Annotated in this window: 98 protein-coding genes and 1 tRNA gene (1 of these 99 cut by a window edge); 34 read left to right on the forward strand and 65 right to left on the reverse strand. The window is 72.9% G+C overall.

What is annotated here, in order from left to right:
* Positions 1-656 carry the 5' portion of a septum site-determining protein Ssd gene (gene ssd, locus ACIRQF_RS13800; protein ID WP_404092007.1) on the reverse strand. The gene continues 475 nt to the left of window position 1, outside the view, so 656 of the gene's 1,131 nt are visible here — the first part of the coding sequence; it begins with the start codon at positions 654-656; its stop codon lies off the left edge, out of view.
* Positions 657-1,137: 481 nt separating this feature from the next.
* Between ssd and ACIRQF_RS13805 the strand changes: the two genes are divergently transcribed.
* On the forward strand, positions 1,138-1,992 hold the full coding sequence (locus tag ACIRQF_RS13805; protein WP_376626699.1) for an HAD family hydrolase: 855 nt from the start codon (positions 1,138-1,140) through the stop codon (positions 1,990-1,992).
* A gap of 341 nt (positions 1,993-2,333) precedes the next feature.
* On the opposite strand, the gene ACIRQF_RS13810 is transcribed toward ACIRQF_RS13805, so the two are convergent.
* Complete coding sequence (locus tag ACIRQF_RS13810; protein WP_376626701.1) at positions 2,334-3,152, reverse strand: oxidoreductase; 819 nt, start codon at positions 3,150-3,152, stop codon at positions 2,334-2,336.
* A gap of 102 nt (positions 3,153-3,254) precedes the next feature.
* Here ACIRQF_RS13810 and ACIRQF_RS13815 point away from each other — a divergent pair, with 102 nt between their 5' ends.
* The gene (locus ACIRQF_RS13815) at positions 3,255-4,241 is read left to right on the forward strand and encodes an ATP-binding protein (protein WP_404092010.1); all 987 of its coding nucleotides are present in this window, start codon (positions 3,255-3,257) and stop codon (positions 4,239-4,241) included.
* Between the two features lie 46 nt (positions 4,242-4,287).
* Here the strand turns inward: ACIRQF_RS13815 and ACIRQF_RS13820 are convergent, their stop codons facing one another.
* Positions 4,288-5,586, reverse strand: coding sequence for a hypothetical protein (locus ACIRQF_RS13820; protein WP_382477074.1), 1,299 nt, complete (start codon positions 5,584-5,586; stop codon positions 4,288-4,290).
* 265 nt (positions 5,587-5,851) lie between these two features.
* Here ACIRQF_RS13820 and ACIRQF_RS13825 point away from each other — a divergent pair, with 265 nt between their 5' ends.
* The 6 genes from ACIRQF_RS13825 (at position 5,852) to ACIRQF_RS13850 (ending at position 13,914) form a co-directional block, all read left to right on the forward strand.
* Entirely contained in the window at positions 5,852-8,284 is a 2,433-nt protein-coding gene (locus ACIRQF_RS13825) for a bifunctional SulP family inorganic anion transporter/carbonic anhydrase (protein WP_404092012.1), read from the forward strand.
* Positions 8,285-8,477: 193 nt separating this feature from the next.
* Positions 8,478-10,433 (forward strand): acetate--CoA ligase, encoded by a 1,956-nt coding sequence (acs, locus tag ACIRQF_RS13830; protein WP_389750858.1) that lies wholly within the window; start codon positions 8,478-8,480, stop codon positions 10,431-10,433.
* Positions 10,434-10,689: 256 nt separating this feature from the next.
* A complete protein-coding gene (nhaA, locus tag ACIRQF_RS13835) occupies positions 10,690-12,093 on the forward strand; it encodes a Na+/H+ antiporter NhaA (protein WP_404092016.1) in 1,404 nt (467 codons plus the stop codon).
* 37 nt (positions 12,094-12,130) lie between these two features.
* Positions 12,131-12,625 (forward strand): phage holin family protein, encoded by a 495-nt coding sequence (locus ACIRQF_RS13840; protein WP_376626713.1) that lies wholly within the window; start codon positions 12,131-12,133, stop codon positions 12,623-12,625.
* Entirely contained in the window at positions 12,622-13,569 is a 948-nt protein-coding gene (locus ACIRQF_RS13845) for an alpha/beta fold hydrolase (protein ID WP_376626715.1), read from the forward strand. The genes ACIRQF_RS13840 and ACIRQF_RS13845 overlap by 4 nt, the downstream gene beginning before the upstream one ends.
* A gap of 156 nt (positions 13,570-13,725) precedes the next feature.
* Positions 13,726-13,914: a hypothetical protein gene (locus tag ACIRQF_RS13850; protein ID WP_376626717.1), complete on the forward strand. Its 189-nt coding sequence runs from the start codon at positions 13,726-13,728 to the stop codon at positions 13,912-13,914.
* 87 nt (positions 13,915-14,001) lie between these two features.
* Here the strand turns inward: ACIRQF_RS13850 and ACIRQF_RS13855 are convergent, their stop codons facing one another.
* The 3 genes from ACIRQF_RS13855 to nth form a co-directional block, all read right to left on the reverse strand.
* Complete coding sequence (locus ACIRQF_RS13855; RefSeq protein WP_376626718.1) at positions 14,002-15,201, reverse strand: MarP family serine protease; 1,200 nt, start codon at positions 15,199-15,201, stop codon at positions 14,002-14,004.
* Positions 15,202-15,248: 47 nt separating this feature from the next.
* Positions 15,249-15,947, reverse strand: coding sequence for an NUDIX hydrolase (locus ACIRQF_RS13860; RefSeq protein ID WP_376626720.1), 699 nt, complete (start codon positions 15,945-15,947; stop codon positions 15,249-15,251).
* A gap of 194 nt (positions 15,948-16,141) precedes the next feature.
* A complete protein-coding gene (gene nth, locus ACIRQF_RS13865; protein ID WP_404092837.1) occupies positions 16,142-17,215 on the reverse strand; it encodes an endonuclease III in 1,074 nt (357 codons plus the stop codon).
* A gap of 285 nt (positions 17,216-17,500) precedes the next feature.
* Here nth and ACIRQF_RS13870 point away from each other — a divergent pair, with 285 nt between their 5' ends.
* On the forward strand, positions 17,501-18,175 hold the full coding sequence (locus tag ACIRQF_RS13870) for a Crp/Fnr family transcriptional regulator (protein ID WP_015034542.1): 675 nt from the start codon (positions 17,501-17,503) through the stop codon (positions 18,173-18,175).
* An 84-nt stretch (positions 18,176-18,259) separates the two neighbouring features.
* Here the strand turns inward: ACIRQF_RS13870 and ACIRQF_RS13875 are convergent, their stop codons facing one another.
* The 5 genes from ACIRQF_RS13875 to ACIRQF_RS13895 all read right to left on the reverse strand — a co-directional run bounded on the left by ACIRQF_RS13875 (position 18,260) and on the right by ACIRQF_RS13895 (position 21,743).
* Entirely contained in the window at positions 18,260-19,144 is an 885-nt protein-coding gene (locus tag ACIRQF_RS13875; RefSeq protein WP_382477060.1) for a prohibitin family protein, read from the reverse strand.
* 83 nt (positions 19,145-19,227) lie between these two features.
* Positions 19,228-20,058, reverse strand: coding sequence for an MBL fold metallo-hydrolase (locus ACIRQF_RS13880; RefSeq protein ID WP_382477058.1), 831 nt, complete (start codon positions 20,056-20,058; stop codon positions 19,228-19,230).
* A complete protein-coding gene (locus ACIRQF_RS13885; protein ID WP_376626728.1) occupies positions 20,055-20,954 on the reverse strand; it encodes an NUDIX hydrolase in 900 nt (299 codons plus the stop codon). The genes ACIRQF_RS13880 and ACIRQF_RS13885 overlap by 4 nt, the downstream gene beginning before the upstream one ends.
* A 154-nt stretch (positions 20,955-21,108) precedes the next feature.
* The gene (locus ACIRQF_RS13890) at positions 21,109-21,585 is read right to left on the reverse strand and encodes a RidA family protein (RefSeq protein ID WP_382477056.1); all 477 of its coding nucleotides are present in this window, start codon (positions 21,583-21,585) and stop codon (positions 21,109-21,111) included.
* Complete coding sequence (locus ACIRQF_RS13895) at positions 21,582-21,743, reverse strand: DUF4177 domain-containing protein (RefSeq protein ID WP_005314434.1); 162 nt, start codon at positions 21,741-21,743, stop codon at positions 21,582-21,584. The genes ACIRQF_RS13890 and ACIRQF_RS13895 overlap by 4 nt, the downstream gene beginning before the upstream one ends.
* Before the next feature lie 114 nt (positions 21,744-21,857).
* On the opposite strand from ACIRQF_RS13895, the gene ACIRQF_RS13900 reads away from it, so the two are divergent.
* Both ACIRQF_RS13900 and ACIRQF_RS13905 read left to right on the forward strand, forming a co-directional pair.
* The gene (locus ACIRQF_RS13900; RefSeq protein ID WP_376626732.1) at positions 21,858-22,820 is read left to right on the forward strand and encodes an ArsA family ATPase; all 963 of its coding nucleotides are present in this window, start codon (positions 21,858-21,860) and stop codon (positions 22,818-22,820) included.
* Positions 22,817-24,142 carry an ArsA family ATPase gene (locus tag ACIRQF_RS13905; RefSeq protein ID WP_404092025.1) on the forward strand — a complete coding sequence of 442 codons (1,326 nt, stop codon included), beginning with the start codon at positions 22,817-22,819 and terminating at the stop codon, positions 24,140-24,142. Before ACIRQF_RS13900 ends, ACIRQF_RS13905 begins: the two co-directional genes overlap by 4 nt.
* Before the next feature lie 44 nt (positions 24,143-24,186).
* On the opposite strand, the gene ACIRQF_RS13910 is transcribed toward ACIRQF_RS13905, so the two are convergent.
* Positions 24,187-24,531: a WhiB family transcriptional regulator gene (locus ACIRQF_RS13910; protein WP_376626734.1), complete on the reverse strand. Its 345-nt coding sequence runs from the start codon at positions 24,529-24,531 to the stop codon at positions 24,187-24,189.
* A 515-nt stretch (positions 24,532-25,046) separates the two neighbouring features.
* Here ACIRQF_RS13910 and ACIRQF_RS13915 point away from each other — a divergent pair.
* The gene (locus ACIRQF_RS13915) at positions 25,047-27,287 is read left to right on the forward strand and encodes a transglycosylase domain-containing protein (protein WP_376626736.1); all 2,241 of its coding nucleotides are present in this window, start codon (positions 25,047-25,049) and stop codon (positions 27,285-27,287) included.
* Between the two features lie 148 nt (positions 27,288-27,435).
* Here the strand turns inward: ACIRQF_RS13915 and ACIRQF_RS13920 are convergent, their stop codons facing one another.
* A complete protein-coding gene (locus ACIRQF_RS13920) occupies positions 27,436-27,900 on the reverse strand; it encodes a GatB/YqeY domain-containing protein (RefSeq protein ID WP_376626738.1) in 465 nt (154 codons plus the stop codon).
* A 74-nt stretch (positions 27,901-27,974) separates the two neighbouring features.
* Here ACIRQF_RS13920 and ACIRQF_RS13925 point away from each other — a divergent pair, with 74 nt between their 5' ends.
* The 3 genes from ACIRQF_RS13925 to ACIRQF_RS13935 all read left to right on the forward strand — a co-directional run bounded on the left by ACIRQF_RS13925 (position 27,975) and on the right by ACIRQF_RS13935 (position 29,752).
* Positions 27,975-28,913, forward strand: coding sequence for a metallophosphoesterase (locus tag ACIRQF_RS13925; RefSeq protein WP_376626739.1), 939 nt, complete (start codon positions 27,975-27,977; stop codon positions 28,911-28,913).
* Between the two features lie 40 nt (positions 28,914-28,953).
* On the forward strand, positions 28,954-29,640 hold the full coding sequence (locus ACIRQF_RS13930; protein ID WP_389750852.1) for a Pr6Pr family membrane protein: 687 nt from the start codon (positions 28,954-28,956) through the stop codon (positions 29,638-29,640).
* A gap of 38 nt (positions 29,641-29,678) precedes the next feature.
* A tRNA-Pro gene (locus ACIRQF_RS13935) sits at positions 29,679-29,752 on the forward strand.
* A 198-nt stretch (positions 29,753-29,950) separates the two neighbouring features.
* Here the strand turns inward: ACIRQF_RS13935 and ACIRQF_RS13940 are convergent.
* The 16 genes from ACIRQF_RS13940 to ACIRQF_RS14015 form a co-directional block, all read right to left on the reverse strand.
* Complete coding sequence (locus ACIRQF_RS13940; protein WP_376626743.1) at positions 29,951-30,553, reverse strand: hypothetical protein; 603 nt, start codon at positions 30,551-30,553, stop codon at positions 29,951-29,953.
* Between the two features lie 16 nt (positions 30,554-30,569).
* Positions 30,570-31,547 (reverse strand): aldo/keto reductase, encoded by a 978-nt coding sequence (locus tag ACIRQF_RS13945; protein WP_404092032.1) that lies wholly within the window; start codon positions 31,545-31,547, stop codon positions 30,570-30,572.
* A gap of 347 nt (positions 31,548-31,894) precedes the next feature.
* Positions 31,895-32,959 carry a branched-chain amino acid aminotransferase gene (locus ACIRQF_RS13950; RefSeq protein ID WP_376626747.1) on the reverse strand — a complete coding sequence of 355 codons (1,065 nt, stop codon included), beginning with the start codon at positions 32,957-32,959 and terminating at the stop codon, positions 31,895-31,897.
* A 48-nt stretch (positions 32,960-33,007) separates the two neighbouring features.
* On the reverse strand, positions 33,008-33,412 hold the full coding sequence (locus tag ACIRQF_RS13955; RefSeq protein WP_376626749.1) for a nuclear transport factor 2 family protein: 405 nt from the start codon (positions 33,410-33,412) through the stop codon (positions 33,008-33,010).
* 43 nt (positions 33,413-33,455) lie between these two features.
* Positions 33,456-37,430, reverse strand: coding sequence for an amino acid adenylation domain-containing protein (locus ACIRQF_RS13960; RefSeq protein WP_404092035.1), 3,975 nt, complete (start codon positions 37,428-37,430; stop codon positions 33,456-33,458).
* On the reverse strand, positions 37,427-43,786 hold the full coding sequence (locus ACIRQF_RS13965; protein WP_404092038.1) for an amino acid adenylation domain-containing protein: 6,360 nt from the start codon (positions 43,784-43,786) through the stop codon (positions 37,427-37,429). Before ACIRQF_RS13965 ends, ACIRQF_RS13960 begins: the two co-directional genes overlap by 4 nt.
* A 38-nt stretch (positions 43,787-43,824) precedes the next feature.
* Positions 43,825-44,031 (reverse strand): MbtH family protein, encoded by a 207-nt coding sequence (locus ACIRQF_RS13970; RefSeq protein WP_376626754.1) that lies wholly within the window; start codon positions 44,029-44,031, stop codon positions 43,825-43,827.
* Between the two features lie 127 nt (positions 44,032-44,158).
* Positions 44,159-45,592, reverse strand: coding sequence for an amidase family protein (locus tag ACIRQF_RS13975; RefSeq protein ID WP_404092040.1), 1,434 nt, complete (start codon positions 45,590-45,592; stop codon positions 44,159-44,161).
* Entirely contained in the window at positions 45,585-46,838 is a 1,254-nt protein-coding gene (locus ACIRQF_RS13980; protein ID WP_376626758.1) for an MFS transporter, read from the reverse strand. Before ACIRQF_RS13980 ends, ACIRQF_RS13975 begins: the two co-directional genes overlap by 8 nt.
* Positions 46,831-48,120: a glutamate synthase-related protein gene (locus ACIRQF_RS13985; RefSeq protein WP_376626759.1), complete on the reverse strand. Its 1,290-nt coding sequence runs from the start codon at positions 48,118-48,120 to the stop codon at positions 46,831-46,833. The genes ACIRQF_RS13980 and ACIRQF_RS13985 overlap by 8 nt, the downstream gene beginning before the upstream one ends.
* Positions 48,117-49,133: an asparagine synthetase A gene (locus tag ACIRQF_RS13990; RefSeq protein WP_376626760.1), complete on the reverse strand. Its 1,017-nt coding sequence runs from the start codon at positions 49,131-49,133 to the stop codon at positions 48,117-48,119. The genes ACIRQF_RS13985 and ACIRQF_RS13990 overlap by 4 nt, the downstream gene beginning before the upstream one ends.
* 139 nt (positions 49,134-49,272) lie before the next feature.
* Positions 49,273-50,589, reverse strand: a complete 1,317-nt coding sequence (locus tag ACIRQF_RS13995; protein WP_404092045.1) for a methylaspartate mutase — start codon at positions 50,587-50,589, stop codon at positions 49,273-49,275.
* Entirely contained in the window at positions 50,586-51,053 is a 468-nt protein-coding gene (locus ACIRQF_RS14000) for a cobalamin B12-binding domain-containing protein (RefSeq protein WP_376626764.1), read from the reverse strand. Before ACIRQF_RS14000 ends, ACIRQF_RS13995 begins: the two co-directional genes overlap by 4 nt.
* Before the next feature lie 215 nt (positions 51,054-51,268).
* Positions 51,269-51,742, reverse strand: a complete 474-nt coding sequence (locus tag ACIRQF_RS14005) for a helix-turn-helix domain-containing protein (protein WP_376626765.1) — start codon at positions 51,740-51,742, stop codon at positions 51,269-51,271.
* A 30-nt stretch (positions 51,743-51,772) separates the two neighbouring features.
* Positions 51,773-51,958, reverse strand: a complete 186-nt coding sequence (locus ACIRQF_RS14010; protein ID WP_389750826.1) for a hypothetical protein — start codon at positions 51,956-51,958, stop codon at positions 51,773-51,775.
* A 153-nt stretch (positions 51,959-52,111) separates the two neighbouring features.
* Entirely contained in the window at positions 52,112-52,474 is a 363-nt protein-coding gene (locus tag ACIRQF_RS14015; protein WP_389750825.1) for a hypothetical protein, read from the reverse strand.
* A gap of 437 nt (positions 52,475-52,911) precedes the next feature.
* Here ACIRQF_RS14015 and ACIRQF_RS14020 point away from each other — a divergent pair, with 437 nt between their 5' ends.
* Both ACIRQF_RS14020 and ACIRQF_RS14025 read left to right on the forward strand, forming a co-directional pair.
* On the forward strand, positions 52,912-53,706 hold the full coding sequence (locus tag ACIRQF_RS14020; protein WP_376626771.1) for a helix-turn-helix transcriptional regulator: 795 nt from the start codon (positions 52,912-52,914) through the stop codon (positions 53,704-53,706).
* A 725-nt stretch (positions 53,707-54,431) separates the two neighbouring features.
* On the forward strand, positions 54,432-55,529 hold the full coding sequence (locus tag ACIRQF_RS14025; protein WP_376626773.1) for a serine/threonine-protein kinase: 1,098 nt from the start codon (positions 54,432-54,434) through the stop codon (positions 55,527-55,529).
* Between the two features lie 112 nt (positions 55,530-55,641).
* On the opposite strand, the gene ACIRQF_RS14030 is transcribed toward ACIRQF_RS14025, so the two are convergent.
* The 3 genes from ACIRQF_RS14030 to ACIRQF_RS14040 all read right to left on the reverse strand — a co-directional run bounded on the left by ACIRQF_RS14030 (position 55,642) and on the right by ACIRQF_RS14040 (position 59,452).
* Positions 55,642-55,923: a hypothetical protein gene (locus tag ACIRQF_RS14030; RefSeq protein WP_376626775.1), complete on the reverse strand. Its 282-nt coding sequence runs from the start codon at positions 55,921-55,923 to the stop codon at positions 55,642-55,644.
* 45 nt (positions 55,924-55,968) lie between these two features.
* Positions 55,969-56,988, reverse strand: a complete 1,020-nt coding sequence (locus ACIRQF_RS14035) for a YdcF family protein (RefSeq protein ID WP_376626776.1) — start codon at positions 56,986-56,988, stop codon at positions 55,969-55,971.
* Positions 56,989-57,079: 91 nt separating this feature from the next.
* Positions 57,080-59,452, reverse strand: coding sequence for a hypothetical protein (locus tag ACIRQF_RS14040; protein ID WP_404092050.1), 2,373 nt, complete (start codon positions 59,450-59,452; stop codon positions 57,080-57,082).
* A 173-nt stretch (positions 59,453-59,625) separates the two neighbouring features.
* On the opposite strand from ACIRQF_RS14040, the gene ACIRQF_RS14045 reads away from it, so the two are divergent.
* Positions 59,626-60,717, forward strand: a complete 1,092-nt coding sequence (locus ACIRQF_RS14045; protein ID WP_404092052.1) for an Lrp/AsnC family transcriptional regulator — start codon at positions 59,626-59,628, stop codon at positions 60,715-60,717.
* 275 nt (positions 60,718-60,992) lie between these two features.
* Here ACIRQF_RS14045 and ACIRQF_RS14050 read toward each other — a convergent pair whose 3' ends face one another.
* Positions 60,993-61,820, reverse strand: coding sequence for a class I SAM-dependent methyltransferase (locus ACIRQF_RS14050; protein ID WP_389750821.1), 828 nt, complete (start codon positions 61,818-61,820; stop codon positions 60,993-60,995).
* Between the two features lie 70 nt (positions 61,821-61,890).
* On the opposite strand from ACIRQF_RS14050, the gene ACIRQF_RS14055 reads away from it, so the two are divergent.
* The gene (locus ACIRQF_RS14055) at positions 61,891-63,762 is read left to right on the forward strand and encodes a prolyl oligopeptidase family serine peptidase (protein WP_404092056.1); all 1,872 of its coding nucleotides are present in this window, start codon (positions 61,891-61,893) and stop codon (positions 63,760-63,762) included.
* 23 nt (positions 63,763-63,785) lie between these two features.
* Entirely contained in the window at positions 63,786-64,526 is a 741-nt protein-coding gene (locus tag ACIRQF_RS14060) for an SURF1 family protein (RefSeq protein ID WP_382477021.1), read from the forward strand.
* 197 nt (positions 64,527-64,723) lie between these two features.
* Here the strand turns inward: ACIRQF_RS14060 and ACIRQF_RS14065 are convergent, their stop codons facing one another.
* From ACIRQF_RS14065 to ACIRQF_RS14080, 4 genes are all read right to left on the reverse strand, one after another.
* On the reverse strand, positions 64,724-65,842 hold the full coding sequence (locus ACIRQF_RS14065; protein WP_382477019.1) for a hypothetical protein: 1,119 nt from the start codon (positions 65,840-65,842) through the stop codon (positions 64,724-64,726).
* Entirely contained in the window at positions 65,839-66,426 is a 588-nt protein-coding gene (locus ACIRQF_RS14070) for a SigE family RNA polymerase sigma factor (protein ID WP_376627608.1), read from the reverse strand. Before ACIRQF_RS14070 ends, ACIRQF_RS14065 begins: the two co-directional genes overlap by 4 nt.
* 430 nt (positions 66,427-66,856) lie before the next feature.
* Positions 66,857-67,909 (reverse strand): aspartate-semialdehyde dehydrogenase, encoded by a 1,053-nt coding sequence (locus ACIRQF_RS14075; protein ID WP_376626788.1) that lies wholly within the window; start codon positions 67,907-67,909, stop codon positions 66,857-66,859.
* 16 nt (positions 67,910-67,925) lie between these two features.
* Positions 67,926-69,197 carry an aspartate kinase gene (locus ACIRQF_RS14080; protein WP_376626790.1) on the reverse strand — a complete coding sequence of 424 codons (1,272 nt, stop codon included), beginning with the start codon at positions 69,195-69,197 and terminating at the stop codon, positions 67,926-67,928.
* A gap of 235 nt (positions 69,198-69,432) precedes the next feature.
* On the opposite strand from ACIRQF_RS14080, the gene ACIRQF_RS14085 reads away from it, so the two are divergent.
* Genes ACIRQF_RS14085 through ACIRQF_RS14095 form a run of 3 tightly spaced genes read left to right on the forward strand, consistent with a single transcriptional unit; the run spans position 69,433 to position 71,965 of the window.
* Positions 69,433-70,317, forward strand: a complete 885-nt coding sequence (locus ACIRQF_RS14085; RefSeq protein ID WP_404092060.1) for an ABC transporter substrate-binding protein — start codon at positions 69,433-69,435, stop codon at positions 70,315-70,317.
* Positions 70,314-71,216: an amino acid ABC transporter permease gene (locus ACIRQF_RS14090; RefSeq protein ID WP_404092062.1), complete on the forward strand. Its 903-nt coding sequence runs from the start codon at positions 70,314-70,316 to the stop codon at positions 71,214-71,216. Before ACIRQF_RS14085 ends, ACIRQF_RS14090 begins: the two co-directional genes overlap by 4 nt.
* The gene (locus tag ACIRQF_RS14095) at positions 71,213-71,965 is read left to right on the forward strand and encodes an amino acid ABC transporter ATP-binding protein (RefSeq protein ID WP_403518960.1); all 753 of its coding nucleotides are present in this window, start codon (positions 71,213-71,215) and stop codon (positions 71,963-71,965) included. Before ACIRQF_RS14090 ends, ACIRQF_RS14095 begins: the two co-directional genes overlap by 4 nt.
* 274 nt (positions 71,966-72,239) lie before the next feature.
* Here the strand turns inward: ACIRQF_RS14095 and ACIRQF_RS14100 are convergent, their stop codons facing one another.
* From ACIRQF_RS14100 to ACIRQF_RS14110, 3 genes are all read right to left on the reverse strand, one after another.
* Positions 72,240-72,893: a DUF5063 domain-containing protein gene (locus tag ACIRQF_RS14100; protein ID WP_376626796.1), complete on the reverse strand. Its 654-nt coding sequence runs from the start codon at positions 72,891-72,893 to the stop codon at positions 72,240-72,242.
* Positions 72,894-72,940: 47 nt separating this feature from the next.
* Positions 72,941-73,540 carry a recombination mediator RecR gene (gene recR / locus ACIRQF_RS14105; RefSeq protein WP_376626798.1) on the reverse strand — a complete coding sequence of 200 codons (600 nt, stop codon included), beginning with the start codon at positions 73,538-73,540 and terminating at the stop codon, positions 72,941-72,943.
* Positions 73,541-73,624: 84 nt separating this feature from the next.
* On the reverse strand, positions 73,625-73,960 hold the full coding sequence (locus ACIRQF_RS14110) for a YbaB/EbfC family nucleoid-associated protein (RefSeq protein ID WP_376627612.1): 336 nt from the start codon (positions 73,958-73,960) through the stop codon (positions 73,625-73,627).
* Between the two features lie 278 nt (positions 73,961-74,238).
* Here ACIRQF_RS14110 and ACIRQF_RS14115 point away from each other — a divergent pair, with 278 nt between their 5' ends.
* Entirely contained in the window at positions 74,239-74,967 is a 729-nt protein-coding gene (locus ACIRQF_RS14115) for an SLATT domain-containing protein (RefSeq protein ID WP_404092840.1), read from the forward strand.
* A gap of 93 nt (positions 74,968-75,060) precedes the next feature.
* On the opposite strand, the gene ACIRQF_RS14120 is transcribed toward ACIRQF_RS14115, so the two are convergent.
* The 3 genes from ACIRQF_RS14120 to ACIRQF_RS14130 all read right to left on the reverse strand — a co-directional run bounded on the left by ACIRQF_RS14120 (position 75,061) and on the right by ACIRQF_RS14130 (position 77,979).
* Positions 75,061-75,714, reverse strand: a complete 654-nt coding sequence (locus ACIRQF_RS14120) for a hypothetical protein (protein ID WP_382477011.1) — start codon at positions 75,712-75,714, stop codon at positions 75,061-75,063.
* Positions 75,715-75,822: 108 nt separating this feature from the next.
* Positions 75,823-76,527 carry a GntR family transcriptional regulator gene (locus tag ACIRQF_RS14125; RefSeq protein WP_376626802.1) on the reverse strand — a complete coding sequence of 235 codons (705 nt, stop codon included), beginning with the start codon at positions 76,525-76,527 and terminating at the stop codon, positions 75,823-75,825.
* A gap of 90 nt (positions 76,528-76,617) precedes the next feature.
* The gene (locus tag ACIRQF_RS14130) at positions 76,618-77,979 is read right to left on the reverse strand and encodes an aspartate aminotransferase family protein (RefSeq protein ID WP_376626803.1); all 1,362 of its coding nucleotides are present in this window, start codon (positions 77,977-77,979) and stop codon (positions 76,618-76,620) included.
* A gap of 370 nt (positions 77,980-78,349) precedes the next feature.
* Between ACIRQF_RS14130 and ACIRQF_RS14135 the strand changes: the two genes are divergently transcribed.
* Both ACIRQF_RS14135 and ACIRQF_RS14140 read left to right on the forward strand, forming a co-directional pair.
* A complete protein-coding gene (locus ACIRQF_RS14135) occupies positions 78,350-78,976 on the forward strand; it encodes a DJ-1/PfpI family protein (RefSeq protein ID WP_404092069.1) in 627 nt (208 codons plus the stop codon).
* Complete coding sequence (locus ACIRQF_RS14140; protein ID WP_404092072.1) at positions 78,977-79,450, forward strand: MarR family winged helix-turn-helix transcriptional regulator; 474 nt, start codon at positions 78,977-78,979, stop codon at positions 79,448-79,450.
* A 13-nt stretch (positions 79,451-79,463) separates the two neighbouring features.
* Here ACIRQF_RS14140 and ACIRQF_RS14145 read toward each other — a convergent pair whose 3' ends face one another.
* The 3 genes from ACIRQF_RS14145 to ACIRQF_RS14155 form a co-directional block, all read right to left on the reverse strand.
* Positions 79,464-79,988 (reverse strand): RICIN domain-containing protein, encoded by a 525-nt coding sequence (locus tag ACIRQF_RS14145; protein ID WP_376626808.1) that lies wholly within the window; start codon positions 79,986-79,988, stop codon positions 79,464-79,466.
* A gap of 443 nt (positions 79,989-80,431) precedes the next feature.
* Positions 80,432-81,334: a glycoside hydrolase family 19 protein gene (locus tag ACIRQF_RS14150; RefSeq protein WP_376626810.1), complete on the reverse strand. Its 903-nt coding sequence runs from the start codon at positions 81,332-81,334 to the stop codon at positions 80,432-80,434.
* Between the two features lie 98 nt (positions 81,335-81,432).
* A complete protein-coding gene (locus ACIRQF_RS14155) occupies positions 81,433-81,894 on the reverse strand; it encodes a MarR family winged helix-turn-helix transcriptional regulator (RefSeq protein ID WP_382477001.1) in 462 nt (153 codons plus the stop codon).
* 96 nt (positions 81,895-81,990) lie between these two features.
* On the opposite strand from ACIRQF_RS14155, the gene ACIRQF_RS14160 reads away from it, so the two are divergent.
* Both ACIRQF_RS14160 and ACIRQF_RS14165 read left to right on the forward strand, forming a co-directional pair.
* On the forward strand, positions 81,991-82,491 hold the full coding sequence (locus ACIRQF_RS14160) for a MarR family transcriptional regulator (RefSeq protein WP_404092076.1): 501 nt from the start codon (positions 81,991-81,993) through the stop codon (positions 82,489-82,491).
* A 133-nt stretch (positions 82,492-82,624) separates the two neighbouring features.
* A complete protein-coding gene (locus tag ACIRQF_RS14165; protein ID WP_404092078.1) occupies positions 82,625-85,126 on the forward strand; it encodes a hypothetical protein in 2,502 nt (833 codons plus the stop codon).
* 107 nt (positions 85,127-85,233) lie between these two features.
* Here ACIRQF_RS14165 and ACIRQF_RS14170 read toward each other — a convergent pair whose 3' ends face one another.
* A complete protein-coding gene (locus ACIRQF_RS14170; RefSeq protein WP_382476995.1) occupies positions 85,234-86,187 on the reverse strand; it encodes an NADP-dependent oxidoreductase in 954 nt (317 codons plus the stop codon).
* 327 nt (positions 86,188-86,514) lie between these two features.
* On the opposite strand from ACIRQF_RS14170, the gene ACIRQF_RS14175 reads away from it, so the two are divergent.
* Positions 86,515-88,377, forward strand: coding sequence for a serine/threonine-protein kinase (locus ACIRQF_RS14175; protein ID WP_404092082.1), 1,863 nt, complete (start codon positions 86,515-86,517; stop codon positions 88,375-88,377).
* 9 nt (positions 88,378-88,386) lie between these two features.
* On the opposite strand, the gene ACIRQF_RS14180 is transcribed toward ACIRQF_RS14175, so the two are convergent.
* Positions 88,387-89,295: a LysR substrate-binding domain-containing protein gene (locus ACIRQF_RS14180; protein ID WP_382476990.1), complete on the reverse strand. Its 909-nt coding sequence runs from the start codon at positions 89,293-89,295 to the stop codon at positions 88,387-88,389.
* A gap of 87 nt (positions 89,296-89,382) precedes the next feature.
* Here ACIRQF_RS14180 and ACIRQF_RS14185 point away from each other — a divergent pair, with 87 nt between their 5' ends.
* Positions 89,383-90,213, forward strand: coding sequence for an oxidoreductase (locus ACIRQF_RS14185; RefSeq protein WP_376626823.1), 831 nt, complete (start codon positions 89,383-89,385; stop codon positions 90,211-90,213).
* Positions 90,214-90,361: 148 nt separating this feature from the next.
* Here the strand turns inward: ACIRQF_RS14185 and ACIRQF_RS14190 are convergent, their stop codons facing one another.
* A complete protein-coding gene (locus ACIRQF_RS14190) occupies positions 90,362-91,645 on the reverse strand; it encodes an adenylosuccinate synthase (RefSeq protein WP_376626825.1) in 1,284 nt (427 codons plus the stop codon).
* 194 nt (positions 91,646-91,839) lie between these two features.
* Between ACIRQF_RS14190 and ACIRQF_RS14195 the strand changes: the two genes are divergently transcribed.
* Both ACIRQF_RS14195 and ACIRQF_RS14200 read left to right on the forward strand, forming a co-directional pair.
* On the forward strand, positions 91,840-92,616 hold the full coding sequence (locus tag ACIRQF_RS14195; RefSeq protein WP_382477239.1) for a diacylglycerol kinase: 777 nt from the start codon (positions 91,840-91,842) through the stop codon (positions 92,614-92,616).
* A gap of 42 nt (positions 92,617-92,658) precedes the next feature.
* Positions 92,659-93,852, forward strand: coding sequence for a hypothetical protein (locus ACIRQF_RS14200; protein ID WP_404092086.1), 1,194 nt, complete (start codon positions 92,659-92,661; stop codon positions 93,850-93,852).
* 66 nt (positions 93,853-93,918) lie between these two features.
* Here the strand turns inward: ACIRQF_RS14200 and ACIRQF_RS14205 are convergent, their stop codons facing one another.
* The gene (locus ACIRQF_RS14205) at positions 93,919-94,431 is read right to left on the reverse strand and encodes a GbsR/MarR family transcriptional regulator (RefSeq protein ID WP_382476986.1); all 513 of its coding nucleotides are present in this window, start codon (positions 94,429-94,431) and stop codon (positions 93,919-93,921) included.
* A 71-nt stretch (positions 94,432-94,502) separates the two neighbouring features.
* Here ACIRQF_RS14205 and ACIRQF_RS14210 point away from each other — a divergent pair, with 71 nt between their 5' ends.
* Both ACIRQF_RS14210 and ACIRQF_RS14215 read left to right on the forward strand, forming a co-directional pair.
* Positions 94,503-95,411: an ATP-binding cassette domain-containing protein gene (locus ACIRQF_RS14210; protein WP_376626831.1), complete on the forward strand. Its 909-nt coding sequence runs from the start codon at positions 94,503-94,505 to the stop codon at positions 95,409-95,411.
* Entirely contained in the window at positions 95,408-96,982 is a 1,575-nt protein-coding gene (locus ACIRQF_RS14215) for an ABC transporter permease (RefSeq protein ID WP_404092089.1), read from the forward strand. The genes ACIRQF_RS14210 and ACIRQF_RS14215 overlap by 4 nt, the downstream gene beginning before the upstream one ends.
* A 60-nt stretch (positions 96,983-97,042) precedes the next feature.
* Here ACIRQF_RS14215 and ACIRQF_RS14220 read toward each other — a convergent pair whose 3' ends face one another.
* The 15 genes from ACIRQF_RS14220 to ACIRQF_RS14290 all read right to left on the reverse strand — a co-directional run bounded on the left by ACIRQF_RS14220 (position 97,043) and on the right by ACIRQF_RS14290 (position 113,971).
* Positions 97,043-98,251 (reverse strand): cytochrome P450, encoded by a 1,209-nt coding sequence (locus tag ACIRQF_RS14220; protein ID WP_404092091.1) that lies wholly within the window; start codon positions 98,249-98,251, stop codon positions 97,043-97,045.
* 9 nt (positions 98,252-98,260) lie between these two features.
* On the reverse strand, positions 98,261-98,923 hold the full coding sequence (locus ACIRQF_RS14225) for a response regulator (RefSeq protein ID WP_376626837.1): 663 nt from the start codon (positions 98,921-98,923) through the stop codon (positions 98,261-98,263).
* A complete protein-coding gene (locus tag ACIRQF_RS14230) occupies positions 98,920-100,263 on the reverse strand; it encodes a sensor histidine kinase (protein ID WP_376626839.1) in 1,344 nt (447 codons plus the stop codon). The genes ACIRQF_RS14225 and ACIRQF_RS14230 overlap by 4 nt, the downstream gene beginning before the upstream one ends.
* A gap of 103 nt (positions 100,264-100,366) precedes the next feature.
* Positions 100,367-101,236, reverse strand: a complete 870-nt coding sequence (locus ACIRQF_RS14235) for an alpha/beta hydrolase (protein ID WP_404092094.1) — start codon at positions 101,234-101,236, stop codon at positions 100,367-100,369.
* Positions 101,237-101,403: 167 nt separating this feature from the next.
* Positions 101,404-102,639 (reverse strand): kynureninase, encoded by a 1,236-nt coding sequence (kynU, locus tag ACIRQF_RS14240; protein WP_404092096.1) that lies wholly within the window; start codon positions 102,637-102,639, stop codon positions 101,404-101,406.
* Entirely contained in the window at positions 102,632-103,495 is an 864-nt protein-coding gene (locus ACIRQF_RS14245; RefSeq protein WP_376626845.1) for a tryptophan 2,3-dioxygenase family protein, read from the reverse strand. Before ACIRQF_RS14245 ends, kynU begins: the two co-directional genes overlap by 8 nt.
* A 113-nt stretch (positions 103,496-103,608) precedes the next feature.
* A complete protein-coding gene (locus ACIRQF_RS14250) occupies positions 103,609-104,478 on the reverse strand; it encodes a DUF3152 domain-containing protein (protein ID WP_404092099.1) in 870 nt (289 codons plus the stop codon).
* Between the two features lie 129 nt (positions 104,479-104,607).
* The gene (locus ACIRQF_RS14255; protein WP_376626849.1) at positions 104,608-105,021 is read right to left on the reverse strand and encodes a DUF3151 domain-containing protein; all 414 of its coding nucleotides are present in this window, start codon (positions 105,019-105,021) and stop codon (positions 104,608-104,610) included.
* A 15-nt stretch (positions 105,022-105,036) separates the two neighbouring features.
* Positions 105,037-106,494, reverse strand: coding sequence for an MFS transporter (locus tag ACIRQF_RS14260; protein WP_403518918.1), 1,458 nt, complete (start codon positions 106,492-106,494; stop codon positions 105,037-105,039).
* Between the two features lie 83 nt (positions 106,495-106,577).
* Entirely contained in the window at positions 106,578-108,839 is a 2,262-nt protein-coding gene (locus tag ACIRQF_RS14265; RefSeq protein ID WP_404092102.1) for an Ig-like domain repeat protein, read from the reverse strand.
* A 107-nt stretch (positions 108,840-108,946) separates the two neighbouring features.
* A complete protein-coding gene (locus ACIRQF_RS14270; protein WP_376626855.1) occupies positions 108,947-110,104 on the reverse strand; it encodes a MalY/PatB family protein in 1,158 nt (385 codons plus the stop codon).
* Positions 110,105-110,188: 84 nt separating this feature from the next.
* Positions 110,189-111,211 carry a class II fructose-bisphosphate aldolase gene (gene fbaA, locus ACIRQF_RS14275; protein ID WP_376626857.1) on the reverse strand — a complete coding sequence of 341 codons (1,023 nt, stop codon included), beginning with the start codon at positions 111,209-111,211 and terminating at the stop codon, positions 110,189-110,191.
* Between the two features lie 230 nt (positions 111,212-111,441).
* Complete coding sequence (pyrE, locus tag ACIRQF_RS14280) at positions 111,442-111,990, reverse strand: orotate phosphoribosyltransferase (RefSeq protein ID WP_376626859.1); 549 nt, start codon at positions 111,988-111,990, stop codon at positions 111,442-111,444.
* A 24-nt stretch (positions 111,991-112,014) separates the two neighbouring features.
* Complete coding sequence (locus ACIRQF_RS14285; RefSeq protein ID WP_404092106.1) at positions 112,015-112,812, reverse strand: aldose 1-epimerase; 798 nt, start codon at positions 112,810-112,812, stop codon at positions 112,015-112,017.
* Positions 112,813-113,158: 346 nt separating this feature from the next.
* Positions 113,159-113,971: an SRPBCC family protein gene (locus ACIRQF_RS14290; RefSeq protein ID WP_389750793.1), complete on the reverse strand. Its 813-nt coding sequence runs from the start codon at positions 113,969-113,971 to the stop codon at positions 113,159-113,161.
* Positions 113,972-114,222: the final 251 nt, after the last annotated feature.

The raw sequence follows: 114,222 nt of genomic DNA on the forward strand, positions 1-114,222 counted from the left end.
AGGGGCAGCGACTCCTCCAGGGCTCCGCCCGCGACGCGGCCCTTCGAGGCGGCGAAGTCGGGCCAGCGCCGGCCCTCGGCCCGCTCCCCGCCGAGCAGCACGTCGAGTCCGCCGCCGAGCGGGTCGGCGTCGACGAGGAGCGTGCGCCGACCGGCCCGCGCGGCGGCGAGGGCCAGCGCACAGGCCAGGGTCGAGGCCCCGGCGCCGCCGCGCCCGCCGATGACGCCGACGGTCAACGCCTGCCGACCGCCGCCCTCGACGCCGTCGGCGATCAGGTCCACGAGGCGGCCCTCGGCTTCGGGCAGCAGCAGGACGTCCTCCGCGCCGGTCTCCACGGCCCGCCGCCACACGGCCGGGTCGTCGCCCTCCCGCCCGACCAGCAGGACGCCCGGCCTGCGCGTGGCGCCGCGGCAGCGGGCCGCCGCGTCGTCGCCGACGAGGACGAGCGGAGGGTCGGTCCAGCCCGCCCGGCGCTCGGGCACCGTGTGGTGCACCTCGGGCTCGGCTCCCGCCGCGGCGCACAGGCGCAGCAGGTCGTCGAGGAGCGCCAGGTCCTCGGTGACGATCAGCGGCCGGGCCGGCCGCACCCCTCCGTCGCCCGCGCCCGGGCCCGAGTCCGGGCCGGCGCCCGGGCGCACGGCAGACCTGTCTCGCACTCGCGTTCCGGAAGCCTTCGATCCCTTCACGGCACACACCCCTCACGTGATTCCCGCGGTCCGCGAACTTCGCGGCCGGAATCACCGTGCAGCCATCTCGGAAATCTTGTGGATCTTGCTCAAAAACTGTGGATAACCCCGCGCTTGTGAATAACTTCGCCACCCGAACCGGTACTGCCCGGAGAGCAGTCCGTCGACTACGCCGAGTGACGAATCGAGGGCTCTCGCGGCCGTCCGGGCGTCACCGGCGTGCGGGCCGGGAGGAGGGGCGGAGATGGTGGAAACATGGACCAAAACGGGTCCGGACATGCGACGACCCCCGCCGGGGGGGAGAGCGGGGGTCGTCTCTCCGGCCGACTCGGGGGGGGAGGAGCCGGTCCGGGTTAGCACGGTCGCGAACGATCCGTGACTTCCATGGTGTACCCGAGAGCCTTCTCAGGCAAACCCACGCGCCCCAGCGTACGCCGAATGGCGGGCACCTATGCTCGGGCACGTGGAAAACCACTCGATGCCGCGCGCAGCCGCCTTCTTTGACCTGGACAAGACGGTCATTGCGAAGTCCTCGACGCTGACCTTCAGCAAGTCCTTCTACCGGGGCGGGCTGATCAGTCGCCGTGCCGCGTTGCGGACGGCCTACATCCAGTTCGTGTTCCTGGTCGGCGGAGCCGATCACGACCAGATGGAGCGGATGCGCGAATATCTTTCCGCGCTCTGCAAAGGCTGGAACGTGGCACAGGTCAAGGAGCTCGTCGCGGAGACCCTGCACGACCTGATCGACCCGATCATCTACGACGAGGCGGCCTCGCTCATCGAGGGCCACCACGCCGCCGGACGGGACGTCGTGATCGTCTCGACCTCCGGGGCCGAGGTGGTCGAGCCGATCGGCGAGATGCTCGGCGCCGACCGGGTGGTCGCCACCCGCATGGTGGTCGGCGAGGACGGCTGCTTCACGGGCGAGGTGGAGTACTACGCCTACGGACCCACCAAGGCGGAGGCGGTCCGTGAGCTCGCCGAGTCCGAGGGGTACGACCTCTCGCGCTGCTACGCCTACAGCGACTCGGCGACCGATCTGCCGATGCTGGAGGCCGTGGGCCACCCGTACGCCGTGAACCCCGACCGGGCCCTGCGCCGCGAGGCGGCCGGCCGGGACTGGCCGATCCTCGCCTTCGACCGGCCGGTCCGGCTCAAGCAGCGCCTGCCGGAGTTCCGGATGCCGCCCCGGCCCGCCCTCGTCGCCGCGGCGGCCGTGGGAGCGGCGGCGGCCACGGCGGGGCTCGTCTGGTACGCCAGTCGCCGCAGACAGGCGGCGCTGACACGGGCCGCGCGGACCGCGTGAGCCACCGCTCTTGCCGATCGCTTTGCCTGGATTTGGGGTGAAGGCAAAGAAGCGGATTCAGGACTTTCGCTTCCATCCCGACAGGAGTAGAAAGGAATCAGGCCCGCGAGACCTGGGACATCCGAGAGGATCACCTGTTGAGCAGTACGGCCCCACGGACCTGATGCACAGAAACCCGGCACCCACGCGACGTCGACCCTTCGATTAAGGGCCAGCCGCACCAGGCGCAGGGCAAAGTAACCCCGCCTGATGGGCACATATCGAGGACGCTTGGTAACTGGGTAGACGTGCCAGCGGCGGTACCGAAGTCTGGTACCGCCGCAACCCATGTCGGGGCTCGTTCAGGCGGCGCCGCGCTGCAGCGCCTCGCACACGGCCGTCGACTCCCGGACGCCCAGCTCCACCGCGCGCCCGCAGTGCGCGATCCAGGCGCCCATGCCTTCCGGAGTCCCGGACAGATAGCCCTCGAAGGCGGCCAGGTAGGCCGCCCGGCCCAGCTCCGCGTGTCCGACCTCGGCCGGGCAGATCGCCTTCGGGTCGAGCCCGCTGCCGATCAGCACGATCCGCTCGGCGGCGCGCGCGATCAGACCGTTGTGCGAGGTGAAGGGCCGCAGGGCGAGCAGTTCGCCGTGCACGACGGCGGCCGTGACCAGGGCCGGGGCGTCGCTGCCCGCGATGATCAGGTCCGCGAGTCCGTCGAGCCGGCCGGAGACCTCCCCGGGGTCGGGCAGCGGCGCCTCGACCAGCGGCTCGTCCACCGGCTCGCCCGCGTGGCGCGGTCGGCCCGTCGCGTCGCGCGGCTCGCCCTCGGCGACCAGGTGCAGCCGGGCGAGCACCCGCAGCGGCGACTGGCGCCAGATGGAGAGCAGCTGACCGCACTCGGCGCTCAGCCGCAGGGCCGCGCCGACGGTGCGGGCCTCCGCGTCCGCGCTGAAGTCGGTACGCCGGCGGACCTCTTCCAGGGCCCAGTCGGCGCCCGAGAGCGCGGCCGAGGCGCGCGCCCCGCGGAGCGCCGCCTCGGAGGTGATCTCGTTGCTGCGGCGGCGCATCACGCGGTGGCCGTAGACCCGGTCGACGGCCTTGCGTACGGAGTCCACCGAGTCGGCGACGCCCGGCAGGGAGCCGAGGGCGGCCAGGGGGTCAGAGGCGTGCGTACTCATAAGTAGGGAGGCTACGCGCCCGGGGCCCGGGGCCCACCTTGGAGTGGTCTTCTTCACGCACCTTGACCACGCGGCGCTAGCATGCCGCTACGCTAGGTGAACATGAAGATCGCTTTCGTGGGGAAGGGCGGCAGCGGAAAGACGACGCTGTCCTCGCTCTTCATCCGACACCTCGCCGCCGCCGAAGCCCCGGTCGTCGCGGTCGACGCCGACATCAACCAGCACCTCGGAGCGGCACTCGGCCTCTCCGACGAGGACGCGGGCGCGCTGCCCGCGATGGGTGCGCACCTGCCGTTGATCAAGGAGTACCTGCGGGGCTCCAATCCGCGGATCGCCTCCGGAGACACGATGATCAAGACGACGCCGCCCGGGGAGGGTTCGCGGCTGCTCCGGGTCCGCGAGGACAACCCGGTCTACGAGGCCTGCGCCCGGCCCGTGCCGCTCGACGACGGCGAGGTCCGGCTGATGGCCACGGGCCCCTTCACGGAGTCGGACCTCGGCGTGGCCTGTTACCACTCGAAGGTCGGCGCGGTGGAGCTCTGCCTCAACCACCTGGTGGACGGGCCGGACGAGTACGTGGTCGTCGACATGACGGCCGGCTCCGACTCCTTCGCGTCCGGCCTGTTCACCCGCTTCGACATGACCTTCCTGGTGGCCGAACCGACCCGCAAGGGCGTGTCCGTCTACCGCCAGTACAAGGAGTACGCGCGGGACTTCGGGGTCGCCCTGAAGGTCGTGGGGAACAAGGTGCAGGGCCTGGACGACGTCGGCTTCCTGCGCGACGAGGTCGGCGACGACCTGCTCGTGACGGTCGGCCACTCCGACTGGGTCCGCGCCATGGAGAAGGGCCGCCCGCCCCGCTTCGAGCTCCTGGAGGCCACCAACCGCATGGCCCTCCAGTCCCTGCAGAACGCGGCGGACGACTCGTACGCCCACCGCGACTGGGAGCGCTACACCCGCCAGATGGTCCACTTCCACCTGAAGAACGCGGAGAGCTGGGGGAACGCGAAGACGGGGGCCGACCTGGCGGCGCAGGTCGACCCCGGGTTCGTGCTGGACGAGCGGCTCGTCGTTCCCCAGCCGAGCTGACGGCCGTCGGCCCGTCGGCTCGGCTGGGGCCCGCCGGGCCGGCGGATCAGTGGTGGGCGGTCGGCTCGGCCGCCGCGGCACCGGCCGGGACGGCCGGCTGCGGGGTCAGGAAGGACTTCCAGCCGGCCGGCGGGGCCTCGCCCACCTTCAGGGTGCGCAGCTTGGCGATGACAGCCGGATCCTGGGCGTCGAGCCAGTCGGCGAGCTGGCGGAAGGAGACGCACTTGACGTCCTTCTGCACGCAGACCGTGGCGATCGTCTCCTCGACGGCGCGCATGTACGTGCCGCCGTTCCAGGACTCGAAGTGGTTGCCGATGATCAGCGGCGCGCGGTTGCCCCGGTAGGAGCGCTCGAAGGCCTGCACGAGGCCGTCTCGCATCTGGTTGCCCCAGTACTGGTGCATCGACGGGTCACCCTTGGTCGTGCCGGACTGGTTGACCAGGAAGTTGTAGTCCATCGAGAGCGTCTGGAAGGCGCGGCCCGGCACCGGGACGAGCTGCATCGACAGGTCCCACAGCCCTGCGTCCTTCTTGGGCCAGATCTGGTCGTTGACGCCGCTGGTGTCGTAGCGGAAGCCCATCTGCGAGGCCGCCCGGACGAAGTTCGTGCGGCCCTCCAGACACGGCGTGCGGGCGCCGACCAGCTCCTTCTCGTAGTCGAACGGGAGCGGCTTCTCGCCCTTCAGGCCGGCGTTGGTCTTCCAGTTCTTGACGAAGGACTTGGCCTGGTTGATCTCGCTCTTCCACTCGTCGACCGACCAGGTGCCCACTCCCCCGTCCTTGCCGCAGAAGTGCCCGTTGAAGTGGGTGCCGATCTCGTTGCCCTCCTCCCACGCGCCGCGCAGTTCGCGCACGGTGTCACGGATGCCCTTGACGTCGTTGAAGCCGATGTCGGAGCGGCCCGCGGAGTGCTGCGGCGGGTCGTAGAGGTCGCGCTTGTCCTCCGGCAGGAGGTACACGCCGCTGAGGAAGTAGGTCATCGTCGCGCCGTAGCGCTTGCCGACCGTACGGAAGTGGGAGAAGAGCCTCTGGCTGTCCTCGCCCGCGCCGTCCCAGGAGAACACCACGAACTGCGGCGGCTGCTGACCCGGCGCCAGCTTCTGCCAGACCGGCTGGTGGGGCTGGGCGCCGGTGAAGGCGGTGGAACCGTCGCCGATCAGGCGCACCGCGTTCTGCGGGGCGGCGGCCGGCGGCTTCTTGGCACCGGCCGCGGCACCCTTCGCGGCCACCGGGCCCGAGCCGCCCGAACCCGAGCAGCCGGCGAGGCCGGACGTCAGGGCGATGGCGAGGGCGCCGACGGCGAGCGTCCTCCTGTGGACAGTGGTCCTTCTCCCGGCGGCTGACATCGCCCACCTCTCCTCTGCTTCTCGGATTTCCCTACAAGCTGCGTCAACGTCGCACCAGGACGGCCAGGGGACGTCAACGACAAGCGGTGTGGCTACGTTCTGTCACCGGAAGCGGTGAATTCTTGCCCCATTTGCCCTGAAATTAATGCCGGACTCTTTACTCTCCATTACCATCCATTTACCGAGCGTTGCTCGGCACGCCCGATGTACCCGCCGCTGCACCCCGCACGAGCCGCGACCGCGCTGCCCCGGAGGAGACGGGAACATGACCCTCTGCCCACCCGACCGCACGACCACCCGGCCCCGCCTCCAGCGGCCCCACAGCCCGCCGGACGGCCCACGCCGCCGCTTCCGCATCGCCGGCGCGGACCTCTCCGCGTCCGTCGCCGTCTTCCTGATCGCGCTGCCGCTCTCCCTCGGCATCGCCCTCGCCACCGGCGCGCCGCTCCAGGCCGGTCTGGTGGCCGCCGCCGTGGGCGGCATCGTCGCCGGGCGCCTCGGCGGCTCCCCGCTCCAGGTCAGCGGCCCGGCCGCCGGACTGACCGTGGTGACCGCCGAGCTGATCCAGCGCTACGGCTGGCGCACCACCTGCGCCATCACCGTCCTCGCCGGACTCGCCCAGATCGGGCTGGCGGCCCTGCGGGTGGCCCGCTCCGCGCTCGTCGTCTCCCCCGCGATCGTGCACGGCATGCTCGCGGGCATCGGCGTCACCATCGCCCTCGCCCAGCTGCACATCGTGCTGGGCGGAACCCCCCAGAGCTCCGCCGTCGACAACGCGCTCGGCCTGCCCGCCCAGTTGGCGCACACCTCCGCCGCCGCGCTCGTCGTGAGTGCCCTCACCGTCGGCCTGCTGCTGCTCTGGCCCCGGCTGCCCGGAGGTACGGGACGCCTGCTGCGCACGGTGCCCGCCGCGCTCGTCGCGGTGGCCGCCGCCACGGCCGTCGCGGCGCTCACCGGACTCGCCGTGCCGCGGGTCGACCTGCCCTCGTGGAGCAGCCACGCGCTGCCCGGACTCCCGGAGGGGCCGTTCCTCGGGATCGCGGCCGGGGTCCTCACCATCACGCTGGTCACCAGCGTGCAGTCGCTGCTGTCCGCCGTCGCCGTCGACAAGCTGGTGGCGAAGCGCGCCGCCGACACCGGCACGGCCGCCACGCCCCGCTCCCGGCTCGACCGCGAACTCGCGGGCCAGGGCGCGGCGAACGTGGTGTCCGGCGCCCTCGGCGGCCTTCCGGTGGCCGGGGTCGCGGTGCGCAGCGTCGCGAACGTCTCCGCGGGGGCCGTGAGCCGCAACTCGTCGATACTGCACGGCGTGTGGATCGTGCTCGCGGCCCTGCTCCTCGTGCCGCTCCTCGACCTCATCCCGCTGTCCGCGCTGGCCGCCCTCGTCATGGTCGTCGGCATCCAGATGGTCAGCATCACGCACATCCGCACGGTCACCCGTCATCGTGAAGTCCTGGTGTACGTGGTGACGCTGGCGGGTGTGGTGTTCGTCGGCATCCTGGAGGGCGTGGCCCTCGGGATCGCCGTTGCGGTCGGCGTCGCGCTGAACCGCCTGACCCGTACCCGGATCACCCGGGAGGAGAGGGACGGCCGGCAGCTGGTGCACATCCGCGGCCAGTTGACCTTCCTCGCGGTGCCGCGGCTGAGCCGGGCCCTGCACCAGATCCCGGCCGGCGCCGACGTGGTGGTGGAGCTGGACGGCTCCTTCATGGACCACGCGGCGTACGAGACGCTGCACGACTGGCAGACCGCCCATCTGTCCCGCGGCGGCACGGTGGAGACGACCGGGCCCTCCGGCGGCCGGATCCCCGACTCCGGCCATGCCGTCACGGCGACGGACGGCTCCGGCGACGCAGCCGGGACGGCCGGTCGGCACTCCTGCTGCGGTCCGTGGACACCGTGGCGCAACCACCAGTGCGGGGAACAGAAGCCGCCGCGCAGCCCGGACGGAATCGAGGGCGCCGACGAAGCGGGCGCCACCCGGCACCGGCTGGCCAGCGGCATCGGCGCCTTCCAGCGGGACACGGCACCGCTCGTGCGGGAGGAGCTGGCCCGGCTCGCTCGGGAGGGGCAGCGGCCTTCGCAGCTCTTCCTGACCTGCGCCGACTCCCGGCTGGTCACCAGCATGATCACGTCGAGCGGCCCGGGCGACCTGTTCACCGTGCGGAATGTGGGCAATCTGGTGCCGCTGCCCGGCGAGGAGAGTGGGGACGACTCGGTGGCGGCCGCGATCGAGTACGCGGTGGAGGTGCTGCGGGTCGAGTCGATCACGATCTGCGGCCACTCGGGCTGCGGCGCGATGCAGGCGCTGCTGAACAGCGGCCCCGACGACCCGTCCACCCCGCTGCGGCGCTGGTTGCGGCACGGCCGACCGAGCCTGACGCGGATGGCCAGCCGCCGGCACGCGTGGGCCAGGATCTCCGGGCGGCTGCCGGCGGACGCGGTCGAGCAGCTGTGCCTGACCAACGTCGTGCAGCAGCTGGATCACCTGCGGGCGTACGAGTCGGTGGCGCGGCGGCTCGCCGAGGGCACGCTGACCCTGCACGGGATGTACTTCCACGTGGGCGAGGCGCAGGCCTATCTGCTGGCCGGCACGGACGAGGTGCACAGCTACGACGACGTCTTCAACCATGTGCCGCCCTCCTCGGGGCGGACGGCGCCCGGGGCGGAGGCTCTGGAGATCGCCCGCGCGTCCTGAACCTCCCCTTCCGTTCGTCCGTGTCAGTGTGTGTGGCCGCCGCCCCCTTCCGCTCGGGGGGCGGCGGCCACCCTCGCATGGCCTCACAGGTCTAAACCAATTACCCGGAGGCTCTTGTCACCCGGGCATCCGCCTGATGAGCTATGACACGGGACACACAGGCACATAGGACGCCCTGGGAAAGGGAGATGTCGTGAGCAACGAATCCTTGGCCAATCTGCTCAAGGAAGAACGCCGCTTCGCGCCGCCGGCCGAGCTGGCCGCGGACGCCAACGTGACGGCGGAGGCGTACGAGCAGGCCAAGGCGGACAGGCTGGGTTTCTGGGCCGAGCAGGCCAAGCGGCTCACCTGGGCCACCGAGCCGACCGAGACCCTCGACTGGTCGAACCCGCCCTTCGCCAAGTGGTTCGCCGACGGCGAGCTGAACGTCGCGTACAACTGCGTCGACCGGCACGTCGAGGCCGGAAACGGTGACCGGGTCGCCATCCACTTCGAGGGCGAGCCCGGCGACAGCCGCTCCCTCACCTACGCCGAGCTCAAGGACGAGGTCTCCCGGGCCGCGAACGCCCTGATCGAGCTGGGCGTCCGCAAGGGCGACCGGGTCGCCGTCTACCTGCCGATGATCCCCGAGGCGGCCGTCACGATGCTGGCCTGTGCCCGCATCGGCGCCGCCCACTCCGTGGTCTTCGGCGGCTTCTCGGCCGACGCCGTCGCCTCCCGCATCCAGGACGCCGACGCCAAGCTGGTCGTCACCGCCGACGGCGGCTACCGCCGCGGCAAGCCGTCCGCGCTCAAGCCGGCCATCGACGAGGCCGTGTCCCGCTGCCCGCAGGTCGAGCACGTCCTCGTGGTCCGCCGTACCGGCCAGGACACCGCCTTCACCGAGGGCCGCGACGTCTGGTGGGACGACATCGTCGCCCGCCAGTCCGCGGAGCACACCCCGGAGGCCTTCGAGGCGGAGCACCCGCTCTTCATCCTCTACACCTCCGGCACCACCGGTAAGCCGAAGGGCATCCTGCACACCTCCGGCGGCTACCTCACGCAGACCGCGTACACCCACCACGCCGTCTTCGACCTCAAGCCGGAGACCGACGTCTACTGGTGCACCGCCGACATCGGCTGGGTGACCGGCCACTCGTACATCGTCTACGGGCCGCTGGCGAACGGCGCGACCCAGGTCATGTACGAGGGCACCCCGGACACCCCGCACCAGGGCCGGTTCTGGGAGATCGTGCAGAAGTACGGCGTCACCATCCTCTACACGGCGCCGACCGCGATCCGCACGTTCATGAAGTGGGGCGACGACATCCCCGCCAAGTTCGACCTGTCGTCGCTGCGCGTCCTCGGCTCCGTCGGCGAGCCGATCAACCCCGAGGCCTGGATCTGGTACCGCAAGCACATCGGTGCCGACAAGTGCCCGATCGTGGACACCTGGTGGCAGACCGAGACCGGCGCGATGATGATCTCGCCGCTGCCCGGCGTCACCGAGACCAAGCCCGGCTCCGCGCAGAGCCCGCTGCCCGGCATCTCCGCCACCGTCGTCGACGACGAGGCGAACGAGGTGGCGAACGGGGGCGGCGGCTACCTGGTCCTCACCGAGCCGTGGCCGTCGATGCTCCGTACCATCTGGGGCGACGACCAGCGCTTCATCGACACCTACTGGTCGCGCTTCGAGGGCACCTACTTCGCGGGCGACGGCGCCAAGAAGGACGACGACGGCGACATCTGGCTGCTGGGCCGGGTCGACGACGTCATGCTCGTCTCGGGCCACAACATCTCCACCACCGAGGTCGAGTCCGCGCTGGTGTCCCACCCGTCCGTCGCCGAGGCGGCCGTCGTCGGCGCCGCCGACGAGACCACCGGCCAGGCGATCGTCGCCTTCGTGATCCTGCGCGGCACGGCCAGCGAGGACGAGGGGCTCGTCGCCGAGCTGCGCAACCACGTCGGCGCGACGCTCGGCCCGATCGCCAAGCCGAAGCGGATCCTGCCGGTGGCCGAGCTGCCCAAGACCCGCTCCGGCAAGATCATGCGGCGCCTGCTGCGCGACGTCGCCGAGAACCGCGAGCTGGGCGACGTCACCACGCTGACGGACTCCTCGGTCATGGACCTCATCCAGACCAAGCTGCCGGCCGCCTCCAGCGAGGACTGAGGCCCCCGCACGCCCTCAGGCGCCCGTCCCCGGACCCGGGGGCGGGCGCTTCCGCGTGGGCTCCGCGGTTGTCCACAGGCCGTTGTCCACAGGGGGTGCCGGTGTCCGCCCCTGCACCTAAAGTGAAGATCACCGGACGCCACCGAGCATCTTTAGGTAAAGTAAGGATCGCGTCAGTGACGCGACAAGAAGACCTAGGTGCGCCGGGAAGTCTGGTCGGCATGTGCTCTGTGCTGCCCACCGACCGGAGGTCCTCGTGCCCGCGACCGCACCCACCCCCACCGACCGCAAGTTCCTGGGTCGGCTCTCGCTGCCCGAGCGCCGGTACATCGCCGACGCGCTGCGCGCCGAGACCGTCGGTGGCGTGCTGCTCCTGATCGCCGCCGTCGTCGCGCTCGTCTGGGCCAACGCGCCCTTCAAGGACAGCTACCACACGGTGCAGGACTTCCACATCGGCCCGGCCGCCCTCGGGCTCGACCTGTCGATCCAGCACTGGGCCGCCGACGGACTGCTCGCGATCTTCTTCTTCGTCGCCGGCATCGAGCTCAAGCGGGAGCTCGTCGCGGGCGAGCTGCGCGACCCGAAGGCCGCCGCCCTGCCCGTCATCGCCGCGATATGCGGCATGGCCGTGCCCGCACTCGTCTACACGCTGGTGAACGTCTTCGGCAGCGGCAGCCTGGACGGCTGGGCCGTGCCCACCGCCACCGACATCGCCTTCGCGCTCGCCGTCCTCGCCGTGATCGGCACCTCGCTGCCCTCGGCGCTGCGGGCCTTCCTGCTCACGCTCGCCGTCGTCGACGACCTCTTCGCGATCCTCATCATCGCGATCTTCTTCACCAGCGACATCGACTTCGCCGCCCTCGGCGGCGCCTTCGCCGGTCTCGCCGTCTTCTGGCTCCTGCTGCGCATGAACGTCCGCGGCTGGTACGTGTACGTGCCGCTCGCCCTGGTCATCTGGGGCCTGATGTACAACAGCGGCGTCCACGCGACCATCGCCGGCGTCGCCATGGGCCTGATGCTGCGCTGCACCACCCGGGAAGGCGAGGAGCAGTCCCCCGGCGAGCACATCGAGCACCTGGTCCGCCCGGTCTCCGCGGGGCTGGCCGTGCCGCTGTTCGCCCTGTTCTCGGCCGGTGTCGCCGTCTCCGGCGGCGCCATCGCCGACGTCTTCACCCAGCCCGTCACCCTCGGCGTGGTGCTCGGACTGGTGGTCGGCAAGGCGGTCGGCATCTTCGGCGGCACCTGGCTCACCGCCCGCTTCACCCGGGCCTCGCTCAACTCCGACCTGGCCTGGCCTGACGTCTTCGCCGTCGCCTCGCTCGCCGGCATCGGCTTCACGGTGTCGCTGCTCATCGGCGAGCTCGCCTTCGTGGGCGACGCGTCCCTCACCGACGAGGTGAAGGCCTCCGTCCTGGTCGGGTCCCTCATAGCCGCGGTCATCGCCTCGGTGCTGCTGAAGCTGCGGGTCCGCAAGTACCAGGCCCTGGTGGTCGAGGAGGAGCGTGACGATGACCAGGACGGCATTCCGGACATCTACGAGGAGGACAATCCGGAGTACCACCTGAGGATGGCCGCGATCCACGAACGGAAGGCCGCCGAACACCGTGAGCGCGCCCGACTGGCGGGGGCATCGCGCGAGGAGGCCGACCGTCCGGCATGATCTGAGGTCGGACCGTACAGCAGAAGAGGGAGCAGGGATGAGCGACCCGTTCGACGGAACCGAGCGCAGCCTCGGCCAGCTGGTCGCCTCGGCGACCGCCGAGATGTCCGCGCTGGTGCACGACGAGATCGCCTTGGCGAAGGCCGAGATCCGCCAGGACGTGAAGCGCGGGGCGATCGGCAGCGCCGCCGGCATCGCCGCCGGCGTGGTGCTGCTGTTCTCGCTGCCGATGCTGAGCTTCGCGCTCGCCTACGCCATCAACACGTGGACCGGCGGCCACAACGGCAACGGCGGCTGGAACCTGGTCTGGTGCTTCCTGCTGTCCTTCGCGGCGAACGTGCTGATCGCCGGGCTGTTCGGCCTGCTCGCCTACGCGAAGTTCCGCAAGCTGAAGAAGCCGGAGAGGTCGATCGCCTCCGCCAAGCAGACGGCCGCGATCATGCAGAACGTCAAGCCGCACCCGCGCCCGGTGCCCGACGCGACCCCGGTCGCCCTGGACAAGGCCGCTTCTGTGGGACGCTCGTCTGCATGACCGTCCCTGAGAGCAGCGGCGCCAACGGCGCGAGCCCGATCCGCATCGACGGACCGTGGACCCACCGCGACGTGGCGGCCAACGGTGCCCGCTTCCACATCGCCGAGATGGGCGACGGACCGCTGGTGCTGCTGCTGCACGGCTTCCCGCAGTTCTGGTGGACCTGGCGGCACCAGCTGCCCGCCCTCGCCGAGGCCGGCTTCCGGGCCGTGGCCATGGACCTGCGGGGGGTGGGCGGCAGCGACCGCACGCCGCGCGGTTACGACCCGGCCAACCTGGCGCTCGACATCACCGGCGTGATCCGCTCGCTCGGCGAGCCGGACGCTGCGCTGGTCGGCCACGACCTGGGTGGCTACCTGGCGTGGACGGCGGCCGTGATGCGGCCCAAGCTGGTGCGCCGGCTCGTGGTGTCCTCCATGCCTCACCCGCGCCGCTGGCGTTCGGCGATGCTCTCCGACTTCTCCCAGTCGCGGGCCGGCTCGTACGTGTGGGGCTTCCAGCGCCCATGGCTGCCGGAGCGTCAGCTCGTCGCGGACGAGGCGGAACTGGTGGGCCGGCTGATCCAGGACTGGTCGGGGCCGCACCCCCGGTCGGCCGCCGACGACGAGGCCCTCGCCGTCTACCGGCGGGCCATGTGCATCCCGTCGACCGCGCACTGCTCGATCGAGCCGTACCGCTGGATGGTGCGGTCGCTGGCGCGTCCGGACGGCATCCAGTTCAACCGGCGCATGAAGCGGCCGGTGCGGGTGCCCACACTGCATCTGCACGGCTCGCTCGACCCGGTGATGCGGACCCGCAGCGCCGCGGGCTCCGGGCAGTACGTGGAGGCTCCGTACCGCTGGCGGCTCTTCGACGGGCTGGGGCACTTCCCCCACGAGGAGGACCCCGTCGCCTTCACCACGGAGCTCGTCAACTGGCTGAAGGACCCCGAGCCGGACCGCTGACACGCGGGACGCCGTGCGGCGACCACACGGCCGCCGCACGGCTGACGCGCGGGCCGCCGCACGGGCGTGCGTCGAACTGCCATGTGCCTCGCGCATACGCCAATTGGCGGCCCCCCGGGCGGTTACCGACCTTGGGGCCCGGGCAGACGTCCGGGTATGGGCTGGACGCACGACTACGGTGACACGGCACACGACCGCCGCTCGATCGGCGGCCCGGGCTCCCCGGAGCGGGGGAGCACCCACGACCAGGGCTACCCGCATCCCGCGCGGGACGTGGGGATCTCACGGATCCTCCGCCGCCGGGCCCGCTGGGTGTCCGCCCGGCTGCGTCACACCCGCACGTAGCCGCCGGAGGCCCCAGGCCCGAGGCCCCTCTGCGACCGCAGCCGGGGCGTCCCGGCCCTGATCGGCCGGGGGCCGGGCCCGGGTTCCCTACAGTGCGCAGCCCTGGCTGTCGACCTGCTGGTTGGCGGCGCGGCCCCGGGAGATGTCGTCCCGGATCTCGTCGGCCGTCAGCGCGTAGCCGGTGTTGGCGTCGTCCAGGGAGCGGGCGAAGATCACGCCGGACACCTTGCCGTCCGCGGTGAGCAGCGGGCCGCCGGAGTTGCCCTGACGGACCGTCGCGTACAGCGAGTACACGTCCCTGCGCACCTCGCCGCGGTGGTAGATGTCGGGGCCGTTGGCGGCGATCCGGCCGCGGACGCGCGCCGAGCGGACGTCGTACGAGCCGTTCTCCGGGAACCCGGCCACGATGGCGTCGTCGCCGCTGCGGGCGTCCTCGTCGGTGAACTGGAGCGGCTCGGCGTCCAGATCGGGCACGTCGAGGACGGCGATGTCGCGCTTCCAGTCGTAGAGCACGACCTTGGCGTCGTAGAGCTTGCCCTCGCCGCCTATCTGCACGGTCGGCTCGTCGACCCCGCCGACGACGTGCGCGTTCGTCATGACCCGGCGGTCGGCGAAGACGAAGCCGGTGCCTTCCAGGACCTTGCCGCAGCTCGGGGCGGTGCCGACGACCTTCACGATGGAACGCTGGGCGCGGTCGGCCACCGGGCTGCCGGAGAGGGCAGGGTCGGGGGGCCGGACGGCGGTGATGGGCTCGTTGGCGAAGGGGCTGAAGACCTGGGGGAAGCCGTTCTGCGCGAGCGCGTTGGTGAAGTCGTCGAACCAGCTCGGTGCCTGATCCGGCATCACCTGGGAGATGCCGAGCAACACCTTGGAGCTGCGGACCTCCTTGCCGACGGTGGGCATCGCCGTGCGGGCCAGTGCGGAACCGATCAGCCACGCGACGAGGAGCATGGCGACCACGTTGACCAGGGCGCCGCCGGTGGCGTCGAGCGCGCGGGCCGGCGACCACGTGATGTGGCGGCGAAGCCTGTTGCCGAGGTGGGTGGTGAAGGCCTGGCCGACGGAGGCACAGATGATCACCACCATCACGAAGACCACCGTCGCCGTGGTGGTGACCTCGCTGTGGTCGGTCAGCTGGTTCCAGATGACCGGCAGCAGCAGGACGGCGACGAGACCGCCGCCGAGGAACCCGATCACCGAGAGGATGCCGACCACGAAGCCCTGGCGGTAACCGATGATCGCGAACCACACGGCGGCGAGCAGCAACAGGATGTCCAGCACGTTCACCGTCAATAGCCTCGCAGATTCGTCTCGGTCGCCCCGGGGTCAGCCTGTCATGACCGCCAGTCGAGCGGGACCTGCTTGGACCGGTCCCAGGGGCGCTCCCAACCCGCGAAATGCAGGATCCGGTCGATCACTCCGGCCGTGAAACCCCAGACCAGAGCCGATTCGACCAGGAATGCGGGGCCCTCGTGGCCACTGGGATGGACCGAGGTCGCACGGTTCCGGGGATCCGTGAGATCCGCCACGGGGACGGTGAAGACCCGGGCGGTCTCGGCGGGATCGACGACGCCGACGGCGCTGGGCTCGCGCCACCAGCCCAGGACGGGGGTGACGACGAAGCGGCTCACCGGGATGTAGAGCCTGGGCAGCACGCCGAAGAGCTGGACGCCGGCCGGGTCGAGCCCGGTCTCCTCCCGGGCCTCACGCAGCGCGGCGCGCAGCAGCCCGCCCTCGGCAGGGTCGCCGTCCTCGGGGTCCAGGGCGCCGCCGGGGAAGGAGGGCTGCCCGGCGTGCGAGCGGAGGCTGCCGGAGCGCTCCATGAGCAGCAGCTCCGGGCCGCGCGGGCCCTCTCCGAACAGGATGAGCACGGCGGACTGCCGGCCCGCCCCGTCCGCGGGCGGCAGGAAGCGGCTCAGCTGCTCGGGCGCCACCGTGCGGGCCGCCCGGTCGACCGGCGCCAGCCACTCGGGCAGGCCCTCGCGGTCGAGCAGGCCGCCCGTTCCGTGGATCTCTTCACCAGTGCGCGTCATAGGCACCCCCGTGGTTCACAACGCGATCGACATGCGGGTTCGTTCCCCCGGGCCGCGTGAGCCGTGGCTACGTGAGCCGTGGCCCCGGGAGCCGGCGCTTCGGGACCCGTGATCTCCGGACCCGTGCCCCCGGGACCCACGGCCTCGGGAGCCGAGGGCCCGGACCCCTGGGCCCCGGAAAGCCGGGTGCGGGCTCACGCCTCCGCTCCCAGCGGGGGCGCCGGGCGGCCGGGGTAGTCCGGGGGCGGGTTGAGCCGCTGGCCGGGGAAGCCGCCCTTCTCGTACTTCAGGAGCTTCCTGGCCTTCTCCGGGTCCGTCTCGCCCTCCCCGTACGCGGGGCAGAGGTGGGTGATCGGGCAGGCGCCGCAGGCGGGCTTGCGGGCGTGGCAGATGCGGCGCCCGTGGAAGATCACCCGGTGCGAGAGCATGGTCCAGTCGCTCTTGGGGAAGATCGCGGCGACCTCGGCCTCGATCTTCACCGGGTCGTCGGACTCGGTCCACTTCCAGCGCCGGGCGAGCCGCATGAAGTGCGTGTCGACGGTGATGCCGGGCACGCCGAAGGCGTTGCCCAGGACGACGAAGGCGGTCTTGCGGCCCACGCCGGGCAGCTTGACCAGGTCCTCCAGGCGGCCGGGGACCTCGCCTCCGAAGTCGTCCCGCAGGGCGGTGGCCAGGCCCATGATCGACTTGGTCTTGGCGCGGAAGAACCCGGTCGGCCGAATGAGCTCCTCGACTTCCTCGGGAACGGCCGCGGCCAGGTCCTCGGGCGTCGGGTACTTCGCGAACAGCGCGGGGGTGGTCTGGTTGACCCGCAGGTCGGTGGTCTGGGCGGAGAGGACCGTGGCGACCAGGAGCTCGAAGGGATTGCGGAAGTCGAGCTCCGGATGGGCGTACGGGTAGACCTCGGCCAGCTCCCGGTTGATCTTGCGGGCACGCCGGACCATGCCGAGGTGCGACTCGGGCCTGGCGGCCTTGGCGCCGGCCCCGGCGGTCCCGGCGGCCTTCGCCGCGGGCTCCGCCGCCTTCCCCCGACCGGCCGCCTTGGACCCACCGCGAGCCTTGGTGCCGCCGGCTGCCTTGGACCCACCGGCCGCCTTAGACCCAGCGGCCGCCTTGGACCCACCACCAGCCGCCTCGGTCCCACCAGCCGCCTTGGACCCACCGCGAGCCTTGGCGCCGCCGGCCGCCTTCGCCGACTCGGCCGTCTCCCCGGTCTTCGGCGCCCCGGCCCCCCGGGGCGCGGTCGCGGACTTCTCCGGAGGTGTCACCTTCGCCCCGGAACGCTTCGACGGTGCGCGTTTCGTCGCCTTCGTCTGTTTCGACACGCCGTGTTCGCCCACGGCGGAATTACCCTCGTCCCGCACTCTTCCAGCCCCCTTGGCCTGTGCTCTCACCGGCGAGTTGGACACCCGGCCAGCCTAGGGGCCGACACCGACATCCGCCCCGCACGCACCGGATCGCGACCCAATCGGGCCCCTGACGTACGGAAAGGCCGCCCGGTGAGTCAAACTTGTTGTGATTGATCGCACTGAGGTCGACATAGGAGAGAACTCGTGGACGACGTTCTGCGACGCGCCCCGCTGTTCGCGGCGCTCGACGACGAGCAGGCCGCTGAGCTGCGCGCCTCGATGAGTGAGGCGACGCTTGCCCGAGGGGACGCGCTCTTCCACGAGGGCGACCCGGGTGACCGGCTGTACGTGGTCACCGAGGGCAAGGTGAAGCTGCACCGCACGTCACCCGACGGCCGCGAGAACATGCTGGCGGTCCTCGGCCCCGGCGAGCTCATCGGCGAGCTGTCGCTGTTCGACCCGGGCCCGCGCACCGCCACGGCGACCGCGCTTACCGAGGTCAAGCTGCTCGGCCTCGGCCACGGCGACCTGCAGCCCTGGCTGAACGCGCGCCCCGAGGTGGCGACCGCGCTGCTGCGCGCCGTCGCCCGCCGCCTGCGCAAGACCAACGACCAGATGTCCGACCTGGTCTTCTCCGACGTCCCGGGCCGCGTCGCCCGCGCGCTCCTCGACCTGTCGCGCCGCTTCGGCGTGCAGTCGGAGGAGGGCATCCACGTCGTCCACGACCTCACCCAGGAGGAGCTGGCCCAGCTCGTCGGCGCCTCCCGCGAGACGGTCAACAAGGCGCTCGCCGACTTCGCCCAGCGCGGCTGGCTGCGCCTGGAGGCCCGCGCCGTGATCCTGCTGGACGTGGAGCGCCTCGCGAAGCGCTCGCGGTAGGCGGCACACGTCGTCGCACGACACCGAGAAGGGGGCCGCCCGGTTCGACCGGGCGGCCCCCTTCCGCATGCCGTACCGCCGCGATCAGCGCTTGGTGCCGTCCACGATCAGCGGGTTCGAGCCGCCGCTGCCGCAGGGCACCGCGTAGACCGGGTTCTTGGCCGAGGCCTCCTTGTAGGCGTCGATGCACTGGTTCATGAGGACCTTGTCGGTCAGGGAGTCGTTGAGGATCTTGTTGGCGCGGGCGATGCCCTCGGCCTCGATACGGCGCCGGTCGGACTCCGCCTTGGCGGTACGGGCGGCCTCCAGGGCCCGCTCGGTGGCCTGCTGCTGCTGGATCTTGCGGTCGATCTGGTCCTGCAGGGCCTGCGAGGGCTTCACGTTGCGCAGGTTGACGGTGGTGACGTCGATGCCGCGCGGGGCGAGGCGCTCCTTGATGAGGCCGGCGATCTCGGCGTTGATCTTCTCGCGGTCGGAGGCGTAGCCCTGCTCGCTCGAGTAGCGGGCGAAGACGTTGCGGACGATCTCGCGGCTGTCCGGGTAGACGAGCCGCTGCTGGATGGCGTCCTCACTGCCGGCCAGCTTGTACAGCTCGACGGCCTTGGACGGGTGGACCGCCCACTTCACGGTGACCTCGGCGTACATCACGCCGCCCTGCGAGGAGCGGACCTCGACCACGTCCTTGTCGGAGAGGTTGAGGTCCACGGGCCGCGTCGAGAAGGTCGTCACGGTCGTGAACGGCGAGGTCAGGTGCATGCCGGAGGTCATCGGCGTGCCGACCTTGCCGAAGGCGACCGGGACGCCGACCTCGTACGCGCTGATCACGTACGTCATGCTCACGACCAGCGAGAACACGCCGGCGAGCACGGCGCCGAGCGCGCCCAGCTTGAGACCGCGGCTGTCGCTCGCGCGGCCGACGAAGTAGAGCACCGCTGCCGTGATGACCAGCAGGATGGCTATGACGAACACGGGCTTCCCCCCAAGAACTACGGCCAGATGTAAGCGGAGCGTAAGACACCTGGCGGAGCCTCCCGGTTGCGGGGTCGCCGTGGTCAGATCAGGCCGTGCTCCTTCAGGTAGTCCAGCTGGGCCCGGACGGAGAGCTCCGCGGCCGGCCACAGCGAACGGTCGACGTCCGCGTACACCTCGGCCACGACCTCCTGAGCCGTCCGGTGGCCGCTCTCGACGGCCGTCTCCACCTGCGCCAGCCGGTTCGCGCGGTGCGCCAGGTAGAACTCCACGGCGCCCTGCGCGTCCTCCAGGACCGGCCCGTGGCCCGGCAGCACCGTGTGGACCCCGTCGTCGAGGGTGAGCGAGCGCAGCCGCCGCAGCGAGTCCAGGTAGTCGCCGAGCCGCCCGTCCGGGTGCGCCACGATCGTCGTGCCGCGCCCCAGGATCGTGTCCCCGGTCAGCACCGCCCGGTCGGCCGGGAGGTGGAAGGAGAGCGAGTCCGAGGTGTGCCCCGGAGTGGGGACGACCCGTAGTTCGAGCCCGCCGGTGGTGATCACGTCCCCCGCGGCCAGACCCTCGTCGCCGAGCCGCAGCGCGGGGTCCAGCGCCCGCACCGCGGTCCGGGTCAGCTCGGCGAACCGCACCGCGCCCTCGGCGTGGTCCGGATGCCCGTGGGTGAGCAGGGTGAGCCCGACCCGCTTGCCGAGCCGCTCGGCGGTCTCGACGACCCGTCGCAGATGCCCCTCGTCGAGCGGTCCGGGGTCGATGACGACGGCGAGGTCGGAGTCCGGCTCGGCGACGATCCAGGTGTTGGTGCCGTCCAGGGTCATCGCGGAGGGGTTGGGCGCGAGGACGTTGTACGCGCGCGCGGTGCCGGGGCCGGAGACCACCGCCCCGCGCGGCTGCCCCGGGAGGGCGGCGGCGTCGCTCATGACGCACCCCCGTCCGGCCCCGCGGACGGTTCCGTGGGGATGTGCTTGGTGAACTCGTCGTGTCCCGGCCAGCTCAGGACCAGCCGGTCGCCGTCGAGCCGGGCCTGGGCGAGGACGGGAGTCATGTCCTGGGCCGCCGACGCGGCCAGCGCCGCCTCGGCACTCCCGTACCCCTGGATGCCCCGCAGCGTGGAGATGGTCGGCGGCATCATCGTGAACTCGCCCCGGTCGTAGCCGGCCGCCGCGTCCGCCGGGCGGATCCACACCGTCCGGTCGGCCTCCGTGGAGGCGTTCCGGGTGCGCTGGCCGGCCGGCAGGGCCGCCACGAAGAACCAGGTGTCGTAGCGCCGCTGCTCGAACTCGGGGGTGATCCAGCGGGCCCACTCGCCGAGCAGGTCCGAGCGCAGCACCAGTCCGCGCCGGTCGAGGAAGTCGGCGAAGGACAGCTCGCGGGCGACCAGGGCCTCACGGTCCTTCTCCCAGTCCTCGCCGGTCGTGTCGCCGACGACGGTGTCCGCGGTCTCGCCGGCGAGCAGGACGCCCGCCTCCTCGTACGTCTCCCGCACCGCGGCGCACACCACGGCCTGCGCCTCCGCGGGGTCCGTGAGCCCGAGCCGGGCCGCCCACTCCTCGCGGGAGGGGCCCGCCCAGCGCACGGGGTGCTCGTCCCGCGGATCGACGCCGCCGCCGGGGTAGGCGTACGCGCCGCCCGCGAAGGCCATGGAGGCGCGGCGGCGCAGCATGTGCACGAGGGGGCCGTCCGGGCCGTCCTTCAGGAGCAGCACGGTGGCGGCCCGCCGGGGTGTCGCGGGAACGAGCTCACCGGCCGCGAGGGCCCGGATGCGGTCGGGCCATTCCGGTGGGTACCACTGACCATTCGACTGACCATTCGACATGGCCGGATGCTATGCGCAAGCATCGAAATGCACGAGAGCCGATTCCCTCCGGACAGGAGGAAACCGGCTCGACGGGCGGCCCGCGCGGGCACCCGGGGCGGGTGGCCGACGCGCGGTCGGGCCGGCGCGGGGCGCGGCCCGCGCGGGGTGACGCTCAGTCCTGGACGAGCTCCACCTGGACCTCGAGCTCCACCGGGGCGTCCAGCGGGAGGACCGTGACACCGACGGCGCTGCGGGCGTGCACGCCCTTCTCGCCGAGCACGGCGCCGAGCAGCTCGCTGGCGCCGTTGATCACGCCGGGCTGCCCGGTGAAGTCGGGGGCGGAGGCGACGAAGCCGACCACCTTCACGACCCGCTTGATCCGGTCCAGGTCACCGGCGACCGACTTCACGGCGGCCAGGGCGTTGAGCGCGCAGGTGGCGGCGAGCTCCTTGGCCTCCTCGGGCGTGACCTCGCCGCCGACCTTGCCGGTGATGGGCAGCTTGCCGGCCACCATCGGGAGCTGGCCCGAGGTGTAGACGTACACGCCGGACTGCACGGCCGGCTGGTACGTGGCGATCGGCGGGACGACCTCGGGCAGGGTCAGGCCCAGCTCGGCGATCTTCGCCTCGACGGCTCCGGACCCGCTCACGAGGACTTCTCCCGCTTCAGGTAGGCCACGAGCTGCTCGGGGTTGTTCGGCCCGGGCACGACCTGGACGAGCTCCCAGCCGTCCTCGCCCCAGGTGTCAAGAATCTGCTTCGTCGCGTGCACCAGCAGCGGCACAGTCGCGTACTCCCACTTGGTCATGAGCCGACTGTAGCCGCTGCCGCGGAGCGCCCCGTTCCCGTAGGGGCTCATTCAGGGGCGCGTCCGGGGCGGCCCTCTGATTGGGCCGGGCCGCCAGTGGTTAGGCTCGAAGGCGTGAGCAGGCTCCAGGTCGTCAGCGGCAAGGGCGGTACCGGTAAGACGACGGTGGCCGCCGCACTCGCGCTCGCCCTCGCCACCGAGGGCAAGCGCACCCTCCTGGTCGAGGTCGAGGGCAGGCAGGGCATCGCGCAGCTCTTCGAGACGGAGGCGTTGCCCTACGAGGAGCGGAAGATCGCCGTCGCTCCGGGCGGCGGCGAGGTCTTCGCCCTGGCCATCGACGCCGAGCGGGCGCTCCTCGACTACCTCCAGATGTTCTACAAGCTGGGCAGCGCGGGCCGGGCGCTGAAGAAGCTCGGCGCGATCGACTTCGCGACGACGATAGCCCCGGGCGTCCGCGACGTGCTGCTGACGGGCAAGGCGTGCGAGGCGGTCCGCCGCCGCGAGAAGCAGGGCGGCTTCACCTACGACTACGTGGTGATGGACGCGCCGCCGACGGGCCGCATCACCCGCTTCCTCAACGTCAACGACGAGGTGGCGGGCCTCGCGAGGATCGGGCCGATACACCATCAGGCCCAGGCCATCATGCGCTTCCTGAAGTCCCCGGACACCGCGGTGCACCTGGTGACGCTCCTGGAGGAGATGCCGGTCCAGGAGACCGCCGACGGCATCGCCGAGCTGCGCGCGGCCGAACTGCCCGTGGGCCGCGCCATCGTGAACATGGTCCGGCCGCACGTCCTCGACGAGGCGGCGGTGGCGGCCGCGTCGGGAGCCCACCGGGACGCCATCGCCGCGACCCTGGCGACGGCCGGCGTCAAGGGCGGGACCAAGCTGGTCGAGCCGCTGCTGGAGCAGGCCGCGGAGCACGCCCAGCGGGTGGAGCTGGAGCGGGCCCAGCGCGAGGCGTTGAACGGCATCGGGGTGCCGACGTTCGAACTGCCCTTCCTGGGGGACGGGGCGGACATCGCCGGGCTGTACCGGCTGGCGAAGGAGCTGCGGAGACAAGGGGTGGGCGCGTGACGGAGAAGACGGCGGCCGACGGTCTGGACACCGTGCCCGTCCTGGAGCTCGATCCGCTGATCGACGACCCGGCCACCCGCATCATCGTGTGCTGCGGCGCGGGCGGGGTCGGCAAGACGACGACCGCGGCGGCCCTGGGGGTGCGGGCGGCGGAGCGGGGCCGGCGGGTGGTGGTGCTGACCATCGACCCGGCCCGCCGGCTCGCCCAGTCCATGGGGATCGACTCGCTGGACAACGTGCCGCGCAAGGTGGACGGCATCAAGGGCTCGGACGGCGGCGAGCTGCACGCGATGATGCTCGACATGAAGCGGACCTTCGACGAGATCGTCGAGGCGCACGCGGACGCCGACCGGGCCCGGGCGATCCTGGAGAACCCCTTCTACCAGTCCCTGTCGGCCGGCTTCGCCGGCACGCAGGAGTACATGGCGATGGAGAAGCTCGGCCAGCTGCGGGCGAGGGACGAGTGGGACCTGATCGTGGTCGACACGCCGCCGTCCCGTTCGGCGCTGGACTTCCTGGACGCGCCGAAGCGGCTCGGGTCCTTCCTCGACGGGAAGTTCATCAAGCTCCTGATGGCGCCCGCGAAGGTGGGCGGCCGGGCCGGGATGAAGTTCCTGAACGTCGGCATGTCGATGATGACGGGGACGCTGGGGAAGCTGCTCGGGGGGCAGTTCCTCAAGGACGTGCAGACCTTCGTGGCGGCGATGGACACGATGTTCGGCGGATTCCGGACCCGCGCGGACGCCACCTACAAGCTGCTCCAGGCGCCGGGCACGGCCTTCCTCGTGGTCGCCACCCCGGAGCGGGACGCGCTGCGCGAGGCGGCGTACTTCGTGGAGCGGCTGGCCGCGGAGGAGATGCCGCTGGCCGGTCTCGTCCTCAATCGGGTCCACGGCAGCGCCGCCGCCCGGCTGTCGGCCGAGCGGGCGCGGGCCGCCGCAGAAAATCTTGACGAGGGGCGCATTGTGGATCAGGGGGCCGGGAAGATTCCTGGGCGTGGCTCCCGGGCCACTTCTTCCGAGCCGTCAGACCCCGCTGCGGACCCCACCGCAGACCTCGCCACCGCCGCCGCACGTTCCGTGCCCGAGGCTGCCCCCACAGCCGAGACGGACACGGATGTTCAGCAACTGACCGCAGGACTGCTCCGTCTCCATGCCGAGCGGATGCAGGTGCTCGCACGCGAACAGCACACGCGCGACCGTTTCACCGCGCTCCACCCGGAGGTGGCGGTCGCCGAAGTGGCCGCCCTGCCCGGCGATGTGCACGACCTCGACGGGCTGCGGGCGATCGGTGACCGTCTGACGGTCGGCCGTATGCCCTGACGGGCGCGCCGACCGCTACGGCGTGGTGGGAAGGGCCCTCGGCCCTAGCCCACCGCCGCGTACGTCTCGTACGTCGCGTCGTCGTCGATCGCCACGGGCAGCAGGCCCGCTCCCCGCTCGTACTCGGTGCGCGCGGTCTCCAGGAGCCGGCGCCACGAGGTCACGGTCGGCCGACGGCGCAGCAGGGCGCGTCGCTCGCGCTCCGTCATGCCGCCCCACACGCCGAATTCCACGCGGTTGTCGAGAGCGTCGGCGAGGCATTCGGTCCGCACCGGGCACCCGGTGCACACCGCCTTTGCCCTGTTCTGCGCCGCGCCCTGCACGAAAAGTTCATCCGGATCGGTAGTGCGGCAGGCCGCCTGCGCACTCCAGTCAGCTACCCAGCCCATACCGGCGCCGTCCTCTCCCGAATCGAGGCTCCCCCACGGCGGTAGCGGCATATTCACCGCTGCCAGTTGGGACGTTACGGAAGGTGGGGACAGCGCAACACCCCCTTCGGGCCCAATCTTGAATGGCCCGAACGGACTATGCGTGTGCGTGAGATCACCCAGGGGAGTGACCCCAGGACATCATGCCCATAACGGACATGAGCCGGATTCAGGCATGAAGTCACCGCGCTTCGGGTACGCGGGAATTCACGCCGACGTCATGCACGGGTCTTGCTGCGGGACCACACTGCTGTGACAGTTGGGAGCAGCTTAGGCCAAGGCATATCCGTGTGTCCGGCGAATGCGAACGTCGACACGTCACGCTGCCCTGCCGTGCTGTTCAGGGGACGAGACCTCCGTCCCGGACGGCGCCTCCGGGTGCCCGACGGCAGCTGGATGTCACGGTCTGGTACGCGAACGCTCCGAGAGGCGCCCGCTCCTACGGAACGCTCATCTCTACGGATTAGGCTGCCCTCATGCCAAAGAAGCGCTCGGGCGGAGGTCTGACCGGGACCCAGCAGGCCGCCAAGTTCCTCGGTGTCAGTGTGCTCTCCGGAGCCGTGCTGGCGGGCATCGCCCTGCCCGCGGCCGGAGCGCTGGGGCTGGCGGCGAAGGGCACGGTCGAGGGATTCGACGAAATCCCGTCCAATCTGAAGACGCCCCCGCTGAGTCAGCGCACCACGATCCTCGACTCAGAGGGCGGCCACATCGCCACGGTGTACTCGCGCGACCGGAAGGTCGTGCCGATCGAGAAGATCTCGCCGTACATGCAGAAGGCGATCGTCGCGATCGAGGACTCGCGCTTCTACGAGCACGGCGCGATCGACCTCAAGGGCGTGCTGCGCGCCATCAACCGCAACGCGCAGTCGGGCGGGGTCGCGCAGGGCGCGTCCACGCTCACCCAGCAGTACGTGAAGAACGTCTTCGTCGAGGAGGCCGGTGACGACCCCGAGAAGGTCGCCCAGGCCACCCAGCAGACCATGGGCCGCAAGGTGCGCGAGCTGAAGTTCGCCATCCAGGTCGAGGAGGAGCTGGGCAAGAAGAAGATCCTGGAGAACTACCTCAACATCACGTTCTTCGGGCAGCAGGCGTACGGCATCGAGGCCGCCTCGCAGCGCTACTTCTCGAAGCACGCCGCCGACCTCACCCTTCCCGAGGCCGCCATGATGGCCGGCCTCGTGCAGTCGCCCAGCCGCTTCGACCCGGTGAACGACCTCCAGGAGGCCACCAAGCGCCGCAACATCGTGCTGCAGCGCATGGCCGACGTGAAGGACGTCAGCCAGGCCGAGGCCGACCAGGCGAAGGCCACCCCGATCAAGCTCAAGGTGAAGTCGCCGAAGAACGGCTGCATCACCGCCGTGGACGGCGCCGGCTTCTTCTGCGACTACGTCCGCAAGACGATCCTCAACGACCCGGTCTTCGGCAAGACGGCCGAGGAGCGCCAGAAGCTGTGGAACCTGGGCGGTCTGACGATCAAGACCACCCTCGATCCGCGCGCCCAGGCCGCCGCCAACGAGGCCGCCGTCGCCAAGGTCGACAAGGACGACCCGGTCGCCGCCTCGGTGGTCCAGGTCCAGCCCGGCAGCGGCAAGATCCTGTCGATGGGCCAGTCCCGCCCGTACGGCCTCGACCAGAAGCTGCACCAGACGACGCTCAACCTCGCGGTCGGCAAGAAGATGGGCGGCACGACCTACGGCTTCCAGGTCGGCTCGACGTTCAAGCCGATCACGGCCGCGGCCGCGCTGGAGAAGGGCCTCAGCCCGGCGCAGTCGTTCACGACGCCGTGGAAGATCTCGCTGCCGATGAGCTCGTACAACACCTGCTCGGGCGGCCCCTCCGGCGGCGGCAACTGGGACCTGCAGAACGAGATGCAGTCCGAGGCCGGCAGCTGGGACATGACCAGCGCCCTGGGCAAGTCCATCAACACGTACTTCGCGCAGCTGGAGCAGATGACCGGTCTGTGCGAGACGGTGACGATGGCGCAGAAGATGGGGTACGAGCGGGAGCTCGGCAAGAAGCTGAAGGAGCTCCCCTCCATCACGCTCGGCGGCCAGGAGGCGACCCCGCTGGACATGGCCTCGGTGTACGCGACCTTCGCGAACCGCGGCACGTACTGCACCCCGGTCGTCCTCGAGTCGATCACGACGGCCAACGGCGAGAAGCTGAAGGTCCCGCAGACCGAGTGCTCGCGGGCGATGACCGAGCGGACCGCCGACATGGTCAACCAGATGCTCAAGGGCGTCGTCGAGGACGGTACGGGTACCAAGGCCGGTCTGAGCGACCGCGACAACGCGGGCAAGACGGGTACGACCAACGACCGCAAGGACGCCTGGTTCGTCGGCTACACGCCGAACCTGGCCACGGCGGTCTGGGTCGGTGACGACGTCGGCGAGAAGAAGTCGATGTACGACATCACCATCGGCGGCCAGTACTACGACAAGGTCTGCGGTGGCTGCCTCCCCGGCCCGATCTGGCGGATCGCGATGACCGGCGCGCTCAACGCCGGACAGACCCCGTCCTTCGTCCCGATCGTCGTGCCGCGCGGCGCGCAGCCCGCGGACAAGGACAAGGACAAGAACAAGCGTCCGGGCGACGACAACAAGCCGGGCCGCCGCGACCCGGGCACCACGCTGCCGGGCGGGATCACCCTCCCGCCGGACATCATCGGCGGAACCACCGGCCGCGGAGGTCGCGGCGGTGGCGGCAACGGGCACTGATCCCGGCCGCGAGCGCCACAGCGCATGACGAAGGCGCCCCACCCGGCAGGACCGGGAGGGGCGCCTTCGGCGTCGGACGGCGCGTGCGGCCTCGGGCGCCGGCGCGCGGGGGCCGGCCCTGGGCGGCCTTGCGGCGGCCTCGGGCTGATCAGCCCGCGAGCAGCCTCTTCACGGCGGCGGCCACCCGGCCGCCCTCCGCCTGCCCGGCGACCTTCGGGTTCACGATCTTCATGACGGCGCCCATCGCGCGCGGGCCCTCGGCACCGGCGCCCTTCGCCTCCTCGACGGCGGCGGCCACGATGCCCTCCAGCTCCTCGTCGGAGAGCTGCTTCGGCAGGTACGCGTCGAGGAGCTCGCCCTCCGCGAGCTCGCGTGCCGCGGACTCGGCACGACCGCCCTGGGTGAAGGCGTCCGCGGCCTCGCGGCGCTTCTTCGCCTCCTTGGCGATCACCTTCTGCACCTCGTCGTCGGAGAGTTCGCGCTTGGTCTTGCCCGCGACCTCCTCCTTCTGGATCGCGGCGAGGGTCATCCGCAGGGTCGAGGAGCGCAGTTCGTCGCGGCCCTTGATCGCGGCGTTGAGGTCGTCCTGGAGCTTGGCCTTGAACGTGGTCATGGGGTCAAGTGTGTCAGGTGCCGGGCCCGCGACGCCCGCGCATTTCCTCCCACCGGGTCTGCGACGATAGGGGGATGCGCGCACGGTACGGGATCCCCCTGAAGATCACGGCAGGTCTCACGGCGACGGCCGCGGCCGGACTCGTCTACGCGGCGGGCTTCGAGGCCCGCTCCTTCCGACTGCGCCGGGTGACCGTCCCGGTGCTCCCCCGAGGCATGCGTGATCTGCGGGTCCTCCAGGTCTCCGACATCCACATGGTGTGCGGGCAGCGCAAGAAGCGCGCCTGGCTCCAGTCCCTCGCGGGCCTGCGACCCGACTTCGTCGTCAACACCGGCGACAACCTCTCCGACACGGAGGCCGTGCCCGAGGTGCTCGACGCGCTCGGGCCGCTGATGGAGTTCCCGGGCGTCTACGTCTTCGGCTCCAACGACTACTACGGGCCCCGGCTGCGCAACCCCGCCCTGTATCTCAAGGAGAAGATGCAGGGCCGGCACGGCCTCAACGGCAACCCGCCGGCGGTCGGCGTCGTGCACAACCCGTGGGAGGGCCTGCGGGACGCCTTCGACGCGGCGGGCTGGGTGAATCTCACCAACACCCGCGGCCGGCTGAAGCTGCCCGACCTGGACCTCGCCTTCACCGGCGTCGACGACCCCCACATCAAGCGGGACCGGTACGCGCGGGTCGCCGGCGGCCCCGACCCGGACGCCGACTTCTCCGTGGGCGTGGTCCACGCGCCGTACCTGCGGGCGCTCGACGCGTTCACCGCGGACGGTTACGAGCTGGTGCTGGCCGGCCACACCCACGGCGGGCAGCTGTGCGTCCCCTTCTACGGCGCCCTGGTCACCAACTGCGACCTGGACACCGACCGCGTGAAGGGGCTCTCCACCCACACGGCGGGCGACCACACCTCTTACCTGCACGTCTCGGCGGGCTGCGGCACCAACCGCTACACCCCGGTCCGCTTCGCCTGCCCGCCCGAGGCGACGCTGCTCACCCTGACCGCCCGGCGCTGATCTCCCCTCCCCCGCGCCGTACGGCGCATACGGTGACCCCATGCCGTATCCCGCCGTGACCTCCGTCTTCCGCGGCCTGCTCGCCCTGGCCGCGGTGACGGGCATCGTGATCGAGTGCGTCGAGGGCAGTCCCCTCGTCGTCTTCAGTTTCTTCACGATCTGGTCGAACACCGCCGTCGCCGTCGTCCTCGGCCTGGGCGCCGTCCGGGCCCGGACCCGCCGCCCGCCGCCGCCCGCGCTGTGGACCGGCGGGGTGCTGCTGTGCATCACGGTGGTGGGGCTGGTCTTCCACCTGGTCCTGGACAACGAGGCGAGCGAGTTCAACGAGGCGGCCGCGATCGCCCGCCTCACGGGCGCCAGGGCGGTCGCCAACCAGCTCCTGCACACCGTCACCCCGATCGGCGTGGTCCTGGACTGGCTCCTGCTCACCCGCCCCGGCGCCCTCCGGTGGCGCCATGCGGCCCAGTGGCTCGCCGCGCCCGGCGCCTACCTCGTCTTCGCCCTGGTCCGCGGCGCCCTGGTCTCCCCCGACACGCCGACCCGCTACACGTACCCCTTCCTCGACGTCACCGCCCACGGCTACCCCGGCGTCCTCACCAACGCCCTCGTCCTGGGCCTGGCCTTCTACGCCCTCGGTCTCGCCCTGGTCACCGTGGACCGCTTCCGACCTGCGGTGGGGGGCCGCGAAAACCGGATTTCGTCTCTGGGCGCGGGTGGGCTAAAGTAATCGATGTCGCCGCGACGGGAAGACCACAGCAGCGACATCGGGGTGTAGCGCAGCTTGGCAGCGCGCTTCGTTCGGGACGAAGAGGTCGTGGGTTCAAATCCCGCCACCCCGACAGCCGAAACAGCAGGTGAGGCCGGTACTGGATTCAGTACCGGCCTCACCTGTTTCTGTCTGCGTGACGAGGGGTCTCCCGTCGAGCAGTGCGCTCCGACCCCGCTCGCCAAGGGACGTGGCCCCGGAGCGCGGCAGACGGCCTCCGCACCCGGGCGCGGCGGGGCCGCCGCCTCCGGGGCGGCCCGGGGCCGTCCGCTCAGTCCTTGTACTTGATCGTCAGCTCCGCGCACTCCGCCCCGTCCGGGTGGGGCGGTGAGGCCCAGGCCGCCAGGAAGTCCGTGGGGGCGGTGGCGGGCGGGGAGGCCGGGTCCGGGGTCTCCAGGTAGCAGATCATGTTCACCGGGTATCCCGTGTGGGCGAACATGTAGCGGTCCATGGGGGTCGGCCGCTGGCTGATGCGGAGGCCGCGTTCGGCGGGCGGGCCTATGTGGTGCCAGTCCGGGTGCAGGTGGATCGAGCCGAGGACCTCCAGGCCGTCCCGGTCGGCGCTCCGGTGGATGCGGAGCAGGTCGCGCGACGAGCACCAGAAGCCGCGGCGGCGGTTGGCGTAGGCGGCGCCGAAGCACGGGACGATCGACGCGGCGAACTCCGCCTCGGCCGTGTCGTCGACGGCCCGGACGTTCTCGGCGTGCTCGATGCGCAGGACCTCCGCCGCGTCGGCGTCGAGGGTGCCGACGAGGACGGCGAAACAGCCCGGTGGGGCCTCGGGGGTGCAGTCGCGGTACTCCTGGCGGGCGGCCGCGAGGAAGGGGCCCAGCAGTGCGCGGTCGATCACCACCGCCGGCGGTACGGGGATCATGGGTTCTCCTCATTCCTTACGGTCGGAAGGCCCCTACCGGGAACGGCTCGGGGGTGCGGGAGGCGGCGTCCAGGAGGGCCGTCTCGGCGGCCTCCAGGACCAGGTCCGCGCCGGCCAGGAGCTCCTTCAGCTGTTCGGGGGTGCGGGCGCTGGCGAGGGCGGCGGCGACCGTGGGCCGGCCCGCGAGCCAACCCAGCGCCACGGCCGCGGGCGTCGTCCCGCGGGCCGCGGCGAGCTCGTCGAGCGCGAAGAGGACGGCCCGGCCCGCCGCCGTGCGCCCCGGTGCCGACGCGGCCTCGGCGCGGGGGCCGGCCACCTTGCGGCCGGGGCGGTACTTGCCCGTCAGGAAGCCCTGTTCCAGGGCGAGGTAGGGGATGGTGGGGAGATCGGCGGCGAGGCACACGGGAAGCAGCTCCCGCTCGAACTCCGCGCGTCTCACCAGGTTGTACGGGGTCTGCAGGGCGCTGTAGCGGGGCAGGTCCGCGCGTTCCGCGGCCGTGAGGGCCTCGGTGAGGCGGGGTCCGGTGATGTTGGAGACGGCGACGTGGCGGACGAGGCCCTCGCGGCGGAGTGCGTCGAGGGCGCCGAGGGTCTCCTCGAACGGGACCGAGGGGTCGTCGATGTGTGCGTAGTAGAGGTCGATGTGGTCGGTGCGCAGCCGGCGCAGGGACTCCTCGGCGGCGCGGCGGACGGTCGCCGCGTCCAGCCCGGGGTGGCGTTCCGAGCGGCCCACCTTGGTGGCGATGACCATGCGGTCCCGGTTGCCGCGGGAGGCCAGCCAGGTGCCGATGATGCGCTCGGACTCGCCGCCGGAGTTGCCGGGGACCCATTGGCTGTACGAGTCCGCGGTGTCCAGGAAATTGCCTCCGGCGTCGGCGTAGACGTCCAGCACCCGGTGGGAGGTGCTCGTGTCGGCGGTCCAGCCGAAGACGCTGCCGCCGAGGCAGAGCGGATGGACGTCGAGTGCGGTTCCCTGAAGGCGTCGTCGCGTCATGCGGCGACCGTAGGGGCGGGTGGCCGGTGCCGACCGGCAGTAACCGGCGGCATTTTGCGGGCTGGCGGCGAAGGCGGAGCGGGGGCGGAGCGGGGGCGGAGCGGGGCGGAGGCTGGTGGCTGGGGCGGCCGGTGGCCGGGGCCGGGGGCGGGGCCAGAGGCAGGGGCACGGCCGGTGGCCGGGGCCGGGACAGGGTCGGTGGCCGGGGCCGGGGCAGGTCCAGTGGCTGGGGCCGGGCAGGGCCGGTGGCCGGGCCGGGGAAGGGCCTGTGGCCGGGGCGGCGGGGCGGGGATGGGGCGGCGGGGCGGGGGCGGTCCGTCCCCCGGTGGGGGCGGACCGCCCGCCCGTCAGACGAGGTGCAGCCAGCCGTCCGGGTCGGCCAGTTCGCCGTGGTGCAGGTCCACCAGGGCCTGGCGGATCCGCAGGGTGACCGGGCCGGGCCGGCCGTCGCCGATGGTCCAGTCGCCGCCCTTGGGGTCGCGCACGTGGCCGACGGGGGTGACCACGGCGGCGGTGCCGCACGCGAAGACCTCCGTGATGGTGCCGTTCAGGCACTCCTCGCGCCACTGGTCGACGGTGATGCGCTCCGTGGAGGCGCTGTGGCCGAGGCGCTCGGCGAGGGTGAGCAGGGTGTTGCGGGTGACGCCGGGCAGGAGGGTTCCGGTGAGCTCCGGCGTGACGATCTGCGCGTCGGCCCCGCTGCCGCGTACGAGGAACATGTTCATGCCCCCCATCTCCTCGACGTAGCGGCGCTCGATGGCGTCCAGCCACACGGCCTGCTGGCAGCCGGCCGCCTCGGCCTGCTGCTGGGCGAGGAAGGACGGGGCGTAGTTGCCGGCGATCTTGACGTCTCCGGTGCCGCCGGGGAAGGCGCGGACGTAGTCGTGGCTGATGAACACCGAGACGGACTCGACGTTCTCGCCGAAGAAGCCGCCGGCCACGAAGGCCATGAGCAGGAAGCGGTAGGTGCGGGAGGGGCGCAGCATCAGCGTGGTGTCCGTCGCGAACATGAACGGACGCAGGTAGATGCTGTGCGTGGGGTCGTCGGAGAGGTGCACCTCGTCGATGGCGATGAGGCGCTCCACGGCCTCCACGAAGGTGTCCTCGGGGAGTTCGGGCATGGCGAGCCGGCGGGCCGAGCGCTGGAAGCGGCGGGCGTGGTCGCGGGGGCGGAAGACGCCCATCCGGCCGTCGGTGCGGCGGTGGGCCTTGAGCCCCTCGAAGGTGACCTGGCCGTAGTGCAGGCCGATCATGCCGGGGTGGATGACGATGTCGGAGAGCGGCATGAGCTCGGGGCTCGTCCAGCCGCCCTCCTCGGACCACTCCATGCTGATCATGTGGGCGGTGAAGGACTCGCCGTGGCCGGGGTTCTGCACGACCTTGCTGAGCGGGGGTTCGACGACGGAGGTCATGGTGGGTGCTCCTCGGGTGGGTTCGGGTGGAGGTCGGGTGGGGGTCGGTCAGACGAGCGGGGCGAAGAAGTAGGTGTCGCGGCGGACGAAGCGCCCGTCGGAGCCGAGGCCGAAGTAGTCCGCGAAGCGCAGGTCCACCGGGGCGCCGTCGTGCAGGACGCCGTGGAACTCGCCGAACACGGCGATGTCGTCGCCCTGTTCGACGATCCGGTCGAGGACGTGGCCGCCCTCGCGGATGGTGCGCAGCTCCGTGTAGAAGCGCAGGAGTCCGGCGGGGCCGATGAAGGGTTCGTAGCCGGGGCGGGTGTAGACGGCGCCGGGCGCGAAGAGTTCGGACATCGCGAGCGCGTCGCCGCTGTCGACCCGCTCGTAGAAGCGGATCACCTGTCGGACGCCGTGGCTGCCGGCGTCCTGCCGGCCGGAGCCGGTGTGCCGGGATGCGGCGGTGGTCATGGGCTTGCCTCCTTGTGGGAGAGAGAGGACGGGGTGACGGCGGTCAGGCGACCGGGAGCGCCGCCGCGACCGGGGTTCGCCCGGCGAGACGGGCGCGCAGCAGCGGGGCGATGACGGACAGCGGTCCGGGGCGGACGATTCCGCCGTGGTCGCAGTCGACGGCGTGCAGGTCGAGCCGGCCGGTGAGGTGCGGCGCCCAGGCCTCCGGCCGGGGGGAGTTCGCGTGCTTGTCGGCGGTGGCGTGGAAGTAGAGGACGTCGCCGTCGAAGACGCCCGGAGTGAAGCCGGGCAGCAGGCTGAGGTTGGCGGCGAAGGCGCCGGGGAGGGCCGCGGCGATGTCCGCGGGCAGCCCGCCGAGGGGGCCGTGGACGTCCCGTACGGTCTCCTCGTACTCGGCGTAGGACGGTCCGCGGGCGCCCCACGGTGCCGTGTCGTAGCCGAGGTTGAGCAGCAGCGCGGCCAGGGTCTCGGGGGCGTCGGCCCGCCAGGTGCGGTCCCAGGTGGGGTCCGGCGGATAGCCGTCGAGCATGACGAGCAGGGCCACCTCCTGGCCCCAGGCCTGGAGCTGTACCGCCATCTCGTGGGCGACGCCCGCGCCGAAGGACCAGCCGAGCAGGTGGTACGGCCCTTCGGGCTGCACGGCGCGGATCTCGGCGAGGTAGTCGGCGGCCATGGCGCGTACGGAGTCGGGTGCCGCGTCCGGTTCGGTCAGCGCTCGGGCCTGGAGGCCGTGGACGGGCCGGTCGGGGCCGAGCGCGGTGAGCAGTCCGGAGTAGACGGAGCCGACGCCCGCGGAGGGGTGGACGCAGAACAGGGGCGGCAGGCTGCCGGTGGAGCGCAGCGGCAGCAGGACTCCCTGTGCCTCGGCGGTGTCCGGGGCGTCCAGGCGGGCGGCGAGGCCGGCCACGGTCGGCGCCTCGAACAGGGTCCTGAGGCCGAAGCGCACGCCGAACGCGGCCCGGATGCGGCTGATCAGGCGGGTGGCGAGGAGCGAGTGGCCGCCCAGGTCGAAGAAGCCGTCGTCGATGCCGACCCGCTCGACGCGCAGCACGTCCGCGAAGATCCCGCACAGGATCTGCTCCCGCTCGGTGCGCGGCGGGCGGAAGGGGCGTGCGTCCGGGCCGAGGGGACCGGCCTCGGGGGCCGGCAGCCTTCGCAGGTCGATCTTGCCGTTGGGGGTGAGCGGGAAGGCGTCCAGGACGACCACGTGGGCGGGGACCATGTACTCGGGGAGCGAGCCGGCGGCGAACGCGCGCAGTGCGGCCGGGTCCGGGCGGGTGTCCCCGGCCGGGATGGCGTGGGCGATCAGGGCCTCCGCGCCGCCGGGCCCCCTGCCCACCCGGACGACCGCCGCGCCGACGTCCGGGTGGCGGGCGAGGACGGACTCGATCTCGCCGGTCTCGATGCGCAGGCCGCGCAGCTTGACCTGCTGGTCGGTGCGGCCGGCGAAGACGAGACGCCCGTCGGGCAGCCGGCGCACGGCGTCGCCGGTGCGGTACATGCGGGATCCGGGCGGCCCGTAGGGGTCGGCGACGAAGCGGCCGGCGGTCAGGTCCGGTCGGCGCAGGTAGCCGCGGGCCACGCCGTCGCCCGCGAGGTAGAGCTCTCCCCGCACCCCGTCGGGGACGGGCCGCAGCCAGTCGTCGAGGACGTGGCAGCGGGTGTTGGCGGTCGGGCCGCCGATGTCGGGCAGTCCCTCGGCGCCGGGGCCCTGCGGGGCCACGACTCCGGCCGTGGCGGCGACGGTGCACTCCGTGGGGCCGTACATGTTGGTGAAGACGAAGGACGCGTCCGGGCGGGGCCGGTTGCGCAGCACGTCGCCGCCGCAGTAGACGAAGCGCAGGGCGGGGGCCCGGTCGGTGAGGTCGTCGAGGACGAGGTCGACGCGCGGGGTGGGCAGCAGGCAGAAGGTGACGCCCGCGTCGGCGACCCAGTCGACGAGCGCCTCGGCGTCGTCCAGGACCTCCTGCTCGGCGACGCACAGGGCGGCGCCGGCGAACAGGGCGGGCCAGATCTCGATCACGGAGGCGTCGAAGCCCTGGGTGGCGACCTGGCTGACCCGGTCGGCGGGGGTGATCGCGTACTCCCGCGTCAGCCACACGCACAGGTCGGCGAGGTTGCGGTGCTCGACGACGACGCCCTTGGGACGGCCGGTGGAGCCGGAGGTGTAGATGACGTAGGCGGCGTCGCCGTCCGTGACCGCGGTCCCGGGGGCGGTGGCGGGCCGGGCGGCCAGGGCCGCGGCCTCGGCGTCGAGGTCGACGAGGACCGCTCCGGTGTCGGGGACGAGGGCCCGCTGGGCGCCGCCGGTGACGATGGCGGCGGCCCGGGAGTCCTCGATGAGGAAGGCGAGGCGCTCGGCCGGGTAGCTCACGTCGAGGGGGACGTACGCGGCGCCCGCGCGGTGGATGCCGAGCAGCGCGACGATCATGCCGATGCCGCGGCCGAGGCACACCCCGACCAGGTCGCCCGGGCGCACTCCCGCCTCCACCAGGTGGTGCGCGAGCTGGTTGGCGCGCCCGTCGAGTTCCCCGTACGTGAGGCGCTCGGTGCCGTACGTCAGGGCCGTGGCGTCCGGGCGGCGGCGGGCGTGGCCGGCGATCGCGTCGGGGACGCGGGTGCCGGGCGGCACGTCGAGCGCGGGCCCGGTCGACCGCTCCGGCAGGGCGGCGCGCTCGTCCTCGGAGAGGATGCCGAGCCGGCCGACCGGGACGTCCGGGTCGGTGAGGGCCGCGTCCAGGAGCCGGACCAGGCGCTCGATGACGGTGTCGACCGTGGGCATGTCGAAGAGGTCGGCCGCGAAGTCCACGTTGAGGCTGAGGCCGGCCGGCTCGCCCGCGGCGTCGTAGGTGTCGCCGATGGCGATGGTCAGGTCGAAGGACTTGGCCGTCCTCGTACCGGCGCCCATCGGCGCGACGGCGAGGCCCGGCAGGCTCAGTGCCTCACCGGACTTCTCCTGCTGGACGAGGAGCATGATCTGGAACAGGGGGTGGCGGGTCAGGGAGCGCGGTGGGTTCAGCTCCTCCACCAGACGCTCGAAGGGCACGTCCGCGTGGGCGAACGCGTTCAGGTCCGCCTCCCGTACCTGGCGGAGGAGTTCACGGAACGTGGGGTCTCCGGAGAGGTCCGTCCGCAGGGCGAGGGTGTTGACGAAGAAGCCGACGAGGTCGTCGAGGGCGTCGTCGGTGCGGCCCGCGGTCGCGGTGCCGATCACCACGTCCGGGCCCGCGCCGAGCCGGTACATCAGCGCGGCCAGCGCGGCGTGCACCACCATGAACACGGTGGCCTGCTCCTCGCGGGCGAGGCCGAGCAGCCGGTGGTGCAGTGCGGGGCCGGTCGTCAGGGCGGTGGCGCCGCCGCGGTGCGAGGGCTGCGCCGGCCGGGGCCGGTCGGAGGGCAGTGCCGACTCCTCGGGCAGCCCGGCCAGGGTCTCGGTCCAGTGCCGGAGCTGGCGGGCGAGCAGGCTGTCCGGGTCGTCGGGGTCGCCGAGCAGGTCCTGCTGCCAGAGCGTGTAGTCGGAGTACTGCACCGGCAGCGGCTCCCAGTCGGGCGCCCGGTCGGCCAGGCGCGCCGCGTAGGCGGCGGCCAGATCGCGTACGAGGGGGCCGAGGGACCAGCCGTCGGTCGCGATGTGGTGCATCACGAGCAGCAGCGTGTGGTCGTCGGGCGCGGTCACGAACAGGTGGGCGCGCAGGGGGAGTTCGGTGGTGAGGTCGAAGCCGACCGGGCCGTGGGCGAGGGCCTCGGCCAGGTCCTCCTCGGCGCAGTCCGAGACGTGCCAGGGCACCTCGCGCTCCCCGGCGTCGAGGATGCGCTGGTAGGGCTCGTCGGCCACGGTGAGGCACAGGGTGCGCAGGGCCTCGTGCCGGGCGACCACGTCCGCAAGCGCGGCCCGCAGGGCGTCCTGGTCGAGGGTGCCGCGCAGCCGGAGCGCGAACGGCAGGTTGTACGCGGCGGTCGAGCCGTGGGCCTGTTCGAAGAACCACAGCCGGCGCTGGGCGAAGGACAGGGGTATCACGAGGAGCCTTCCCTCCTGCGGGCCCGGAGCATGGGGCGGGCCTTGGGGGCGGTGGTCAGCTGGTCGGCGAGGCCCGCGACGGTCGGTGACTCGAAGACGGCCTTGATGGTGAGCTCGGCGCTGAGGACGGACCGGACCCGGCTGATCAGGCGGGTGACGAGCAGCGAGTGCCCGCCGAGGTCGAAGAAGTTGTCGTCGATGGTGACGCCGTCGCGGCCGAGGATCTCGGCGAACAGGCCGCACAGCTTCTCCTCGCGCTCGTTGCGCGGGGCACGGCCCCCCTCCCGGGACTCGTAGACCGGGGCGGGCAGGGCGCGCCGGTCGAGCTTGCCGGTCGGGGTGAGCGGGAAGGCGTCCACGGTCACGTAGCCGGCCGGGACCATGTACTCCGGCAGCCGGTCCGCCAGGTGGGCGCGCAGCGTTCCGGAGTCGGGTGCGACGGCCGGGTCGGCGGGGACGACATAGGCGACGAGGCGCTTGTCGCCGGGGGTGTCCTCGCGGACCACGACGGCGGCCTGGCCGACCGTCGGGTGGGTGGCGAGCACGTTCTGGATCTCGCCGGGCTCGACGCGGAAGCCGCGGATCTTGACCTGGTCGTCGGCGCGCCCGTGGAACTCCAGGATGCCGTCCGCGCGCCAGCGCACCAGGTCGCCCGTGCGGTACATCCGCTCGCCGGCCGGACCGAACGGGCAGGCCACGAACCGGCCCGCGGTCAGGGCGGGTTGGCCGGCGTATCCGTGCGCGAGGCCGACGCCGGCCATGTAGAGCTCGCCGATCACGCCCGGGGCGGCGAGGTTGAGCTGCTCGTCGAGGACGTAGAGGCGCTTGTTGGAGAGCGACCGGCCGACCGGGATGGAGGCGGAGCCCGCGTCGGCCTCGGTGATGTGGTGGGCGACCGTGAAGATCATCGACTCGGCGGGCGAGTAGCCGTTGACCAACCGCACCTGCGGGAACTCCCGCACCAGACGCATCACATGGGGGATGGACGCGGCCTCGCCACCGGTCATGACGTGGCGCAGTCCGGCGAAGACGCCCGGGTACTCGTCGAGGAGGAAGTTCAGCAGGCTCGCCGAGACGTGCAGGGAGGTGACGGAGTGCTCGTGGATCAGCCGGGAGATGAGCGCGGGCTCGGGCCGCTGGCCGGGCTGCAGCACGCAGGTCGCGCCGGTGAGCAGCGCGCCGAACAGCTCCAGGGCGAAGGCGTCCCAGGACACCGGGGCGCACTGCAGCCAGACATCGTCCGCGCCGAAGGGGAGGCTGCGCTGGTTGGTGAGGGTGCCGACGACCGCGCGGTGCGGGGAGACGACGCCCTTCGGGGTGCCCGTGGAACCCGAGGTGAACATCACGCAGGCCGCGTCCGCCGGGGTGGCGATCCGCCCGACCGGTCCGGCGTCCAGGGCGGCGATGGCGGCGGCGTCCCGGTCGATCACGACCTCGGAGTAGCCGTCGAGGCGTCCGGACAGGGCGCTCTCGGTGATGACGAGCCGGCTGCCGGTCTGCCCGAGCACCACGGAGATGCGCTCCACGGGGAACTCCGGGTCCAGCATCGTGTACGTGCCGCCGGCCTTCAGGAGACCGAGGACGGCCACGACCAGGTCCACCGAGCGCGGCAGGTAGACGCCGGCCACGTCACCGCGCCGCACACCGGACGCGGTCAGGTGCCGGGCCATCCGGTTGGAGCGCTCCTCCAGCTCGCCGTACGTCACCCGCCGGTCCTCGAAGACCAGGGCAACGGCGTCGGGCGTGGCCGCGGCCCGCCGGGAGAACATCTCGTGCACGCAGGACTCGGCCGGGAACTCGGCGTCGTCGCCCGCCCAGTCGTCGAGGAGCGCGGTCCGCTCGTCGCGCGACAGGACGTCCCAGCGGCCCACCGGCAGGTCCGGGTCGTCGAGCTGGGCCTCCATGAGGCGTTCGAGACGGGCCACCAGGGCCTCGATGGACGCGGCGTCGAACAGGTCGGTGGCGTACTCGACGACGGTCAGGATGCCGGCCGGCTCCCGGTTCGCGTCGAAGGTCTCGGTGAAGCCGAAGGTGAGGTCGAACTTCGCGCTCCCGGTGAGGACCGGGTCGACCTCCACCTCGACGCCGGGGAAGGAGAGCTTGGCCTCGGCGTTGTTCTGCACGACGAGCATGATCTGGAAGAGCGGGTGCCGGGCCAGCGACCGCGGCGGGTTCAGCTCCTCCACCAGACGCTCGAAGGGCACGTCGGCGTGCGCGTACGCCTCCAGGTCCGTGGACCGCACCCGGGCCACCAGCTCACGGAACGTCGGATCGCCCGACACGTCCGAGCGCAGCACGAGGGTGTTCACGAAGAAGCCGACCAGGTCGTCCAGGGCCTCGTCCGTACGCCCCGCCACCGGCGTGCCCATCGGGACGTCCGTGCCCGCGCCCAGGCGGGCGAGCAGGCCCGACACGGCCGCCTGGATCACCATGAAGACGGTCGCCTGGGACTCGCGGGCGAAGGCGAGCAGGCGCCGGTGCAGGTCCCTGCCGAGCATCACCTCCGCTATTTCCCCCTTGTGCGAGGGCTCGGAGGGGCGGGGCCGGTCGACGGGGAGGGTGGTCTCCTCGGGAAGGCCGTCGAGGGCCTCGCGCCAGTAGTCGAGCTGGCGGGCGATGAGGCTGTCGGGGTCGGCGGAGTCGCCGAGCAGGTCCTGCTGCCAGAGGGTGTAGTCGACGTACTGCACGGGCAACGGCTCCCAGACCGGGGTGTCGCCGGCACTGCGGGCGGCGTAGGCGTAGGTCAGGTCGCGCAGGACCGGGCCCATGGACCAGCCGTCGCTGGCGATGTGGTGCATGACGAGGAGCAGCACGTGCTCGGTGGGGCTCACCACGAAGATGTCGGCGCGCACCGGCAGGGTCGTGCCGAGGTCGAAGGTGTAACGGGAGGCCGTGTCGAGCGCGACGACGAGCCCGTCGGCCTCGACCCGGGTCACCTCGACGCTCACCCGCGCGTCGGACGACGGCACGACCCGCTGGTGCGGCTCGCCCTCCAGCTCCACGAAGACCGTGCGCAGGGCCTCGTGCCGGGCCACGACGTCGACGATCGAGGTGCGCAGCGCCTCGACGTCCAGCGGGCCGCGCAGCCGGATCGCGAAGGCGACGTTGTACGTGCTGTTCGGTCCCTCCATCTTGTTGAGGAACCACAGCCTGCGCTGGGCGTAGGAGAGAGGGATGTCCTCGGGTCGGTCCATGACGCTGGAGCCCTTTCTCGCCTGGCGGGCATCGACGGTGCGCGCCGAGAAGTCGGAAACGGTGGGTGCCTCGAAGAGATCCGGTACGGCGAGTTCGACGCCGAGGGTGGAGCGGAGGCGGGTGATGAGCTTGGCGGCCAGGAGCGAATGGCCGCCCAGATCGAAGAAGTTGTCGTCGATCGTGACGCTGTCGCGGCCGAGCAGCTCGGCGAAGAGCGCGCACAGCGCCTCCTCGCGCTCGTCGCGCGGGGCCCGCCCGCCGGCCCGGGACACGTACGCCGGGGCAGGCAGGGCGCGCCGGTCGAGCTTGCCGGTCGGCGTGAGCGGGAAGGCGTCGAGGACGACGTGGCCCGCAGGCACCATGTACTCCGGCAGCCGGTCCGCCACATGGGCGCGGAGATCGGCCGGCTCCGGCGGCGCCTGCGGGTCGGCGGGGACGACGTAGCCGACGAGACGCTTGTCGCCGGGGGTGTCCTCGCGGACCACGACGGCGGCCTGGCCGACGGCCGGGTGGGTGGAGAGGACGTTCTGGATCTCGCCGGGCTCCACGCGGAAGCCGCGGATCTTGACCTGGTCGTCGGCGCGCCCGTGGAACTCCAGGACCCCGTCGGCGCGCCAGCGCACCAGGTCCCCGGTGCGGTACATGCGCTCGCCGGCCGGACCGAACGGGCAGGCCACGAACCGGCCCGCGGTCAGGCCGGGCTGGCCCGCGTAACCGTGGGCCAGGCCGACTCCCGCCATGTACAGCTCGCCGATCACGCCCGGGGCGACCGGGTTCAGCTGCTCGTCGAGCACGTACAGACGCTTGTTGTTGAGCGCCCGGCCCACGGGGATGGAGGCGGAGCCGGCGTCGTCCTCGGTGATGCGGTGGGCGACCGTGAAGATCATCGACTCGGCCGGCGAATAGCCGTTCACGAGCCGCAGCCGCGGGAACTCCCGGACGAGACGCGTCACATGGGCGACCGAGGCGGCCTCGCCGCCGGTCATGACCTGCGTCAGGCCGGTGAAGACACCCGGGTACTCGTCGAGGAGGAAGTTCAGCAGGCTCGCCGAGACGTGCACGGTGGTCACCCCGTGCTCCGCCACCAGGCGGGAGATGACGGCCGGTTCGGGCCGCTGGCCCGGCTGCAGGACACAGGTGGCCCCGGACAGCAGCGCGCCGAACAGCTCCAGGGCGAAGGCGTCCCAGGACACCGGGGCGCACTGGAGCCACACCTGGCCGGGGTCGAAGTCCACGTAGCGCTGGCCGGCCAGGGTGCCGACGATCGCGCGGTGCGGGGAGACGACGCCCTTCGGGGTGCCCGTGGAGCCCGAGGTGAACATGACGCAGGCCGCGTCGGGCGGGCCGGCGATCCGCTCCGGCGCGGAGGAGTCCAGGGCGGCGATCGTGTCCGCGTCCCGGTCCAGGACCAGCTCGTCGTATCCGGTGAGGCGCCCCGACAGGGCACTCTCGGTGATCACGAGCCTGCCGCCGGTCTGCCCGAGGACCGCGGAGACCCGTTCCACGGGGAACTCCGGGTCCAGCATCGTGTACGCGCCGCCGGCCTTGAGGACGCCGAGGACGGCCACGACCAGGTCCACCGAGCGCGGCAGGTACACGCCCACCACGTCGCCGCGCGTGACACCCGAGGCGAGGAGGTGCCGGGCCAGCCGGTTCGACCGCGCCTCCAGCTCCCCGTACGGGATCCGGGCCCGGTCGAAGACGAGCGCCACCGCGTCCGGCGTGGCCGCCGCCTGCCGGGCGAACACCTCGTGCACGCAGGACCCGTCCGGGAACCTCTCCTCGCCGCCCGCCCACTCGGCCAGCAGCGTGGTGCGCTCCCCCGCCGACAGCACGTCCCAGCCGCCCACCGGAAGGTCCGGCGCGGCGAGGGCCTGGGTGAGGACGCGGGTGAGGCGCTCCATGAGGCGCTCCACCGTGGGCCGGTCGAAGAGGTCGGCGGCGTACTTGAGCAGCACGCTGACGCCGGCCGGCTCGCCGTCCGGGCCGAAGGTCTCGGCGAGCTCGACCGTCAGGTCGAACTTCGCGACGTCCAGCTCGACCACCTCGGTGGCGGCCGACGTGATGCCGGGGAGCTGGAGGGCCGGCGGCTCGTGGCTCTGGAGCAGCAGCATGATCTGGAAGAGCGGGTGCCGGGCCAGCGACCGCGGCGGGTTCAGCTCCTCCACCAGGCGCTCGAAGGGCACGTCGGCGTGCGCGTAGGCCTCCAGGTCCGCCGTCCGCACCCGGGCCACCAGCTCACGGAACGTCGGATCGCCCGACACGTCCGAGCGCAGCACGAGGGTGTTCACGAAGAAGCCGACCAGGTCGTCCAGGGCCTCGTCCGTACGCCCCGCCACCGGCGTGCCGAGCGGGATGTCCGTGCCGGCGCCGAGCCGCGTGAGCAGGCCGGACAGCGCCGCCTGGACGACCATGAAGACGGTCGCCCTGGACTCGCGCCCGAAGGCAGTGATCCGGCGGTGCAGCTCCGCGTCGAACGAGGCGCGCAGCACCCCGCCGCGGTAGGAGGCCGAGCTCGGCCGGGGACGGTCGAAGACCAGGGGCAGCTCGTCGGGGAGGCCGTCGAGGGCGGTCCGCCAGTGGTCGAGCTGGCGGCGGACCGTGCTCTCGGGGTCGTCGGCGGCGCCGAGCAGGTCCTCCTGCCAGAGCGTGTAGTCGGAGTACTGCACCGGCAGCGGCTCCCAGATCGGCGCGCGGTCGGCGAGCCGGCTCTCGTAAGCCGCGGCCACGTCGCGCAGGAGGGGGCGCAGGGACCAGCCGTCGGTGGCGATGTGGTGCATGGCGAGCAGGAGCACGTGGTCCTCGTCGGCGACCCGGAACAGGTGCACGCGCAAAGGCAGTTCGCATCCCAGGTCGAAGCCCTGGGCGGCGGCCTCGCGTACGGCCTCCGGCAGTTCGTCCTCGGTGACGGACGTGATCGTCCAGGGCACGGTGCTCTCCGAGGGGTCCAGCGTCCGCTGGTGGGGCTCGCCGTCGACCTCGGGGAAAACCGTGCGCAGCACCTCGTGCCGGGTCACGACGTCGTGGACCGCCGCACGCAGTGCCCGGGTGTCGAGGGCGCCGCGCAGCCGGACCGTCAGGGGAACGTTGTAGGTCGGGCCGGGGCCCTCGACCTGCTGGAGGAACCACAGCCGTGCCTGTGCGTAGGAAAGCGGAGTCATCGGTCTTCCCATCGGTCTTTCAGGGACGGTGGCGGTGGTCAGGCCGCGCCGGACAGCGAGCTGCTCGGGCGGATGTCGGTCCAGTGGCGCTCGACCCAGTCGAGGCTGTCGGCACGGGTGGCGGGGCCGTACACCTGGCGCCAGCCCTCGGGGACCTCGGTGCGGGCGGGCCAGATCGAGTGCTGGTTCTCGTGGTTGACCACGACGAGGAACTCGATGTCGTCACGGTCGAAGGGGTTGGTCATGGCGGACTCCTCCTGGGATTCCGGATGTCGGGAGGTGCGGGTCGGGGTACGGGGCTACGGGGCTACGGGCCGAGGCGTACGGGTCGGGGCGTGTGCCGGGGGCCGGAAGCGGCCGCGGCGGGCGGGGTCAGACGAGCAGCGCGTGCGGCTGCCGGGCGAGCGCGTGCTCGGCCTCCAGGGCGAGCCCGAGCAGGCGGCTCTCCTCGGCCGGGCCGAACAGCGAGACACCGACGGGCAGTCCGCCGTGCGCGGCCGGCACGGTGACGTTGGGTCTGCGGGCGAGTGCCGGGAGGGTGGAGCTGCCCGGGGAGTACGGGTCGCCGAGCTGGTGGTCGACGAGCCAGGCGGGCTCGTTGGTGGGGGCGACGACGGCCTCGACCCCGTACCGCCGCAGCGTGCCGTCGAGCAGCTCCACGGCGCGCTCCACCGCCCGGGCCCGGCCGCCCTCAGCCTTGGCGCGGTCGGCGTCGGTGAGACCGAGGACCGTCTCGAAGAGGTCCTGGCCGAACAGGGAGAGCTCCACCGGGTCGGCCCGGTTGGCCTCGACGATCTCGGCCAGGGTGCTCGGTACGCCGTCCCGGCCGGCCAGGTACTTCTCCAGACTGGGCGTGAACTCGGCGTACATGGCGCGCAGTCCGTCGACCAGGATCTCCCGGTCGATGTCGATCTCGACGTCGACCAGGGTGAACCCGGCCGCCCGCAGGGACCCGGCGGCCGCGTCCAGGACGGCGCCCACCTGGGCCGGCATCCGGGGCACCCGCCACAGGCCGAGCCGCCGTCCCGCGCCGCCGAGCGGCCCGGGGGCCGCGCCGGCGGCCGGGGCGTCGGAGGTGAGGACGTCGAGGGCCAGGGCGGCGTCGGCGACGCGTCCGGCGAGCAGACCGACCGAGTCCTCGGTGTCCGAGACCGGGACGACCCCGTCGAGCGGCAGGGTGCCGGGCGTCGGCTTGAGGCCGACCACCCCGCAGATCCCGGCCGGGCTGACGATCGAGCCGTCCGTCTCGGCGCCGACCGCGAGCGGTGCCATGCCGGTGGCGACGGCGACCGCGGAGCCGGAGGAGGAGCCGGAGGCGGTGCGCTGCGGGGAGTACGGATTGACCGTCTGCCCGCCGACCGCCGACCATCCCTCGCAGCCCTGCGTCGTACGGAAGCTCGACCACTCGGTGAGGTTGGTCTTGCCGAGGACCACCGCGCCGGCCCGGCGCAGCCGTTCCACGACCGCGGCGTCACCCCGCGGCGGGGCGACGGCGAGCAGCCGGGAGCCGGCCGTGCTGGCGAGCCCCGCGGTGTCGATGCTGTCCTTGACCAGGACCGGGATGCCGTCGAGCGGGCCGAGCGGGGTGCCGGCCGCGTAGCGCCGGTCGGCCGCGGCGGCCTGCTCCAGGGCGGTGGCGTCGACCGCGAGGACGGCGCCCAGGACGGGGTTCACCGCCGCGATGCGGTCCAGGCACAGGCGGGTGAGGGCGGTGCTGGTGAGGGTGCCGCCGCGGAGCCGGTCGTGCAGGTCGGTGAGGGCGGGGAAGCCGCTGACGCGGGATTCGCCGCGCGCGTTGTCAGCCAAGGCGGGCGCTCCTCAGGGTCGGGGTCAGCGCGATGATCGCCGTGGACGCGAGACACAGGGCGCCGAAGACCCGCAGGGTGGGGGCGAAGCCCAGCCAGTCGAGCGACATGCCGTAGACGGCGTTCGCCAGCGGGGCCGCACCGAAGATGACGAGGGACAGCACGGCCATCACCCGGCCGCGCACCTCCGCCCCGGTCCACTGCTGCGTCAGGGAGACGAGGATGACTCCCGAGAGCCCCGTGACCAGGCCGAGGACCAGGTACAGGGCGAGGCCCGCCCACAGGTCGCCGACGCTCCCGAGGGCCGCCAGACAGGCGGCCGCGAGGGCGGTCTCCGCCATCAGGGCGATCCCGACCCGCTTCGCCTTCGGCAGCAGCATGGTGACGAAGGAGCTGGCGACGGCGCCGACGGTGTAGGCCGTGAGCAGGTAGCCGGCTCCGGCCGCCCCCGTACCGGCCCGGTCGGACAGCACCACCAGGCCGAGGTTGACCGGCGGGGCGCAGCTGAGCTCGCTCAGCGCGAGCACGACCAGGATCAGGCCGAGGTGCCGCTCGCCGCGCAGATAGCGCAGCCCGAAGGTGAGTTCGCGCAGGAACGGCTTGCGTTCCGGCGGCGGCGGCAGGTCGTGCACGAGCTTCACCCGGGCGCTCGCCAGCGCGGACACGGCGTAGCCGACGGCGTTGGTGAGGGCGATCAGCGGCAGTCCGCCGAGCGCGATCAGGGAGGCGCCGATCGGTCCGCCGGCCGCCTGTCCGCCGCGCAGTCCGAGGACGAACAGGGCGTTGCCGCGCAGCAGATGGGCCTCGTCGAGGAGCAGCGGCTTGATGGCTCCGGACGCCGGGATGAAGAAGGCGCTCAGCAGGGCCACCAGGGCCGCGGTGACGAAGAGCAGCGTCACCGAGGGGCGGGTGAGGAAGATCGCTCCCGCCGCCCCGACCATCACCGCGCAGCGCGCCAGGTCCGTCAGGACCATGAGGCGGCGCGGTCCGGTGCGGTCGGCGAGGACGCCGCCGCCGAGCAGGGCGATCAGCCGGGGCAGCGCGGCCAGGGCGAGCAGGCTGCCCGCCGCGGCGGCGCTGACCTCGCGTGACAGGGTCCAGGTGAGGGCCACGTACCAGGCGGCGTCGCCGAGCGCGGAGAGCCCCATCGCACCGGTGAAGGTGAGGTAGTTGAGCCCCAGGTAGTGGCCCGTGGAGCGGCCGGCGGGGGCGGTGGCGGTCTGGGTGCCGGTGTCGGTGTCACTCATGGGCGACGGCCTCCCGGGGGTCCTCGGCGAGCGCCGGGAGGAGCGGCTGGGGCGCCCACAGGTCCTCGGGGCCGAGTGCCCGGGGCGTGTACTTGCCCAGGGCGCTGATCAGCATCCGCAGTTCCAGGGCGAGGCAGTCGACCAGGTTGACCAGGCCGCTGTCGGGGTTCTCGTCGACGGCGACCAGCGCGCCGCGGCCGAGGCCGACGGCGGTCGCGCCGAGCGCCAGGCACTTGGCGGCCCGGCTCCCCTCCCAGATGCGGCCGGAGGCCAGCAGGCTGCCGCCGTGGGCGCCGATCCGGCTCAGGCACTCGCCGAGCGGCAGTCCGACCTGGGCCAGGAAGGCGCGCGGCGCCCAGCCGGAGCCGCCCTCGGCACCGTCGACGGTGACCGCGTCGGCGCCCGCGGCCCAGGCGACGGCCGCGGCGTGGCCGATGTCCCGGCCGGGGTGGAGCTTCACCCACACCTTGGCGCGGGGGTAGTTGTTGCGCATGAGGTGGATCTGCTGCCGCAGGATCTCCTCGGTGAAGGTGCCGGGGCTGCTGCAGCGCAGGACGCGCTCGGCCTCGGTGCCGTAGACCGGCTCGATGGCGTACTGCTCGTCGACCCGCCGCGCCTCGGCGCGGTCGAGCACGGTGAGCCCGCCGAGGCCCGGCTTGGCGCCCTGGCCGGTCTTCAGCTCGAAGGCGAGGCGTCCGCTGTCGAGGAGCGGCTGGGCGCCCGGGTCGCTGTAGACGAGGTTCCACACCTCGGCGTCGGCGTCCTCGGTGCTCTGCTGGACGACGAGGCCGCCGAGGCCGTCGGGGAGCTCCTCGGTGTAGGCGCGGATGCGGTCGAGGACGGTGCGTCCGCTGTCCTCCCCGGAGCGCCCGTAGCCGGCGATGGGCATGATGTTCTCGCCGACGCCCATGGGGATGCCGAGCCGGCCGGCCTGCCGGCTGAGGGCCAGGACGTGGTCGGTGCCGGCCGCCCTGGTGGAGCCGAAGGCGGACAGGTACACGGGCAGCGGCGAGGTGAACCCGCCGATGCGGGTGGTGAGTTCGACGTCCGAGTGGAGCGGCTCGCGACCCAGATCGATGAGCTTCTCCAGGCGCAGCGGCATGAACACCGGCGGCGTGATCCGGAGCGCGTCGAGGGCGTCCCGGCCGGTGCCGTCCGCGGTGTCCTGCCCGAAGGCGGTGCTGCCGTAGGCGGCGAGGTCGGGGAAGGCGGCGGCGGTGCCGAGCCGGGCCCGTTCGCGTATCCGTTCCTCGGGGAGGGCGGGTGTGCGGAATCCGGTCACGGGGACACCCGGCCCGGGAGCTTGGGGAAGGCGTTGGCCTGCCAGGCGGCGTCGAGGCCGGTGACGTAGCGGGTCAGCCGCTCGACGCCGATGCCGAAGCCGGCCGAGCCGGGGATGCCCTCGCGGACCATGGCCAGGTACCAGCCGTACTTCGCGGGGTTCTCGCCGGTCTCGCGCATCCGGGTGACGATCCGGCCGTAGTCGAACTCGCGCTCGCTGCCGCTGCACAGCTCGCCGTAGCCCTCGGGGGCGATCAGGTCGAAGTTCCGCAGCACACCGGGCTGTTCGGCGCTCTCCCGGTCGTAGAAGCCGCGGGATCCCTTGGGGTAGTCGGTGAGGAAGAAGGGCCGGTCGGCGGCCTCGGAGACGATGACCTCGCCCTGCCAGTCGATCTCGGCGTCCGGGCTCTGCGGGTGGCCGCCGGCCCGGAGCTCGGCCACGGCGTCGGCGTGGGTTCGGCGCCCGAACGGCGCGCCGAGCAGCGTGTCGAAGACGGCCGTGTCCCGGCCGAGCAGGGCGAAGTCCTCGGCGCAGTCGGCGACGGCGCGCCCGATCATGTGCCGGACCAGCTCCTCGACGACCTGCGTGATCTCGTCGCGGGAGGCGCCCGCGATCTCGACGTCGATCTGGTGGAACTCGGCCAGGTGACGGCTGGTGTTCGCGGTCTCCAGCGGCTCCAGGCGCACGTTCGGGGCTATGCAGAAGATCTTGTCGAAGGCGAGCAGCGAGGCCTGCTTGTACAGGATCGCGCTGGTCATGAGCTTGTACTTGTGCCCGTAGAAGTCCAGGTCGACCTGCTTGGAGCCGCGGATGCCGGGGTCGGTCACCGGGCCGATGATCGGCGGCATCATCTCCGCGCAGCCGGCGCCGGTGAGGTACTCGCGGGCGCCGGCGAGCAGCCGCTGCTGGATCCGCAGCGCGGCCCGGGTCACCGGGGAGCTGAGGTGCTCCCGGGGGTCGGCGGGCGGCAGCAGCTCGCCACGGTTCGCCGTCTCGGGTGAGGTCAGGGTCATGATGTCGCGTCCTGTCGGTCGTGGTCGTGAGGGTCGTGACGGGTACGGGCGGTCGTGACGGGTGCGCGTGGGCGTGACGGGTGCGCGCGGTCGTGACGGCTGCGCGCGGTCGTGACGGGTGCGCGCGGGCGCCTCGGCCCTATGGCAGGAGCACCGGCTGCCGGGCGGCCAGGGCGCGGCGCCGGTCGCCGGCCTTCAGGGCCAGGTCGTCGTAGGTGCGCTGGACGTGCGAGAGCGAGCTGAGCAGCGCGTCCGAGGTCATCCCGGCGCCCGGGGTGATCTCCGCGACGCCCCCGATGGGCATCGCGCCGATCGCGGTCCAGCGCAGCCGGCCGTCGGTGTCGACGCGGGCGCGGGAGCGGCCGGGGTTGTCCGGGTGCAGGCAGAAGGGGACGTCGAGCAGGCCGCGTCCGAAGGCGCGGACGAGGGCCCGGCCGATGTCGGGGTCCAGGTCGAGGACGGTCCGGACGAGCGTGCGGGCCTCTTCGTAGATCCCGGTCTCCAGGGCCGCCGGCGGCAGACCGCCCGGCAGGACGCGGGCGCGTTCGTCCGCGGCCGCCGCCGAGGCCAGTTCGAGGGCCGTGACGTTCTCCTCGACGGTGGGGATGCGGTGGGCCTCGGCCGCCGTCTTGACGATGAGGCGGGCGGCGCCGGCCCGGGTCGCGAGGCGGGCCGCCCGCTCCAGCAGCAGCAGCGCGCCGTCCTCGGTCCGCGGGTAGACGCCCATGTACGCGTACAGGACGATGTGCCAGTCGACGTCGGGGAGCAGTTCGCCGGCGAGCCGGCCGAGGGCGCGCAGCGCCTCCTCGTCCTGGGCGGTGCTGGTCTGCTGGGCGTAGCTCAGCGAGACGCTGCGCAGCCCGTGGGCGCGGAAGAACACCGCTTCGAGGACGCTGAGCGCCACGAGCAGTCCGGGCGGGCAGAGCTGGCCCATCATGCAGCCGCCGAAGGTCTCCAGGTGGGGTTCCTCGCCGACCTCGCGGAGGCGGGCGAAGACCTCGCAGCAGCGGGACCAGCTGGCCACCGACTGGGTGAGCGGGGCGCGGCTGTAGGGCAGGCAGTACGAGACGGGGCCGCCTTCGGTGGCGGTGAGCCCGGAGCCGACGAGCGCGCGGAAGATGGCCTCCGGCTGGGCGGAGCCGTGCCGCACCTGCACCGGGAAGCCCGGGTCGAGGACGCCGTCGAGGACCTCGCCCGTGACGTGGGTGCCGTGGTTGACGATCGGATAGCCGTTGAGGGCTCCGCCGGCGGCGAGGGCGCGGCGGGCGGCCTCGATGTCGTTGACGCGGGTGTAGCTGTCCAGGGTGATGGTGCCGACGGTGGTCGCCGTCGCGTGCTTGGTGGCGAGCAGGCCGCGGCGCATCTCGGCCGGGTCGCTCATCCCCATGCGGGGCTGGACCACGAGGTCGCCCACGTCCTGGGCCTCCTTGACGAAGGCCCCGAAGCCGACGCTCATCTCGTCACTCTCGCCATCACCCGGGCCGGGAGCTCGCGGACGAAGCCCTGGAACTGGGCGATGCCGGTACCGTCCTCGAAGACGGCGTCGAACCCGGCGGCGCGCAGCTCCTCCAGCGGGCCGCGGTCGCCGCCGCCCGTGATGCCGAGCTTGCCGCCGATGACGACCGGGGTCTCCCGCAGTTCCGGGCAGTCGCGGAGCCGGCCGATGACACGCAGACCGTCGTGGTGGCCGTGGCCGTTGACGCTGCTGACGACGACGAGGTCGGGGCGCAGCCTGCGGCACTCGTCGACCATGAGGTCGTCCGGCACACAGGCGCCGAGGTTGGTCACCCGGTGGCCGAGCTCTTCCAGGAGGAGCTGGAGGTAGATCAGGTTCCAGGTGTGCGAGTCGGACGCGACGCTGGTGACCACGACGTGCAGGGCATTCCTGGCGGGGGGTGCCCCGGCCTGTGATAGCTGCATATCAACCTTCAGAAGGGAAGTCCGAGGGAACGAGAGGCGCGAGCGCCTGCGAGCGCGACCGCGGACCGGCGCCGGATCACGGCGCGCGGGGGTACGGGTACGGATGCGGGTACAGGTGCGGTGCGGGTGCAGGTACGGATGCGGGTGCAGGTACGGATGCGGGCGCGGGTGCGGGTGCGGCGGGCGGGTGCGGGTGCGGCGGGCGGGACGGGCCGTCAGCCGAGCCGGCGCTCCAGGAAGGCCACGCCGCGGTCCACCGAGACCAGCCGCCACGCTTGCGCGGCCAGGTCGTTGAGGGCGCGTGACCACTCCCCGTCGCTCGAGTCGGACGCGAGCGAGTCGAGCAGGACGGTGCTGTACTCGTAGGCGCGGTGGGCGTCCGGGGACGGCCGGCCGATCGGTTCGGGGTGTGCGCCGGCGGGTGGGCCGACGGTGCGCGAGGCGGTGCCGCCCCGGGCGGCGCGTTCGAACTCCGCGCGCCGGGCCGGATCCAGCCGGAGGGCCTCGGCGAGCAGCCGGACGGTGTCCCGTCGGGGGCGTTCCGCCCTCCCGTGCTCCAGGTCGCGGACGGCACGGACGCTGAGGGTGGCGAAGTCGGCGAGCTGCTGCTGGGTGAGCCCCTCGGTCGCCCGGTGGGACTGGAGGAGCGCCGCGAAGCGTCCGGGCCGCGTCATGACGGACGTGCTCATGTCACCTCCAGAGGCGGCTCGGTGCCGGCCTCACTCCCAGCCGGTGGTGTCCTTGCCCGTGGACGGCGTGGCGCTGGGCGCCGGCGTGGCGTCGGCGGTGATCCGGGTGTCCGTCGCCGTACCGGTGGCGGCGAGAGCGGCGGTGCCCAGGGCGGGCAGGGCGACGAGGGTGACGACCGCGGCGAACTTGGGGAAGAGGACACGGCTGCGAGACACGACGGGCTCCTTTGGCTTCTGGTGGTCTGCTGACGGCGGATCCACGGCCGGTACGTCCCGCGGTGACGGTCCCGGCCTCCGACCCGCCCCGGCCGGTCGTTCCCGGCCGGTGCGCTTCGGTGAGAAGAGATTCGCCCGGGGCCGGGGCCCCTGTCAGCAATCCGCGATGTCCTGATCCGGCAATCGCATAGACCGTCCATCGTGACCTGCGGAATCGCGGAGCCGCTCGAAGTACTCCCCGACGATGGCGCCCGAACTACTGGTGATCCAGGCGCCGTCCAGGCCCGGAGAGGACCGTACGGCGCGCTGCGCGACGGTGAGCGCCACGCTTTCCGCGATCAAGAGGGATTCGGCCGGCACGAAACAGCCGACGGTGACGGAGCCGGGTCCGTCGGGATGGATGCTGAAGTGCTCCACACGCTCTCGGGGGCTTACGTGCTCGGAAAGAATTCGCACAAGCACATCGCGTTCGGGAAGAGTCTCGGGTGATCGAATACGAACGTGGACGAGAATCATCCGTCGAGCGTCCGTCGACGACGCACCCGTCATCAAGTGGCAAACCGGGACCATTGAGGCCATGGCCGGAATATGCCATGCCGTCGCAAGGGCGGACCAGTTGCACGGTCCGCCCGGTTTCAGCGATCCTCCTCCTGACGCACACACTGTGCACACACTGCGCAGAAACGCTTCACCACCCGCCGCGCACCCACCAGCGACAGTCTTGACCGACACAAACGGGGAACCTCTTGCTGCATGTCCTGGGGTTAGACGAAACCTGCACACGGGTCTATCGGGCGATACTGGCCCATCCACAGGCCGGTCTGCTCGATCTTCGGGGCTCGCTGAACCTGACCGAAACAGAACTCCGCGACGCCCTTGACAAACTCAGCGAACTGGCTTTGGTGAGAACGCCTTTCGACAGTCCGCAGACATTCCGCGCGGTGAATCCCGAGATGGCGATTCAGGCCCTCATGGCCCGCCAGGAAGAACGCGTCGCGGCCGAGCATCATCGGACCGAACAAATCCGGCTGGCCGCCGCACAATTGGCCGCGGATTTCACCACGTCCAGAGCGCACCAGAACATCGACGGAATCGAGCGGCTCGACGGACTCGACGAGATCAGGGACCGCATCCGGCTCCTCGTCCGCGACGTCCGCGAGGAGGTGCTCGCGCTCGCCCCCGGCGGCGGCCAGCAGGCGGCCAACATGGCGGCGGCCCGCCCGCAGGACCAGGCACTCCTCGAACGCGGCGTCCGCATGCGGACCCTGTACCTCGACAGTGTCCGCAACAGTCCCGCCACCGTCACGTACGCGAAATGGCTCGCGGAACACGGCGGCGAGGTGCGCACCGCCCCGTCCCTCCCGGTCCGGCTGACCATCCTGGACCGCAAGATCGCCATCGTCCCCGTGGACGACGAGAACAGCTCCGCCGGCGCCCTGGTCCTGACCGGAGCCGGCACCCTGACCGCCCTCAGCGCGCTCTTCGACACCATCTGGACCCGCGCCACGCCGCTCGGCACGACCACGCGCGAGCGCGACCCGAACGGCCTGAACTCCCAGGAGCAGGCGGCCCTCCACCTCCTCGGCCAGGGCCTCACCGACGAGGCCGTGGCCAAACGCCTCGGCGTCTCGCCCCGTACGGCACGCCGCATCGCCGCCGACCTGATGGAGCTCCTGGGCGCCCGCAGCCGCTTCCAGGCGGGCTGCCGGGCGGTCGCCAAGGGCTGGCTGCCCGCCGACCTCTGCTGACCGTCCGTACGGACGTCGACAGCGGGACCGCCGCAGAAGGCGGGGAGGGGCCGGGGGCACAGGGCAGGCGGCAGGCGCTGCGGCAGGGGGAACCGCCGCCGGAAGCTGCCGCTCGGACGCCCGGGGCGCCCCTCGGGTTTCACACCGGGGATTCCACCCGGGGAGGTGCCCGGGGTCCCGCCTCGGCGAGTGAGCGCACCGACTGCGCGGGGTGGCACCGGGCCGACGTGGAGGCCTGCCGCCGCCGACCCGCGGTGATGACCACCACCCAGGCCGAGGAAGCCCTGGGCGCACCGGTCGCGGATCCCGCGGGCGCACCGGTCGCGCATCCCGCAGGCCCACCGGTCGCGGATCCCGCGGGCGCACCGGTCGCGGATCCCGGCACCACGCGGGAGCAGTCGGCGGAGTGGACGCGGCCGAGGCCCACCGGGGCCCGTACGAGACCGGCTCAGCCCGGAGAAGGAGAGCCCCATGGCGCCGGCCCGGCGCCTTGCCACCGCCACCCGCACCGAGCGGTCCGGCGGAGCCCGCCCGCTCTCCCCCGCGCAGGCGGTCGCCCCGCCCGCTCTCCGCCCCTCCCGCCCGGCTCACCGCCGGTCTTCCCGCCCGCCGCTCCGTCCGTGAACCGGACCGCCGCAGGAACCCTTCAAAAGCCGCTCTACGATGAGGCGTCCAGAGGAAAGGGTGGGTCACAGGTGCTGGTCGCGGACCGATATCGGCTCCACGTGTGTGTCGGGCGTGGCGGCATGGGCGAGGTGTGGCGGGCGACCGACGAGGTCCTCGGGCGCGACGTGGCCGTGAAGCTGATGCTGGGTCACGAGCACGACCCGTCGGCGGCGGACCGCTTCCGCCTGGAGGCGCAGACCGCGGCCCGGCTCAGCCACCCGCACGTGGTCGGCGTCTTCGACTTCGGGACCTGGGACGGAAAGCTTTACCTGGTCATGGAGTTGGTGCACGGCGACAGCCTGGCCGCCGCCCCCGGTCGACCGGTGGTGCTCCCGGTCGAGCAGGTCGCGACCGTGGCCGCGCACGCGGCGGCGGGCCTCGCGGCGGCGCACAGACAGGGAGTGGTGCACCGGGACATCAAGCCGGGCAACCTCCTGATGGACTCCGACGGCACCGTGAAGCTGGCCGACTTCGGCATCGCCCGCTTCGTCGACGACCCCTCGGCGGCGCTCACCACGACGGGACAGATCGTGGGTACGGGGCTCTACCTGGCCCCCGAGCGCGCCCTCGGCAACCCCGCGTCGCCCGCCTCCGACGTGTACTCGCTGGGCTGCGTCCTCTACCAACTGCTCACCGGGCAGCCCCCGTTCCGCGCCGACACCGCGACCGCCCTGCTCTACCAGCACATCGACACCCCGCCGACGCCGCCACGACAGGTCGGCATACCCATGCCGGCCGCCTTCGAGGACTTCCTGCTGACGCTGCTCGCGAAGCAGCCGGAGCAGCGGCCCGCCGCGCAGGCCATCGCCGACTGGTTCAGCTCCGGCGCCTGGCGCGACCGGCCGCTCCCGCTCCCGCAGGCGGTGCCGCACAGCGGCACCGGCCCCGTGCATCCGAGCGCGCCCCAGGCCGCACCGCCCGCGCACCGGGCCCCGGCCCACCACCGGCCCGCACCGCCGTCACGGCGTCAGCCCGCCGCACGGTCCGCGGCGCCGATGGCGCCCGCTCCCGCGCCGAGCCGGCCCCGGCGGTCCCAGCCGCCCGCCGAGAACCCGCTCACGGCGATCTCCCGGCGCCGCCCGCGCAGGACCGCCGCCGTGGCGGGGGCCGTCGCCTTCGTGGTCTTCCTGCTGATCGGCATGGCCTGGCTCAGCTAGGTCGTGTCCTTCGAGGCGCAGGCACCGGCGACGTCGGAGGCGCGGCCCTCGGATCAGGCCGCGCCGAAAGATCACCGGCCGGCGGACACCGGCCGGTGACCGGCGGTACTCGCTAGTAGATACGGGGCGCCATCACATGCCCCTCGGGCTCCTCCGGCCCGAGCAGCAGGCACCGGGGCACGCCGGGGCCCGGGGTCGCGCGGACGCTCACGGGGATCGGCGGCTCGCTCGGCAGCACGACGTTCACGGTGACCGGACGGTCGTGGTGGGTCGTGGCGTGCCCCGTCTCCTTGCCGTCCACCAGGACCTCGACGACCGGCCGGTGACCTGTCTGGACGGTGGCGCTCACCGAGTGGCCCCGGTAGTCGATGTGGAAGTGGTGCCGAGCTTTCATGACGTCGCCTCCGCGCGCAGGACAGCTTCCTCCAGGGTAGGACGGTCAGCCCAGCGCGGCGACGTACGCCAGCCCGCCCAGCAGGACCAGCGCCCCGCAGATCCCCAGGTTCACGGCCCTGTACTGGAGGAAGACGGCCGCGAACTCGCGGATGGTCGCGCTCGGCCAGAAGTAGGCGGCGGTCGGCGAGCCGACCACCTGCCCGTTCACGCCCGCCTTCCGGGCCAGCAGCGCGGCCCGGAACGCGTGGAAGTTGTTGGTGACGATCACGCACTCGGAGCCGGGGCGCTCGGCCTCCATCAGGGCGTGGCTGAAGAGCATGTTCTCCTCGGTCGTCCGCGAGCGGTCCTCGCGGACGATCCGGTCCGCCGGGAAGCCCCGCTCCACCAGGTAGTCGGCCATCGCGTGCGACTCGGGGAGCTGCTCGTCGGGACCCTGCCCGCCGGAGGTGATCAGGATCGGCGTCCGGTCCACCTCGCGGCGCTCGGCCAGCGTCGCGTACACCTCGCGGCCCCGGTCGAGCCGGCTCGCGAGCAGGGGCGGTACGCGACGGCCGCCGAGCAGTCCCGAGCCGAGGACGACCACGTAGTCGGCGTCGCGGCGGATCCGCATCCGGCCGTAGAGGAAGGCGTAGCCGACGAAGCAGAGGAAGAGGAAGGAGACGTAGCCGAGGACCATCAGAAGGGTGCCGACGACTATGCCGAGGGTCGTGGAGTGGCTGAGGACCGCGGCGGCCATCAGGCCCATCACCCCGAAGATGCCCAGCCCGGCGAGCAGCGACAGCAGGTTGGCGGGGCTCCTGCCCTCCTTGCGGACCATCTTGACGCCGTTCGCGCACAGCAGCCCGGCGAGCGCCACGGGGCCGAGCGCCAGCACGAGCAGCAGCACCACCGCCACGGTCACGCCGACACCGGGCGGGGCGTCCTCCAGTCCGGCGAGCAGACCGAGGCCGAGGAACGTCACGGCGAGGCCCAGGTACACGGCGTTGCTGAAGCGGCGCCGGTCGCGCAGCACACCGGCTCCGAAGAGCAGGAGGAACACGGCGGCCACGACGTAGGCGAACATGCCGCCATCGTAGACACCGCCCGTGACGGCCGGGGGTCCCTCGGATCCGGTCCGGGGCCCCGCCCGGAGCCCCGCCCGGAGTCCCGCCCCGTCAGGGCTCCGTGACCAGCGCGTACAGACCGCGGCGCGCGCCCTCCTCGTAGGCCCGGCGCAGTTCGGCGTCCGAGAGGCGGTCCCGCAGGGCCGTCTCGCTGCGGGCGCGCCCGGGCGCGCAGAACTCGGCCGGACGGTAGCCGTCTTCGAAGGCGTCGGACCTCAAGAGGTCGACTGCTCCCAGGAGATGGGCGGCAGTCCGGGGGCGGCCGCGCAGGATCCGCATCTGGGCGAGGAGTTCGGCGGCGCAGGCCGCTCCGCTGACGGTGCCGAGCCGCAGATGCCCGCGCAGCGCGTGTGTGGCGTGCTCCGCGGCTCGGGTCGTCTCGCCGTCCCAGTAGAGGAGTTCGGCGCGGGCGTACTGCGCCCAGGCGTCCGCCCAGACGTCCCGCCCCGTCCAACTGCGCACCGCGGCGCGGTCCAGGGCCTCCTGGGCCGCCTCCGGGTCGGCGCGGACGAGGGCCAGGGCCAGCGCGGTCCAGCACAGCTGCCGGGAGGGACCGAGGTCCGGGTAGTCCCCCGACGCCGCGATGGCGTCGCGGAACTCGGCCGCGGCCGCCTCCGCCCGCCCCTGGTGCAGGGCGGTCGATCCGCGCAGGTGCGCCAGCATCCCCAGGCACCGGTCGTCACCTTCGCGCACGGCGGCCGCCCACGCCTGGACGAGCAGCGGGTCGGCGTCCTGGGGACGGCCGGACTCCAGCTCCAGATAGGCGGCGAGCCACAGGGCGCGGGCCGGGGCCGGGCCGGGATGGAGGGCGAGCGCGTGCCGCAGCCGGGCTCGGCCCTCGGTGACGTGGCCGCAGGCCACCCACAGGAACCACAGGGAGACGGCGATCTCGACGGCCGCGTCCGCCTCGGCGGCCGGGGAGAGGGGCGCGGTGGTCGGGTCCATGGCGGCGGCCAGGTCGGGCAGTTCGAGCAGGGCGAGTGCGCGGGCGTCGAGCTGCCGACCGCCGTGCCACCAGTCGGCGGCTCGCCGCGCCACCTTCGCGTACCACCGGCGGTGGCGGAGGACGACGGCCCAGCGGTCGCCGCGCGCGGCGAGCCGGCGGGCGCCGACGGCGCGCATCGGGTGCGGCATCCAGTGGCGGGCCTCGCCGGACCCGCCGTCGTCCGCGGGCAGCAGGGCGAGCGGGGCGAGCCGGTCCAGTACGTCGAGAACGACGTCGGCGGGCAGGGCACCGGAGGAACAGACCTCGAGGACGGCCTCCCGTCCGAAGGAGCCCTCGAAGACGGAGAGGCGCTCCCACAGGATGCGTTCGAGGGGGTCGCACCGGGCGTAGCCGTGCTCGGCGGCAGCGAGTTGCGGCGTCGAGGGCTCGTCGCGGGGCGGCTCACCCGCGTGCGGAGCGGCGGGCGGGCCGACGTGGAGGGACCAGGGCCCGTCACCGGGCCGTTCGGCCGGCCGCCGGTCCTTCGCGGGCGGGACGAGGTGGAGCGGCGAGGGTTCGTGGCCGGGGTGCGGATCCCAGCCGGACGCGGCGACGTGAGGGGGCGACGGCGGCTCGTCACACGGAGAGGCTTCCGACCCGGACGCGGCGACGTGAAGGGGCGACGGCGGCTCGCCGCACGGAGACCCTTCCGACCCGGACGCGGCGACATGAAGCGACGACGGCGGCTCGCCGCACGGAGACCCTTCCGACCCGGACGCGGCAACATGAAGGGGCGACGGCGGTTCGTCTCCCGGGCGCCCGGCAGCGGGCCGCGGCGGCTCGTCGCCCGGGCGCCCGGCAGGGTGCGGCTCCCGCGCAGGCGCGGAGGACGGCTCGGCATCGGGCCGCCCGCCCGGACGCGGTTCCAGGCCGGACTCGGCGGCGTGGGACGGCAAGGGCTCGTCGCCCGGGCGCCCGGCAGGGTGCGGCTCCCCGTGCGGTTCGCACTCCGGCGCGACGACGTGGAGCGGGGAGGACCCTCCCCCGGGGAGCCCGGGCCGGGCCGCGGCGGGGCGGGGGGCGTCCGGGCCGACCACGACCGTCGTCTCCCCCTCCAGGTACAGCGGGCGCAGGGCCGTGACGAGGACGGTGAGGCGCGGGGCCGCGGCCGGGACCTCGCGGAGCAGGCCGGCCAGGAGGGTCCGGCCGCCGCGGCCCAGGCGCTCCCAGCCGTCGAGGACGAGGAGCGGGGGCGCCGCCGGGTCCTCCAGTCCCTCGCGGAGCCGGCCCGCGAGGTCCGGGAGGTGGCGGGGGCCGAGCGTGCCCGCCCGTTCCCAGCGGGCCCCGACATCCTCGTACCGCAACGCCTCCCGGATCAGCCGGGTCTTGGCCGCGCCGGGCGGCCCGGTGAGAGTGACGAGCCGTGCCCCGTCGCGTATGCGGCCGCGCAGCACGGCGAGTTGCTGCTCCCGGCTCCCCAGCGGTCCCGTGTCCGCCATCTGCTCCTGTCCACCCCGTTTGACAGCTGTGACTGCCGTGACTACCTGTGACGTGAGTCCGACCTCATGGTGGGACGTCGCGCGTGCCGCTTGCGCGCCCGTGTCCCGGGAGAAATCCTGGCGGCCCGGGCCGATCCGGCCGGCGGTTTGTCGTCAATCGGCCAAGGAGGGGCATGCGTACCGGGGAATCCGTCCTGGGGGAGGCGGATCTGGCGCTGATTCACGCGCTGCAGATCACTCCGCGCGCCAGCTGGACCCAGCTCTCGACGGTCCTCGGCGCGAGCCCCGACACCCTGGCCCGCCGCTGGGAGCACCTGACGTCCGGCGGCTACGCGTGGGCGAGCCTGCTGCCCCGCACGCCCGGCCCCGAGGGGCCGCTGCACGCGTGGGTGGAGGTCGACTGCGCGGGCGGCCGTTCCGAGGAGACCGCGGTCGAGCTCGCCGGCGACGGCTGCACCCTGGGCGTGCACCAGGTGACCGGGGACGCCGATCTACTGCTCCTGGTCCTCTGCCCCGACCTCCACGCGCTCGACGCCTACCTGTCCCGGCGGGTGCAGCGGCTGCCCGGCGTGATCCGGTCCCGGACCCAGGTCGTCACGGGGGTGCACAGTGCGCGGAATCTGTGGCGGCTCGACCAGCTCACGCCGGGCCAGGTCCAGCAGCTGACGGAGACGGCGGGCCCGGCGTCCGGCGGCCCGGGCGCGCGGCGGGCCCGGCCGCGGCCGCTCGGCGGGCTCGACGAGGCCCTGGTCCTGGAACTGGCCGGGGACGCCCGGCGCAGCGCGGCGGAACTGGCCCGCACCTGCGGGGTGAGCGAGTCGACCGTACGGCGCCGGCTCGACGCCCTGGTCAACGGCGGGGCGCTGGTGCACCACTGCGTACCGGCGCCGCGCTTCTCGGGGCGACCGGTGTGGGCGCTGATCAAGGCGGACGTGCCGCCCCTCGACGTGACGCCGACGGCGACGGCCCTGGCCCGGCTGCGGCAGACCCGCCTGGTCACCTCCGTGACGGGCGGCCACAACCTGACCGTGGGGGCCTGGATGCGCTCGGTCGGCGAGCTGCACGAGATAACGACGGGCATGGAGCGGGCCGCGCCGTCGATACGCATCATCGGGACGGTGCTGTCGCTGCGGATCCACAAGGCGGGGGCCCAGGTCCTCGGCCCGGACGGCCGCCGGACGCACCACGTACGCCCGGGCGTCGGACCGGCGGACGAGCGCCGGACGCACCACGTACCACCGACCGCCGGAGCCGACGGGCCCTGACGCCCACGCAGCACCCCACGGCCGGCGGCCCCTGACGCACCAGGCAGCACCCCATGGCCGACTGGCCCTGACACCCACGCAGCACCCCACGGCCGACCGCCGGAGCCGACGGGCCCCGGGCACCAGAGCTCCCTCGTGATGCGCGACGACGAGCAGGACGGCGCCCCGCCGCACGCTCCACGGTGGGTCCGGCGGGCGGACGCGCCGTCGTCCGGCTCACGCCCGCCGCCAGGGGGTGACGCGGGGTGCACCCGGCCTGATCGCCGAGTCGCCCGTCAGGCCTTCGAGGCCCTGATCGAGTACATCAGCGGGATGCGGGGCCGGTCGGCCGGGAGGCGGTAGTAGCCGTCCTCGTGCCGCGTGAGCGCGCCGAAGCGCGGGAACAGCGTCACGTCGTGCTCGTGCAGGAACTCGATCCGCAGCCCCGCCTTCGCGATGGCCGTGACGACCTCGCCGACCGGGTGCACCCACTCCACACTGCGGTTGTGGACGGTGTCGGCGTCGAGGTCCGCGTAGGTGCCGGACGAGGTGTCGACCCACGGCTCGCGCACGAAGTAGTCGTTGATCAGCCGGGTCGCCGTCTCGTCGTCGAAGGAGTCGGTGATCGGGTGGAACTCGGCCACGTAGAGGAAGCCCCCCGGCGCCACCAGCGAGGCGGCGGTCTCCGCCCACCGTTCGAGGTCGGGGAGCCAGTTCAGCGCCCCGCCGCCGGTGTAGACGACGTCGTACGAGGAGTCCGGCACCGCCTCGGCCGCGTCGTAGACGTCGGCGGCCACGAACGCGGCACGGTCCGGCGTGAGCCCGAGGTCGGTCGCCAGGGAGCGGGCGACCTCCACGGCCGGCTCGGAGAAGTCCAGGCCGACCACGCGCTCCGCGCCGTGCCGGGCCCAGGACAGGGTGTCCAGGCCGATGTGGCACTGGAGGTGCAGCAGCGAGCGTCCCGAGACGTCACCGACCTCCGCGAGCTCGAAGTCGCGCAGCGCGTCCTTGCCGGCGCGGAAGGCGTCGAGGTCGTAGAACTCGCTGGCGACGTGGAGGGGGACGCGTTCGTCCCAGCGGGCCCGGTTGGCCGCGTGCCAGTCGTCGGGGGTGGGTGCGTACATGCCAGGGAGGTTATCCACAGGCTACGGACGGGGCGAACGATTTGTCGGCCGGGCGGAGCATGATGGCTCCATGACTGAGCGCAAGGACGACACCACGGCCGCCGGCACGGACACCGGCGGCGCTTTCGAGGACTTCGCGGCGGCCCCGGCCTGGGAGCGGCGCTTCCGCGCGCCGCGGGTCTCGCTGCCCGAGTGGGCCGAGGAGGCCCCGGACCGCTCGCTGTTCGTGTCGAACGCGACGGGGACGTACGAGCTGTACGCATGGGACCGCGCGACCGGCGCACAGCGTCAGGTCACCGACCGGCCGAACGGCACGACGGACGGCACGCTCAGCCCGGACGGGCGGTGGGTCTGGTGGTTCGCGGACACCGACGGCGACGAGTTCGGCGTGTGGATGCGCCAGCCCTTCGCCGGCGGGCCGGACGAGCCGGCGGTGCCCGGGCTCGCCGCCTCCTACCCGGCCGGCCTCGCCCTCGGGCGGGACGGCACGGTCGTGGTCGGCCGCTCCACCGACGAGGACGGCTCGACCGTGCACGTGCTGCGCCCGGGCGCCGAAGCCCCGGTGGAGATCTACCGGCACCGGGAGTCGGCCGGCGTCGGCGACCTGTCGCACGACGCGCGTCTGATCGCCGTCGAGCACACCGAGCACGGGGACGCGATGCACTCGGCGATCCGGGTGCTGCGCGCGGAGGACGCCTCGGTGCTCGCCGAACTCGACGACACCAAGGGCGGCACGGAGGAGCTGGGCCTCAGCGTGCTCGGCTTCGCCCCGGTGGCCGGCGACACCCGGCTGCTCGTCGGCCACCAGCGGCGCGGCCGCTGGGAGCCGATGCTGTGGGACGTGGCCACGGGTGCCGAGACCGACCTGCGGCTCGACCTGCCGGGCGACGTGTCGGCCGAGTGGTATCCGGACGGCTCGGGTCTCCTGGTGGTGCACGGCTTCGAGGCCCGCAGCGAGCTCTGGCGGTACGACATCGCCACCGGCGCCCTGATCCGGGTGGAGACCCCGGCCGGCACGGTGTCGAGCGCGACGGCCCGCCCGGACGGCTCCGTGGAGTACCTGTGGTCCTCCGCCGCCCTGCCGCCGGTCGTGCGCTCCACGGACGGCTCGGTCGTCCTCGACCCGCCCGGGCCCGCGGCGCCGCCGTCGGTGCCGGTGGAGGACGTGTGGGTGGAGGGCCCCGGCGGCCGGGTGCACGCCCTGGTGCAGCGCCCGGCGGAGGGCGAGGGTCCGTTCCCGACGGTCTTCGAGGTGCACGGCGGTCCGACCTGGCACGACAGCGATGCCTTCGCCTCCGGCCCGGCGGCCTGGATCGACCACGGCTACGCGGTCGTGCGGGTCAACTACCGCGGCTCCACGGGCTACGGCCGGGAGTGGACGGACGCCCTCAAGCACCGGGTCGGTCTGATCGAGCTGGAGGACATCGCCGCGGTCCGCGACTGGGCGGTGGCGAGCGGCCTCGCCGACCCGGAGCGGCTGGTCCTGGCGGGCGGCTCGTGGGGCGGCTATCTCACCCTGCTCGGCCTCGGCACCCAGCCGGACGCCTGGGCGGTGGGCCTGGCCGCCGTGCCCGTCGCCGACTACGTGACGGCGTACGAGGACGAGATGGAGGCGCTCAAGGCCCTGGACCGCACCCTGCTCGGCGGCTCCCCCGAGGAGGTCCCGGAGCGGTTCGCCGCGTCGTCGCCCCTGACGTACGTGGACGCCGTGAAGGCACCGGTGCACATCTCGGCCGGGGTCAACGACCCGCGCTGCCCGATCCGTCAGATCGACAACTACGTGGACCGGCTGGCCGCCCGGGACGCCGTGCACGAGGTGTACCGGTACGACGCGGGGCACGGCTCGCTGGTGGTGGAGGAGCGGATCAAGCAGGTCGCGCTCGACCTCGACTTCGCCGCCCGGCACCTGGGGACACCGGGGACCCGGCCGACCGAGGCGTGAGCGCGCTTGCGTACCGTGGGGGTGTGTACCGGTTCCTGAGAACGCCCCGCTGGTGGGGGATCAACGTCTTCGTCCTGCTGGCGATCCCGTTCTGCGTGTTCATGGGGACGTGGCAGATGGGCAAGTTCGAGGAACGCGTCGCATCCCACGAGGAGGCCGAGCGGCGTCCCGACCCGGAGGCCCGGCCCGCCGAGGCGCTGGACTCGCTGCTGCCGGTGGACAAGGAGACCTCGGGCCGGATCGCGCGGGCCAGCGGCCGCTTCGGGCAGCAGTTCCTGGTGCCCGGCCGCGAGCTCGACGGCCGTGACGGCGCGTACGTGCTGACGCTTCTGCGGACGGACGGCGGCCGGGCGCTCCCGGTGGTCCGGGGCTGGCTGCCGCGGGGCGCGCAGGCACCGGCCCCGCCGTCCGGCGAGGTCACGGTGACGGGCGCGCTGCAGGCCTCGGAGAGCGCGGGCAGCAAGGGCGTGCGCGCGGCTGGCGGGCTGCCCGAGGGACAGCTCGGGATGATCAGCGCCGCCTCGCTGGTGAACGTGGTGCAGGACGACGTCTACGACGCCTGGATCACGCTGACCCACTCCCCCGCCGGGCTCACCCCGGTGCCGGCGGCGGCCGCCGCCGGCACGAGCCTGGACATGAAGGCCTTCCAGAACCTGGGCTACACGGCCGAGTGGTTCGTCTTCGCCGGCTTCGTGGTCTTCATGTGGTTCCGGCTGCTGCGCCGCGAACTGGACGCCTCCCGGGACGCCGCCCTCGGGCTGTAGGCCCGGCGAAGGGTTCCGGCTGCTGCGGGACGCGAACCGGACGCCTCCCGGGACCGCCCTCGGGCCGCAGGCCCGGCGAAAGATTCCGGCTGCTGCGGCGAACCGGTCGGCCGCGAACCGGACGCCTCCCGGGACCGCCCTCGGGCTGCAGGGCCCGGCGAAGGGTTCCGGCTGCTGCCCGGCGAACCGGGCGCCGCTCAGGACGCGTCCAGGACCCCGGTCCGGTAGATCGTGCCCGCGCACGCGTTGGGGATGGTCGCGGCCGCCACCGGGCCGCCCGGATCCGCGGTGTGGGTGACGTCGACGCTGCCGTCCGCCGGGGTGCCGTCCGTGACGAGCTGCGTGGAGACGGTGTTCTCGTTCGGGCCCGTGCCGGTCGAGCCGGTGGCCCCGCCGCTCGACGCGGAGCCGCCGCCCGTCGTCGGGGTCGGTGTCGGCGTGGGACTCGGCGGCGTGGTCGGGCAGGTCTCGCTGGGGACCCAGGCGAACCGCACCTCGTAGGCGTTGTCCGGGGTGAGGATCAGCGAGGCCGACTCCTGCGAGGGGTCGGGCAGCCCGCTCGCCGCGTCCCCGGTGGTGTGCGCGACGACCGCGATCTTCGACGCGTCGGCCGCACCGCGCGTCGCGAAACCGACCCGGCCGGCCCCGCCGACCACACAGTCGCGACCGGAGACGTTGGCGATGCGGAAGGTCCCGTAGACCTTGCCGCTCGGGTCGGGGGCGCCCGTCTGCACCGAGCTGACGCCCAACTGGTCGGCCGCGCAGACCGGACGCGTGTCCGGGGCGCCGTCGGACGGGGTGCCGGCGCCGCCGGTGCCGCCGGGGTCCTGCGCCGACGCGGTGGGCTTCCCCGCCGCGCCCCCGGCGGAGCCGCCCGGGCTGGGCGCCGCGGTGCCGGCGGGCGGGTCGGCGCTCTTCTGACCGCCCTCGATGCCGGTCTCGGTTCCGGTGCCGCCCTGGGCCTGCTCGCCGTGCCCGGCGTTGACCGCCTTGTCGGCGGAGATGCCGCCCGAGGAGGCGACGTGCACCAGCGCCGGGACGGCCGTGCCGACGAGCACGGCCGCGGCGGCCATGCCGACGACCGCCTGCCGCTTGCGGGCCCGGCGGGCGGGAACGGCGCGGCGCAGGTGTTCGAGCGCACCGTCGGAGGGTTCGAGACCGGACACCGCGCCCTGGAGCAGCCGCCGTAGCGCCAGCTCGTCGGGCGTGCCGTTCTCCGGCGCTTCGTTCACCATCCCGCGTCCACTCAGATCGTCCCGGTCACCGTGCTGGTCGTGCTGGTCCTGCCGGTCGTCCCCGGCCGACGGCCCGCTCATGACGCGGCCTCCATGGCGACGCGCAGCGCGGCGATGCCCCGGGAGCCGTAGGCCTTGACGGAGCCGAGGGAGATCCCGAGCGTCTCCGCGACCTGTGCCTCCGTCATGTCCGCGAAGTATCGCAGCACGAGGACCTCCCGCTGGCGCCTCTGGAGGCCGCGCATGGCCTTGATCAGCGCGTCCCGCTCCAGCTGGTCGTAGGCGCCCTCCTCCGCGCTGGCCATGTCGGGCATGGGCTTGGAGAGCAGCTTGAGGCCGAGGATCCGCCGGCGCAGCGCGGAGCGGGAGAGGTTGACCACGGTCTGGCGCAGATAGGCCAGGGTCTTCTCGGGGTCGCGCACCCGGTTGCGCGCCGAGTGGACCCGTATGAAGGCCTCCTGCACGACGTCCTCGCAGGAGGCGGTGTCGTCGAGGAGGAGCGCGGCGAGCCCGAGCAGCGAGCGGTAGTGCGCGCGGTAGGTCTCGGTGAGGTGGTCGACGGTGGTACCGGCAGCCATCGTGTCGTCAGCGCCCTCGCGGGGCGCCGGAATGCCGCTCACGGCGGACGGACGGGTCCTCATGGGCACGGGCGCGATCACCGGCATGCCGCCGACCGGGCGCGGCCGCCTGAGCGGGCGCACCGCGGTGCTGTGCAGCGGGATGACCGCTGCGATGTCGAGTACCTCTGCCACGCCTGTTGGACACGCTTCCCCCCGTCAGGGTTGTACGCGCACGGCACCGGTTTTGACGGCGCGTCGTATGCCCTCATTGCGTACCCGTTCTCCCCGATGCCCCGTTTGCGCAGCGTGCTCCACGTCACATGACCCTGGGTGCACGCGAAGACGCTCCCGCCCGACCACCGGTTGCAGAGGGGACGGAACAGCATCGTCGTCCAGGACATATGACCTGATCAAGAGCCATCTGAAGCCGATTTGCTCACAGGGCTTTCACAGATCCTACAAACTTCAACGGTGAGGCGATGCCGATTTCCGGACACCCCGGAAAGTCCGGACCACCGGATCCGGCCACGCCCCGTCAGACGCGCTCCTCCGCGATCCGCTCCGCGATCTGAAGGGCGTTCAGCGCGGCACCCTTGCGCAGGTTGTCGCCGCACACGAAGAACTCCAGGCACCGCTCGTCGTCCATCGACCGCCGCACCCGGCCCACCCAGGTCGGGTCGGTGCCCACCACGTCGGCCGGGGTCGGGAAGTCGCCCGTGGCGGGGTCGTCGTACAGCACCACACCGGGCGAGGTCGCCAGGATCTCGTGGGCGCGCGCGACGGTCACCGGGCGCTCGAAACGGACGTGCACGGAGGCCGAGTGGCCGGTGACGACCGGCACCCGGACGCAGGTGGCGGCCACGCGCAGGGCCGGCAGGCCGAGGATCCTGCGGGTCTCCTCGCGGACGGCCAGCTCCTCGGAGGACCACCCGTCGGCGGCGGGCTCCCCGGACCAGGGCAGCACGTTGAGGGCGAGGGGCCCGGGGAAGGGGCCGGTGTGGTCGCGGACGGCCCGCCGGACGTCGCCGGGGTGCGTGCCGAGCTCGCGGCCGGTGACCACGGCCAGCTGCTCGCGCAGCGCGCCCGTCCCGGCCCGCCCGGCGCCGCTGGCGGCCTGCTGGGCGGTGACGACCAGTTCCGTGAGCCCGAACTCGGCGTGCAGCGCACCCACGGCGACGATCAGCGCCAGGGTCGTACAGCCGGGGCTCGCGACGATGCCGCGCGGCCTCATGCGGACGGCGTGCGCGTTGATCTCGGGCACCACGAGCGGTACGTCGGGGTCGGCCCGGAAGGCCGTGGAGGTGTCGACGACCACCGTGCCCTTGGCGGCGGCGATCGGCGCCCAGCGCGCGGCGACGTCGTCGGGCACGAGGAACAGGGCGAGGTCGACGCCCGTCAGGTTCTCCTCGTTCAGCACGAGGACCTCGCTCTCCTCCCCCCGCACGGCGGCCTTGGAGCCGGCCGAGCGGGAGGAGGCGAGGAGTCGGATCTCGCCCCAGACGTCCGCGTGGTGCGTGAGCATCTGGAGCAGCACCGCGCCCACGGCCCCGGTCGCTCCCACGACCGCGAGCGTCGGTTTGCCGCTCATCGGAGGTGTCCCCCGGTCAGCGGCCGGTGCCGCCGTACACGACGGCCTCGTCCGAGTCGCTGTCCAGACCGAAGGCGGTGTGGACGGCGCGCACGGCCTCGTTGACGTCGTCGGCGCGGGTGACGACCGAGATGCGGATCTCCGAGGTGGAGATCAGCTCGATGTTGACGCCCGCGTCGGACAGCGCCTTGAAGAAGTCCGCGGTGACGCCCGGGTTCGTCTTCATGCCGGCGCCGACGAGGGAGATCTTGCCGATCTGGTCGTCGTAGCGGAGCGAGTCGAAGCCGATCACGGGCTTCGTCTTCTCCAGGGCGTCGATGGCCTTGCGGCCCTCGGCCTTGGGGAGGGTGAAGGAGATGTCCGTGAGTCCGGTCGAGGCGGCGGACACGTTCTGCACGATCATGTCGATGTTGATCTCGGCGTCCGCGACGGCCCGGAAGATGGCCGCGGCCTCGCCCGGCTTGTCCGGCACGCCGACGACCGTGATCTTGGCCTCGGAGGTGTCGTGGGCGACACCGGAGATGATGGCCTGCTCCACCTTCAGATCCCCTGTCGGTTCGTTGCTGACCCACGTGCCCTGCAGCCCCGAGAAGGAGGAGCGGACGTGGATCGGGATGTTGTAGCGGCGTGCGTACTCGACGCACCGGTGCAGCAGCACCTTGGAGCCGGAGGCGGCGAGCTCCAGCATGTCCTCGAAGGAGATCCAGTCGATCTTCTTCGCCTTCTTCACCACGCGCGGGTCGGCCGTGAACACGCCGTCGACGTCCGTGTAGATCTCGCAGACCTCGGCGTCGAGCGCGGCGGCCAGGGCGACGGCGGTCGTGTCGGAGCCGCCGCGGCCCAGGGTGGTGATGTCCTTCTTGTCCGCGGACACGCCCTGGAAGCCGGCGACGATGGCGATGTTGCCCTCGTCCAGCGCCGTACGGATACGGCCCGGCGTGACATCGATGATGCGCGCTTTGTTGTGGACCGAGTCGGTGATGACACCGGCCTGGCTGCCCGTGAACGACTGGGCCTCGTGGCCCAGGTTTTTGATCGCCATGGCCAACAGGGCCATGGAGATCCGCTCTCCGGCGGTCAGCAGCATGTCGAACTCACGCCCGGCCGGCATCGGGGATACCTGCTCGGCGAGATCGATCAACTCGTCCGTCGTGTCGCCCATCGCGGAGACCACGACGACCACCTGGTGGCCGTTCTTCTTGGCTTCCACGATCCGCTTGGCGACGCGCTTGATGCCTTCGGCATCGGCAACGGAGGAGCCTCCGTACTTCTGCACGACAAGGCCCACGTGCGCTCCTCGCTCAGTCCTAGCCACAGCTGGCACTGCGGTCGGCTCAGTCTAACGAGGGACACGGAAACACCCTCGGTATATCGCATGCTGAGATACGCGGCTCAGAACGTGATCACCGCTTGCCCGACCCGCCGGCAACACCCCCGTCACGTCCCTTCAACAAACGTTTCGCCATACGAGACGCCACCTTTGTGACCTGGACAGACGCCCCTGCGGGTGCCAATCTCCGGGCATGCGTCCACGTCACAGCCTCACCCTGGCAGCGGCCTCCGTCCTCGTCGCCCTCGCCGCGTCCGGCTGCGCACCGCAGCCCGAGAGCACCGGCGGCCCGTCCGCCGCCGCTTCGGGCGCCGGGAAGCCCGCGTCCTGCGCCCCCGGCACGCTCGCCACCGAGGCCAAGGGCAAGCTCACCGTCGGCACCGACACGCCCGCCTACGCCCCCTGGTTCCAGGACGACGACCCGGCCAACGGCAAGGGCTACGAGTCGGCCGTCGCCTACGCCGTCGCCCGGAAGCTCGGCTTCGCCGAGGGCGACGTCGTCTGGCAGAAGGTCGCCTTCAACAACGCCTTCGCGCCCGGCGAGAAGACCTTCGACTTCGACATCAACCAGGTGTCGATCAGCGAGGACCGCCGCAAGGCCGTGGACCTCTCCACCGGCTACTACGACGTGCGCCAGGCCGTCATCGCCCTCAAGACCTCCAAGGCCGCCAAGGCGACGAGCCTCGCCGACCTGAAGGGCGCCAAGCTCGGCGCGCAGGTCGGCACGACCAGCCTCGACGTGATCAACCAGCAGATCAGGCCCGAGCAGCAGCCGGCCGTCTTCCAGAAGAACGACCTCGCCAAGGCCGCCCTCAAGAACGGCCAGGTCGACGCGATCGTGGTGGACCTGCCCACCGCCTTCTACATCACCGGCGCCGAGGTCCCCGAGGCCGAGGTGGTCGGCCAGTTCGACACCGCGGGTGCCGCCAAGGAGCAGTTCGGCCTGGTCCTCGACAAGGGCTCCGCGCTCACCTCCTGCGTCTCCCGGGCCGTCGACGCCCTCCGTAAGGACGGCACCCTCGCCGCCATCGAGAAGCAGTGGCTGTCCGAGGCGGCGGGCGCGCCGGTGCTCAAGTGACCGTCACGAAGGAGGACCCGCTCGAAGGGCCGGTCGGCGACGCGCCCGAGGAGGCGTACACCCCGTCCGCGCGGCGGATCGAGCGCGAGCGCTACAAGCGCTCCCGCACCCGCCGCGCCACGGCGGTCGCCGCCCTCAGCACGGCCGTCACCCTGGCGGTGCTCTACTTCGTCGTCACCGGCTCTCCCGGCTGGCCGCGCACGAAGGAGACCTTCTTCAGCGCCGCGTACGCGCGCCAGGCGCTCCCCCAGGTCCTCGACGGCCTGTGGCTCAACCTGCGCCTGCTCGTGATCTGCGGCGCCGTCACGCTCGTGCTCGGCCTGCTGCTCGCCGTCGCCCGCACCCTGCGCGGCCCGGCGCTGTTCCCGCTGCGCGCCCTGGCCACCGCGTACGTCGACTTCTTCCGCGGCCTGCCGCTCATCATCTGCCTGCTCGCGGTGATCTTCGGCGTACCGGCGCTGCGCCTCCAGGGCGTCCCCACCGACCCGGTGGTCCTCGGCGGCGCGGCCCTGGTGCTGACCTACTCGGCGTACATGGCCGAGGTGTTCCGCGCCGGCATCGAGAGCGTCCACCCCAGCCAGCGCGCCGCCGCCCGCTCGCTGGGCCTGTCGAGCGCCCAGACCATGCGCTTCGTCGTGCTCCCGCAGGCCGTACGCCGGGTCGTGCCGCCGCTCCTCAACGACCTGGTCTCCCTCCAGAAGGACACCGGCCTGGTCTCCATCGCGGGCGCCGTCGACGCCGTGTACGCGGCGCAGATCCTGGCCAGCAAGACCTTCAACTACACCCCGTACGTCGTCGCGGGCCTGGTCTTCGTCGTGCTGACCATCCCCATGACCCGCTTCACCGACTGGGTCACGGCCCGGATGAACCGGCGCCAGTCGCAGGGAGGCACGGTATGACCGGGACCCCGGTCCTCCGCCTGGAGTCCGTCCGCAAGACGTACGGCCCCACCGTCGTCCTGCGCGACGTCGACCTCGCGGTCCCGCAGCACACGGTCACCGTCCTCATCGGCGCCTCCGGCTCCGGCAAGTCGACCCTGCTGCGCTGCTCCAACCTGCTGGAGGAGATCGACGACGGCGCGATCTTCCTCGACGCCGAGGAGATCACCGACCCGCGCGTCGACGCCGACGCCGTCCGGCGCCGGATCGGCGTCGTCTTCCAGGCGTACAACCTCTTCCCGCACATGAGCGTGCTCGACAACATCACCCTCGCCCCGCGCCGCGTCCACCGGACCGAGCGCCGGGAGGCCGAGGAGCGGGCCCGCGAGCTGCTCGGCAGGCTCGGGCTCGGCGACAAGGCGGGCGAGTACCCGGACCGGCTCAGCGGCGGCCAGCAGCAGCGCGTGGCGATCGCCCGGGCGCTCGCGAGCCGCCCGCGGCTGCTGCTCCTCGACGAGGTGACGGCGGCGCTCGACCCGGAGCTGGTCGGCGAGGTCCTGAACGTGGTGCGGGACCTCAAGGAGGAGGGCATGACGATGGTCATCGCCACCCATGAGATGGGCTTCGCCCGGGAGGTCGCCGACCAGGTCTGCTTCCTGGAGAACGGTGTCGTCCTGGAGCGCGGCACGCCGGACGAGGTCTTCGGCGCCCCCGCGCACGAGCGCACCCGCCGCTTCCTGAGCCGCATCGTGGAGGCGGGGCGGCTGTAGGGAGGGGGCCGGGGCCGGCCGAGAACGGCTGCAGGGGGCCGGGTACCGGCCGAGAACGGCCGGAGGGGCCGACTGCAGCCGGGAAACAACGGACGAGTGGCCGGGGCCCGCCGGGGAGCGGCTCCGTCGGCCCCACAGCCGGCGGCCGGCACGGGACCGCCCGCAGGTTCGCAGGGAGGCCCAAGGCGCTGGAACCGCCTCCGCGAGCAGCGGCCGGAGTCGGGCCGCGGGCTGGGGCCGCGAGCGGCCCCAGCCGTCGAGCGGCCCCCGGCCGTCAGCCCTTCGGCCGGCCGAGGCCGCCCAGCTCCGCCGCCATCACGCGGCCCGCCTCCTCCGCGAGGTCGTCCTCCGTGAGGTCCTCGTCCGTGTCGAGCCCGTCGAGCGCGGCGAGCGGCTGGTCGAGGCGCACATGGGCGACCAGCGACTGCAGGGCGCGCAGGGTGGCGGAGGCGGTGGGGCCCCAGTTCGTGAAGTACGAGAACTGCCACCACCACAGTGCCTCGCTGGTCCGGCCGCTCCGGTAGTGGGCGAGGCCGTGCCGCAGGTCGAGGACGATGTCGGCGAGGTTGTCGGAGATCCGCGCCGGCACGGGCGCCTTGCGCGGCTCGTACGGGTCGAAGACCTCGGAGAAGACGTCCACCGGCTCCAGCATGACCGCGAAGCGCTCGCGCAGGTCGTCCACGTCCATGTCGGGGCCCGCGTCGGGCTCGTAGCGCTCGTCCGGGACGATGTCCTCGTGCGCGCCGAGCCGGCCGCCCGCGAGCAGCAGCTGGGAGACCTCCAGGAGCAGGAACGGCACCGCGCTGTCGGGCTCGTCGCCCTTGGCGACCTCGGTCGTCGCGACGATGAAGCTCTCGATCGAGTCCGCGATCTGGACGGCGAAGTCGTCCGGGTCCTGCGTGATGGAGTGCAGCGTGGCGTCAGACATCGAGGAGCCTCCCTGAGAGTGCGCCGTCGTGCGCACGGACCCGGTCGTCATACATCTAGCAGCCGCCGCCCCTCGAAGGCACGCCCCAGGGTGACCTCGTCGGCGTACTCCAGGTCGCCGCCGACGGGCAGACCGCTGGCGAGGCGGGTCACCTTCAGGCCCATGGGCTTGATCATCCGCGCCAGGTACGTCGCGGTGGCCTCGCCCTCCAGGTTCGGGTCGGTGGCCAGGATCAGCTCCGTGACGGTGCCGTCCGCGAGGCGCGCGAGCAGCTCGCGGATCCGCAGGTCGTCCGGCCCGACGCCCTCGATCGGGCTGATGGCGCCGCCGAGCACGTGATAGCGCCCGCGGAACTCTCGGGTCCGCTCGATGGCGACGACGTCCTTGGGCTCCTCCACCACACAGATGACCGTCAGGTCCCGGCGCGGGTCACGGCAGATGTTGCACTGCTCCTGCTGGGCCACGTTGCCGCAGATCGCGCAGAACCGGACCTTCTCCTTGACCTCCAGGAGCGCCTGGGCGAGCCGCCGCACGTCGGTGGGCTCGGCCTGGAGGATGTGGAAGGCGATCCGCTGCGCGCTCTTGGGACCGACGCCGGGCAGCCTGCCCAGTTCGTCGATGAGGTCCTGAACCACGCCTTCGTACAACGGAACGCCCTTCTCGGGAGTGCTTGATTCTTACGGTAGTGGCTGGAAACCAGCCGCAGAAGGTGTACGGGAAAGCTGTCCGGATCAGAAGCCCAGGCCCGGCATGCCGCCCAGGCCCTGCGCCAGCGGACCCAGCTTGGCCTGCTGGAGCGCCTGAGCGTTGTCGTTGGCGGCCTGCACGGCCGCCACGATCAGGTCCGCGAGCGTCTCGGTGTCCTCCGGGTCGACCGCCTTCGGGTCGATCACCAGGCCGCGCAGCTCGCCGGAACCGGTCACGGTCGCCTTCACCAGGCCGCCGCCCGCCTGCCCGTCGACCTCGGTCCGCGCGAGCTCCTCCTGGGCACGGGCGAGGTCCTGCTGCATCTTCTGCGCCTGCTGGAGGAGCTGCTGCATGTTGGGCTGGCCACCACCGGGGATCACGGTCACTCACTCCTGCTGGTCTGCGTACGCGGATGCGGATGTCGGTAAGCCGAGCCTACGTGGTCCCCGAGCGGGGTGCCGCCACAACACTTTCGAGTGAGAAACTGCGGGCTCCTCTACCTGATCAACACCCTCTTGCGGGCGGAAATCCCGGGATTCCGGGCCCACAGCCCACCATTCGGCGGTAGGAAGGGCAGGCACCACGTGCACCGCACGTCACAGAAGGACACGAGCGCTGAGCTGAACAGAGGAGTTCCCCGGTGAGCCAGCAGCCGGACATGCAGCCGCAGCCGGGGAATCCCGAAGGACCGGGCAGGCCCGAGGGCCCGGCCCCGCACCGCGACCTGACCGGATCGCCCTTCCCGCTGGGCGACTGGGGCGAGCCCGCCGAACGCCTCGACGAGCTCTACCGCTGGGTCGAGTCCAACGCGCTGCGCACCGCCGAGTGGTATCTCTCCGACCGCGTCCGGAAGCGCCGCTGCGCCCGCGCGCTGCGCGTCGGCACGGCCCTGGGGGTGATCGCCGGTGCCGCGCTGCCCCTGCTCGACCTGACCGGCGCCGCCGACGGGACGGCCGGCTGGGGCTACGTGTCCCTGCTGCTCGGCGCGGCCTGCCTGGCCTGCGACCGCTACTTCGGCCTGACCTCGGGCTGGATAAGGGACGTGGCCACCGCGCAGGCCGTGCAGCGGCGGCTGCAGGCGCTCCAGTTCGACTGGGCCTCGGAGAGCGTGCGCGAGGTCCTGGGCCCCACCGAGGGCACGGCCAGCGAGGCCGCCGAGCGCTGTCTGGGAGTGCTGCGCCGCTTCTCGGAGGACGTGACGGAGCTGGTGCGGGCCGAGACGGCGGACTGGATGGTCGAGTTCCGCTCGGGCCCGGCGCCGCTGGCCCTGCAGTCGGTCGGCACGACCCCGGTCCGCCCGGAGAGCGGCCAACCCTCCGGCCGTTTCCCCCTGCCGCCGGGCACCCGCCCGAACATGCCGCGCCAGCGGCCGCCGGAGCCGCGCTGAGGCCCGTACGGGTGGGCGCCCGTAAGGGTGGGCCCGTACGGGTACGGCGGGCCCCTGGCCGGATCCGTACCCGTACGGGAGGGGGGCGACGCGTCAGCTGAGGATGATCATGGAGCCCTGCCCGAGGCTCCGGGTCGCCGCCGCGTGCAGCCCGAGCCACACGTGCCGCTCCCGCGCGAAGGGGCTGTCGTCCTGGTACGCGACGGGGGCCGCGGGCTCGTCCAGGGCGGTGGGCCGCTCCGGGGGCCGCGGCGCCGCCGGCGGGTTGGCCGGGTCGATGCCGATCGCGGGCGCGACGAACTCCAGCTCGCGCAGCAGCCCCTGCGAGGAGCCGAGCGGGCCGCCGCCCTCCAGGAGCTGGTCGTTGGACAGGGGGACGGGGAAGTCGACCGGCACGTAGGCACCGGCGTGGTCGTAGTGCCACACCAGGTGGGACTGCTGCGCGGTCGCCTCGAACATCTCCAGGAGCTGCTCGTAGTCACCGCCGAGCTCACCGACCGGTTCGACGGGCAGCCCGCACATCTGGAGCAGGTAGGCGCGGCGCAGGAAGTGCAGGGCCTCGTAGTCGAACCCGGCGACCGGGGCGACGTCCCCGGAGAGTCCCGGCATGTACGCGTAGACGGGCACGGTGGGCAGGCCGGCCGCGGTCAGGGCGTGGTCGTAGACGGCGATCTCTTCGGCGAAGGGGTTGTCGGGGCTGTGGCACAGCACGTCGACGAGGGGGACCAGCCACAGGTCACAGGCCAAGGGAGGCTCGCTCTCCGTCAGTTGCGGGGTCGGGTGCAGGGACGGCCAGGGTAGTCGGGCCTTCACGCCACGCACACCCGCTGGGTGCCTGCCCCTGGAAGAGCGTCCTCAACCCGTCCGGCCGGAACGCCGGTCCAGCCGGTCCGCCCACTCCAGCGAGCGCGCGTTGTAGTCACGTACGACCGCGACGGCACCCTCGGCGTCGCCGCGGGTGATCGCGTCCACCAGCTCGACGTGCCCGCTCCACAGCCAGCCCACCAGATCGCGGTCGGAGCGCAGGTACGGCACGGAGAAGACCCAGGCCTGGACGCGCAGCCGGTGCAGGAAGTCGGCGATGTGGTCGTTCGAGGAGACCAGCCGGCCCAGCTCGCGCCAGTAACGGATGTCGTAGCCGATGAGGACGTCCAGGTCGCCGGCCCGGGCGGCGCGGGCGGCCGCCTCGCCCCGGCGGCGTATCGACACCAGCGCGACCCCGTAGGAGAGGTCGGGTTCGCCGGGCCGGGGGTGCCGGGCGTCACGGCGGAAGATGCCGTCGACGACGAGCATGCGGGCCTCGACCATGCCCCGGTAGTCGTCCACCGAGAACTCGTGCACGCGGAAGCCGCGGTGCTGGTCGGAGTCGAGCAGCCCCTGCGCGCACAGGTCGACGAGGGCCTCGCGCACCGGCGTCGCGGACACGCCGTACTGCTCGGCGATCTGCTTGACGGTGAATTCCTCACCGGGCTGGAGACGCCCCGCGAGGACCTCGTCACGCAGCGCGTCCGCGATCTGCTGCCGCAGGGTGTTGCGGGTGACAGCTCCGCTCGCGGGCATAGTGGTCGGCCCCCTCCGTCCGGCTCCCGGACACCCTAGTCCAGACCGCGGAGAGGGCCGATCAGGTCACGCAGCGTGAGGCCGGAGGCCTCAGACCGTGTGCTCGTCCGCGACCGAGAGCGCCGCGTCGAGGGCCGCGAGACCCTCCTTGAGCTCCGCCTCGGAGACGTTGCAGGCGGGGACGACGTGCGTTCGGTTCATGTTGACGAAGGGCCACACGCCGTTCTTCTTCGCCGCGGCGCCGAAGGCGGCCATCGGCGCGTTGGCCTCGCCGGCCGCGTTGTACGGCACGAGCGGCTCGCGGGTCTCCTTGTTCCTGACCAGGTCGAGCGCCCAGAAGACACCGAGACCGCGCACCTCGCCGACCGACGGGTGGCGCTCGGCGAGCTCGCGCAGGGCGGGGCCGATGACGTTCTCGCCGAGGTGGGCGGCGTGCTCGACGACCTTCTCGTCCTCCATCACCCGGATGGTGGCGACGGCGGCGGCGCAGGCGAGCGGGTGCCCGGAGTAGGTGAGGCCGCCGGGGTAGGGGCGGGTCTCGAAGGTGGCGGCGATCCGCTCGCTGATCGCGACGCCGCCGAGCGGGACATAGCCGGAGTTGACGCCCTTGGCGAAGGTCATCAGGTCGGGCACGACGTCGAAGTGCTCCGCGGCGAACCACTTGCCGGTGCGGCCGAAGCCGGCCATGACCTCGTCGAGGACGAAGACGATGCCGTACCTGTCGCAGATCTCGCGGACGCCGGCGAGGTAGCCGGGCGGCGGGGTCATGATGCCGGCGGTGCCCGGGACGGTCTCCAGGATGATCGCGGCGATGGTCTGCGGGCCCTCGAAGGCGATGGTGTCCTCGAGGTGGGCGAGGGCGCGCTCGCACTCCTGCTGCTCGTTCTCCGCGTAGAACGGGGAGCGGTAGAGGAACGGCGCCCAGAAGCGCACGACGCCCGCGGAACCGGTGTCGGAGGCCCAGCGGCGCGGGTCGCCGGTCAGGTTGATCGCGGTGGAGGTCGCGCCGTGGTACGAGCGGAAGGCCGAGAGCACCTTGTGGCGGCCCGTGTGCAGGCGGGCCATACGGACGGCGTTCTCGACGGCCTCGGCGCCGCCGTTGGTGAAGAAGATCTTGTTCAGGTCGCCCGGGGTGCGCTCGGCGATGAGGCGTGCGGCCTCGGAGCGGACGTCCACGGCGAAGGCGGGCGCGAAGGTGGCGAGCTTTCCGGCCTGCTCCTGGATCGCGGCGACGACCTTGGGGTGCTGGTAGCCGATGTTGGTGTAGACGAGGCCGCTGGTGAAGTCGAGGTAGCGGTTGCCGTCGTAGTCCCAGAAGTACGAACCCTCGGCGCCGGCGACGGCGAGCGGGTCGATCAGGCCCTGGGCGGACCAGGAGTGGAACACGTGCGCGCGGTCGGCGGCCTTGACGGCCGCTCCGGCCTGCGGGTCGGGTACGACATGAGGGGTCATGGCTCCGAGGGTAAGGAAGCGCAGGTGGAGCGGGCCATGGCCATCTTGTCCACCGAGACCGGGACGGACGAGACAGATTGCCGGGAGCGCGTTCCGCGACGGATTCCGTAGGGACTCGGACGGGGGCTCGGGCGGGGGCTCGACCAGGGACTCGACCGTGAGCCCCCAGGGCTGGCTGGAACGTGGGCTCCGCAGGGATCCACCGTCGCCCCCCAGGGATCCACCGTTGGCCCCCCAGGGGCTCGACCGTGGGCCCCAGGGGCTCGACCGTGGGCCCCAGGGGCTCGACCGTGCGCTCCCCAGGGACTCGACCGTGACCTCGACCGGGGCGCACATTGACAGCAAGCTGTCATGGTGACAGTCTGCTGTCATGACCGAGATCGAGGCACCCACGACCGTCCACCTCGCCGTCTACGACACCCTCGCCGACTGGGAGACGGGCCACGCCACCGCCTGGCTCGTCAGGGCCGGCTACACGGTCCGGACCGTCGGCCCGGACGACCGGGCCGCCGGGGAGCCCGTCACGACCCTCGCGGGCATCCGCGTCCTCCCCGACCTCACCCTGGCCGACCTGGACCCGGCGGACAGCGCGCTGCTGATCCTGCCGGGGGCCGAGAAGTACGACGAGGGCGACGAGCTCGCCCCCTTCACCGCCAAGGCCCGCGCCTTCCTCGACGCCGGCGTCCCGGTCGCCGCGATCTGCGGCGCCACGGCCGGCCTCGCCAGGGAGGGCCTGCTCGACGGCCGCCGCCACACCAGCGCCGCCTCCTTCTACCTGGACGCCACCGGCTACGCGGGCGGCAAGCACTACGTAGAGGCGGACGCGGTCACCGACGGCGACCTGATCACGGCGGGCCCGACCGAGCCGGTGGCCTTCGCGCGCGAGATCTTCGCCCGGCTCGGCGCGTACGAGGGCAAGCGGGACGCCTGGTACCGCCTCTTCCACGACTCGGACCCGGCGGCCTTCGCCGAGCTCCACGCGGACGATGATGCGTAGATGACCCGAGCACAACAGGACGCGCTCAGCCGCACCGCCCTGAGCGTCTTCCGCCTCAACGGCCAGTTCCTCGCCGTGTCGGAGAAGCTGGCCGAACCGGCCGGCCTGACCGCCGCCTGGTGGCAGGTCCTCGGCGCCGTCCTCCCCGAACCGCTCCCCGTCTCCGGCATCGCCCGCGCCATGGGCATCACCCGTCAGAGCGTCCAGCGCGTCGCCGACCTCCTCGTACGCGAGGGCCTGGCGGCCTACGAGCCGAACCCGGCCCACCGCCGCGCCAAGCTCCTCGCCCCGACCGAGACGGGCCGCGCCGCCGTCCGCCGCATCGACCCGGGCCACGCGGAACTGGCCGCCCGGCTCATGCAGGAGCTGGGCGGCCAGGAGGCCTTCGACGAGACGGTACGGGTCCTCGACCGGCTCAGCCGGGCGCTGGAGGCCGTGGACGGGCCGGACGCGCCGGACAGAATGCCGGAGTGACGGAGTCCGCGAACTACCAGCCGGTGCTGGGGTAGTAGCCCCAGCGCTGGTTGTCGTTGCCGTTGTACGGCCATGCGGTGATCTGCGTGCCCCACGCGTGGGTGCCCTGCGGCACGTCGACGGCGTGACCGGTCGTCGGGTTGATGTAGGCCAGGCCCTGCTCGTCCCAGACCTGGTTCCAGCCGTTGTTGCAGTACCAGAGGATCAGCGGGGCGCCCCGGTCCCGGCTGGCGCCGGAGATGTCCAGGCACAGCCCGCTGTACGAGTTGACCAGGACAGGCTGGCCGTAGGCGTTCTTGGAGCCGTACCAGAGCTGGTGCAGGCCGCCGTTGCACTCCCACTGGGTCACCCGGGCGCCGGCGGTGGTGCTCTCGCCGCTGGACTCCAGGCACAGGTTGGTCTCGTGGTTCTTCAGCGTGTAGCCGGAGTAGATCTCGTCCGCCGAGGCGGAGGAGGCGCCGACGAGGCCGGTCGCGGCGACGGCGAGCGTCGCGGCACCGGCGGCGGCGAGTCGGCGGATCTTGCTGCTGAGGGTCATGGTGTTCCTTCGGTGACGGCGCGGGGAGAACCGGGCCGGCACGGGCGCACGCACGCATGACACCGCACCACCGCAGGCTCCCCCGTACCTTCGGTCGTTGATCGACTCGGAACCTAACGACCGGCCGTGGGCATGTCACACCGGCTCGCCCGGCGTGTCGCGCGGGCCTCGCCGCGTCCGGGAGGCGAGGGGCTGGCGGTGCGCCCGGCGCGAGGGGCTCGCCGCGTTGCCTTGCCGGCGCGAGGGGCTCGCCGCGTTGCCTTGCCGGCGCGAGGGGCTCGCCGCGTCCGTGGCGCGAAGGGCTCGCCGCGTTGCCTAGCCGGCGCGAAGGTCCGGCGGATCGTGCACGAAGGTCCGGGGCGGCTGAGCCGCAGGTGCCCGGGGCGGCCCCGGCGTTCGCCGTGGGGCCGCCCCGGGCCTCGCGCGTCAGTCGGCGGGACCGACTAGCAGGACAGGTTCGACCCGGTGGGGACGCCCAGGATCTGGGTGAACTGCTGGTACTTGGTGACCCGGCTCTGCACCTGGCCGGGGTTGCCGCCGTTGCACTCCAGGGAACCGTTGATGGAGCGGATCGTCTCGCCGAAGCCGCGGCTGTTGACCATGGCGTCGTGCGCGGTCATGGTGCCGGGGCCGTTCTGGGTGTTCCAGTACCAGAGGCCGGTCTTCCACGCGACGGCCGCGTCCCGCTCGACGCGGTAGGGGTCGGCGAGGAGGTTGATGCCGAGGGCGTCACCGGCGGCCTTGTAGTTGAAGTTCCAGGAGAGCTGGATGGGACCGCGGCCGTAGTACGCGGCCTGGCCGGCGGGGCAGCCGTAGGGCTGCGTGGCGTCGCAGTAGTGGGGGTAGTTGGCGGTGTTCTGCTCGACGACGTAGACGAGGCCGCCCGTCTCGTGGCTGACGTTGGCGAGGAAGGCCGCGGCCTCCTGCCTCTTCACGGTGTCGCTGCCGGTGTTCGCGAATCCGGGGTACGCGCTGAGCGCGGCGGTGAGCCCGGCGTAGGTGTAGAAGGGGTTCCGGCCCGGGAACATCTGGTTGAACTGGGCCTCGGAGACGACGAATCCGGTGGTGGGCGGCGGGGTCGTGCCACCGCCGCCGCCACCGGCGCAGGCGCCCTGGTCGGCCCAGACGCCCCACTCGCCGGTCGTGCCGGGAGTCTCGTTCTGGGTCCACCACTTGGCCTGCCAGTTGTGACCGTTGTGCGAGGCGGTCATTCCGCCCGTGTAGACGCTGGAGGCGTTCCAGGCGGTCGCGCAGGCGGTGGCCGCGCCCGCGCTGGCGGGCACGAGTACGGCGAGGCCGGCGACCGTACAGATCGCGGCGAGGACAGTGAGCAGACGTCGCAGCATGCGCTCGTCCTTCCGGTGGGGGGAAGAACACAGAAGCGCGATTGGTCTGTACCTGTCAATAGGTCTGGACCAGCCGGAAGCGGACCTGCCCCCTCCGCTCAGCGGGTGAGCACGCGCTCCAACAAGCTGACCAGCAAGGCCCGTTCGGCTACGGACAGCGGCTCCATCAGGTCGTCCTGCGCGTCCGCGAGGACCTTGTCGAGCCGCTTGAGGTGCCGGCGGCCCTGAGCGGTGAGGGTGACGACGTTGCGGCGGCGGTCGGCGGGGTCGGGGGTGCGGGCCACATGCCCCCGTTCCTCCAGCTCGTTGAGGACGGCGACGAGGTCGCTGCGGTAGATGCCGGTGCGGCGACTGACGTCGGCCTGGCTCGCCGGACCGTGCTCGTCGAGCGAGGCGAGCACCGCGTAGTGCCACTTGCGGGCGTCCTCGGCGGCCAGCCGCTCGCTCACCACGCGGTCGGCCCGCGCCGCGGTCATGGCGAGGAGGCGGCTGGGGAGGCCGCGGAGCCGGTCGGGGGGCTGCACCTCGTCCGTCTCGGCGCCCTGGGGGGTCTCGGTCATGGCGTGCAGATTACCCCTTGCGTTAGTGGGGCGAACGATCTAATGTCGTTCGTGCGACAAACGTTAGTGACTCGAACGTTAGAGGAGTGAACGAGCATGTCCGCGAACACCACCACGACCGCCCGCACGGCTGCCGCTCCCACGGCTGCCGCCTCCACCGCTCCGCTCGCCGACGCGCGCTCCCTCGGTCTCGCGCACTACGCGGCCCGCGGCGTCCTGGAGCTGGTCCTGGCGCAGCACGGCACCACGTTCCAGCAGCAGATCGCGCTGCGCGCCGCCGTCACCGCCGAGGCACCTCAGACGCCGGAGGCGCTGGTCGCCCAGGTCCGGGGCTCCCTGAAGGCCGACCCGGCCGACATCCGCGCCACGCTCGACGAGCTGCAGGCCAGGGAATTGCTCGCCAAGGACGGCGCACACCTGCGCCCCACGGACGGGGGCCGCGAGCTGCTCGCCACGCTCGCCGCGGCGACCGCCCCGCTCTCGGCCCGGGTCTGGGGCGGCATACCCCCCGAGGACCTCGCGGCCGCCGGACGCGTGCTGGCGCTGGTCACCGAGCGGGCGAACGCGGAGTTCGCGGCGCTGACGGCGAGCTCTTGAACCGGTTCGAATACGGGGGACGTCACGACGATCACACTGTTACGCTCCCTTTCGGCCTGCGACGGGGGACGGGCAGGCGAGAAAGCAACACGGGGACCCGGGGCAGCCCGGGGGAAATCGGGGAGGGAACCAGGTGGTTCGTCATGCCCTCGCGCGGGGGGCTTCCATCGCCGCGCTCTCGCTCGCGGTCACCGCGGGCACGTTGATCCCGCTCGCGGCACCGGCCGCGGCGGACGGGGAGGCACCGCAGGAGCTGGTGATCCCGCCGGCCGTCAAGGAGAACGCCGGCACCACCGCGGCCGTGGAGCGGCTCACCCTCGCCCAGGGAGAGCTGTCGGTCGTCGACAGGAGCGACGACGGCGCCGGCAACAGCAAGGAGTGGCGCCGCGACCTGTCCACCGGCGACCCCCTCGGCTACGGCGCCCGGACCCCCGGTTCGACGCCCGTCCAGCCCTGCCCGGAGGACGACGCCCCGTGCGGCGAGTACTGGGCCACCGGAGACGGCCGCTTCGTGACCCGTCAGGGCGGCTACCTCTACTTCACCAGCGGGAAGCGCACCGACTTCATCGGCACCTGGGTGGGCGCCGGCGCCCGGATCCGGGACGTCAACGGCTCGTACCTGGTCGTCGACTCCGGCGGCAACACCCCGAAGCAGCGGATCGTCGCCCTCGCCCCCGGCGTCGAGGTCGGCAAGGTCCTGGAGGAGCGCACGCCCGTCGCGGCCGCCCTGTGGGGCTCCTGGCTGTGGAGCGCCGACGGAGGGAAGGGCGCGGTCTCCGCGAAGGACCTGAAGACCGGCGCCACCGTCGAGACGCTGAACACGGGCGCTGACTGCGTACCCCAGGAGCTCCAGGCCGCCGGGCGCTGGATCTACTGGTCCTGCGGCGCGAACGGCCCCGCCGGGGTCTACGACCGCACGGCCGAGAAGTCCGGCACCGTCCCCTCGGACGAGGCGCTGCTCGGCGACGGTTACGTCGTCACCCATGACAAGACCGCCGGCAAGCTCGTCCTGACCGGCACCGACACCGGCAAGCCGGCCGTCAGCCGTGTCGTCGGCGACCTGCCCGACACGGGCGTCTCCCAGCGACGCGTGCGCTGGACCGTCGACCGGTTCGGCGGGCACCTCGCCTACGCCGACGCCAAGGAACAGGTCCACGTCGTGCCCAGCGGCATCGCGCCGCAGCCGCTGGTCCTGCTCACCCGCGAGGACACCCCGTCCCCGGTGGTCGACGGCTTCGCGGAAGACCGCCCGACCCTCCTCACCTCGCTGACCCCGTCCCGGCCTCTGCGGTCCTGGACCCTGACGGCCCGCCACCACACCACCGGCAAGGTCAGCGAGCTGGCCTCCGGCACGGACGGCCGCTGGCTGCGTCCGGCTTGGAACGGCCGGGACAAGGCCGGCACGCTGATGCCGAACGGCGAGTACACCTGGACGCTGACCGCCCGGCCCGACGGCCCCACGGGCGCCGAGACCACGGTCTCCGGCAGCGCCCTGCTGCGCCGCGGCGCGTCCCCCGCGCACACCTCGTTCACGAACCTGCCGCCGCAGCGTGTCCTCGACACCCGCAACGGCACGGGTGTCGCCAAGGGCAAGCTCGGCGCCAAGGGCACCGTCACCCTCGACGTCTCGGGCGTGCCGGGCATCGGGACGGCCTGGAACCGGTCCGTGGCGCTGCACGTCACCGCGACCAACGCGAGCGCCGGCACCTTCGTCTCCGCCTACGGCGCCGACGCCGACCGCTCCGCCGGCTCGAATCTCAACGTGCCCGCCGGGAAGACGGTGTCCAACCTGATCATCGCCCCCGTCAACGAGGGCAAGGTCACCTTCTACAACCACGCGGGCACGGTCGACCTCATCGCCGACGTCGCCGGCGTGAACAAGATCGGTGAGGACGACTCGCTGTACCGGCCGATGGCCCCGTGGCGGGCCCTCGACACCCGCAGCGGCCTCGGCGGCCCCAAGGCCAAGGTCAAGGGCGGCACCCGGGCGCACGTCACCTTCGGCGGCACCGCCGTGGGCGGCGCCGACGTCACGGCGGTCGTCCTCAACGTGACGGCCACCAACGTCACCGGCGGCACCTTCGTCACGGCCGTCCCCCAGGGCGGCCCGGTGGTCGGCTCGCACCTCAACCCGCAGGCGGGCGAGACCCGTTCGAACCTGGTGGTCGTCCCCGTCAAGGACGGCGGCGTCGACCTGTACAACCACGCGGGCACGGTCGACCTGATCGCCGACGTGGCCGGTTACTACACCAAGGCCCGCACCGGCTCGCTGTACAGCGAACTCCCCTACGGCGCACGCCTGATGGACACCCGCTACGGCACCGGTGTCGCCAAGGCCAAGGTCGGCGCCGGCAAGACGGTCACCCTGGCGGTCGGCGGCAAGGCCGGGATACCCGCGACGGGCGCCACGGCCGTCGTGCTCAACGTGACCGCCACCAACACCACGGCGGGCACCTACGTCACGGCCTACCCGTACGGCACGACCCGCAGCAGCGCGTCCAACCTGAACGTGCCTGCCGGGGCGACGGTCTCCAACCTGGTGGTGGTGCCCGTCAAGGACGGCAAGGTCACCTTCTACAACCACGGCGGCACGGTCGACCTCATCGCCGACGTGCAGGGCTTCTACGCCGAGTAGCCCCTCCGACCGGAGCCTGCACGCGCGCGTCAGGCTCCGGTCCGCCCGATCCCGGGGCGCCGTCGGCGTCACCCCGGGGGCGCCGTCGGCGTCACCCCGGGGTCGGCTCAGATCATCAGGACGACCCGCCCGGGCCGGTGGCCCGACTCCGCGCGCCGGTGTGCCTCGGCGGCCTCCTCCAGGGGCATGACGTCGGCCACGCGGGTGATGAGCTCCCGGGACGCCACCTGTTCCAGGATCTCCTTCAGCAGGGTCGCGTCCGGCCGGGCGCGGTCGAACTCGACGCGGATCTCGCGTTCGGCGGCCGGGACGCGGTCCGGGGCGATGGAGACGAAGACGCCGCGGTCCTTCAGGACGGCCAGCGCCACGGTCCCGAGCAGGGCCCCGTCGAAGATCCCGTCGACGCCCTCCGGGGCGTGCTCCCTGACCTGGCGGAGCACGTCGAGCGGCTCTCCGCGCGTGATGCACTCCTTGGCGCCGAGGACCTTCAGCTCGCTCTCGTCTCCCTCGTAGGAGACGGCGATCACCCGCAGCCCGGCCGCCGAGGCGAGCTGGACCACGAAGCGGCCGACCACACCGCTGGCACCGGTGACGAGCAGCGTGGCACCGGGCGGAAGATTCAGCTGTTCCATGCCGTTGCGGGCGGTGAGCGCGGCCAGCGGCACGGAGGCGGCGGCGGTGAAGTCCACGTCGTCTGGGAGGGGGGCGAACCACTCGGGGTCGGCCCAGATGACCTCCGCGTAGGTGCCCTGTCCGTTCAGCTCCTCGTACCAGGGAATGAAGCCCGCCACCCGGGTGCCGGCCGGCAGGGTGCCGCCGGGGCCGGGCGCCGGGTCGAGGAGCCGGCCCGCGAAGTCCGTACCGAGGACGAAGGGAGGGCGCAGCTCACCCATCTGGTCGACATACAGACCGGCGCGGATCCTGAGGTCCGCGATGGTGATTCCGGCCGCCTTGAGCCGTACGCGTACCTTGCCCGGCATCTGGCCGGCCTCGGGTTCGGGGCGCCGGGCCATGCTCAGCACCTCGGGTCCGCCAAAGGCGGTGACTTCGACGACACGCATGGGGATCTCCTCCTGCGGAAGCCCCCTCGTGGCCATTACACCCACGCCCGCCACCCCCGGCAACAGGGACGCGGCAGCGGCGTGATGGACGGCTCCGCCGCCGGCATACGGGATCCCGCCCGCCAGGGAGGCGAAGTCCCGCACCCGGGACGAGCCGCCCGCCGACTCGCTCACCGCCGGCTTCCCCGGCCGTCCGGGCCGGGGCGGCGGGCAGGCCGTCCTCGGCGCCCACGGGCATCTGCGCCCTGTGCCACGCCCGGGGACCCGAGATCCGCGGGGAGGGTTGAGGCGGGCTGGTGGACGCCATGTCTGGCATCCTCTTTCGACGTGGATCCCTTGAACGCGGAAGACCCGGTCGCCATAGGACCGTTCCGGCTGCTCGGGCGGCTCGGCACGGGCGGCATGGGCCGGGTGTACCTGGCACGTTCGGCGGGCGGACGCGCCGTCGCGGTGAAGGTCGTGCACCCGGAGCTGGCCGCCCAGGACGAGTTCCGGCGCCGCTTCGCCCGCGAGGTCTCCGCCCTGGAGCGCGTCGGCGGCACCGGCACCGCGCCCGTGCTCGGTGCCGACACCGAGGCCGACCTCCCCTGGGTCGCCGTCGGTTACGTGCCCGGCCCCTCGCTGCGCACCGTCGTCAACGAGGAACACGGGCCGCTGCCGCCCGCCAGCGTCCGCACCCTCGCCTCCGGCCTCGCGCGCGCCCTCACCCACATCCATGCCGCCGGGCTGGTCCACCGCGACCTGAAGCCGGGCAACGTCCTGCTCACCGTGGACGGGCCGCAGATCATCGACTTCGGCATCGCCCGCGCCCTGGACACCGTCACCGACGGGGGCCTGACCAGCACCGGCGCCGTCGTCGGCTCACCCGGCTTCATGTCTCCCGAGCAGGTGCGCGGCGAGCGGGTCACCCCCGCCTCGGACATCTTCTGCCTGGGGTCCGTCCTGGTCTACGCGGCGACCGGGCGCTCCCCGTTCGGCTCTTCCGACAGCGGCGTGCACGCCACCATGTTCCGCATCGCCAACGAGGAGCCCGACCTCACCGGGCTCGCGCCCGAACTCACCGGGCTGATCCGGGCCTGCCTCGCCAAGGACCCCACGGGGCGCCCCTCGGCCACCGAGCTCGTCGACACCCTCCAGGTCACGGACCCCTGGCTGCCCGCCGAGGTCCTGGTCCGGCTCGGCCGGCACGCCGCCAAGGTCCTGGAGGCCGAGGGCAGCGCGGCCGCCGAGTCGGGCGACCCCACCCCCGCGACCCCGCTGCCGCCCGGAGGCACCGCGGCGCCCCGGCGTCGCCGGCGCGGCCCGCTGGTCGCCGCCGTGACCGCGCTCGTCGTCGCGGCCGCCGGGGCCCTCGCCTACACCTACTGGCCCGGCGCGGGCACCGCCTCCGGAGCCGACGGGCACAGGAACAAGGCCCGCGGCGGCACCGGCACGCCCGCCGGCCGGCCCTCCGGGATCGTCCCGGCCACCTTCCTGGGTGCCTGGGAAGGCGTCCTGCAGGGCTCCGCCAGCCACCCCCGCGAGACCCTCCGGCTCGAGATCACCCAGGGCGCCGCCGGCAGCAAGGCCGCCGTCTACGTCCACGTCACCGACGAGCGCCTGTGCATGGGCCGCTCCCGGCTCGTCTCGGCGGACGAGGACAAGGTGGTCCTCGGCGAGTCCGACGTCACCGCCAGCGTGCCCGCCCAGCGCTGCACGCCCTCCGCCCGGCAGACCCTCACTCTGCGCTCCCCCGAGGTCCTGGTGTGGACCTCCGGCGCCGCGAAGGCCACCTTCCGCAAGGGGCGGACCGGCTCGGAGGCCCTGCCGGTGAAGTTCCTCGGCAGCTGGCGGATGCGGAACGACCCGGAACTCTTCGGGAAGAACGTCGACCGCTACACCGACGAGGTGACGCTCACCCAGGGTCCGATCGGCTCCGCCGTCTTCCGCTACGAGCAGGGCTATCCGCGCACCGACGCGGAGGGGAACCCCACCTCCGAGTCGGTCCACTGCACCTTCACGGCCCTCCTCGCCGGCTCGGGCACCCCGCTGGTCGTCGGTCCGCAGACCGCCGAACCGGGCTCGGACGCCGAGTGCGCCGCCACCGCCGGCATGGCGAGCTACCTCGACATCGTCCGCTACAAGGGCGAGGACCGGCTCCTGGTCTATCCGATGGCGGACGCCGAGCCGGGCGAGTTCCACAAGAACTAGAGACCGCTCCTAGGTCCTGTCCGGAGCCACGGCCGCCGCCGCCCTCGCGTAGCCCTGCACCAGCTCGCGGGTGTCGTCCGCGCGCCAGGCGAGGACGAAGCGGCTGGGGCTGACCCCGCGGACGGGGCGGGTGACGACGCCGTCGCGGGTCAGGAGCGGGGCATTGCCCGTGGCGACGAGGCAGATGCCGAGGCCGCCGACCAGCGCCTCGTACGTCTCGTCGGCACTGGCGATCTCGGCGCCGACGACCGGTGGACGCCCGCCGCGGGCGTCCACCGCCAGCCAGTAGTCGCGCAGTTCGGGCCCGGTGTCGGGCAGGGCGAGGAAGGGTTCGTCGAGCAGTTCGGCGAAGTCGAGGCTCTCCCGGGCCGTCAGCGGATGAGAGGCGGGCAGGGCGACGAGCCGGGGCTCGGTGGCGACGACGACCCAGCGGAAGCGTTCCGCCCCGGTCAGCGGCAGCCACACGAACGCGACGTCGCTGCCGCCGTCCGCGAGCCCGGCCGTGGGATCCTCCCAGCCGACCTGCCGAAGCCGCGTCCGAGCCGCCGGATGGGCCTCGGTGAAGCGGGAGCGGATCGCGGGGAGCAGCCCGCCCCGCCCCGGGCTGGTGCTCATCCCCACGACCAGGGTGGCTCCGGCCGCGGCCCGGGCCGCCCGTACGGCCCCGTCGGCCTCCGCCCAGGCGGCGAGCACCGCCCGGGCGTGCGGCAGCAGGGCGGCGCCGACGGCGGTGAGCCGCACCCCCTGCCGGTTCCGGTCGAAGAGCGGGGCGCCGAGCTGCCGTTCCAGGGCGCGGATCTGCTTGCTGAGCGCGGGCTGCGAGACGTAGAGGCGCTCGGCGGCGCGGGTGAAGTGGAGCTCCTCCGCGACCGCCAGGAAGTACCGCAGATCCCGTCCGTGCACATCCGTGGTGGTCATGCCCATGGGCTATCACGACGGATCTTGGACGGACAACTCCCTTCCGGTGCACGCTGGTTGCACAATCAACGAGGGGAACCCGAGAACATGAGCAAGGTCTGGCTGATCACCGGGGCGAACAGCGGCTTCGGACGTGCCTTCACCGAGGCCGCGGTCGCCGCCGGCGATGTCGTGGTCGCCGCCGCCCGCCGCGCCGGCTCCCTGGACGAGCTGGTCGCCGCCCACCCCGACCAGGTCGAGGCGGTCACCCTGGACGTCACCGACCACGCGGCCGTCGACCGGGTGGTCGCCGGGATCGCCGAGCGCCACGGCCGCATCGACGTCCTGGTCAACAACGCGGGCCGCACGCACGTCGGCTCGGTCGAGGAGACCGACGACGCCGCCCTGCGCTCGCTCTTCGACGTGCACGTCTTCGGCCCGGCCGCGCTGACCCGCGCCGTCCTGCCCCACATGCGGGCCCGCCGCTCGGGCGCGATCGTCCAGCTCAGCAGCGTCGGCGGCCAGATGTCGATGGCCGGCTTCGGCGCGTACAGCGCGACGAAGTTCGCCCTGGAGGGCATGTCGGAGGCGCTGGCCGCCGAGGTGAACCCGCTCGGCATCCACGTCCTCATCGTCGAGCCCGGCGCCTTCCGCACCGGCCTGTTCGGCAACCACAGCCTCAGCGAGGGCACCATCGCCGACTATGCCGACACCGTCGGCACCACCCGCGGCTTCGTCGAGACCGGCGGCGGCACCCAGGAGGGCGACCCGGCCAAGGCCGCCGCCGCCGTCCTGGCCGCCCTGAACGCCGACGAGAAGCCGCTCCGCCTCGCGCTCGGCGACGACTCCATCGACACGATCCACCAGCACCTCGACCAGGTCCGCGCCGATCTGGCCGCCTGGGAGAAGGTCGGCCGGGACACCAAGCTGGACGTCTAGGCCCTCTCTTTCGGACCTTGCCGGGCTCGCGGGGTCCGGCCTGATCCGAAAGAAACGGCCTTGGCCGTCCCCGGATCCGCGAAGGGCCCGCACCCCGGCCGAAGCCGGGGTGCGGGCCCTTTCGCGTGTGCCGTGCGGCCGGTGCGGCCTACAGGAACGAGTTGATCTCGATCGTCTCGGTGCGGCCGGGGCCGACGCCGATCGCGGAGATCGGGGCGCCGGACATCTCCTCCAGGGCCTTCACGTAGGCCTGGGCGTTCTTCGGCAGGTCGCCGAAGGTCTTGGCCTTGGTGATGTCCTCGGACCAGCCCGGGAGCATCTCGTAGATCGGCTTCGCGTGGTGGAAGTCGGTCTGCGAGTACGGCAGCTCCTCGACGCGCTTGCCGTCGATCTCGTACGCGACGCAGACCGGGATCTGCTCCCAGCCGGTCAGCACGTCGAGCTTGGTCAGGAAGAAGTCGGTGAGGCCGTTCACGCGGGTGGCGTAGCGGGCGATGACCGCGTCGAACCAGCCGCAGCGGCGGTCACGGCCGGTGGTGACACCGCGCTCGCCGCCGATGCGGCGCAGCGCCTCGCCGTCCTCGTCGAACAGCTCGGTCGGGAACGGGCCGGCGCCGACACGCGTCGTGTACGCCTTGAGGATGCCGATGACCCGGCTGATCTTCGTCGGGCCCACGCCCGCGCCGGTGCAGGCGCCGCCGGCGGTCGGGTTCGAGGAGGTGACGAAGGGGTAGGTGCCGTGGTCGACGTCGAGCAGGGTGCCCTGGCCGCCCTCGAAGAGCACGACCTTGTCGTCGTCGAGCGCCTTGTTGAGGATCAGCGTGGTGTCCGCGACGAACGGCTTGATCTGCTCCGCGTACTGGAGCATCTCCTCGACGATCTGCCCGGCCTCGATGGCGCGGCGGTTGTAGAGCTTGGCGAGCAGCTGGTTCTTGCCCTCCAGCGCCGCCTCGACCTTCTGGGTGAGGATCGACTCGTCGTACAGGTCCTGGACCCGGATGCCGACGCGGTTGATCTTGTCGGCGTAGGTCGGGCCGATGCCGCGGCCCGTGGTGCCGATCTTGCGCTTGCCGAGGAACCGTTCCGTCACCTTGTCGAGGGTGACGTTGTACGGCGTGATCAGGTGGGCGTTGCCGCTGATCAGGAGCTTCGAGGTGTCGACGCCGCGCTCGTTCAGCCCACTCAGCTCGGAGAGCAGGACCGCCGGGTCGACGACGACGCCGTTTCCGATGACCGGGGTGCACCCCGGTGAGAGGATTCCGGAAGGGAGCAGGTGGAGCGCGTACTTCTGGTCGCCCACGACGACCGTGTGGCCGGCGTTGTTGCCGCCCTGGTAACGCACCACGTAGTCAACGGAGCCACCGAGCAGGTCGGTGGCCTTTCCCTTGCCCTCGTCACCCCACTGAGCACCGAGCAGCACAAGTGCGGGCACAGGCGTACACCCCTTCCGGGCGGGGCAAGACCAAGGTCAGGGGGCCGACGCCGCCTCACCCATGTGCCCCGGAATAGACGAAGCCCCTGGCGCAATAGCGCAAGGGGCTCTTGCACAAAGAGACTACCCGAGGAAGGACCGAGGTGTCGGATCACGACCAGCTGCTGGTCATCGTCGACCCGGTCGCCCGCCGAATGGACGGCGAGTCCGTGCGGATCGCGAAGGATGTGCTGTCAGCGGGCGCGGCAGCGAAGATCTGCCTGCCGGACGGTCCGGAGGAATTCTCCCGGGCCCTGTACCGGCGGGGCTCCCGGCGCCCCGTCGTCCTCGGTGACGACCGCGCGCTGCTGCGCACCGTGACCCTGCTGCACCGCGAGGCCGCGGCCGGACGGGCGGCCGGAGGCGGGGCGCTGGCCCTCGTGCCCATCGGGGCCCCCGACCGGCTGCGGACCGCCCACGCGCTCGGCGTGCCGCCCGGCACGGTCGCGGCGGCCCGGGCCGTCCTCGACGGCGTGGTGCGCAGCCTCGACCTGCTCGTCGACGACAGCGACGGCGTCGTCCTCGATCGCCTGGACATCCCGGCCGCCCGCACTCTCGCCCCGGCGCCGCCCACTGTCTGGGACACCTGCCGTTCCCTGGTGCGCACCCTGGTCCGCCCGGCCCCGACGGCCCTGGCGGAGCCCACCCACCGGCTTCGGGTCGAGGCGGACGGGGTGCTGCTCTGCGACGTCGACACCCCGGTGGAGGGCCTCACGGCCCGCGCCCTGGGCGGCGCGGCCGCCCTCACCCTGGTCCCGGCGGGCGCCCCGCCGGTGCACGTCACCGCCCACACCCTCACGGTCACCGGCCCCGACTTCCGCTACCGCGCCGACACGGCGGTCTCGGGCCCGGTGCGGCGCCGGACCTGGACGGTGCGGGCGGGCGCCTGGGGGCTGACAATTCCCGCGCCCACCTCGGCGGCCACCGCATAGGCTCGGCCGCCGAGGTCCGGACGTGGGGAGATTCCTGTGGGCATGGGGGGCGGTTCCGCCGCACTGTACGAGGCGGGTACCGGGGAGGCGCTGGCGCGCTATCGGGAGCGGGCCCGCGGCTGGGCGGTCTGCGGGCCGCTCGCGGCCCTCGTGGGCGCGTGGCTGGCGTTCGGCCCCTTCGGCAGCGGCACGAGCACCTTCGTGGGGTCCGGGCTGCTGGTACTCGGCCTGGCCGGGGCCGCGCTGGGCTTCGGCGCCCTGTCCGGCGCCCGCCGTATGGAGGACGCGCTGGCCTCGGGCCCGTGGACGCCGCTGCCCGCCGTCCGCGTGTCCGCCGCCCCGGCCCTGGTCGTCCGCGACCCCGCCTCGGACGAGACCTGGCCGCTGACCGTACGGGCGGTCCCGTGGCGCCGCCACCTCGCGCGCCCCGGCGCCCACGGCGAGCTGTGGTGGTGCGGCACCCCTGACACCGGCGGGGTGCTCAGCCGCCCCGGCGGCGGCGAACTCCTCCGCGCGGTACCGGTCCGCGGAAGCACCCGCGAGGCGCTGGTGGAGCGCGCCACGACCGCGTGGCCGCCTGCCCGGCCGGCCACGGGCGGCCCGGGCGCTCCCGGAGCACCGGCCACGGCGGGCGGGGCAGGCGTCGCAAGCCCACCGGCCGCCACCGGCGCACCCACCCCTGCCGGCGCGCCGAGCACCGCGGGCGACGCCCCGTCCCCCGCCGCGCCCGTGTCCGTCCCGGCCCGCCGCCGCGGCGGGTGGCGATGGGTCGTCGTCGTGGGCGTGGTCGTCCTCGGATTCGCCCGGCTCTTCGAGATGTCCGTGGCGGACGATCCGCGGGTCGAGCTCACCGTGGAGGCGTGGCGGCCCGACGGCTCCTGCACGGTCACGTGGACCGACCCCTTCGACGGCGCCCTGCGGTCAGGGCCGTACCGGTGCGCGCAGCACCCGGAGCGCCCGTTCGGACGGCATCGGGAGACCGGCCACGTGGTCTCGTACGACCCGTGGAAGGGCGAGTTGTACAACGCGGACCACGAGGGCACCCGCGCCTTCGTCGAGACCCGGGCGCTGAAGGTGCTCGGCGCGGTCACGCTGCTCGTCGGACTGGCCGGCGGAGCGACCGACCTGCTGCTGCGGCGCCGGCGGAGCGCCGTCGAGGCCCGGGCCGCCGCGCGCGGCAAGGGCGCGGCCGCCCCGGGGACGCACCGCCCCCGCAGCACCGCCGGACAGGACTGACGCACCGCCCCCGCGGCACGGCAGGACAGGACTGACGCGCCGCCCCCGCGGCACGGCAGGGCAGGACTAGGGCGTGTCCCGAGTGGCCCTGTGGGCCCGCCAGCGGTCCATGATCCCGGCCATCTCGCCGTGCAGGAAGGCGAAGAACTCGGCCGTCTCGGCGGTGCGCCGACCGCCGGGGGTGTCGGGGCCGAGGAGCTCCGTGCCGTCGTTGAGGACCTTCTCCCAGCGGATCAGGACCTGGTCGCGGCGGGTGAAGGTCTCGTACCAGAGCTCGTTGTGGAGCACGTAGCGCTCGCGGCGGGTGCCGGGGTCGCGCTCGCGGCTGACCATGCCGACCTGGGTGAGGTAGCGGATCGCGCCCGAGACGGCCGCGGGGCTGATCTGCAGCTGCTCGGCGAGCTCGGCAGAGGTCAGGGAGGCCGTCTCGGACGCGAGCAGCGCCGCGAAGACCCGGCTCGCCATGCGCTGCATGCCCGCCGCGGTCATCTCGGCGGCGAAGCGCTCCACGAAGCGGGAGACCGCCTCGTCCGTACCGTCGCCCCCGCTGCCCTCACCGGTCGTCGTCATCTCGCTCATCCTCCGATTTTATACGGTTCCTTAACTTCCTTAGCTTCACAACTTTGTGAAAGTAGCGTACGTTCTGAAGCATGACGAAGGCAATCAGCATCGCCGGGCTCCACAAGGCGTTCGGCCGCACACGGGCGCTGGACGGCCTCGACCTCGCCGTCGAGTCGGGCGAGGTCCACGGCTTCCTCGGCCCCAACGGCGCCGGGAAGTCCACCACCATCCGGGTCCTCCTCGGACTCCTGCGCGCCGACTCCGGCGCCGCCCGGCTGCTCGGCCGCGACCCCTGGTCCGACGCCGTGGAGCTGCACCGGCGGATCGCCTACGTTCCCGGCGACGTCACCCTCTGGCGCAACCTCTCCGGCGGCGAGGTCATCGACCTCTACGGACGGCTGCGCGGCGGACTCGACACCGCCCGCCGGGCCCGGCTGATCGAGCGCTTCGAGCTCGACCCCACCAAGAAGGGCCGGACCTACTCCAAGGGCAACCGGCAGAAGGTCGCCCTCGTCGCCGCCTTCGCCTCCGACGTCGACCTGCTCGTCCTCGACGAACCCACCAGCGGCCTCGACCCGTTGATGGAGGAGGTCTTCCAGAGCTGCGTCGAGGAGGCACGCGACCGCGGCACCACCGTGCTGCTGTCCAGCCACATCCTCAGCGAGGTCGAGAGCCTCTGCGACCGGGTCAGCATCATCCGCCAGGGCCGGACGGTCGAGTCCGGTTCGCTCGCCGAGCTGCGGCACCTCACCCGCACGAGCGTGGCCGCCGAACTCGCCGGCCCGCCCAACGGACTGGCCCACCTCCCCGGCGTGCACGATCTCGACGTGCAGGGGCACCGCGTGCGGCTCCAGGTCGACACCGAGCAGCTCGACGCCGTCCTGCGCTCGCTCACCGAGTCCGGCGTCCGCAGTCTCACCAGCACCCCGCCCACCCTGGAGGAGCTCTTCCTCCGGCACTACGCGGACGACACGGCCGAAGAGGCGAACGCCCGATGAGTACGCTCAGCCTGACCGGGACCGGGTCGCTCACCCGGCTCGCCCTGCGCCGCGACCGGCTGATGCTGCCGGTCTGGGCCCTGGTCACCGGCGGCATGGTCGCCAGTGGCGCCGGCTCCCTGGAGAGCCTGTACGGCACGGCCGCCCAACGCGCCGAGCTCGCCGCCTCCATGACCGCCAACAGCTCGATGCGCTCGCTCTACGGGCCGGTCCTCGACGACTCCCTCGGCGGCCTCGTCGCCTGGCGGTTCGGCACCTTCGCCGCCGTCCTCGCCGCCGTCATGAGCCTGATCATCGTGGTCCGGCACACCCGCGAGGAGGAGGAGACGGGCCGTCAGGAGCTGCTGTCCGCAGGCGCGGTGGGCCGCCGGGCCCCGCTCACCGCCGCCCTCCTCGCCGCGCTCGCCGCCAACGCCCTCGTCGCCCTGATCGTGACCGCCGGGCTCGCCGGACAGGGCCCGGCCGGGGCCCTCGCCCTCGGCCTCGCGATCGGCGGCACCGGCATGGTCTTCGCGACCGTGGCCGCGATCGTCGCCCAGCTGACCGAGAGCGCCCGGCTCGCGAAGGGCCTGACGGCCGGCGTCCTCGGCCTGGCCTTCGCCCTGCGGGCCGCCGGTGACGCGGGCTCGGCGGAGGGCGGTTCGGTGCTCACCTGGCTGTCCCCCGTCGGCTGGGCCGAGAACGTGCGCGCCTTCGCCGGCGAGCGCTGGTGGGTGCTGCTGCTCCTCGCCGCGGCGACCGCGGCGCAGACGGCCGCCGCCTACGTCCTCACCGCGCGGCGCGACGTCGGCATGAGCTTCCTGCCCACTCGCCCCGGCCCTGCCGCCGGCCGGCTCGCGACCGCGGGCGCCCTCGCCTGGCGGCTCCAGCGCGGCACCCTGCTCGGCTGGGCGCTCGGCTTCCTGCTCGGCGGGCTGGTCCTCGGCGGCATGGTCGAGGGAGCGGCCGACATCGTCGGCGACAACGAGCAGGCCCGGCAGATCTTCGAGCGGATGGGCGGCCGGAGCGGCCTCACCGACGCCTTCCTCGCCACCATGGTCGGCCTCTTCGGCATGATCGCGGCGCTGTTCGCGGTCGGCTCGGTGCTCCGGCTGCACGGCGAGGAGACCTCGCAGCGCGCCGAACCCCTGCTCGCCGCCCCCGTCGGCCGGCTGCGCTGGGCGGCCGGGCACCTGCTGGTCGCCTTCGCAGGATCGGCGCTGATCATGCTCCTCAGCGGGGTCGGCCTGACCCTCTCGTACGGCAGGGACCCCCTGCCGATCCTGGGCGCCTCGCTCGCCCAGCTCCCCGCGGTCTGGACCCTGGCGGGCCTCGCGGTGCTGCTGTGGGGCGCGTTCCCGAAGGCGGCCGCGGGCGCCTGGGGCGTGGCGGGGGCCTGCCTGGGCCTCGGCTGGATCGGCCCCGCCCTCGGTCTGCCCCAGGCGGTCCTGAACCTCTCGCCCTTCGGGCACCTGCCGAAGCTCCCCGGCCAGGAGATGGCCTGGACCCCGGTCCTCGCCCTCACGGCCCTCGCCGCCGCCCTGGTCGCGGCCGGGCTGGCCGGGCTGCGCCGCCGGGACATGCTGAGCTGAGCGTCCTCGGCACGCCCCGGAACCGGCCCCCGTCGACGTGTGCGCGGGGGCCGGCGCCGTTCACACCTCCACGAGCAGCTCCTTGAAGCCCCGGATCACGTAGCCCGGCTTCCACTCCGGCTCGGCGACGAGCCGCAGTCCCGGCGCCTGGCGGAGCAACTCACCGAAGACGGCGGTGAGTTCGAGGCGGGCGAGCGGGGCGCCGAGGCAGTAGTGGATGCCGGCGCCGAAGGTGATGTGGGGGTTGTCGGCGCGGGTCAGGTCGAGCGCGCCGGCGGTGGGGCCGAAGCGCGCGGGGTCGCGGTTGGCGGAGCCGAAGAGCAGGGCGACCTCGGCGCCGCGCGGGATGACGACGCCGCCGAGCTCGATGTCGTCGAGGACCCAGCGCTCGAACATCTGGAGCGGGGTGTCGTAGCGCAGAAGTTCTTCCACAGCTGTGGACAACTTCCCGGGATCGGGATCCGGCCGGACCCCGTGCCGGAACAGCGTCCACCAGCCGTTGACCGTGGTGTTCACGGTCGCCTCGTGGCCGGCGTTGAGCAGCAGCACGCAGGTGGAGATCATCTCCTGCTCGGTCAGCTCCGTCACGGCGAGCAGGCCCGAGACCAGGTCGTCCCCTGGATCCCTCCGCCGGCGGGCGATCAACTCCCTGAGGTAGTCCGAGAATTCGACGGAGGCCTGCACCGCGCGGCGGGCCGTCTCCGCCGAGGGGTTCAGCTCGAACATCCCGCAGATGTCCGCCGACCACGGCCGCAGCCGCCCCCGCTCCTCCGCGTCCCGCGGGATGCCGAGCATCTCGGCGATCACCGCCACCGGCAGGGGCTCGGCGACCGTGGCGAGGAGATCGCCGCCGCCGTTCGCGACCAGCCCGCCGACGAGCTCCGCGGCGAGCCGCCGGACCGTCGGGGCGAGGTTCTCCACCGTCCGCGGCGTGAACGCCTTGGACACGAGCCGCCGGATCCTGGTGTGGTCGGCGCCCTCCAGATCGAGCAGCCCGTGGTCGTTGAGGGTGTGGAACGGCTCGTGGGCGGCGTCCGGCGCCTCACGCCCGAACTCCTCGTGGCTGAAGCGGTGCGTGTACGTACGGCCCAGGCGCCGGTCCCGGAGCAGCGCCGACACGTCCTCGTAGTGAGGGACCAGCCACTGTCGGGTGGGCCCGTACCAGTGGGCGCGTCCGGTGGCGCGCAGGCGCTCGTAGGCGGGATAGGGGTCGGCGACGAACCCGGGCGACCAGGGGTCGAAGGCGGCAACGGAGTCAGCGGCGTCCATGGCCGGACGCTACCGGCCGACCTCCACCAGGCGCGCCTCGTACGCGAAGACCGCCGCCTGTGTCCGGTCCCGCAGGCCCAGCTTCACCAGGATGCGGCTGACGTGCGTCTTGATCGTGGACTCCGCGACGACGAGGTGGTCGGCGATCTCGACGTTGGACAGGCCCTGCGCGATGAGCACGAGGACCTCCGTCTCGCGCTCGGTCAGCTCGCCGATCTGCGCGGTCGCGGGCGGCCGCGGGGAGAGCGCGGCCGACTTGGCGAACTCGGTGATGAGGCGCTTGGTGACGGTGGGCGCGAGCAGGGCCTCGCCGGCCGCGACCACCCGGACGCCCTCCGCGAGCTGCCGGGCCGAGGCGTCCTTGAGCAGGAAGCCGGAGGCTCCGGCGCGCAGCGCCTGGTACACGTACTCGTCGAGGTCGAAGGTGGTCAGCACGAGCACCTTGGCGTCGGCGTTCGCCGCGACGATCTCACGGGTGGCGTCGATGCCGTTGAGCTCGGGCATGCGGATGTCCATGAGGACCACGTCCGGCCGGAGCGCGGCGACCTGGGCGACGGCCTCGCGTCCGTTGACCGCCTCCCCCACGACCTCGATGTCCGGCATGGCGCCGAGCAGCACGGAGAAGCCCTCCCGGACCATCATCTGGTCGTCGACGATGAGCACGCGGATCACGGCTGGGGCTCCTCACGGTGCACGCTGACGGGGACGAACACGGCGACCTCGTAGCCGCCGTCGTCGGTGGCCTCGGCGGTCATCTCTCCGCCGAGCATGGCGACCCGCTCGCGCATCCCGGTCAGGCCGTGTCCGGCGCCGATCGAACGGGTGGTGGCCGGTTGCGGCTTGACGAGGCCGCGCGCCGGGCCGTTCACGATACGCAGGCCGAGCCCGCCGAGCACATGGCTGACCTCGACACGGGCGGCCGCGCCGGGCGCGTGCCGCAGCACGTTCGACAGGGCCTCCTGGACGATGCGGTACGCGGACAGCTCCACGCCCTGCGGCAGCTCGCGCACCGAACCCGTCACCGTGGTCTCCACCTCCAGACCGGCCTCGCGCACGTTGGCCACCAGGCCGTCCAGGTCGGCGAGGGTCGGCTGCGGCGCGTCGGGCGCCTCGTAGTCCTCGGCCCGTACGACACCGAGGATGCGGCGCAGCTCGGTGAGGGCGGCGACGGCGTTCTCCCTGATGGTGACGAAGGCCTGCTCCAGCTCCGGCGGCGGGTTCTCGACGCGGTACGGGGCGGCCTCGGCCTGGATCGCGACCACCGACATGTGGTGGGCGACGACGTCGTGCAGCTCGCGGGCGATGGTGGTGCGCTCCTCGAGCAGGGTGCGCTTGGAACGCTCGACCGCGGTCACGCTCTGCTGGGCGGTGACCTCGCGGGCGGCCTGGCGGCGCACCTGGGAGGTCGTGACGAGCAGGAGGCAGACACCGGCGGTGAAGAGCAGCGGCAGTGCGTCGTTCTCGTAGCCGATGCCGCCGATGAAGACCGAGACGAAGAGCGCGTACCCGGCGGTGACCAGCCACATCCAGCCGGCGGTGCGCGGCCTGGTGCGCAGGGCGACGACGACGAGGACGACGAGCTGCGCGGCGAACGAGTTCGGCGCCCAGGGCCAGCCGTCCCCGTAGCTGCCCAGGTAGGCGATGAAGGGGGTGGAGACGAGGGAGACCCAGAACGCGAGCACCGGGCGGAACAGGGTGAAGAGCACGGCCACGGCCGGCACGACGGCGTACACGAACGCGACCGGGCCGATCGAGTCATGGGCCCGCTCGAACCCGAGGAAGAAGACGATCAGCGCGGAGAAACCGACGACGAGGTGCGGCAGCACGCCCAGTTCGTCGCGTATCCGCTCGGGCAGGAACCTGAGCCACCCCCGGGACAGGTCGAGCCGTGGCAGCGGCCGGTAGGCGAGGGCGTCGTCGAAGAGGTCGGCCCGCAGACCGCCGAGCGCCTTCAGCGTCAGGCGGAGCTCGGGGCTGCGGCTCGTTTCGGAGGTCCGGGGCGTCGAAGTCACCCGTCCACGGTACGGGCGGCCGGGGAGGGCGGTCGTCCCGCTGGATGCGGATCCTGCGGGGTCCGCCTTGAGGACTACGCGGGGTCCCGGCGCCCGTCCCCGGTCACCACGCGAGCTGGGCGATCTCCTCCGCCACCACGGCGCAGGCGTCCGCCGCCGGGTCGATCAGCGGGAAATGGCCGACCTCCTCCAGCAGCGTGAAGCCGACCGTCTCGCCGGCCTTGGCCGCCGCGTCGACGTAGGCGTCGGCGACCGCGGACGGGACGACCACGTCGGCGCGGCCGTGGACGAGGGTGGTGGCGATGCCCGTCGGGAGCAGCAGGGCCGGGTCCGCGTGGGCCGCTCGGGCCTCGAAGTCCACTTCCCCACCGAGGAGTTCGGTCACGGCGCCGCCGCAGACCGCCAGCTCCACCGCCCGCTCGAAGTGGGCGATCGGGGCGAGGGCCACCACCCCGCGCAGGGCGGGCGCCGCCGCGAGGCGCCAGGGCGATCCGGCCGGCAGGACGTGCCGGGCGGTGGCCCACAGGGCCAGATGGCCGCCCGCGGAGTGGCCGGTCAGGACGGTCCGGCGCGGGTCGGCCTGCGGCAGGTGCTCCGCCGCCAGGTCGTGCACGGCGTCCAGCGCCGCCGCCACGTCGTCGAAGGTCTCCGGCCAGCGGCCGGCCACCGGGGCCGCGCCTCCCTGCCGCGGGATGTCGCTGCCGCGCCGGTACTCGACGTTCGCCACGGCGAAACCGCGCCGGGCCAGGAAGTCCACGAAAGGAGTCAGGTGCTGCCGGTCGTACGGGGCCCGCCAGGCACCGCCGTGCAGCGCGACGACCAGGGGCGCGCTCCGCCGGCCGTCACGCGGGGCGTAGAAGTCGACCACCTGGTCGGGGTGCGCGCCGTACGCGGCGGAGGCGTCCGGGGCGACGGCCGGGTGCGAGAAGGCCGATGCCTCTTCGGCGGCATCGCGCGCGGCGGGGTCCGGCATGCTGCTTCCAACCTCTCCTCCGACAGGGCCGATTGGCCTGACCTGCGGGGACCGTATCAGGAGTACGACCCCCGGAGATCAGGCGATCAGGCGATGATCCGACGTATGCCGGAGGCATGGGCGGAAGCGGGCCGGCGACCGGACCGAGGCCCGGTCGCCGGCCGGGATCAGGCCGAGGCGGCCGGAACGTCCCGCAGGACCTCCGCGAGCACCCGGGCCGCCCGCTCGGCGTCCGCGAAGCTCACGTACAGCGGCGTGAAGCCGAACCGCAGGATGTCCGGGCGGCGCAGGTCGCCCACGACGCCGCGGCGGATCAGCTCCGCCATGACCGCGGGCGCCTCGGCGCAGCGCAGCGCGACCTGGCTGCCGCGTTCCGCGTGCGTCTCGGGCGTCACGGAGACGACCCGGCCCTCGGGGACGTAGGCCCGGACGCACTCCAGGAAGAAGTCCGTGAGCGCGAGGGACTTGGCCCGCACGTCCTCGATCCGCACCCCGTCCCACACGTCGAGCGCCGCCTCCAGGGCGGACATCGACAGGATGTCGGGGGTGCCGACCCGGCCGCGCCGCGCGCCGTCGGCGGCCCGGTAGCCCGGGGTCATCCCGAAGGGGTCGGCGTGCGAGTTCCAGCCGGGCAGCGGCGAGTCGAAGGCTGCCTGGTGCCGCTCGGCGACGTACAGGTACGCGGGCGCGCCGGGGCCGCCGTTGAGGTACTTGTACGTGCAGCCGACCGCCAGGTCGACGCCGTGCTCGTCCAGGCCGACCGGCAGCGCGCCGGCGCTGTGGCACAGGTCCCAGACGGCGAGCGCGCCGGCCGCATGGAGCGCGGCGGTGACGGCGGGCAGGTCCTGGAGCCGGCCGGTGCGGTAGTCGACGTGGTTGACCAGGGCGAGCGCGGTGCGCTCGCCGGCCGCGCCGGGGATGTCGGCGGGGTCGAGCGGCACGATCCGGTGACCGGTCAGGCGCGCCGCGGACTCCGCGATGTACCCGTCCGTGGGAAAGGTGGTCGCGTCGACCAAGATCTCGTCGCGGCCCTCGCCGGCGAGCCGGGCGCCCGCGACGACGGCCTTGAAGACGTTCACGCTGGTCGAGTCGCCGACCACGATCTGCCCCTCGGCCGCCCCGACCAGCGGGGCGATCCGGTCGCCGATCCGCTCGGGCGCGGTCCACCAGCCGGACTCGTCCCAGGAGCGGATGCGCAGCTCGCCCCACTCGCGGGCGATGACGTCGGCCATCCGCGCGGGGACGTGCGCGGGCAGTGCGCCCAGCGAGTTGCCGTCGAGGTAGATGCCCGCGGCGCCGGCCGCAGGACCGGACACCGGGTCGAGGGCGAACTTCTCGCGGTGCTTGCCGAGCTCGTCGGCGGTGTCGAGCGCCTGGGCGCGCTCACCGAAGGTCTCAGACATGGCTGCGCGCCGTCCACAGCTCGGGGAAGACGTTCTTCTGCGCCCGCTTCTCCAGCCAGGCCACGCCCGCCGAGCCGCCGGTGCCGGTCTTGGCGCCCATGGCGCGCCGGGTGGCCACCAGGTGGTCGTTGCGCCAGCGCCAGACCAGTTCGGCGACGTCGCTCAGCGCCTCGCCGAGGCGGACGAGGTCGGAGTTCTGGTCGGGGTCGGCGTAGATCCCGGCCCAGATCCGCTCGACCTCGGCGGAGGGCTCGTAGCGCAGCGCCCGGTCACGGTCGAGGACCTCGGCGGGGACGGGCAGACCGCGCCGGGCGAGCAGCCGCAGCGTCTCGTCGTAGAGGCTGGGCTCCTGGAGGGCCTTCTCCAGCTCGGCGTGGACGCGGGGCGCGCCGCGGTGCGGCACCAGCATGGACGCCGACTTCTCGCCGAGCAGGAACTCCATGCGCCGGTACATCGCCGACTGGAAGCCGGAGCCCTCGCCGAGGGCGCCGCGGTAGGAGTTGAACTGGGCGGGGGTGAGGTGGGCGAGCGGCCGCCAGGAGTGGTTGAGGGCCTCCAGCTCGCGGACGGACCGCTTGAGGGCATCCATGGCCACGGGCAGGTCGTCGCCGCGCAGGGCGCGGCCGGCGGTCTCCCACTCGTGGACGATCACCGTGAACCACAGCTCCATGACCTGGGTGGTGACCAGGAAGACCATCTCGCCGGGGTCGTCCGAGCGAAGGTGCTGGAGGTGGGTGAGTACGTCCGCCTGGACGTAGTCCTCGTACGGCGTGGTGCCCGCGAAGTCGAGGTTCGGCGCGTCTTCGGCGACCGGAGCGGCTCCGGAGGCATCGGGAGAACCTTGGAAGGCTGACATTTCTGTCTCCTGGTACGAACTTCCAGGTAGCGGTCCGCTCCTCTCGGCCGTTCCGGCACGGGAGCCCCGGTCCCCTCGGGAGGCGGGCGTCGTCGCGCGGCCTCCCAACCGCATCATGACACGATCGGACCCGCGATGTAGATCCCCTCTTCGTCATACGGATAAGCGTTCGAACGGCAACCGTTCAGGCCCTTGATCTGCTGCATCATGACCGGCGCGAGCCTTCCGGGCCCCGGACAGCCCATGTGCTGCCGGATGCCGATCTCGTGCCCGACCTCGTGGTTGATGATCAGATGCCGGTACTCCTGGGCGGGCCCCGCGAAGGTCGGCGAGCCGAGCATCCACCGCTTGAGGTTGACCACGACGCCGGAGGTGGTCTCGCAGTTCAGCTCGCCGTGGGTGTTCATTCCGTTGGCGGCACATAGCTTGTCGGCGGTGTCCGGGGTGGCGATCCGGATCACGAAGTCGGCGTCGTCGCTGACCAGTTGGAAGCGCCCACGGCCGTGCGCGGCCCAGCCGCGCGGATGCGCCAGGATCCGCTCGATCTCCTCGGCGGCCTCACGGGCGGAGATGTCGACGCCGTCCTCGACCTGCACGCGGTAGCGGCGCAGGGAGCCCCCGGTGCCGACGGCCCGGCCGGTGGTCCGGGCGGTGGTGAAGCTGCCGGCGCCGGCCTGCGGGACCGTGGTCCGCTTCGTCGTGGGCTTGGGCTTCGGCCTGGGTTTCGGCGTGGGCGTGGGCTTCGGGGTCGGGGTGGGTCTCGGCTTCGGCGGCGCCGGGGCCGGGGACCCCGTGGTGGCCGTCGGTAACGGCCGGACGGCGGCGGTGTCCCGTCCGTCGTCCTCCCCCTGGAGGTGCGCCAGCGCGGCCCCGCAGCCGAGCGAGACCAGGACCAGGGCGAGGACGGGCAGGATCAGCCGTCCCCTCGCGGACCGTTTTCCCCTGCTTCGTCTGCGACCGGTCGTCGCGGCACGCTTCCCCAAGACAGTTCCCCCCTGCACGCGGTCGGGAGGATCGTACCGACCCTTTCGAACGCGCTCGAACGCCGCGGGCGGTCCTGTCCGGATCGTCCCCACCCGCGGGGCGGGGACGATCCGCAGCGTCAGCGCAGGTCAGCCGAGCGTGTCCGCGGCCGTCTGGGACGAGTCCCGCAGGAACGTCGTGCAGCGCTCGTACTCGTCCTTCTCACCGATCTCGCCGGCCGCCCGCGCCAGCGCGTGCAGCGCGCGCAGGAAGCCCCGGTTCGGCTCGTGCTCCCACGGGACCGGCCCGTGGCCCTTCCAGCCGTTGCGGCGCAGGGCGTCGAGGCCCCGGTGGTAGCCGGTACGGGCGTAGGCGTACGACTCGATCACGCGGCCGCCCTCGTACGCGTCGTCCGCGAGCTGCGCCCAGACGAGCGAGGAGGTCGGGTACTTCGCCGCGACGTCGGCCGGCGCGGCGCCGGACGCCAGGAGCTCACGCGGCTCCGGGTCGTCGGGCAGGTGGGTGGGGGGCGGTCCCCCCAGCAGGTTCTCGTGGAGTGCCATGGGGCCCAGTCTGCCTCAGCTCTCCCGTGGCGGTGCGACGGCGCCCTTCCCCGGGTCCAGGGGCGGGGCCGTCACCCCGCAGTGCACCTTGCACTCGGGGTGGCACTCCGCCGCCGCCGGGGTGCGCAGCGTGGCCCAGGCCAGGATCGCGCCGGCCACCAGGACGCCCGCGAGGATCGGCATCGCCCGCTCGAACGTCGCGGCGAACTCGTCCGCCGAGCGGTACGCCTCCGGGCTCATGCCCGCCAGCAGCGGCAGCGCCGCCACCGCGACCAGCCCGGCCGCCCGGGCCGCCGCGTTGTTGATGCCGCTGGCCAGACCCGCCCGGGACACGTCCACGGAGGACAGCACGGTCGCCGTGAGCGGGGCCACCAGCGTGGTCATGCCGAGCCCGAGGACGACCATCGCCGGCAGCACGTCCGTCAGGTAGTCGGCGTCCTCCCCCACCCGCAGCATCAGCAGCATCCCCGCCGCGCACAGCAGCGGCCCCACGGTGAGCGGCAGCCGCGGCCCGGTCCGCTCGCCGAGCTCGCCGGACTTCGCCGAGAGCAGCAGCATCAGGACGGTCGTCGGCAGCATCGCCGTGCCGGCGGCGAGCGCCGAGTAGCCCGACACCACCTGGAGCTGCAGCGCGGCCAGGAAGAAGAAGCCGCTGAAACCCGCGTACACGCACAGCGTCACCAGGTTCACCGCGGTGAAGGTCCGGGAGCGGAAGATCGACGGCGGCACCATCGCGTTCGCGCCGCGCCGCCGCTCCACCAGGACGAACCACGCCCCGACCACCAACCCGGCCGCACCCGCCCACCAGACCTCGTCGATCAGCGCGTACGTCACCAGGGCGAGCGCGGCGGCGCCCAGGACCGCGCCGAGCACGTCGAAGCGCCCGTGCGCGGCCTCGTCGCGCGACTCGGGGACGTGCCGCAGCGCCACGGGCACGCAGATCAGCGCGAGCGGCACGTTCAGCAGGAACACCCAGCGCCAGCCGGGGCCGTCCACCAGCCAGCCGCCGACGAACGGCCCGATCGCCGCCCCCACCCCGCCGAAGCCGGACCACAGACCGACCGCGCGGGCCCGGTCGTCCTGGTGGAAGCTCGCCTGGATCAGCGCCAGCGAGCCCGGCGTGAGCAGCGCCCCGCCGACGCCCTGCAGGGCACGGGCGGCGATCAGCACGCCGGCGTTCGGGGCGAGCCCGCACAGCAGCGAGGCGGCCGCGAACCACACCACCCCCGTCACGAACACCCGCCGCCGCCCGTAGCGGTCGCCGAGCGACCCGCCGAGCAGGATCAGACCGGCCAGGGTGAGCATGTACGCGTTGACCGTCCACTGCAGGGCGGCCAGGTCGGCGCCCAGGTCCTCGCCGATGTGCGGCAGCGCGATGTTCACGACGGTGGAGTCGAGCAGCGCCATTCCCGAGGCGAGAACGGTGGTGAACACGATCCACCGCCCCGTTCCCGAGGCCAGCCTGATGTCCATGTCTGCATCGTCCCGCGAACGCGGAGGCCCCGCCCACCGGAACGGCGGACGGGGCCTCTGCTTCCTCAGGTGCCCGCGGGCGGTCAGCGCGTGAAGTTGAAGTACTTCCACGGGCCGTAGGCGGTCGCGTTCACGTTGTCGCCGGAGAGTCCGTCGATGTACGCGGAACGCATCCGGAAGCGGTAGCCGGCCAGCTCGTCACCGTCGAAGCTGACGTACGACCTGCCGTACTGGTCGAGCTGGAAGTACTCCACCCCGAGGTCACGCCAGGCGCCCGCGTACCAGAACTGGACGTCCAGCTGGGTGCTGCGGTTCGGGAAGGCGTTGTGCCAGGTGGTGAACAGCGGGTCGGCGGTCTGGTGGTACGTCTGGTAGTTGACGCCGCCGATGTTGGTCCACTTGTAGTGACGCGACAGCGAGGTGCTGACACCGGCCTTCGTGTACACGCCGGACTTGGCCTGCACCCAGGCGTTGCGGGCGTCGCCCGTGAAGACCGCGGTGACCGTCGTGTCGCGGTTCATCCACATCGACGCGGACAGCTTGCCGGCCGCGTTGACCGTGCCGCGCTTGAGCAGCCGCTTCGGCTCGGGACCCCACGGGTCGGCCCAGATCTCGACGACGCGGTTCCTGTACGTCGGGCCGAGGGTGGCGGTGTAGGTGACGGTGGTGCCGTAGTTGACCAGCAGGCCGTTGCGGTCCAGCGTCAGCGCGGTCCGGTTGTGCGAGACCTGGACCGCCCTGGTCCCGATGGCGGACGCGTGATCGGCGTCGCCCGCGTACGTCACCCGGTAGCTCACGCTGCCGGCGGCGGTCGGCGTGTCCTGGAAGGAGAAGGCGCCGTTGGTGGCGGTCGTCCTCGTGCCGAGGGACTTGCCCTGCGGGTTCTCGACGTCGAAGCGCTGCACGGTGACGGGCGTGCCGGCCGGCAGCGGCTGGGTCGACGTGAGGGTGCCGGTGACGTTGAGCGCCTTGAGCAGCGGCGCGGACGACGCGGCGTTGAGGGTGACGGTGGTCCTGGCCAGCTCGACCCTGACCGACGCGGTGCCGGTGCCGGGCGCGTGCTCGGCGTCACCCGCGTACGCCACCTTGTACGTGGCGTTGCCGGCGACGGGCGGGGTGTCCTCGAACGAGAACGCTCCGTTCGCACCGAGCGTCTTGGTGCCGAGGGCCTCGCCCTGCGGGCTCGCGGGGTCGAAGCGGGTCACGGTGACCGGCGTGCCGACGGGCAGCGCCACGGGGGACGAGACGGTGCCGCTGACGGTGAGCGGCTTGCGCACCGGGGCGGTGGCCGGGGCGCTGACGGTGACCGTCGCCGCGGCCTTGGCCGGCTCGTCGAAGACGTTCAGCCGGGCCGAGCCGCCGTAGCTCTCGGACACAGCGAACAGCTTGCTGTTGTCGGGCGCCCAGGCGAGGGCGCCGGCGGCGAGGTTCGGACCCGTCTCGAAGTCGCGGACCGCCGTCGGGCCGCCCTGCTTGAAGACGCGGACGTCCTTCTCGTAGTACGACATGGTGCCGGCGGCGATGGTGCCGTCGGGCGCCACGGCCACGGCGTTCGGGTAGTTCGTGGTGTTGTAGCGCGCCACCTCGGACAGGTCCGTGGTGGAGAGCGCCGCGTGGTAGTACGGGGAACCGGTCGCCGTGACGACCTGCTTGCCGTCGGGCGTGATGTCGAGCTCACCCAGGTCGCTGCCGGTGTCGACCCGGCGGGCCTTCTCCGTGGCACTGCCCGTCGACACGTCGAAGAGCGTGACCGGGGCCGGGCTCATGCCCGGGACGCCCGCAGCCAGCAGGCTGGGCGCCGCCGGGTCCGCCCCGAGCAGGGGCGCCGAGTAGAAGGCTCCCTGGGCCACCTGGGCGAGCGCCACCACCGGCGTCTCGCCGGACAGGTCCAGCGAACCCAGATTGCCGGCGGCGGCCTTGCCGTAGCCGAACCAGATCTTGCCGCCGGCGATCGCCAGGTCCTCGGGGTTCTCGGCGTCGCCGAGGTCGTAGCCGACCGCCTCGGTCGGCGTCTCGGTGCTGATGGAGGCGATCTCGCCCTTGCCGGCCACGGCCGCGTAGACACGCGACGAGTCGGCGGAGATCTCCAGGCCCCGGACGCCCGGCAGGTCGGACAGGGTCGCCAGGACCGTGCCCGCGTAGTCGGTGACGACGATCTTGCCGCCGGCCGGGTCGCTGATGAAGACCTTCTGGTGGACGCCGTCGACGACCATGTCGCCCACGGACGCCAGAGGCAGGTTCACACTGCCGTCGGCGGACGCCGTGCCCGCCGTGCCCGCGACCAGCGCCGCGGAGCTGAAGAGGACCGCGAGCGCCGTCGCGGCCGAGAGAGTGCGCTTGCGCACGATGATGTGACCCCCCACATGATCCCTCGCGCTTCACAGATCGAAGCGCGGTGGACGCAGCCTAGATCACGCCTCTGACGCTCCGCCTCCCGGTATCCGTTGAGCCGTCAACTTCGCAGGCGGGCCGCCGCCCGCACCAGCGCGTCGACGCCCCGCTCGGCCTTGGCCCGGGGGCAGCCCACGTTGAGGCGCACGAAACCGGGGGTGCCGTAGGTCCCGCCGGGCATGATCGCGACCCGCTCCGCCGACACCAGCTCCTCCTGGAGGGCGCTCTCCTCGATGCCCAGCGGCCGCAGGTCGATCCAGGCGAGGTAGCCGGCCTGCGGCGGGGACCAGTCGACGTCCGGCAGACCGGCCGCGAGCCGCTCCTGGAGGAGGTCCATCGTGCCGGCGACATAGCCGCGCAGCGCGTCCAGCCAGGGCGCACCGTGCCGGTAGGCGGCGACGTGGGCGGTGAGCGAGAGCACCGCCGGGGAGGCCAGGCCCTCACCGGTCTCCATGCGGCGGACGAACGCGACCCGCTCGTCGGGGTCGCCGAGGAAGCCGTAGGAGCCGGAGAGTGCGGGGAAGTTGAAGGCCTTGGTGCCGGAGGTGATCAGGGCCCAGCGGCGTCCGCGCCCGGGCTCGGCGATCGCCGCCCACGGCACGTGGCGGTGGCCCTCGCCGGTCAGGTCGGCGTGGATCTCGTCGCTGACGACGGCCGCGCCGTGCCGCTCGGCGAGCCGGGCGAACTCCTTCAGCTCGTCCGCGCGCCACACCCGTCCGGTCGGGTTGTGCGGGGAGCACAGCAGCAGCATCCGGCTGTCCGGCCGGGCCAGCTCGCGTTCCAGGGCGTCGAGGTCGCCGACGGGGACGCCGCGCAGCTCACGGCCGAGGCCGGTGACGGCCTTGCGGAAGCCGTCGTAGGTCGGCGTGTGGACGACGACGCCGTCGCCGGGCTCGGTCCACATCTGGAGCAGCTGGGAGAGCTGGGAGAGGACGGACGGGGCGTAGACCATCGCCTCGGGGTCGACCGCCGTGCCGAACCGGCTCGCGTACCAGTCCCGTACGGCCTCGCGGAACTCACCGAGCCGCCAGTCGGTGTAGCCGAACACCCCGTGGTCGACCCGCTCGCGCAGCGCGTCGAGGACGGCCGGCGGGGAGGCGAAGTCCATGTCGGAGATGGTGAACGGCAGCAGGTCGGAGACCCCGAAGCGGTCGGCTATGCCGTCCCACTGCACCGACCCGGTGCCCCGCCGGTCTATCTCACGGTCGAAGTCGAACATCCCAGCCCCTTCGGGTACGACGACGGGCCCGGCACCACTCTCGTGGCGCCGGGCCCGTCACACAACGGTGCTTGCCTCAGCCGCTTACTTCAGCTTCTGGCCGGCCGAGCGCAGCGCGGCGCAGGCCTCGACGACGCGCTGGGCCATGCCCGCCTCGGCGAGCTTGCCCCAGGTGCGCGGGTCGTAGGTGGACTTCTTGCCGACCTCGCCGTCGACCTTCAGGACACCGTCGTAGTTGCGGAACATGTGGTCCACGACCGGCCGGGTGAAGGCGTACTGGGTGTCGGTGTCGAGGTTCATCTTCACGACGCCGTTGTCGAGCGCGGTGGCGATCTCCTCGGCGGTGGAGCCGGAGCCGCCGTGGAAGACGAAGTCGAACGGGGAGGGCTTGCCGAACTTCTCGGCGACGCCCGCCTGGAGGTCCTTGAGCAGCTCGGGGCGGAGCACGACGTTGCCCGGCTTGTAGACGCCGTGGACGTTGCCGAAGGACGCGGCCAGCAGGTAGCGGCCCTTCTCGCCCAGGCCCAGGGCCTCGGCGGTGCGGATGGCGTCGTCGACGGTGGTGTACAGCTCGTCGTTGATCTCGTGGCTGACGCCGTCCTCCTCGCCACCGGTCGGGGTGATCTCGACCTCGAGGATGATCTTGGCGGCGGCGGCCTTCGCGAGCAGCTCCTGGGCGATGGCCAGGTTGTCGGCGAGGGTCTCCGCGGAACCGTCCCACATGTGCGACTGGAAGAGCGGGTTCTCACCACGGGCCACGCGCTCGGCGGAGATGTCGAGCAGCGGGCGGACGTAGCCGTCCAGCTTGTCCTTCGGGCAGTGGTCGGTGTGCAGCGCGACCGTGATGTCGTACTTCGCGGCGACGATGTGCGCGAACTCGGCCAGGGCAACGGCGCCCGTGACCATGTCCTTCTTGTGCTGGCCGCCCAGGAACTCGGCGCCACCGGTCGAGATCTGGATGATGCCGTCGCTCTCGGCCTCCGCGAAGCCGCGCAGAGCGGCGTGGAGGGTCTGGGACGAGGTGACGTTGATGGCCGGGTAGGCGAACTTGCCTGCCTTCGCCCGGTCGAGCATCTCGTTGTAGACCTCGGGGGTTGCGATGGGCATTCGTCCGCTCCTTGTGATGTGCGGGTGTGTGCGTTGCTGTCCCTGACCTGGGGGGCGACGTCATCGTCGACCCCATCCTTCCAGACTCTTGTGCGGGCTCCCACAGGCCCGGCACGACGAGGGGCGGGGTGTTTCACGTGAAACACCCCGCCCCTCGGCAAAACTGCAGGTCAGGGCCGTTTGCGGCAGACCCCGGGACCTAGGTCACGACTTCGAAGCGGTAGCTCCGGTTACGCCAGCCCCAGCTCGTCGAGCGCGTACGCGTAGAGGTACGGCACCCCCGCGGTCGTGCTGATCTTCTCGCCCGCGCCGGTGGCCCGGTCGACGATCGTCGCGACGGCCACGACCTCGGCGCCCGCTGCGCGCGCCGCCTCGACGGCGGTCAGCGGCGAGCCGCCGGTCGTCGAGGTGTCCTCGACGATCAGGACCCGGCGGCCCTTGATGTCCGGGCCCTCGACCTGGCGCTGCATGCCGTGCGCCTTGGCGGCCTTGCGGACCACGAAGGCGTCCAGGCGCTCGCCGCGCCCGGCGGAGGCGTGCAGCATCGAGGTCGCGACCGGGTCGGCGCCCAGGGTCAGACCGCCGACCGCGTCGAAGTCCAGGTCCTTGGTCAGTTCGAGCATGACCTGGCCGACGAGCGGCGAGGCGGCGCCGTCGAGCGTGATCCGGCGCAGATCGACGTAGTAGTCGGCCTCAAGACCCGAGGAGAGGGTCACCTTGCCGTGCACCACGGCCTTGTCCTTGATCTGCTGGAGCAGCTCAGCGCGTACGTCAGTCATGCTCACGAGCTTAAAGCCGCCCGGTCACAGGCTGCGCCAGCGCCAGGTGGTCGCGACCTCCAGGGGGTCGATCGGGGTGACCAGGCGCGGATGGGTGTTGAGGCCGTTCGGGGGACCGGACTGCGGCTCGACGCAGACCGCGTCGGCCGGCTCGTCGTAGATCACGACCCACTCGGCCCGGCTGGTGATCCTCAGCTCCAGCCGCTCCGGCCAGGTGAGGGTCACGTCGACGCCGTCCGGCATGCCGAAGCAGTCGTCCCAGGGGCGCGGTCCCGGGTCGATCCGGCGGCCGGTGGGCAGGTGGTCCTCGCCCCGCTCCTCCTGCCAGCCGGGGTGGAAGCCGATCTCCACCTCGCGGGCGTCCCCGCCGAGGGTGCGGTGGAACCAGGGGTGCCAGCCGGCCTGCGCCGGGAAGGAGTCCCCGGCCGTCTCGACGCCGAGCTGGAGCGTGAGGGAGTCCTCGGTCAGCTCGACGGTCTGGGTGACCGTTCCGGTGTACGGCCAGGGGGCGGCCAGTTCCGTGGTGAACGCCGCCGTCGTCCCGGTCGCGTAAGCCGTCTTCCACGGCACGTCGCGGACGGTGCCGTGCATGGCGTGCGGCGCCGCGTGCTCGCTGACGGGGAGTTGGTGCACGGTGCCGCCGTCGCGGAAACGCCCGTACCCGGTGCGGCCCGCCCACGGCGCCATCACGAAGCAGCCGTAGTGCGCTCCCTGGAGCAGCAGTTCGGTGCCTCCGATACGGAGGCTGTCGATCCGGCAGCCGTGCTCCGGATCGATGGTCAACTCGGCGTCGCCGGCCGTCAGTCGCGTCAGATTGGTCACGGGTCCGACCCTAGGGCCATCCGGCCTGATCCGGTCGACAGGCCCTCAGGCCTGTCGGCGGGCCCGGCAGGGGGCCGGCAGGGGCCCGCCGCGAGCCGGTCGCCGGGGCGAGCGCAGGGGGCCGGCGCGGGTCCGGCACGGGCTCGGCGCGCGGGTCCGGCACGGGCTCGGCGCGCGGGTCCGGCACGGGCTCGGCGCGCGGGTCCGGCACGGGCTCGGCGCGCGGGTCCGGCACGCTCGGCCGCGGGGCGTCCGCTCGTCCGTCCGCGCGCGCGGATCCGGCACGGGCTCGGCGCGCGGGTCCGGCACGCTCGGCCGCGGGGCGTCCGCTCGTCCGTCCGCGCCCTCAGCGGCGGCGGCGCAGCGCGCGGCTCACGACCACGGCCGAGGCCAGCGCGAGGGCCGCGGCGGGGGCGATCCAACGCAGGGTCGCGCCCGCGCTGGAACTCTCGGCGGACGGGACCGGGGCGTAGCGGCCGCGCGGCGGGGCGTGGTCGACCTCCTCGGCGCTCCGGCCGATCATGGTGCGGCGGGCGTGTGCAGCCTCGGCGGGGCGGCCGGTGCCGGCCCGGTCGGCGAGATCCTCGTCCGCGAGCGGGTCCAGGGGCGTGGGCGGGACCGGGGTGTCGAAGACCGGGGCACCGCCCGGCTCCTCGACGCCGTCGTCGACGCCGTCCAGGTCCACCGCGTCGAGGTCGTCGTCCGCCTCCTCGGCCGCGATCTCCGCCTCCACGTCCGCGACGGCGGCCAGCGCCTCCGCGAAGCGGTCGAGCAGCCGGGCCCCGGCCGCCGTCCGGGCCTCGGTCTCCGCGTCCGCGAGCCGGCCCTCCGCCGTCACCCGCCCGGTGAAGCCGATCGTGGTGCCCTCGGCCACGGGGGTGAGCGCGAGGGTGACGGCGAGGGTCGCGGTGCCCTTGCCGCGGACCTCGGTGCCCTCGCCCTCGAGGGCGAAGCGCCCGGCGCGCTCGGCGATCCGCAGCGCGCCCCGGTAGGTGATCGTGTTTGCGCCGACGCGGACCTTCAGCCGGCCCGTGAGCGGGCCCGCCTCGCCGTCGGTGTCCTGCTGGAAGCCGGGGACGCAGCGCGCCACCCGGGCGGGGTCCGTCAGCGTCGCGCGCAGGACCTCGGCGGGGACCGGGACGAACACCTCATGCTCCATGGAAGCCGAGCCTACTCAGGCGGGGGACGCCCGTCGCCTGTTTGTGCCGGCGGCGCGGGGCCCTGCGGGTTCGTCGTGCCCCCGCCCGGGGGGCGTCCAGGCCGGGACGCCCTGCGGGTTCGCCGCCTCAGGCCCGTACGTGTCCAGGCCGGAAGCCTGCGGGTTCGCCGCCTCAAACCCGTAGGCCTTCGAGGGCCGGGACCTCGGGGCCGGGACCTCCGCGGGGGCGGGACCTCCGCGGGGGCGGGACC

It is taken from the genome of Streptomyces sp. NPDC101191 (genome assembly GCF_044767915.1).
Lineage (GTDB): Bacteria > Actinomycetota > Actinomycetes > Streptomycetales > Streptomycetaceae > Streptomyces.

Bases quoted from the DNA above. Each gene is read 5' to 3' on its own strand.
- ACIRQF_RS13805 (WP_376626699.1), top strand. From the start codon at position 1,138: ATGCTCGGGCACGTGGAAAACCACTCGATGCCGCGCGCAGCCGCCTTC.
- ACIRQF_RS13810 (WP_376626701.1), bottom strand. From the start codon at position 3,152: ATGAGTACGCACGCCTCTGACCCCCTGGCCGCCCTCGGCTCCCTGCCG.
- ACIRQF_RS13815 (WP_404092010.1), top strand. From the start codon at position 3,255: ATGAAGATCGCTTTCGTGGGGAAGGGCGGCAGCGGAAAGACGACGCTG.
- ACIRQF_RS13820 (WP_382477074.1), bottom strand. From the start codon at position 5,586: ATGTCAGCCGCCGGGAGAAGGACCACTGTCCACAGGAGGACGCTCGCC.
- ACIRQF_RS13825 (WP_404092012.1), top strand. From the start codon at position 5,852: ATGACCCTCTGCCCACCCGACCGCACGACCACCCGGCCCCGCCTCCAG.
- ACIRQF_RS13840 (WP_376626713.1), top strand. From the start codon at position 12,131: ATGAGCGACCCGTTCGACGGAACCGAGCGCAGCCTCGGCCAGCTGGTC.
- ACIRQF_RS13845 (WP_376626715.1), top strand. From the start codon at position 12,622: ATGACCGTCCCTGAGAGCAGCGGCGCCAACGGCGCGAGCCCGATCCGC.
- ACIRQF_RS13850 (WP_376626717.1), top strand. From the start codon at position 13,726: ATGGGCTGGACGCACGACTACGGTGACACGGCACACGACCGCCGCTCG.
- ACIRQF_RS13860 (WP_376626720.1), bottom strand. From the start codon at position 15,947: ATGACGCGCACTGGTGAAGAGATCCACGGAACGGGCGGCCTGCTCGAC.
- ACIRQF_RS13880 (WP_382477058.1), bottom strand. From the start codon at position 20,058: ATGAGCGACGCCGCCGCCCTCCCGGGGCAGCCGCGCGGGGCGGTGGTC.
- ACIRQF_RS13885 (WP_376626728.1), bottom strand. From the start codon at position 20,954: ATGTCGAATGGTCAGTCGAATGGTCAGTGGTACCCACCGGAATGGCCC.
- ACIRQF_RS13895 (WP_005314434.1), bottom strand. From the start codon at position 21,743: ATGACCAAGTGGGAGTACGCGACTGTGCCGCTGCTGGTGCACGCGACG.
- ACIRQF_RS13910 (WP_376626734.1), bottom strand. From the start codon at position 24,531: ATGGGCTGGGTAGCTGACTGGAGTGCGCAGGCGGCCTGCCGCACTACC.
- ACIRQF_RS13915 (WP_376626736.1), top strand. From the start codon at position 25,047: ATGCCAAAGAAGCGCTCGGGCGGAGGTCTGACCGGGACCCAGCAGGCC.
- ACIRQF_RS13920 (WP_376626738.1), bottom strand. From the start codon at position 27,900: ATGACCACGTTCAAGGCCAAGCTCCAGGACGACCTCAACGCCGCGATC.
- ACIRQF_RS13925 (WP_376626739.1), top strand. From the start codon at position 27,975: ATGCGCGCACGGTACGGGATCCCCCTGAAGATCACGGCAGGTCTCACG.
- ACIRQF_RS13930 (WP_389750852.1), top strand. From the start codon at position 28,954: ATGCCGTATCCCGCCGTGACCTCCGTCTTCCGCGGCCTGCTCGCCCTG.
- ACIRQF_RS13940 (WP_376626743.1), bottom strand. From the start codon at position 30,553: ATGATCCCCGTACCGCCGGCGGTGGTGATCGACCGCGCACTGCTGGGC.
- ACIRQF_RS13945 (WP_404092032.1), bottom strand. From the start codon at position 31,547: ATGACGCGACGACGCCTTCAGGGAACCGCACTCGACGTCCATCCGCTC.
- ACIRQF_RS13950 (WP_376626747.1), bottom strand. From the start codon at position 32,959: ATGACCTCCGTCGTCGAACCCCCGCTCAGCAAGGTCGTGCAGAACCCC.
- ACIRQF_RS13955 (WP_376626749.1), bottom strand. From the start codon at position 33,412: ATGACCACCGCCGCATCCCGGCACACCGGCTCCGGCCGGCAGGACGCC.
- ACIRQF_RS13965 (WP_404092038.1), bottom strand. From the start codon at position 43,786: ATGACTCCGCTTTCCTACGCACAGGCACGGCTGTGGTTCCTCCAGCAG.
- ACIRQF_RS13970 (WP_376626754.1), bottom strand. From the start codon at position 44,031: ATGACCAACCCCTTCGACCGTGACGACATCGAGTTCCTCGTCGTGGTC.
- ACIRQF_RS13980 (WP_376626758.1), bottom strand. From the start codon at position 46,838: ATGAGTGACACCGACACCGGCACCCAGACCGCCACCGCCCCCGCCGGC.
- ACIRQF_RS13990 (WP_376626760.1), bottom strand. From the start codon at position 49,133: ATGACCCTGACCTCACCCGAGACGGCGAACCGTGGCGAGCTGCTGCCG.
- ACIRQF_RS13995 (WP_404092045.1), bottom strand. From the start codon at position 50,589: ATGAGCGTCGGCTTCGGGGCCTTCGTCAAGGAGGCCCAGGACGTGGGC.
- ACIRQF_RS14000 (WP_376626764.1), bottom strand. From the start codon at position 51,053: ATGCAGCTATCACAGGCCGGGGCACCCCCCGCCAGGAATGCCCTGCAC.
- ACIRQF_RS14005 (WP_376626765.1), bottom strand. From the start codon at position 51,742: ATGAGCACGTCCGTCATGACGCGGCCCGGACGCTTCGCGGCGCTCCTC.
- ACIRQF_RS14015 (WP_389750825.1), bottom strand. From the start codon at position 52,474: ATGATTCTCGTCCACGTTCGTATTCGATCACCCGAGACTCTTCCCGAA.
- ACIRQF_RS14020 (WP_376626771.1), top strand. From the start codon at position 52,912: ATGGCGATTCAGGCCCTCATGGCCCGCCAGGAAGAACGCGTCGCGGCC.
- ACIRQF_RS14030 (WP_376626775.1), bottom strand. From the start codon at position 55,923: ATGAAAGCTCGGCACCACTTCCACATCGACTACCGGGGCCACTCGGTG.
- ACIRQF_RS14035 (WP_376626776.1), bottom strand. From the start codon at position 56,988: ATGTTCGCCTACGTCGTGGCCGCCGTGTTCCTCCTGCTCTTCGGAGCC.
- ACIRQF_RS14040 (WP_404092050.1), bottom strand. From the start codon at position 59,452: ATGGCGGACACGGGACCGCTGGGGAGCCGGGAGCAGCAACTCGCCGTG.
- ACIRQF_RS14045 (WP_404092052.1), top strand. From the start codon at position 59,626: ATGCGTACCGGGGAATCCGTCCTGGGGGAGGCGGATCTGGCGCTGATT.
- ACIRQF_RS14050 (WP_389750821.1), bottom strand. From the start codon at position 61,820: ATGTACGCACCCACCCCCGACGACTGGCACGCGGCCAACCGGGCCCGC.
- ACIRQF_RS14055 (WP_404092056.1), top strand. From the start codon at position 61,891: ATGACTGAGCGCAAGGACGACACCACGGCCGCCGGCACGGACACCGGC.
- ACIRQF_RS14065 (WP_382477019.1), bottom strand. From the start codon at position 65,842: ATGAGCGGGCCGTCGGCCGGGGACGACCGGCAGGACCAGCACGACCAG.
- ACIRQF_RS14070 (WP_376627608.1), bottom strand. From the start codon at position 66,426: ATGCCGGTGATCGCGCCCGTGCCCATGAGGACCCGTCCGTCCGCCGTG.
- ACIRQF_RS14075 (WP_376626788.1), bottom strand. From the start codon at position 67,909: ATGAGCGGCAAACCGACGCTCGCGGTCGTGGGAGCGACCGGGGCCGTG.
- ACIRQF_RS14085 (WP_404092060.1), top strand. From the start codon at position 69,433: ATGCGTCCACGTCACAGCCTCACCCTGGCAGCGGCCTCCGTCCTCGTC.
- ACIRQF_RS14095 (WP_403518960.1), top strand. From the start codon at position 71,213: ATGACCGGGACCCCGGTCCTCCGCCTGGAGTCCGTCCGCAAGACGTAC.
- ACIRQF_RS14100 (WP_376626796.1), bottom strand. From the start codon at position 72,893: ATGTCTGACGCCACGCTGCACTCCATCACGCAGGACCCGGACGACTTC.
- ACIRQF_RS14115 (WP_404092840.1), top strand. From the start codon at position 74,239: ATGCAGCCGCAGCCGGGGAATCCCGAAGGACCGGGCAGGCCCGAGGGC.
- ACIRQF_RS14125 (WP_376626802.1), bottom strand. From the start codon at position 76,527: ATGCCCGCGAGCGGAGCTGTCACCCGCAACACCCTGCGGCAGCAGATC.
- ACIRQF_RS14130 (WP_376626803.1), bottom strand. From the start codon at position 77,979: ATGACCCCTCATGTCGTACCCGACCCGCAGGCCGGAGCGGCCGTCAAG.
- ACIRQF_RS14135 (WP_404092069.1), top strand. From the start codon at position 78,350: ATGACCGAGATCGAGGCACCCACGACCGTCCACCTCGCCGTCTACGAC.
- ACIRQF_RS14140 (WP_404092072.1), top strand. From the start codon at position 78,977: ATGACCCGAGCACAACAGGACGCGCTCAGCCGCACCGCCCTGAGCGTC.
- ACIRQF_RS14145 (WP_376626808.1), bottom strand. From the start codon at position 79,988: ATGACCCTCAGCAGCAAGATCCGCCGACTCGCCGCCGCCGGTGCCGCG.
- ACIRQF_RS14150 (WP_376626810.1), bottom strand. From the start codon at position 81,334: ATGCTGCGACGTCTGCTCACTGTCCTCGCCGCGATCTGTACGGTCGCC.
- ACIRQF_RS14155 (WP_382477001.1), bottom strand. From the start codon at position 81,894: ATGACCGAGACCCCCCAGGGCGCCGAGACGGACGAGGTGCAGCCCCCC.
- ACIRQF_RS14160 (WP_404092076.1), top strand. From the start codon at position 81,991: ATGTCCGCGAACACCACCACGACCGCCCGCACGGCTGCCGCTCCCACG.
- ACIRQF_RS14170 (WP_382476995.1), bottom strand. From the start codon at position 86,187: ATGCGTGTCGTCGAAGTCACCGCCTTTGGCGGACCCGAGGTGCTGAGC.
- ACIRQF_RS14180 (WP_382476990.1), bottom strand. From the start codon at position 89,295: ATGACCACCACGGATGTGCACGGACGGGATCTGCGGTACTTCCTGGCG.
- ACIRQF_RS14185 (WP_376626823.1), top strand. From the start codon at position 89,383: ATGAGCAAGGTCTGGCTGATCACCGGGGCGAACAGCGGCTTCGGACGT.
- ACIRQF_RS14195 (WP_382477239.1), top strand. From the start codon at position 91,840: ATGGACGGCGAGTCCGTGCGGATCGCGAAGGATGTGCTGTCAGCGGGC.
- ACIRQF_RS14200 (WP_404092086.1), top strand. From the start codon at position 92,659: ATGGGGGGCGGTTCCGCCGCACTGTACGAGGCGGGTACCGGGGAGGCG.
- ACIRQF_RS14205 (WP_382476986.1), bottom strand. From the start codon at position 94,431: ATGAGCGAGATGACGACGACCGGTGAGGGCAGCGGGGGCGACGGTACG.
- ACIRQF_RS14210 (WP_376626831.1), top strand. From the start codon at position 94,503: ATGACGAAGGCAATCAGCATCGCCGGGCTCCACAAGGCGTTCGGCCGC.
- ACIRQF_RS14215 (WP_404092089.1), top strand. From the start codon at position 95,408: ATGAGTACGCTCAGCCTGACCGGGACCGGGTCGCTCACCCGGCTCGCC.
- ACIRQF_RS14220 (WP_404092091.1), bottom strand. From the start codon at position 98,251: ATGGACGCCGCTGACTCCGTTGCCGCCTTCGACCCCTGGTCGCCCGGG.
- ACIRQF_RS14235 (WP_404092094.1), bottom strand. From the start codon at position 101,236: ATGCCGGACCCCGCCGCGCGCGATGCCGCCGAAGAGGCATCGGCCTTC.
- kynU (WP_404092096.1), bottom strand. From the start codon at position 102,639: ATGTCTGAGACCTTCGGTGAGCGCGCCCAGGCGCTCGACACCGCCGAC.
- ACIRQF_RS14245 (WP_376626845.1), bottom strand. From the start codon at position 103,495: ATGTCAGCCTTCCAAGGTTCTCCCGATGCCTCCGGAGCCGCTCCGGTC.
- ACIRQF_RS14255 (WP_376626849.1), bottom strand. From the start codon at position 105,021: ATGGCACTCCACGAGAACCTGCTGGGGGGACCGCCCCCCACCCACCTG.
- ACIRQF_RS14260 (WP_403518918.1), bottom strand. From the start codon at position 106,494: ATGGACATCAGGCTGGCCTCGGGAACGGGGCGGTGGATCGTGTTCACC.
- ACIRQF_RS14270 (WP_376626855.1), bottom strand. From the start codon at position 110,104: ATGTTCGACTTCGACCGTGAGATAGACCGGCGGGGCACCGGGTCGGTG.
- fbaA (WP_376626857.1), bottom strand. From the start codon at position 111,211: ATGCCCATCGCAACCCCCGAGGTCTACAACGAGATGCTCGACCGGGCG.
- pyrE (WP_376626859.1), bottom strand. From the start codon at position 111,990: ATGACTGACGTACGCGCTGAGCTGCTCCAGCAGATCAAGGACAAGGCC.
- ACIRQF_RS14290 (WP_389750793.1), bottom strand. From the start codon at position 113,971: ATGGAGCATGAGGTGTTCGTCCCGGTCCCCGCCGAGGTCCTGCGCGCG.